This window comes from Haloplanus aerogenes (assembly GCF_003856835.1).
GTDB lineage: Archaea > Halobacteriota > Halobacteria > Halobacteriales > Haloferacaceae > Haloplanus > Haloplanus aerogenes.
On record NZ_CP034145.1, the window covers coordinates 498,560 to 606,658 of the forward strand.

Sequence of the window (108,099 nt, forward strand, 5' to 3'; positions counted from 1 at the left end):
GAGACCCGTCCGCGGCGACTCGACCGGGACGGCGTGGGCGAACGCGACCGTCGATCCCGTGTAGGCGACGGCCCGGCCGCCCACCCGGCGCTCGACGGGTTCGAACCCTCGCTCGCGAGCGGCGGCGCGGGCGCGGTCGTAGCCCGGTTCCGCCGCGTCGCGCCGTCCGAAGGCCACCTGCCGGTGCGGCGTCCACACCCGGACCGCCGGCTCCCCCGTCTCGGCCGTCCGGTCGAGCATCGCGCCGGTCCGTTTCCGGTCGGCCGAAATCGTCGCTGCTCGGCCCCTGAGGACGCGCATGGTCGCCGAACGTGTCCGACACATATAGCTCCGGCCGTCATCCAGCGAGCGTATAAGCCCCCTCGCCCAAGCCTCGCTATGGTCACGGTCCCGGCGTCGACGCTCGCCCAGTATCGGCGGTTCTCGCTCTACAACTCCCCGTACGACGCCCACGACCACGGCTGCGCCATCGACTGCTACCCCGAGACCAACCGCGGTCTCTCGCCCGTCGCCGGCGAGGTGCTCGACACCCGGACCGTGCGCGCTCCTTCCCGATCCTACGCTGTCGACGAGGATCACCTGATCCTGATCGACACCGGCGAACACGTCGCCCGCATCCTCCACGTCGACCCGGCGGTCGAACCCGGCGACGCCGTCGCCGTCGGCGACTCGCTCGGCGAGATGGTACGCTCGGGCTTTTTCGCACCGTGGGTCGACAACCACGTCCACCTCGGCTTCCGCGACCCGGACGTGAACCCATATCGCGCCGCCGGGTCGCTCACGGTCGAGGTGGCCGTCGACGTTCGTCCCCTCGACTGGGACGGTACCGGTCGCGTCCGCGAGGTCGGCGAGACGTACGTCGTCCTCGACGACCCGGCGCACCCGGAGCCCGGGACGTGGGCGGGGCTGGCCGGCGGGCCGGGCGTCGTCCTCGACGGCGGCTGTCCCCACTACGACGGGGGTGGCATCCTCCCGGCTGCCGACGGAACCGCGCCCGTCTCTGTCGCCGGATCGCGCGTCGGCCTCGCCGACGGCCGCGACGTGACGTGGGACGACATCACGCTCGTCGCGAACGACCGCCGGATCGAGGGACTGTCACTCTTTATCGCCCGCGACGCCGACTTCGGGGCGAAACTCGTCTGCCCGGGACACGACTTCGACCCCGGCGACCAGGTCACGGTGACCGTGCGACGGGCGTGACTTGCCAGTCCGGTGGCGACCGCACACGCCCACGGGAGACTTTTGACGCCCCTTCTCCAACGGACGGTACGATGAGCGACGACCCCGACGCGTCGGATCGTCCCGTGGACCGGGAATCTCCGGTCGGTGAACCCGTCGTTCGCGCCGACCCCGCGGTGACGGGCGAGCGGGCGACCGAGGCCGTCGGTTTCGACCCCGACGACCCCGAGAGCGTCCAGCTCGCCGCCGACACCGTGCGCTCCTTCGCGGAGAACACCGTCGGCTCCGAGGATCACGTCTACATGCTCCGCGGGGCGGCGGCGTGTGCGGCGCTGGTTCGGGGCGTCGGCTCCTACAAGGCGGCCGCGGAACGCGCCGGCGGCGACGTATCAGTCGCCTTCATTCGGAAGTGGGCGCGGGTGCACGACCTGCCGCAGGCCATCCGCCGACACGTCGCCCGCGGGACTATCGCCCCCACCGCCGCGAAGCACATCGCGCGCGTCTCCGGCGACGACCGCTACGCGCTGGCGTGGGCGACGCTCGAACACGACCTCACTGTGCGCGAGATTCGTCGCCTCGCCAGCGAGGTTGGCAACGGTGCGTCCGTCGAGGCCGCCCTCGACGACCGCGACCTCACGCTCGGACACATGGACGTGACCCTCCCGCCCGACCAGTACATCGAACTCCGGCGGCGAGCGTCGGTCGAGAACCGCGACCCCGACGACCTGTTGGCGGCCGCGCTGGACGAGTTTCTGGAGTTGTGAGCGAAACTGAACTGCACCAATAAGTTTGTAGTCACGCTAGATTTTCATCGGTTGCAAGACTAATATTGATAATTATGAGCGGAGCTACCCATCCAAAAACGCGGGGACAACAGAGCGAAGCGGCTGTACTTCATGCATTTGTACGGCACGAGATTCCCGTTCTTCAGCCGTTTGGAGACAATGAGCGATACGATATCGTTGTCGAAATATCTGACACATTTTATAAAATACAGGTCAAGACAGGTCGCCTCGAAAACGGTCGTATTCAGTTTGAGACGAGGAGTACCGGTACGCTCACTCGACAGATAGAGAAAGAGAGTTACGAAGGCCAAATTGACGCCTTCGCGGTCTACTCTCCAGATTCCGGTGACACGTATGTAGTTCCGATTTCGGATGCACCTAGTACGAGCATGAGTCTCCGTATCACAGATCCCGAAAAAGCATCGCCAAATATCAACTGGGCGGATGATTTCGGGATCGACTCTTGGATATCGTCACGCCGATGAATCCAGCATCGTAAGTGTTTACACCCCCGCTGACATCCTTCAATTAGGGGCCGGTAGCTCAGTCAGGCAGAGCGTCTGGCTTTTAACGTGGCCGCCCGGTTGAACGGGAGGTTGCGGAAGTGACCAGACGGTCGGGGGTTCAACTCCCTCCCGGCCCGTTTTCCTGCGAACGTCAGTGAGCAGTGAAAACGCCCGAGGGTGTTGAACCACGCGAGACGAGCGGTAGCGAGTCTCGCAATCGGGTTCAACTCCCTCCCGGCCCGTTATCCAACCACCACCAGCCGCGCCTCAGTCTGCCGCTCGCCGTCGACGACGACGCCCACCGTGTGCTGGCCGCCGTCGGGATTCTGCGTCACGCTGTACTCCAGAAACAGGGCGCCGTCGGTCGGTGGCTGGGCGAAAGTCACGACGAAGATGCCGTCGGCGCCGATCCGTGCCGTGTCGACGGTCACCGGCCGGTCGTCGTCGGTCCGGACCCGCACGCCGCGTTCGGGCACCACCGTCGCGTCGAGCGGGCGGTAGTCGAGTTCGACGCACGCCGTCGGCTCGTCCACTTCGAGGACGAGCGTGTGGGAGACGGGGTCGCTCGTCGTGCCCGGCAGCGCGGGTTCGGCGAGGAGCGTCGCCCGTGGCTCGCGTGGATCGGCTGTCGGTTCGGCCGCCGACGCGACCGGCGTCCAGCACGCCACGTCGAAGGTGGTCGGTTCTGGGGGGGTACTCGGCACTGACTCGGTTGCTTGGGCCGCCTGCGACACCTCGCTGGTTTCCCGAGGTGCTTGTAACACCTCGCTGTCGGCGGCGAGCGCGCGGTCCCGAAGCCGCGATGGGGGGTGGCTCACCAGCCGTCGGAGCGTCGCCTGCGGCAGCCGTCGTCGGTTTCGGGAAGACACGCCGAACGCATTGTCGTCGTCCTCCGTCAGTAACCGGACCATGTGGACGGCTAATCGGGGATTAATCCAGCCGTTCGCCCTGATAGCTTCCGTCGTACGTACCGTCGTGGTTCGCCTCGGCGAACACGAGCTGGGCGATGCGGGCGCCGGGTTCGATCTCCACGTCCCGGTGGACGGCGAGGAGTCCCTCGCCACGGCCCTCGTAGCCGGCGTCCCAGACGGCAGTGTGGAGCATACAGCCGTTGCGCATGAGTGACGAGCGGGGGTAGACGAAGCCAATATGCCCCTCCGGGATTCGGATCTGCTCGCCGTAGCGGGCGATGTAGCCGCCCGCAGGGAGGACGTACGCCCCGTCTTCGGGCTCGATCGGTTCGCGCTCGGCGACGTGTTTCCCGTCGCGGCCGATCCGTCCGCGCTCGGTCGGTTCGAGGACCGCGTCGACGGTCAGGTCGACGCCGTTGGGCTGGACCTGTTCGGGGGCGACGGGGTTGATATGGTCGGCGACGAAGGACCCGGCACGGAACATATCGGTGCCTCATCGAGGGCGGACAAAACCGTGGCGGTCCAGCCGGTGACCCACGAAAAACGCTCGCAATCGGTCTAACTCTTGCGGTAGAGGCCTCGGTCGGGTGGTTTAGAGCGGATCAACGCGGGATTTATATCCGTCGGCGGTCGATGGCCGGACGTTATGGGACAGACGCTCACGGAGAAAATCCTCGACGACCACCTCGTCGAGGGTGACCTCGAACCCGGCGAGGAGATCGGGATCGAGATCGATCAGGTGCTCACACAGGACACGACCGGGACGATGGTCTGGCTGCAGTTCGAGGCGCTCGAACTCGACGAAGTGCAGACCGAACTCGCCGCTCAGTACTGTGACCACCAGACCTACCAGTTCGACTTCAAGAACACCGACGACCACCGCTTCCTCCGGTCGGCCGCCGGCACCTACGGCGCGTACTTCTCCCGCCCGGGCAACGGCATCTGCCACAACGTCCACAAGGAGAACTTCGCCGCCCCCGGGAAGACGATGCTCGGCTCCGACTCCCACACGCCGACGCCCGGTGGCCTCGGCGAACTCGCCATCGGCGCGGGTGGCCTCGACGTGGCGGTCGCCATGGGCGGCGGCCCCTACTTCGTCGAGATGCCCGAAGTCGTGAACGTCCGACTCGAGGGTGAACTCCCCGAGTGGGCGTCCGCGAAGGACCTCATCCTCGAGATGCTCCGGCGCCTGTCGGTCAAAGGCGGCGTCGGCAAGGTGTTCGAGTACACCGGCCCCGGCGTCGAGAGCCTCTCGGTGCCCGAACGGACCACGATCACGAACATGGGGACGGAACTCGGCGCGACCACGTCCATCTTCCCGACCGACGATCGGACGAAGGACTACCTCGAACGACAGGGCCGCGGCGACGAGTACGTCGAACTCTCGGCGGACGATGACGCGGAGTACGCCGACGAAATCGTCGTCGACCTCTCCGACCTCGAACCGCTCATCTCCACGCCGTCGATGCCGGACAACGTCGTGCCCGTGCGCGAGGTGGCTGGCGAAGACGTCGAACAGGTCATCGTCGGCTCCTGTACCAACGGCGGGTACGCGGACATCCTCCCCGCCGCGAAGATGGTCGAGGGCCGCGAGATTCAGAAGGACCTCGAAATGATCGTCGCGCCGGGCTCGAAGCAGGCCGGCGAACTCCTCGCGCGAGAGGGCTGGACGGCCGAACTCATGGCCGCCGGCGTCAACGTCTCCGAGTCGACGTGTGGGCCGTGCATCGGCATCGGGCACGTCCCCGCCTCCGACTCCGTCTCCGTGCGGACGTTCAACCGCAACTTCGAGGGTCGCTCCGGCATCGAGAACGACTCGGTCTATCTCTGCTCGCCGCAGGTGGCCGCCGCCGCCGCGCTCAAGGGCGAAATCGTCGACCCGCGGGATCTGGCCGAGGAACTCGGTGACATGGAATCGCCGGGCGTCGAACTACCCGACAAGTACGACGGCTCGAAGGCCGACATCATCGAACCCGACGAGGCCGTCGACGACGAACTCATCAAGGGCCCGAACATCGGCGACGTGCCGCTGAAGGACCCGCTCGGCGCCGACATCGGCGGTGAGACCCTCCTCAAGATGGAGGACAACATCACCACCGACCACATCATCCCCGCCACCTCGGACATTCTCAAGTACCGCTCGAACATCGACAAGCTCTCCGAGTTCACGCTCTCCCGCGTCGACGAGACGTTCGCGGAGCGGGCCAAGGCGTCCGACCACGGCATCCTCGTCGCCGGCGAGAACTACGGGCAGGGCTCCTCCCGCGAACACGCCGCGATGTGTCCGATGTATCTCGGCGTCGAGGCCGTCCTCGCGCAGTCGTTCGCCCGCATCCACAAGGCGAACCTGTACAACTTCGGCCTCCTGCCGCTGACCATCGACGCGGAGACGTACGACCGGATCGAACAGGGCGACCACATCGAAGTCGTCGACGACGTGGCCGAAGCCGTCCGGTCCGGTGCGGAGGAGTTCACTATCCGCGTCAACGACGACTGGGAGGCGACGGCCGCCTTCGACGCCTCCGAGCGCGAACGCGAGATTCTCGCGGCCGGCGGCAAACTCACGCTCACGAAACAGCAGTACGAAGAGGACTCCGGCGGCGCGACGCCCGCGGACGACTAACTGCGCCGCCCGAGCCCTTTTGCTCCCGTCGCTCGTAGTCGGCCCGTGGCCGTTCCCACGACCCCCGCCGACGTGACCATCCGCGGCGCCGAGGAGTCGGACCTGGGGTCGGTGGTTCGGATCGAACGCGACGCCTTCGACCAGCCGTGGCCCTACACCGCTTTCGAGCGCTTCGTTGGCGAACCCGGATTTCTGGTCGCCACCCGCGACGGCGCCGTGGTGGGCTACGTCGTCGGCGACGTGACGCCCAACTTCGGTCGTGACATCGGGCACGTGAAAGACCTCGCCGTCGCCACGGCGGCGCGGCGGCGCGGCATCGGTCGGTCGCTGCTCCGCCAGTCGCTCGTCTCTCTCGCCGTCGACGGCGCCGAGGTGGTGAAACTGGAGGTGCGCGAGAGCAACGAGGCCGCGCGGACGCTGTACTGCGACACCGGCTTCGAAACCGCCCGGCGCGTCCCCCGCTACTACCGCGACGGCGAGGACGCCCTCGTGATGGTGCTCGACGTGGCCGAGTGGCAGGACGACGAGGCCGAACCCTAATACCGCTCACGCCCTCTGTATCGACTATGGGATACGCCTGTCCGGTGTGCGAGACGCCCCAGCGCGACGCCGAACATCTCGCCAACCACCTCGCGTTCACCGCCATGCTCCACGGCGACGCCCACGAGGACTGGCTGGACGACCACGCACCGGACTGGGAGGAGGCTGGCGCCGACGAACTGGCGCCGGTCGTCGTCGAGTACGCTGACGAGGTGGCGTACGAGGAGGTGTTCGAGGATACGGTGGACGGGCAGGAGCACGCACACGACCACTCGCACGAGCAACCGCCAGCCACCGCCGCGTTCGACGCGGGCGACCTCGACGGCGACGCCCAGTGCGTCCTCGCGGAGGCCCGCGAGATGACGCGTGCGATGCTGGCGGACACGGACGACAGTGAGGACGACGAGGATAATAAGGCGTAAACCGTCGCCGACGGGAGGGAGCGTATGAACGAGGACGTAACGACCGAGGGCGTGTTCGACCCGGAGTCGCTCGCCGCCGCCCGCGACGCCTACGAGTCGGTCGGTCCGGCAGCGCAGACCGTCGTCCGCGAGACGGCCTCGGCCATGGAGTTCGACCGCGAGGAGTACCGCGACCGCGTGACGAGCGAGGTGGTAGAGACGGCCCGTGACGCCCTCTTTGCCTCCCTCCTCGTCGTCCACGTCGGCGACCGCGAAGCGTTCGAGTCGTGGCGCGCCGAGACGGACGCCGACGTGACGACCTTCGGCAGCGAGGACGTGGACAACGTCGTCTGGCACGCCGCCCCCTTCGGGGAAGCCGTCGCCGCGACGTTTCAGGACGAGCGCGACGCGGCCGTCGCCACCCTCCGCCGGCAGGCGTTCGGACGGCTGTACCGGGAGCGACTGTAGCGGCGAAAGGCGTTTCCCCGCACCGCCCCAACCGCCGCCGTGCGACCGATCACCCGCCGTGCGCTCATCGGGTTCGCCCTCGTCTGTCTGGCCCTCCTCGCGCTCGGCGCCCTCCCCACCTATCTGGGCGCTGGCGAGCCGTACTACCTGACGGCGACGCCGACGGACGATTCGGGACCGGCAGTGAACGTCACGGACCTCTCCGAGCGACGCTACCCCTATCTCACCGGCGCCATCGAGTCGGGGCGCTCCGACCCCTACCGCCGCGGCCCGATCGGCCTCAAGGAGTCGTTCACCCACTCGCCGTTCGACGAGCGCGAGGGGCTGGTGGCCCGGAACCCCGACGCCCGGCGCGACGGGGGCGTCCTCGTGACGGACGGCGGCGAGCGGTATCTGGTGGCGGTGACACAAGCATGACAGACCACGACTGGCCCGTAATCGAGTCGGTGACCGAGTACGAAACCGGCTGGTACACCGGCGGCTACGACCTCGTCGAACAGCCCGACGGCTCGACCAAGCGCTACTACTGGGCGGAGCTCCCGCCGGCGGTGGTAGTGGTGGCGGTCGTCGACGACCAACTCCTCCTCGTCGAGCAGTTCCGGCCGACCATCCGGGAGACCCAGCTCGAACTGCCAGCCGGCATCGTCGAGGACGGCGAGTCGTTCACGACGGCGGCGGCGCGCGAACTCCAGGAGGAGACGGGCTTTGCCCCCGACTCGACCGCCCTGCTGGACGAGTTCTGGACCTGTACCGGCGTCCTTCGCCATCGCCGCGGCATCGTCTACGCCGAGGGGCTGACGCCGGCCGACCCCGACCTCGACTCGAACGAGTTCCTCACGCCGCGGACCGTCCCCGTCGAGGAGGCGGTCGACGTGGCGCGCCGGCCCCCGACCAACGACGCCACCATCGAGGGCGTCCTGCTGGCGCGCGAGGAGGGCCTGCTGTAGTGCAGGCATTACGAACCACTGACAACTTTTGTGTCCTCGGATCGCACGGTGGGACATGTCCGGCCCGGACCCCGGCGACCGCTCGCGACGGTTGGCGTCGACCGCCCGTGAGACTGGTGGTTCGCTCTACGATCACACTCAGCAGACGCTCCTGACGGGTATCGCAATCACGATTCCGCTCATCGTGACGCTGTACGTCCTCACCGTCGCCCTCGATTTCATCTCCGGTGCGCTCGATCCGTTCATCGCCGTGTTGCGGTGGGTCGGGGTCATCGAGGAGTTCGAACGCGTTCAGTTCGTCAGCTTCCTGATCGAACTCGGCGTCTACCCCTACGTCGTCGACTTCTTCACCGAACTCGTCGCGCTGATCGTCCTCTTTCTGGTCGTCGCGACGGTGGGGACGGTGGGTCGCAACCGATACGGCGAGCGGATCATCGACTACGTCGACCTCCTCATCACGTCGATTCCCGGCGTCGGCACGGTCTACAAGAGCTTTCGCCGGATGGGCGACGTGATGCTCGACGAGGGCGGCGAGAACTTTCAGGAGATCAAACTCGTCCAGTGTTTCGAGGAGGATATGTACGTCCTCGGGTTCGTGACCAGCGACTCCCCGCCGACCATCGAGGAGTCGACGGGTCACGAGGACATGGTATCGATGTTCCTCCCGCTGGCCCCCAACCCCGTGACGGGCGGCCTCCTCACCTACGTCCCCGAGAGTCAGGTCTACGACATCGACATGACCGTCGAGGAGGGCGTTCGGAGCATTCTCACCAGCGGCGTCGCCACCGGCGAGGACGTCCAGGAACCGTCCCAACTCACGATGGACGACCTCAAGCGCGTCACCGACCTCGACTGGCGGGCGTCCGGCCGCTCTGACGACGGCGACGAGACCGGGGACGACCGCTGACGATCGACGGCCGACAGTATAAGTTTGCCCGGCACACACGGTGTGGTAGATGGTCCCCGATCGCATCCCCTCCCTCCAGCGAGTCCGTTCAGTCCTCTCCAGCTCCCGACCGCGACCCGCCGTCCGGTGGTGTCATGCCTGACGGTCCCCGATTCGCCGCCCTCATACTGGTGATTGCCCTCACCGTCGGCGCGGTGGCCGTCAGCGGCAGCGGCGTGACGACCGCCGCGAGCAGTCAGGTCGTCGTCCAGTCGACGACCATCGACCCGACGACGCCGCGAGTCGGTGAGGACGTGACGATCACCGCGTCGCTCCGGAACTTCGAGAGCAGTCCCGTGGCCGCGGAGATCACTCAGGTCACGCTCCGGCGGGGCAACCGTATCGTCGAGACCGTCGACGATCCGGGTACGCTCGGCCCGGGTGGGACGATGGAACTCCCGCTCACGACGACGTTCGAGTCGCCGGGCCAGAAGCGGCTAACCGTCTGGGTGTACGGCCAGAGCGAGGGCGGTGGCGTGTTCAACGTGAAGTATCCGGTCGCGGTGTCGGTCGAGGAGCGCGGACAGGACGTGCAGTTGTCGCTCTCCGCGCCGAGCGAACCGGCGACGGAGACACAGGTGAACGTCACGGTCGCCAACGGCGCTGACACCAACATCTCCAACCTCGAACTGCAGCTTGCGGGCCCCAACGCCACGGTCGAAGACGCCCGGCGCGTGAACGCGGCGCTCGGCGGCGGGAGCGAACGCGTCCTCACGTACGACGTGACCTTCGACACGGCCGGCCGGCAGGCGCTCACGGCGACGCTCGACTACCGCGACAGCGACGGTGATGGCCAGACTGTCTCGACCTCGCGTACGTTTGCGGTCGAACGGGCCGACGTGGACGCCGAACTCGACGCCGAGGTGGTCCGCGAGAACGACACGGCCCGCATCGACGCCTCGGTGACCAACTTCGGGAACGTGCCGCTCGAACGCGTCCGCATCCGCGCCGAAGCGGACGGCGAGACGGTCGCGCGGAAACTCGTGTCCGACATGCCGACCGAGACGACGCGGACGGTGTCGATCAGCGAGTCGAGGCTCCCCGCCGGCCCGGTGCGCCTCTACGCCACCTACGAGGCTGACGGGGAACGCTACGAGCGGACGGCCACGGTCGACTTCGCGCCGACGACCCACGGAAACATCACGCTGACGGGCATCGAAGTCGTCCCGAGCGGATCGTCGATCCGGCTCGTCGGCAGCGCGTCGAACACCGGCGAGACCGACGTGACAGGCGCCGTCGTGGCTGTCGTCGGCACGGATCGCGTGACGCCGGTCGCCCCCGCGAAGAACTACTTCGTCGGCAACGTCCCCGCCGGCGAGTTCACGTCGTTCGAACTGACGGCGCGACTGGCGGGCAACCGGACCGATGCGGTGCCCGTCCGGATCACCTACATCGCCGACGGCGAACAGCACCGGCGCGTGGTCGACGTATCGATCACCGGTGGCTCGGCGCCGCCCGCCGGGCCGACTGGTCCCGGTGGCGCGGGCGGCCCGCCCGGTGGCGGCGGGTTCCTCGGCTTCGGCCGCATCGACGTGGTCGGTATCGTCCTCCGACTCGCCCTCGTCGTCGCCGTTGGCGGGGGCGTGGTCTACTGGTGGCAACGTCGCCGCCGCCCCGAGCGATGACCGAGCGCGACGCCGCTCCGTCCGCCGATCCGTCCGTCCCCCCGAACTCGAACCCGGTCGCCGAACTCGACAGCGTCACCAAACAGTACCGGAGTGGTGACGAAGTTATCAACGCGCTCGACGACGTGGACTTCGCCGTCGAACCGGGCGAGATGGTGGCCGTCATGGGCCCCAGCGGCTCCGGGAAGAGCACGCTCCTCAACGTCCTCGGCCTCCTCGACGTGCCCACCTCCGGAACCGTCTATCTCGACGGCGACGACGTGACCGACTACGACGACGAGCGGCGCACGATGGCCCGCCGCCGGACCATCGGCTTCGTCTTTCAGTCCTTCCACCTCGTGCCCATGCTGACCGCGACGGAGAACGTCCTCGTGCCGACGATGTTCGTCCGCGGCAACCACCGCGAGCGGGCGGAGGATCTCCTCCGGCGGATGGGGCTCGGTGACCGTCTCGACCACCGCCCCGATCAGCTGTCTGGCGGCCAGCGCCAGCGGGTCGCCATCGCGCGAGCGCTGGTCAACGAGCCCCGACTCGTCCTCGCGGACGAACCGACGGGCAACCTCGATCAGGACACCGGTCGGCAGATTCTGGAGGAGTTCGAACGCATCAGCACCGAACGCGACGTGGGCGTCGTCGCGGTGACCCACGACGACCTCGTGACGGAGTTCACCGACCGCACGGTCGAGTTGATCGACGGGGTGGTGCAATGATCGACGCGCCGGCGCTTCGGATGGCGTGGCTCAACCTCTGGCGCAACCGCCTCCGGACCGGGCTGGCGACGCTCGGCGTCGTCATCGGCGTCGTCGCCATCGCCGCCATCGGCATCACCGGCACGGCGATCCAGGTCGGCGCCACCCAGCAACTCGGCGACCTCTCGAACACGGTGACGGTGTTTCCGGGCGAGGACAACACGGACGGCGTCATCACGGAGTCGAACGTGAACGCCATCGAGCGGGCGGCGGCGGGTGCGACGGTCGTCCCCCAGCGCTCGGAGCCGATGACCGTCTCCTCGCGCTCCGAGTCGCGGCGTGTCACCGTCGAGGCCACCTCGACCCCGGCGGCGCTCTACACCGCCGCGGAGGGCACGATCCCCTCCCCCATGCGCAGCGGCGTGTTGCTCAGCGAGGAGATGGCGACGGATCTCGGCGTCTCTCTCGGCCAGACCGTCTCGGTCGACGGCCGGTCGTACCGCGTCGTCGCCATCCTCGAACCATCCGGCGGGTTCGGGCCGGGCGGCGTCTCCGTCGTCCTTCCGCTGGACGCCATCGACCGCGACGGCTACGATCAGGTGACGGTCGTCGCCGAAGACGGCGAGGACGCCCAGCGACTGGCCGAGGTCATTCCAGAGGAGGTGAACCAGCGCGAGGAGGTGGTCGACACCTTCACGCCCGCCGATATCCAGGAGAGCATCAGCGGCTTCTTCGCTACGCTCAACGCCGCCCTGCTGGGGGTGGGCTCCATCTCGCTGATCGTCGCCGGCGTCAGCATCCTGAACGTCATGCTGATGAGCGTCGTCGAGCGCCGGGCCGAAATCGGCGTCTTTCGGGCCGTCGGCATCCGCCGGCGCGAGGTGATGCGGATGGTCGTCGCGGAGGCCGCACTGCTCGGTGTCGTCGGCGGCCTCGTCGGCGTCGCCCTCTCGCTCGTCATCGGCTACACCGTCAACGCCCAACTGCTGGGTGATCCCACGCTGGTCTTCGCGCCGCGGAACATCCAGTTCCTCGCGCTCGGCTTCGGCTTCGCCGTCCTCGCGAGTACGCTCAGCGGTATCTATCCGGCGTGGAAGGCGTCGACCGCCAACCCCGTCGAAGTGTTGCGGGGGTGATGGCGAATATCGCCGCGCTGGCCGGGTGGGAAACGGTTATATAAGCCAGTCCGCAAAGACCCGTAGGTTACCTATGGGACGCACACTCACGGAGAAAATTCTGGAGGATCATCTCGTAGACGGCGACATCGAGACGGGCGAGGAGGTCGGCATCGAGGTCGATCAGACCATCGCCCACGACCTCACCGGGACGATGGCGTGGCTGCAGTTCGAGGCACTCGGCCTCGACGAGGTGCAGGTCGAAGTCGCCGGCCAGCACTGCGACCACCAGACCTACCAGCCGGACTACAAGGTCTCCGACGACCACCGCTTCCTGCGCTCCGCCGCCGGGACGTACGGCGCCTACTTCGCCCGTCCCGGTACTGGCATCCTCCATCAGGTCCACAAGGAGAACTTCACCGCGCCGGGCAAGACGCTGCTCGGCGCCGACTCCCACACCCCGACCGCCGGCGGCCTCGGCTGTCTCGGCATCGGCACCGGTGGCCTCGACGTGGCGACGGCGATGGGCGGCGCGCCCTACTATCTCGACGTGCCCGAAATCGTCAACGTCCGACTGGAAGGTGAACTCCCCGAGTGGTCGACGGCGAAGGACGTGATCCTCGAACTCCTCCGCCGCTACTCGGTCAAGTTCGGCGTCGGCAAGGTGTTCGAGTACACCGGTCCCGGCGTCGAGACGCTCTCCGCCCACGAACGGACCGTCATCACGAACATGGGGACGGAACTCGGCGCGACCACGTCCATCTTCCCGTCCGACGAGCGGACGAAGGAGTTCTTCGAGCGACTCGGCCGGCCGGCGGACTACGTCGAACTCGTGCCCGACGAGGACGCCGACTACGACGAGGAAATCGTCGTCGACCTCTCCGACCTCGAACCGCTCATCTCCTGTCCGTCGATGCCCGACAACGTCGTGCCGGTCCGCGAGGTGGCGGGGACGGAGACCGATCAGGTGCTCGTCGGCTCCTGTACCAACGGCGCCTACGAGGATATCCTCCCGGTGGCGAAGATGCTCCGCGACCGCGAGGTGGCGAAGCAGACCGAGATGATCGTCGCGCCGGGGTCGAAACAGGCCTCCGAGATGCTGGCGCGCAACGGTCTCACCGCGGAACTGATGGCCGCCGGCGTCAACATCTCCGAGGCGACGTGTGGCGCCTGCATCGGCGCGGGCCACGTCCCCGCCTCCGACTCCGTGAGCGTCCGCACCTTCAACCGCAACTTCGAGGGACGGTCGGGAATGGAAGACGACGCGGTCTACCTCTGCTCGCCCGAGGTGGCGGCGGCGACGGCGCTCACCGGCGAGATCACCGATCCGCGTGACCTCGCGGACGAACTCGACGGCCTCGAAGCGCCCGGCTTCGAGTACCCCGAGCGCTACATCGGCGCCAGCGAGTCGGACATCATCATGCCCGACGAGGCGGTCGACGACGGCCTCGTCAAGGGGCCGAACATCGACGAAGTGCCGCTGAAGGACCCGCTGGGCAGCGACCTCGACGGCCCGGCGCTCCTGAAGATGCCGGACAACATCACCACCGACCACGTGATCCCGGCGACACAGGAGGTGTCGGTCTACCGCTCGAACGTCCCCAAACTCTCGGAGTTCACGCTCAAGCGGGTGGACGAGACGTTCGCTAGCCGCGCCGCGGACGCCGACGGCGGCTTCCTCGTCGCCGGCGAGAACTACGGACAGGGCTCCTCCCGCGAACACGCCGCGCTCTGTCCCATGTATCTGGGTATCCACGCCGTCTTCGCGCAATCCTTCGCCCGCATCCACAAGTCCAACCTGATCAACTTCGGCCTCCTGCCGCTGACCATCGACCAGGAAACCTACGACCGGATCGACCAGGGCGACGACATCGAAATCGTCGACGACGCGGTCACCGCGGTGGAGTCGGGACAGGAGACGTTCACGATCCGCGTCAACGACGACTGGGAAGCCGAGGCCCACCTCGACGCGAACGAGCGCGAACGCGAACTGCTCGCGGCGGGTGGCAAACTTCCGCACACTCGGCAGCAGTTCGGTGACGCCGTCGACGAGGAGGCCTGACGCCCCTAGTTTCAACACTCACCGGGCGGTTGGGGGCGCATGAACGTTCCGACCCGGACGCTCCCCAGCGGCGACGAACTGCCCCAACTCGGCTTCGGCACGTGGAACCTCGACGACGAGACCGTCACGGACGCGGTGCGGACGGCGCTCGACGCCGGCTACACCCACGTCGACACCGCCGAGGGCTACCACAACGAGGCCGCCATCGGCGACGCCCTCGCGGACTACGACCGCGACGACTACTTCCTCACCTCGAAGGTCCTCCCCAAACACCTCGATTACGAGTCGGTGATCGAATCCTGCGAGGCGTCACTCGACCGCCTCGGCGTCGACGCGCTCGATCTCTACCTGATCCACTGGCCGAATCCCGCCATCTCGGTGCGGGAGTCGCTGTCCGCGATGGCGACCCTGCACGACCGGGGCCTCGTCCGCAACGTCGGCGTCTCGAACTTCAGCGCGTACCAGCTCAGTTGTGCCCAGCACGTCGCGAACGTCCCCATCGCGGTCAACCAGATCGAGTTCCATCCGTGGTTCCAGCGCCCCGACCTCGTCGACTACTGTCGGGAGACGGACGTGGTCGTCGAGGCGGCGGCGCCGCTCGCCCGGACGGAGGTACTGGACGACGAGGTGGTACAGGAACTGGCCGACGCTTCCGGCCGGTCGCCGGCGGCCGTCGTGTTGAAGTGGGCTATCGAGCGCGGGATCACCGTCCTCCCGAAGTCGTCGAACCCGGAGCACATCCGCGCGAACGCCGACCTGTTCGACTGGGAGCTAGACGAGGCGGAGCTGGCGCGCCTCGACGAGCGCGACCGGAACCGACCGGTGTACGACACGCTCACGCGGGACTGGACCGACGACGTGTACGGCGTCGCGGAGTGAGGTCTCCCCTCACGCGAGCAGATCCTCGTCGCACTCGGCACAGACGGTCATCTCGTTGACGGTCTTGCTGGCGGGGTTCTCTCCACAGAGTTCACACAGTTCGACCCGTGCGCCGACCGCGCGCGTCGGCTCGGCGCGGGGGCGAGCGCCGCCCTCTCGGTTACGGTCGCGGTCACCGTCCGGCGTCCCTCCTTCCCCCTCCGCCATCGCCTCGTGAGGGAGCGACGGGCCTCGAATCCGCGTGAAATAGAGGACGACGCCGAGCAGTACGAGCGACCCGACGAGGAATCCCAGTTCGAAAGCCATCGTTCCCCCTACGTGCTCGACGTTCGTTAGCGTTTCCCACCGCACCTTTATCGGTGCGTGCTGAGGGACCGGTATGGTCGACCCGGCACTCATCCTTCCACCGCACCCGGACGAACGCTGGCAACTCGCGAAACAGATGGGCGTCACGAGCGCCGTCGTCCATCCGCTCGAAATCGGTGACGGGCGCACGTCGTGGACGTACGACGACCTCCTGCGACTCACCAACTGGTTCGACGACGCCGGCCTCGACGTGCGCGTCCTCGAGGGGAGCGTCCCCATCTCCGAGCGCATCCGCCTCGGGCGCGAGGGTCGCGACGAGGACATCGAGACGTTCCAGCAGTTCCTCCGGGACTGCGGCCGGGTCGGCATCCCGGTCGTCTGCTACGACTGGATGGCCGGTATCCGGTGGGCGCGCACCGAGGCCCACGTCGAGTCTCGCGGTGGGTCGCTCGTGACCGGCTACACGCACGACCGGATGCAGGGGCCGTCGCCGTCGCTCGACGTGTCCCACGAGGACCTCTGGGAAGCGCTGGAGTATTTCCTCCGCGAGGTGACGCCCGTCGCCGAGGAGGCGGGCGTGAAACTCGCGCTCCACCCGGACGACCCGCCCCGCGAGTCCGTCCGGGGGATTCCGCGCATCGTCACCAGCCCCGAGGCCTACGAACGCGTCCTCGACTGTTACGACAGTCCGTACAACGGCATCACGTTCTGTCAGGGGAACTTCGCGGCGATGGGCGTCGACGTTCCGAGAACGATCCGTCGCTTCGGCGACCGGATCAACTTCGTCCACTTCCGGGATGTCGAGGGCGACGCCGACGACTTCGTGGAGACGTGGCACGACGACGGCCCGACGGATATGTACGCCGCGATGCGAGCGTACCGGGAGGCCGTCGACGACGACGTGCCGATGCGCCCCGACCACGTGCCCACGATGGCGGGCGAGGACAACTCGAATCCGGGGTATCACACGAAGGGGCGCCTGTTCGCGGTCGGCTACATGCGGGGATTGCTGGAGGCCGCAGAATCCGGTCGATAGCCGGCCTCAGCCCTCCAGTCCCCACGCCACCCGATCCCAGAACCGCTCGTAGGCGTAGTACGTCCCCGTCTTGACGAGGTTGGCGACGAGGCCGATGCTCGCCGCCTCGCCGAGATCGCCGACGACGGCCCACGCGACGACGACGGTGACGATCACCATCAACAGGCGGTAGCCGAGGGTCTTGACGAGGGCTCGCGACCGCGGCTGGCGAGGGCGGGCTGTGACGCTCGGCACCATACCACGCGCTACGGGCGCCCCCTCCCTAAATGTAACTGCTAGTAGTAACCTTCTGACCGAATAGTAAGCGGAAACGGTTATTTCGCGCTCGAAACAGCGGTGGCGGGACGCTCTATTCGAGGTCGGGCCGCGAGAGTTCCGTGTACTTGGCGGTCAGGAACTCGAGCAGGACCGGCGTGCCTTCCTCGTTCTTCTGGACGGCGCGCTCGATGGCGTCGGAGATCTCGCTCGGGTCCTCGACGCGTTCGCCGTAGCCACCCATGGACTCCGCGAAGTCGGCGTAGTGCCCCGAGAACGGCGTGTCGTAGCTCGCCATCTCGAAGTTGTTGAGCACGACCGCGATGATCGGAATGTCCTCGCGGACGGCCGTCTCGAAGTCCATGCCGACCATGCCGATGGCACCGTCGCCCATGACGTGGACGCAGGTCTTCTCGGGCTTGGCGAGTTTCGCGCCCATCATGAGGCCGAGGCCGTAGCCGAGCTGGGTCGTCTTGCCCCAGCCGAGGTAGGAGAGCGGCTCGGTGACGTTGAAGAAGGGCGCCATGAAGTCACGCGCGTTGCCGGCGTCGGCGGTGGCGACGACCTCCTCTTTGTCGAGGGTCTGGTCGAGTTCGTAGACGACGCGGTAGGGGTTGATCGGCGCCTCGTCGGATTCAAGCACGTCCGACCAGTCGGCGAGCCACTCTTCCTCGATCGCCGCGATTTCGCTCGTCACGTCGTCGTAGCGGCCGAAGTCGGCGTCGTCGCCGACGCGGTCCGCGATTTCGTCCACGAGCGCTTCGAGGACGAGTTTGGCGTCGCCGATGACCGCGAGGTCGGATTTGTAGTCCTTGTCGACGTCGCCGGGGTCGTTCGTCGAGTGGATGAGGGTGTTGTCCTCGGTGGGCGGCGTGATGCCGTACGCCGTCTTGGTAAAGCTGCAACCGATGCCGAAGAGCACGTCCGCCTCGTGGATGAAGTGGTTGAGCTGGCGGGGTTCGCTCTTCGAGCCGGCACCGAGCGAGAGCGGGTGGTCCTCGGGGAAGGCGCTCTTGCCGTTGAGCGTGGTGGCGACCGGCGCTTCGAGCAGTTCCGCGAGTTCCTTCAGCGGCTCCCACGCCTTCGCGTAGTGGACGCCCTGCCCGGCGTTGATGACCGGCAGGTCGGCGTCGACGAGGGCGTCGGCGGCCTTCTCGATGGCCTGCGGGTCGGGACCCGACCGCGTCGACGTGGTGGGCTCGTAGTCGATGTCACCGATCTCCTCTCGGAACACGTCTTTCGGAATCTCGACCAGCCCGGGGCGCTGGCGGCCGTTACGCGCCGCCTGGAACGCGCGCCGGATCGTCTCCCCGGTCGCGTCGGGGTCGGTCAACTGCTCCGTCGTCTTCGTGACCGCCTGATAGTTGATGAGCGAACTGAACTTGGGGTCCGTGTTCGTCTTCGCGCGGGAGTAACCGGCCGGAAGCGCGACGATGGGCGCCGACTCGGCGTAGGCCTGCGCGATCCCGCCCACGGAGTTCTCCGTTCCCGGGCCGTGCTGGCAGGCGAACGCCTCGACCTGGTCACCGGAGGTGATCCGGGCGATGCCGTCGAGCATGTGTGCGCCCGTCCGCTCCTGTCGGACGACGATTGATCGGATGCCCGCTTCCTCCGCCGCGTTGTCGTCAAAGAGGGGGTTGCTCGGGAATCCGATCAGGTGTTCGACACCTTCCTGTGCCAAGATATCCGCGATGGCATCTGTTACGTTCATCCTATATTCGAGCAACGACCCCCGGGGTTGTAAAGTTAATTTTTATTAAAGATAAGGACAGATACCTAAACGTTAGTCGTCATCTGTCGAAAGATTGAGGACAGACGGCTAATGGCCAGTCGTCATCTGACGAAAAGTTGAATACGCCAAGTCCGGATTTCGGACACATGTCCGAGAGACCGCAGCTGGAGCGCCTCTGCATTCACGAGTCGGTCGCGAACAAGATTCCGAAAGACGGGTTCGCCGAGGCGTTCTCCGACCTCGACGTGCCGGTCGAGATCGTCGGCGACGACGAGGAGTTCGACCGGACGGACGCGGTGGCCTCCTTCCGACCCCGTGATTCCTTCCTCGACGCCGGGTGGGTCCACTGCATCCGTGCCGGCTACGACGAGTTCGACACCGACGCGTACGCGGACGCCGGTGTTCCCCTCACCAACAGCACCGGCATCCACGACACCACCGTCGGGGAGATCGCGGTCGGCTACATGGTGTCGCTCGCGCGGATGCTCCACATCTACCGCGACCACCAGACCGAGAACGACTGGTACGAACCGCCGTACGAGCGGCCGTTCACCGTCGAGAACGAACGCCTCTGTGTCGTCGGCCTCGGCACGCTCGGACAGGGCATCGCGGAACGCGCCGACGCGCTCGGCATGGACGTGGTCGGTGTCCGCCGCTCCGACGAACCCGTCCCCGGCGTCTCCGAAATCTACCACCCCGACGACCTCCACGAGGCCATCGCGGACGCGCGCTTCGTCGCCATCGCCGTCCCGCACACCCCCAAGACGGAGGGGATGTTTTCGACACCCGAGTTCGAGACCATGCGCGACGACGCCTTCCTGATCAACGTCGCCCGCGGTCCCATCGCCGACGAGGACGACCTGATCGCCGCCCTCGAGAACGGCGATATCGCAGGCGCCGGCCTCGACGTGTTCGAGACCGAACCTCTCCCCGAGGACAACCCGCTCTGGGACTTCGAGGAGGTCATCATCTCGCCGCACCGCGGCTCCGCGACCAACCGCTACCACCTCGACATCGCCGACCTGGTGAAAGAAATCTTCCACCAGTACCAGGCCGGCGAGGACTTGCGTAACCGCGTCGCCTAGAGGCCGACCAGGTCGTCGAGTTCCACGTCGTCGACCCGCCCGCCACACGCGGCACACTCCTCGACCCGGTCCGGCCCGGGACCGCCCTCCATGTGTACCAGCCCGCAGTCGCGACACACTTCCAGGTCTGCCTGTATCATGCACCCAGATTCTGTCGGCTGTCGGATAGGTCTTGGGGCCGACCCACAATCTACTAACCGACGCCACCGCTACGTCGCCCGATGGGTTCCGCCGCGTTCGACGCGCTCGCCGGCCTCCTCGACCGCGCCGGCGTCATCGACCGTCTCCGATTCCGGGAGACGTTCGACCTGTCGTGGCCCCGGATCGTCACGGGGCTCGCCATCATGTCGAAATCCACCGTCGATCTGGCGATGGTCGGGTGGGACGTGGGCACCGCGGCCGTCGCCGGCCTCGCCTTCGCCAACGCCTACTGGCAGGTGGGGAAGTTCCTCGGCATCGGCCTCGCCGGCGGGACGGTGTCGCTCGTCTCGCAGGCCTACGGCGCCGAGAACCCTGAGCGGGCGAGCGCCGCCGTCGCCGTCTCCCTCGTCGTCACGCTCCTGATCGCGGCGCCGCTCGCAACCGCTTACGCGCTCTTCGCGCCCGAACTCGTGGCCGTCCTCGGCTCCGAACCCGAACCGCTCCGCCACGCCGCCACCTACCTCGCCCTCGTCGCGCCCGCGCTCCTGTTCGAATTCCCGAACCTGATCGCCAGCCGAACCTACGCCGGCGTCGGCGACACCGTGACGCCCATGCTGATCCGGGCGGGCGGCGCGCTGATGAACATCGGCTTCTCGGCGGTCCTGATCTTCGGCTACGGCCTCGGCGTCGCCGGCGCCGCCATCGGCACCTCACTCGCGACGGGGGTCGTCGTCCTCGTCTTCGTGTGGGGGCTCGCCGGTCGCACCTACTTCGGCCGCGGGGCGTGCCCAATCGCCGTCTCGCGGGCGACGCTCGCGTTCGACGGCTTCCTCCCGCTCACCCGCCGCCTCCTCGTCGTCTCCGCGCCACTGATGGCCCGCCGGACCGCCGAGATGCTCGTCGCCTTCCCCCTCGTCGCCATCGCCGCCACCTTCGGGCCGGCGGTCGTCGCCGCCTACGAGGTGGCCCGTCGGGTCCGCACCCTGATCGACAGTTTCTCGTGGGGCTTCTCCATCGCCGCGAGCACGCTCGTCGGGCAGCGTCTCGGTGCGGGCGACGAGGCCGACGCCGAGGCGTACGCCCGCGCCATCATCCGCCTCTCCGCGACGGTGTACGTCGTCGCCGCGGTGGTGGTGTTCGCCCTCTCGCCGTGGATCGCCGGCGTCTTCGTCGACGACCCCGCCGTCGTCGACATCGCCGCGCCCTTCGTCGCCGCCGCGGCCGTCAGTGTCGTCTTCCTCGGCATCGACGGCTCCGCCACCGGAACGCTCCGCGGCGCCGGCGACACCCAGTACCCCTTCTTCACCTCGCTTCTCGGCCGCTACGGCTGTGCGCTCCCCGTCGCAGCGCTCGGCCTCGTCACCACGCTCGGCGCTACCGCGCTCCTCGTCGCGCTGGTGGCCGAAACCGTCGTCCCGGCCATCCTGAACGTGCGACGCGTGCGCTCGAACCGCTGGAAGGCGGTGGGGCGCGCACACGTCGCGGCGGGTGACTAGTCGTACGCCGCCGCGAAGAACGCCCGCTCCAGTTCGACCGTCCGCCGAAACAGCCGGTCCAGCCGTCGCTGTCGCCGCGGCGACGCCGCCGCCCCCTCGCGGTCGAGTTCTGCCCGGAGCCACCCCACGAAGTCGACGAACGCGGAGTTTGCGTGCAACTCGATCCACTCGTCGAGGTAGAACCGCTCGGGTCGCGGGTCGTCGATTCCGGTCGCCCACGTCTCGTACACCCACTCGGCGGGCACGAGGACGGCGAGCGTCTCGGCGTAGCCGCCCTCGCGTCCGGCGCGTTCGAGCAGGTCGATAAAGGCCCGCGTCGTGGCGTCGGGGTCCGCCTCCGGGTTGCCATCGAGCGCCCCGAACGACCGCTCGAAATAGTCGTTCTCCTCGCTCGTGAGGGTGCCGAGAAAGTCCGCGAGGCGACCCTTCGCGGCCATCGACGGCGCCTCGCCGAGCGCGTGGCCGAACGTCCCGGTCAGCGTCTCGACGAACGCGTAATCTTGCTCCAGATACCGGCGGAACACGTCGGCGTCCATCGTATCCTCGCCGAGTTCGCGGACGAACCGGCCGTCGACCGCCGCGGTCCAGTCGGGTTCGGACCGGGCGCGAAGCCAGTCGGTGAAGCGGGCGCCGTCGCGGCCGTCGGCGTACGCCGCGAACGTGTCGGCTACGTCGGGCATACCTCCCGTTCGTCGAGCCACGGACAAATGGATTCCCGTCCGTGGGGTTTTGTCGCTCCGGCCGTAGAGTGGGTATGACCGAACTCGGCATCGTGGGCGCCGGCGCCGCGGCGGCTGCGGCCTGTTACGTCGTCGACGGCGCGCTTCCGGACGCCTCGATCACCGTTCTGGAGAAGTCGGGCGGGGTCTGTGGTCGCGCGGCGACGCGCCGCCGCGGCGACGTGACCTACGACTACGGCGCGAACTACCTGAAAGACGACGACCAGCGCGTCCTCGATGTGGTCCACGAGTTCGACGACGGCCTCGTCGAAGTCGACGGCGACGTTCACGTCTTCGACCGGACGGAGACGGTGAGCGGGGGTCGGGACGATCAGGAGCGCAAGTTCACGTACCGCACGGGACTGACCCGCCTCGCCAAACACCTGTTCGGCGCGACCGACGCGACCGTCAACCGACGGACGCGGGTCGAAGGCGTCGCGCGCACGCACGACGACCGGTGGACGGTCACGGACGCCGACGGCGAGCGCTGGGGGCCTTTCGACGCCCTCCTGCTCAACCCGCCGGCGCCGCAGACGGCGACGTTGCTGGAGACGGCCGACTGGGACGCCGAGGCCCGCGACGATCTCCTGACCGCCGTCCGCGACGTGGACTACCGAACCATCTGGACCGCGGTACTCGGCTACCCGTTCGAACTCGACCGCCCCTACTACGCGCTGGTGAACACGGACAAGGACCACGAAGTCGGCTGGATCGCCCGCGAGGAGTGTAAGCCGGGTCACGTCCCCGACGGCGAATCCGTGTTGGTCGTGCAGGCGAACCACGAGTGGTCCGTCGAGCACTACGGCGCGGACACCGCGGAGAACGTCGCCGCCCTCGCCGACCACGCGGCGTCGATTCTGGACGACGACCGGCTGGCCGACCCCGCGTGGACGGACCACCAGGGCTGGCGCTACGCCCTCCCGGAGTCCGGACTGCGACGTGGCGTCCGCGACGCCGCCGAAGACGCCGGCTGCTACGTCGTCGGCGACTGGGTCGACGGCGAGGCCCGACTCCACGCCGCCGTTCGGTGCGGGCTGGAGACGGGCGAGCGACTCGTCTACGCGCTGTAGGGTCGCGGATCGTCGTTCTCGAGGATACGTTTATGTCCGAAAGTCAACTATTTCGCCGAAATGAACGTCGGTACGATTTCGGTTGTCGTGGTAACGGTGTTCGTCGTCTCGTCGGCCGCTGGCGTCGGCGTCGTCGTCGGAGGCACGGACGCGACGGCGGACGTGTCGGGGGCGGCCGCACAGTTCGCACAGGACGGCGACGTGAGCGCGCTCGCGCCGCGCGGCCGGTGGAACCCGGCGACGAGTCGCGGTGAACTCGTCCTCGACGGGGAGAGCTACTACCGGGTGTATCGGGGCGAGGCGGATATCGACCGGTGGCGACGCGCCAGCGACGACGCCGACGTGACCGGGCGGACGCTGTCCGGGCAGGGTGGCGCGGCCGACGGCGACGTGCTCGACCTCTCGGCGTCGATTCCGCGCGACCAGACGGTGGGTCGGTACGCCGACGGCGACCTGACGGCACAGGTCGTCGAGCCGCGAATCACGTCGCTCCGGCTGGTCGATTCGCGGGGCGTCGAACTCGGGAGCGACGTGACGGTGCGTCGGAGTCAGCGCCTCCTGCTCCGTGTCGACTGGAACTTCGTCGAGGCCGAAGACCTCCAGGTCGACGTGCGCCGGGACGGCGTCGGCTACGAGAACGAGGCGCTGTCGACGGCGGCGACGAGCGAGCAACTCGCGACACTCCCGAGCGGGTTCGACCGTGCCGACCTCGCCCGCGAGATGCAGGGCGCTGGCACGACGGGCCGATCGACTGCCGCGTGGCTGTTCGACTTCACCGACCTCGATCCCGGCGTCTACACCCTCCGCGTCGAGGGCGTCGACGACCTCACGACCGGGGACGCCACCCGGACGGTCACGGTCCGGGCCGGCACCGAATCCCGACCGACGCTCGGCTTCGACGACCGGACCGTCTCTCGCGGCGACTGGGCACGCTTCACGATCACGGGGAGCGATTCCGGAACCTACCACGCCGTCTCGATTCCGCGGAGCCGCCTCCGGAGTTCGACGACCGATCCGGCGCGGGTGTTTCGCGCCGTCGGGGACGTGGCGGCGACCGGGAGTACCGACCAGCGGGCCTACGGGATCGTCGAAATCCCCGACAGCGGCGAGGGCGTTGGGTCCGTCGACACCGGCCTCCTCGATACGGGGCGGACGACGGTCACGCTCCACGGTGCCCGGTCGACGCGGGCCGACGCGGTGTCGAGCGTCACCGATCAGCCCGGTGGCGTGTCGACAGTCGCTCTCGACGTCGACCGTGCCGGTCTCTCGACGAACCTCGGTGATCTCACCTACACCACCGGCACTGCGGTCGACGTGCGCGGCACCGGATCGGGTGCGGATCGCGTGGCGCTCTACATCCGCGACGGCGGTGACTGGTACCTCCTGACACTCGACGGCCGCCGGACCGTCCGCGTCGGCGCCGACGGCGTCTGGGAAGTCCGCAACGTCGTCCTCTCGGACGGTGGCGACGGGGGATACATCCTCCGCGTTCCCGGCACGTACCGCCTCGGTGTCGTCGACGCCGACCAGTTCGACGACCCCACGGACCCGCCGGACCGCATCTTCCGTGAGGAGTTCGCGGATCTCCGGAGCGAGCAGAAGAACATCCGAACGGTCGCACCCGGTCTCACCGGCCGCGTCACCACCTACGACGGGGAGGTGGCCGACACCGACGCCGTGGCCGTCCGCGGCGTCGCCGCCGGTGCGGTCGAGGTCGGTCTCGTCGTCGTCGACCAGCGGGGCGGAATCCGGGCCGCGTCGATCCGCGTCGACCGCGACACCACGTTCGAGGCGTCGGTCCGCCTCGCGGATCTGGCGCGGGGTCGCGTCACCGCCTTGATCGTCGCGCCCGGCCGCGACGGCGAGTTCGGGAGCGGGAGCGTCCGAACACCCGACGGGACGACCATCCGACTCGACTCCGTGGGCGCGTTCCTGCGGTACGTCGAGACGCAGCGGGATCGCGGACACACCGGCGAGCAGACTCTCGCGCGGATAGAGGGAGAGGTGCTCACCGCCGCCGGGAGCGACGACCTCGCGGTTCGCCAGACGCTCCAACTGGCCGCCCCGCGAACGACGGTCCGCGACGTGGTGCCGGCGGACCGCCCGGACGCGACCGGGATGCTGGCCGTTCCGCCCGGCGGGACGATGCTCGTCCGCGGGACGACCAACCGGAATCCCGACGATGCGCTCGTCGTCGTCGAGGTGATCGAGGGTCCATCGGCGGCGTCGTTCCCGTCCGTGACGACGGCGGCCTGGGGATCGGATGGGATCTGGTCGGCCCAGCTCGCGGTGCCGGCCGGTGCCGATCCCGGGACGTACACCCTCCGGATCGAGGACGGGGAGACGGCGGTGACGCGGCAGGTGGTGATCGGCCGCGAGCGGACGCCGACGGAGCGCCCACCCCCGCCGACCGAGCGCCCGACAGTGACGGCGATGCCGACGGAGCACCCATCCACGCCGACCGACCGCCCCACCGCGACGCCGACGCCGACCGCTCCACCGTCGCCAACGAACGGCGGCGGACCCGGGTTCGGCCCACTGGTGGCGACCCTCGCGCTCTGCGCGTTCGTCGTGGTGACACTGACCCGGCGTCGACGCTGATCGGTGGTCGGTCGACCACGCCGCTACGCGCCCTCCGGCCGTTCGCCGCCGGGATCGAGCCGTACGAACGCTGGCAACGTCACTGCCGCGAGCGCGAGTTCGAGGCCACCGACGAGCAGGAAGGCGGTGCCGTAGCCGTAGGCGTCGGCCGCGAACCCGCCGACGAGGATCCCGGCGAGGAAGCCGAGGCTGCCGGCGATGTTGAACCCGGCCATGGCGACGCCGCGCTCCGTCCGCGCGGCCAGATCCGTCACCAGCGCCAGCGTCGCCGGCGCCATGAGCGCGCCGAGGACGCCCACGAGCACCATCCCCGCCTGTGCGGCCCGGAGGCTCGACACGGCGCCGACGAGGATCACCGCCACGCCGTAACACGCCGACCCCGCGACGATGGGGATGGTCCGGCCGATCCGATCCGAGACGACGCCGAACGGGTACTGCAGGAGCGCGAAAGGGGCGAAAAAGAGCGCGAGCGTCAGCCCAGTCGCGCCGGGACTCAGGTCGAAAACGGTACGGAAGTAGAGCGTCCCGACCAGCGAGAAGAAGCCGGCGGTCAGGCGGTCGACGAAGCCGAAGGCGTAGGGGAGCGCGAGCGTCGGCGTCCGCCGGAGACCGTCGAACGGGGAGCGTCGTTCTCCATCGGGCGCCCGGTCGACGACGAACGGGACGCAGACGGCGATGGCGAGGAAGACGGCGCTCGCGGCGTACAGCGGGACGAGCGGGCCGAGTTCGTACAGCAGGCCACCGAGCGGCGCGCCCGTCGCCGTCCCGAGGCCGATGGCGATGCCCGTCGCGCCCATGTTGCGCCCGTGTGACCCCTCCAGATCCATGAGCATCGTCATCGAGAGCGAGAAGGCGCCGACGGTCGCCGCACCCTGGAAGATCCGGAGCAGGAGGGCGACGCCGAATGACCCGGTCGCGGCCGGGACGACGGCGAGGAGGACGTAGCCGATGGCGCCGAGGAGGGCGCCCGCAGCGACGAAGGGGACCCGCTTGCCGGCGGCGTCGCTCGCCAGCCCCCACGGGACGGCGAAGACGACGAACGCGCCGAACTCGGCGGCGAGAAACCACATGCTCGCGTTCAGCGCCGTGCCGGCGCCGAGCGCCGCGACGAGCGTGTCGATGCCGGGATAGAGCAACACCTGCGCGAGCAACACGGCGTAGACGACGGCGGCCAGCGCGACGCGACTCCGGGTCCGGGTCACCGTGCGTCCGTACGGACGGCTCCCGTCTACTGTCTTTCGACCGGCGAATTCTAGACGGAGTTCGGACGAATCTTGAGAAATCCCTTACCCCTTGCGACGTCTCCAGTTCACTATGGATCGACAGCAGCGGTTCGTCCCGGCGCTCGTCGCCCTCGCGGGCGGCGTCGCGGCCGTCGCCGGGTCGTACGCGACCGTTGGCGACTCGCCGGCGTTCGTGGCGGCCCCCATCGCCAACGCGACGGTCACGCTCGCGCCGAGCGTCCTCGTCACCTTCGCCATCACCGTCCTCGGCGACCTCGGGATCAAACTGGCGTACGTCTTGGGGCTGGGACTTACAGCCGTCGCCCTCGGTATCGTCGCCGGCGCGGCACGGGTCGCCGCGACGCGGGCCGGGCGGCCCCTCGCCGGTCCGGTCGTCGCCACCGTGGCGGTCGGCCTCGTCGCCGCCGCCCTCTCCGGATCGGCCGCCTCCGCGGTCGGCGCGGCCGTCGGCACGGCGCTGGTGGCGACCGTCGTCACCCTCGGAACGGCGCCGGACGGTGAGTCGGCCGCCGACTCGCGGCGCGCCGTCCTCGCGGGTGTCGCCGCGCTCTCCGTGGGCGTCCTCGCCGTCGGCGGGCGACGGGTGTTCCGGACGCCACCCGACGACGACGACCTGCCGCCCATCCCCGACGACGTGGCGGCCATGCTCGACGACGCCGAGTCGAAGTCGCTCGCCGTCGAGGGACTCGAACCGCTCGTGAGCGACCACTTCTACACGGTCGACATCGCGAACGTCGACCCCCGTCCCGCCCGCGAGGACTGGTCGCTCCGCATCCACGGCGCGGTGGGGCAGGAGACGACGTACACCGCCGCGGACATCGACGCGATGGAGCACGAACACCGGTTCGAGACGCTCCGTTGCGTGGGCGAGACGCTCAACGGCCGGAAACTCGACACCGCCGTCTGGACGGGCGTCCCGCTGATGGACTTGCTCGCTGCCGCCGACCTGCAGGGCGACTACGTCATGCTCCGCGCGGCCGACGGCTTCTACGAGGAGTTCCCGGTCGACGCGCTGGAGACGGGCTTTCTCGCCGTCGGGATGAACGGTCGACCGCTCCCCCGACCACACGGCGCACCGGCGCGGGCGCTGATTCCGGGCCACTGGGGCGAGATCAACGTCAAGTGGCTGACGGAGGTCGAGATCCTCGACGAACCGGCGACGGGCTACTGGGAAAAGCGGGGCTGGCACGGCACCGGTCCCGTGAATACGGTGGCGAAACTCTGGGCGGAGAACCGCCTTGATGACGGCCGGATGGAGGTGGCCGGGCCGGCCTACGCCGGGACGCGCGGCATCGAGCGAGTCGAGGTGTCGACCGACGGCGGGGCGACGTGGAACGACGCCGACCTCTCCGACCCCCTCCCCGCCGACGACGTGTGGCGGCAGTGGGTGTATCGCTACGACCCGCCGGACGGGGCACACGAGGTGGTCGTCCGCGCGACGGACGGCCTCGGTACCCTCCAGCCCCGGGACGAGCGGCGGGCCTACCCCAGCGGGCCGAGTGGGTGGGTGTCGACGACGATAGAGCCGTAATTGGGGCGAAGCGTTTTGTCCGCGCCGCCCACCCTAACACATCGTTCGATGGAGAAGGCACTCTGGTATCTGCTCGCCGGGACGCGCGGCGGGAAGAACCGCGCGCGCATCATTCGCCTGCTCGACGAGCGACCGCGCAACGCCAACCAGCTCCACGAGGCGCTGGATATCGACTACAACTCCGTTCGCCACCATCTCGACATGCTGGAGGACCACGACGTGATCGAGAGCGGCGATCAGGAGTACGGTCGGCTCTACTTCCTCACCGACCGGTTCGACCGCCACCGCGAGCAGTTCGAGGAGATCACGGAGCACGTCTGACATGGCACCAATGACCCCCACCCTCACGATCGCGAGCGCCCTCTCGGGCTTGAACATCGTCCTGCTGGCCGCCCTGCTGGTCGTCTGGTGGCGGAACTATCAGGCGTTCGGCACGCCGCTCACGCTCGGTCTCGTCGCCTTCGCGCTCGTCCTCGCCGTCGAGAACGTCGTCGCTATCGGCTTCTTCTTCAGTTCGCAGATGCTGTACGCGGCGGACGCGAGCGCGCAGACGGCCGTCCTCGCCATGCGCGCCCTCCAGTTCGTCGCGCTCGCTTTCCTCACCTACGTCACGATGCGCTGAGACGGCGTCCGAGGCGCCACGCCCAAGTCACGGTGCCGCGTCCGTCGCGTTGACCCTCCTCCAGACCGAGACGAAGATCATCGTCCTGTTCATGTTCCCCGGCCTCACCGGCTGGTATCTGGTCCAGCCCGTGACGACGAACGACGCCGTCGGGTTTGCCGTCCTGATCGGTGTCGGCGTCGTCGTCCCGACGCTGATCAACGAGTGGCGGCGGCGGAGCGACTAGTCGACGTTCGCGAGCGCCTCGTACGCCTCCGCGTCCTCGTCGGGCGCGAGTTCGATCAGTTCCAGCCGCCGGACTGCCTTCACCGTCCGCGCGGCGACGACGCCCGGCGCGACGAATCGCGGCCGGTCGGCGGGCGGCAGGCGGTCGTCACCCCGTTCGACCGCGAGGACGCCGCCGAGGGCATCCGCGAGCGATACGCAGGCGACGTGGTCGCCGGCGCCGTGAATCCGCAGGTGGGTGGCCGCGTCGTCGCCGGGTGCTCGCTCCAGTAGCCACGCGACGGGAACGCCGCGCCACTCGCCACCCCAGCGCTCCCCGCTCGCACACAGAAACGAGTCGGTCACCGTCCGCCACGGCGCGTCCGCCGGATCGACGACGCGACGGTCGTCGCCAGCGACGAGCGTCACGTGCGGGCTATCGCTGGGTGACTGGGTGGGCACCGCCCGCGACGACTCGTCCGCGCTGTCGGGGTGGTCCATACGCTGCACGGGGACGCGAGCGGTCAAAAGACCCGCGCGAACTTTCAGCAGATGAGAATCTATCGCGTCGGTTCGACCGTCAGGTCGCTCGCGATCCAGCCGTCCGTGTTGCCGGATTCGATGAAGACCGTCCGCCCGGGACAGCTTTCACAGACCGACACCGTCGGCGTCTCGGGCAGCGAGGGCTCCCCCTCGTCGTCCGCTCCCGACTGCGTACCAGTTGGCATTGACAGCCTTTAGGGGGACCTAAAATAAAAAGGGTGCGGTTCGTCACGCACCTGACTCGTGGCAGATGTCGGCCACTCGTTCCAGATTCACGTCGGCGCCGGTGTCGACGGAGACGAACACCCCCGAATACTCCCCATTTGCGGCGTGGAGACAGATGGCCTGTTCGAAGCGATGCATCGTGCAGTGCCACCGGCCGACCCGAAACAGGTTCTCCAGATACTCGCGGCCGATCTCCTGTAACACCAGTTCCTCGTGGATACGGTCGATGGCCGTCTCCTTCTGCACCACGTCGTCACGTTCGAAGACGACTTCGATCCCGTCGCGGTCGTACGCGGCGACCGCCCGGAGCGACCCGTTCGTCGCCATCTTGAGCGTCTCCACAGGGACTGTAGACATTCGCGCGGAGTTAACAGCCGGTGAACATGAATGTGGTGGCCGGCAGGTGCCGACGTGGGCGGTTGCGGTCGAGTTCCCCGGGCATCTTTACCCCCGGTGTCGTTGTGCCACTATGTACCGTGACGTACTCGGATGGCTCGGTGCCATGCTCGGTGTGGCCATACTCGCTCCGATCTTTCTGTATCTGATTACCGGTGCGGTCGTCGGCTTCCTCGTCGCCTGTCCCGGCGGCCCCTCGGGGACGATGGTCGTCGGCGCGTCCGGCGCCGAGAGTCTGGAACTCTCGTGTTCGGCCGTTCGGACGCTGGTGAAGACGGCGGTCACGGTGGGTGGGAGCGCCGCAGCCACCCTCGGTGTCGCTATCCTCGCCGTGGCGGACATCCTGCGTGGCTCCGGCGTTCGGTAGCCGCAACCGCCGGCATGACGTTTTTCCGTCAGGATGCCGTCACGTACGCGCGGGGTGATGGCAGATGCCCCTCGTACCACACGTGCCAGCGGACGAACCGACACGTGACCGCACGCCGCCGGATCTCGACGAAATCGTCGAGCGAATCATTCACGGCGATTCGTCGGCGGCGCGTGGGTACTAAGGAACTGCTCGCGCATCTGATCGCAAGACTGCGATCAGGTGTGCGACAATGTCCGAACACAACTGCATCGTGACCCTAGACTGTGGCCGACGACAGGCGTGCCCCTTCCATGACCGCCACTCCGTGCGTGTCGGGCCGCCGCTTACGCGCGCGGCGGCACCGACACCGGATGCACTTCCCAGCAGTCGGGACATTCCGCGTACGACCGGATGTCGCCGTCGCGGTCGACGATCCGCTCACGAGGGATCGCCGTTCCGCAGTTCGGACAGAGTGACATGAGGGGGATGGGGAGCGTGTGACGCGGTCCCCACTGAGGCCTGTGCGTTCCGACTAGTTAGTTAATCCGCGGTTAAGCGGTCACAGCAGCACGCCGCCGATGAGGAGGAGTCCCACGGCGGCGACTGCCGCCGCGGTGAACAGCGGCGTCGCCGACCGCGCGGGTTCCCGAACTTTCCGCTCGTCGAGGCCGTCGACGAGGCGGCCCGACCCCATCTCGACGAGGCCGGTCAGCACGAACCACAGCACCACCATCGCGACGACGAGGTAGCCGCGGGTCGACCCGAGGAGCGTCTCGGCCGTGTAGCGCGTCCCGGCGAGGTGGCCGCCGGTGAGAAAGAGGAGGAGCGAGGAGACCCGCGACGACGTCCGGAACTTCCCGATCAGCCGACGCAACGGCGTCGCGTCGAGGTTGCCGTCGCGGGCCGCGGGGATCACGCCCCGCGTGACGAAGATGACGCTTCCCGCCCACAACCCGGCAAACAGCAGGTGTATCGCGTTTACCGCCGTATCGACAGTCGCCATGCCCGTGGCTGGGACGCCGCCGACTTGATAGTGTTGTTGTAACTGTTTGCTGGCGTGTTGCCGCCGCAGCCGGCAACACGCCAGCAATGACTTACAACGATCACTATGAATCCGAGGATCGCCGGCCGGCGTCGAACCGAAACCGATTAAACGCCCGCTCTCCCAACCTTTGGTGAGCCGAGGTAGCCTAGCCCGGCCAAGGCGGTTGCTTCGAGAGCAACTGTCCGTCAGGACTCGTGAGTTCAAATCTCACCCTCGGCGCTTCTTCACTTTCACGCCTCGAGCCGTCGCTGTACGCGCTATTCGAACGTCCACTCGGTCGTCACGTCCGGCGACTCGACCAGCGTCTGATACACCACGCAGAAGCGCTCGGTCGCGTCCCGGATCGACGCCGCCGTCTCCGGGTCGAGATCACCAGACAGCGTCACGTCGAGCCGAATATTCTGGAAGCCGACGGGCACGTCCGCGACGCCCATCGTCCCCCGGAGGTCGAGATCTCCCTCGACCGCGACCGACACGTCGGCGTCGGCGCCGAAGTTCTCGATCACCGCTTGCGCGGTCAGCTGTGAACAGGCGGCGAGCGCGCCGAGCAGGAGGTCGCCCGAACAGGCTGCCGTCCCCGACCCGCCCGCCCCCTCGTGGAGTTCCGCCTCGTAGATGGCCTCGCCCACCTTGACGCTACAGGTCGTCGCGTCCACCTCGTCGCCCGTCGCGGTGAGGGTCAGTTGGGCTGCCTCCGGGTCCGATTCGTACGTCTCTTTCAGCGGTTTCTGTGTCTCGCGGAGATCGTCCGTCATGTGATAACATGGTCGGATGGACGGAAAAAGCGTTCCGGGGGTGGGAGTCGTCGGTGCGCGACCGCGACGGATCGCCAGCCCTGACTCCAGTTAACCGCCGATTCAGTCGGTGAATGGTGTGATTAACGAAGTAGTTCCTCCACGATGTGGAGACGATGGATGGCGACGGCTTCAGGCTGACACGGCGGCGGGCGTTGAGCGCCCTCGCCGCGACGGGTGCCGTCTCCGCCGGCGTCGGCGTCGGGACCGACGCCTTCTTCAGCGACGCCGAATCGTTCGACGGCAACCGCGTCGTCGCTGGTGAACTCGACCTCGCAGTGGCGTGGCACAAGGTCGTCGAGACGGCGACGACGCGCGTGGCGACGAGCGACGGGTGGCCGACGCCCCGAAGCGACGCCACGGCGCCGGGCTGTGACCTCGCGGACCTGAAACCCGGCGATAGCGCCACGCTCACCCTCGCGCTCCGCATCGATGGCCTCCCCGGCTACCTGTCGCTGGTCGGGCACGAGCGAACCGACGCCGAACGCGGCCAGTCGGAAGCCGAAGCCGGCTACTTCCGGGAGGCAGCGCCGAACGCCGAGGGCGAACTCGACGAGTTGACGACGGCGACCCTCTCGTATCTCACGCCCGACGACCCTACCGCGCCGGAGGCCGGGGGGACAGCGACGCCCGCTTACACCGGGTCGCTCGCGTCGCTCGTCGGCCTCTGTGACCTCGGGACGGGCGTCCCCCTCGACGGCGACGAGGCCGCGGGCGTCTACGACTGCCTCGTCGGCGGCGCACCGCTCGGGACGTACGGCGGCGGCCAGACCCACTACCTCCGTATGGAGTGGACGGTGCCGCCGTGGGTCGGGTCGGGAATCGCCAGCGACGCCTTCGCCTTCGACGTGGGGCTGTACGGCGTGCAGGAGGGTGGCGGATGACCCACGACCCGCACCGCCGCCTGCAGGAGGCGTTCCTCCGGCGAGAGCGTGCGGCGCGCCAGCAACTGCTCGAATCGACCTACCGGACCGACGAGAGCGACGGCGCCGACGACCCGGTGGCCTGCTACGGGAAGGCGCTGCGCCACCGCGACGACGGCGTCCCCACGGCGTCGGCGTACGACAGCCTCGTCGGTGCGCTCGAAACGGGGACGGTCGAGGCGTACAACGCCATCGAACTCGACGAGTCCCCGGAGATGCGCCCGCTCGCCGAACCCCACGGCGCCCACGGGTTCGAGGGGATGGGCGCCGACCCGTGGGCGATCCACATGGCGGCGCCGCCCGCCTTTTCGTCGTCCGAGATGGGTGCGGAACTGATCGAACTCTACTGCCGTTCGCTCTGTCGCGACGTGCCCTTCGGTGCCTACGGCGACGACGGTGCGATTGCCGACGCGATCGACGATTTGAACGGTGCGACGGACTACGCCGGTCCCGCCGGCACCACGGACCCCCACGGTGGAATGCTCGACGCCAACACCGTCTTCCGGGGTCTCCTCCCCGGTACCCAGACCGGCCCTCACGTCTCGCAACTCCTCTGGAAGGACGTGCCCCGCGGGGCGGTCCCACAGAGCCAGCGGATTCGTGTCCTCGCCGGGGAGGCGGCCGACGGCACCGGCGACGCCGACGTGGTCGGGACCGGCCCGGACTACCTCACCGACTGGGACACGTGGCTCCGCGTCCAGCGTGGCGTCCCCGTCGGCCGGACGAACCCGCCGCCGACGCTGGTCGACGCCGGCGGCGACCCCGACGCGGCGGCCACCCGTCACATCGTTACGGGCCGCGATCTGGCGAACAAGGTCCGCCGGCAGGTACCCTACCTTGCCATCCGCGACGCCGCCGAGATACTTCTGGGGATGGGTGTCCCCTTCGACCGTCGGATTCCGTACCGGCAGGGCAGTCGGGAGAGTGCGACGGACGGAACGTCCGGCATTCGGACCGCCACCCCGGTAATCAACTTCGGCTCCCACGACGTGCTCGAATCGGTCGTGAGTGTCTTCGACCTCGCTCAGACCGCCGCCTGGTATCGGAAGTGGCTCGTCCACCGCCGCCTCCGGCCGGAGGAGTACGCCGGGCGACTGGAATCCGAGCGCCGGGGTGCGGGCGGGCCGTTCGACCTTCCCGACACCCTCCGCGAGTCGACGGCCCCATCGCGAGTCGTCGACGCCTACGGAACCTCTCTCCTTCCACAGGCTTACACCGAGGGCTGTCCCACTCACCCCTCCTACCCCGCGGGCCACAGCGTCGTCGCCGGGGCGACGGTGACTCTCCTGAAGGCGATGTTCGACGGCAGACATCCGTTTCCGGTCGCGGAGATGGTCGTCCCGGTCGCCGACGGGACGGTCGAGGGGACGATGGCCGGCGGCGGGACGACGACGGTCCAATCGACCCGTCTCGCGCCCGTGACCGAGGTGTCGACGGCGCTCGGCGCGACGGCCGACTCGCTGGCCGAGGTGCGCACGGCGACGATCACCGTCAACGACGAACTCAACAAACTCGCGACGAACGTCGCCCTCGGGCGCAACTGGGCCGGCATCCACTACCGCTCCGACGGCATCGAGGGCCTCCTGCTCGGCGAACAGGTGGCCGTCCGCTACCTGCAGGATCACCTTCGCTCGACCGACCTCCCCTTCGACGGCTACCGCCTCGAACCCTTCTTCGACGCCTACCCCGGCACGCAGGACGGCGCCGCGCCCAACCTCGACCGGGACGCCATCCTGATCACGCCCGACCGGATCACGACGCCCGACGACGAGTCGAGTTCGATCAGTGTGGACGATCCGGCACGATAGCGGTCGCGTGGCCGCTCAGGCCTCGTGAATCGCCTCCCCCCGATTCAGCCGTTCGGCGATCCGGAAGGTCTGTTCCCCTTCGCGGCGCGTCGGCGTGTGCGCGGCGAGATAGCGCGCGGTGGCGACGAGGTGGAGGCGCCCCCGTTCCTCCTCGTCGGCCGCGTCGTACCGGCTGAACGCGGCTTCGACGTTCTGTCGCGGGTGGAACCCGGCGTCCTCGCGGAGCAGGACCTCCCCGAGTGCCCGCTTCAGACGCGCGGGGTCGCCGCCGCTTGCGAGATACTCGGCGGTGTGTCGTCCGGCCGCGCCGACCGTCTCGTCGGCCTCCACCTCGAACGTCTCCAGCAAGTCGTCGAGGACGGTGTCGGGGTCCCGATCACCGTCGGGATCGGGCAACGGAATCGGCGGTGTGTTGAGAAAGCGGTCGAGGTAGACGCTCACGGCGCCGTCGAAGACGGCGCGGTAGATTTCTGGGGCGTCCGTCCGTTTCGCCAGCCCACAGACCGCGTTGGCGTACGTGTAGGTGTGATGCACCGTGTTCCAGTCGCGGAACTCGTTGGCGGTGCCGAACTGCGCGATTCGGCGCGCGGCGGCGTCGGCGACGGCGCCCGCGAGTTGCGCCCCCGTCGCTCCCGCCTCGATGGCGTCGGTCAGGGCGTCCATGATGGCGTGTGGATCGTCGTCCAGCAGCCGATCCACGAAGTCGTCCGGTTCGGTCCACGTCGCTTCCGCGCCCGCATGGGTCGGCAGGTCGTCGCTCGCCTCCTCGACCAGTGCAGCCACGTCGATTGGCTGGCGCCACGAGGAGCGCTCCTCCGCTCGGTCGGCGTCGGCGAGGGCGGGGACGAGGCTGGGGAGGACGGTGTCGGCGTGGTCCCAGCCGATCCGGTCCAGCAGTTCGACGGCCTTGTTGACGAAGTCGAGGCGATGGCCAGTGTCGAGATAGCGGTGATCGGTGGCGGCGGCGACGAACATGCGGACGAGCGCCGCCTCGTCGAGGTCGGCATCTTCGCCGGCTTCGCGAGGCGTCTGCGACGCCTCGATTGCCGCGCGGAGCACCCGCTCCGCTCCGTCGGCGTCTCGCACCTCGATGGTGTCGCGGAACCACTCGATCAGGCGGTCGGCGGCCACCCTGTCGGTCGAGAGCGGGTCCTGCACGAAGAAAGGGGGTTCGCCCGCGCAGTCGTCGGCGACGGCGCCGAGGCCGACGGCCAGCGCTCGGCGGCGGTCCGCGGGTCGCAGGTCGGGGAGCAGGTTCGCCATCGCGCTCATGGTCGTCAGCCCGCTCCCCCACCCCATCCGCCGGTACTGGGTTCCGAAGGTGGCACCGGTCGTCAGCGGCACTGTCGGCTCGACGCCCGCGTCGTCGAGGCCGATGATGGCCTTGTCAATGACGAGGCGCAGCGACTCCTGCAGGCCGTGTTCGAGGCGCTCCCGCCAGTGCTCCTCGGGCGCCGTCTCCCGCTCCGGATCGGGGTCGACGTACACGTCGCCGTCGCGCACCTCGACCGGGAACGTCCGTACGTCGTCCGCGAAAGGGTCGAACGTGTCGCCGCCGGAGAGTTCGAACCGGGCGTGGTGCCACGGGCAGGTGAGGATGCCGTCGTCGACGGAGCCATCCGTGAGTGGAAAGCCCATGTGTGGGCAGCGGTTGTCGACGGCGTAGAACTCGCCCTCGTGGTGGAACAGGCCGAGCGTCCGGCCGCCGACGCTGACGACCTGCGGACTCGCCTCGCGGGCCTCGGCGGCGGACGCCACGCGCTCGAAACTGGGCATGGTGAACGGTAGCACGCCGAACGGAATAAGCGTGCGCTCAGGACGGGGATATATGCCCCGTCCGCCCGCACCACCGGTATGTCACGTGGAGTGGTGTTACCGCGCGGTGACGTGGCCGACGCCCGGGCCGTCGCCGTCCGGTGTGAGAACTTCGGGTACGACGCCTGCTGGACCGGCGAACTCTGGGGGCGGGACGCCTTCGTCGCGCTGACCGCCGTCGCGGACGCCGTCGAGCGGATCGACCTCGGCACCGCCATCGTCAACGTGTTCTCCCGCTCCCCGGCGACGCTCGCGGCGGCCGCGGCGACGCTCACGGAAGTCGCCCCGGCCGGCGTTCGCCTCGGCATCGGGCCGAGTACCGCGAAGGCCATCGAGGACCTGCACGGCCGCGACTACGACCGCCCCGTGCGCCGCCTCCACGAGACGGCGGAGTTGATCGCCGCGTTCACCCGCGGCGAGGGCCGCGTCGACTACGACGGCGAGACCGTCTCAGTCGCGGACTTCCCCGCCCTCGACGCCGACGTGCCGGTCTACACGGCGGCGCTCGGCCCGGCCGCCCGGCGCGCGACGGGGCGGGTCGCGGACGGGTGGCTCCCGCACAACGTCCCCTTCCCGGAGCTATCGAGCGCGTTCGAGACGGTGGCCGAGACGGCGCGCGAGAGCGACCGCGACCCTGACGATATCACCGTCGCGCCGTACGTCCCGGCGGCCGTCGCGGACGACCCCGACGAGGCCCGGGCGGCGATCCGTGGTCACCTCGCCTACTACGTCGGGAGCGGGGAGGGGTATCGTCGCGCCGTGGCGACGGCATTTCCCGACGAAGCCAACCGGATCGCCGAGGCGTGGGTGGACGGCGACCGCGACGCCGCCCGGGCGGCCGTTACCGAGGAGATGGTCGACGCGCTCGGCGTGGCTGGAACGCCCGAGGGGGCCCGGGAGCGATTCGCGGCAGTCGCGTCGCTCGACGTGGTAGATCACCCCATCGTCGTCGTGCCTGACGGCGCGGACGAGGCGACCGTCGGGCGGACGATCGAGGCACTCGCGCCGTGAGATGCCGGCGCCGCGTTCGGACGCCGATCAGGCCGGGTTCTTCCGCGACAGATCGCTCCCGCAGATGGGGCAGCGGTCGCGGTGTTCGTCGAACTCGCGGCCACAGCCCTGACACTGGAAGCGCCAGTCGCGCTGTTCCGTGATGCCGTCGCGTGCGATGGCTTCGACGACGACGCCCAGATGCTCGGCGACGTTCTGCATCGCGTAGTCGTCGGTGACGAGCGTCCCGTCGAGTTCGAACGCGGCGGCGATCAGGCGAACGTCGGTGTCGGAGAGTTCCTCTCCGTCACCCGTCTCGACGGCCGCGCGCTCGATGGTCTCGACGGTGTTGTCGGCGGGGATGTGGATGTGCATCCCGGCGCCCTCCATCGCGTCGAAGCGGTAGGCGCTCTCGTCTTCGAGTTCTTCCTCCACCGCGGGCACGGAGGCCATCTTGTCGGAGGTGTGGTACTCGTGGATGAACGCAGAAGAGTCGAGGACGTGCATCTACCGGTCGATAACGATGTAGTCTTTCACAGCCTGCACGTGGGAGACTGGGACGTGGAGTCGACCCTGTTCGTCCTGCTCGAAGCCGGACTCGGCGGCCGGGAACTCCTCGTTGGGGGAGACGAGCAGGTCGTTCAGCGATCCCGTCTTCAGGTTCATCGTGATGTTGTACAGCATACCGAGTTCCGTCCCGTCCGAGCCCATGACGGACTTTCCGGAGAGGTTCTCGGCGAGTACGTCGGTCATGAGTGGCACATTCGCGGGGAATACCTTAAACGCCACGGGGTTCGCGTCGGTCCGACCCATGTTGAAAGACTTAACTTCGGTCCACGGCTCTTTCGCCACAAGGAAGCTTCTGCCGGGGGAAACTATGTCAGATTCGGACACACGCGACCGATCCGAGGCGCTTCGCACCCCCATCGTCGCCGTGCTGGGGCACGTCGACCACGGGAAGACCAGCCTGCTCGATAAGATTCGTGGCTCGGCGGTCAGCGAGGGCGAAGCCGGCGCCATCACCCAACACATCGGCGCGACGGCCGTCCCGCTCGACACCATCTCGGGCATCGCGGGGAGTCTCGTCGACCCGGACGACTTCGACCTGCCCGGCCTGCTGTTTATCGACACGCCCGGCCACCACTCGTTCTCGACGCTCCGTTCGCGCGGCGGCGCTCTCGCCGACATCGCCGTCCTCGTCGTCGACGTGAACGACGGATTCCAGCCCCAGACCGAGGAAGCCATCGACATCCTCAAACGCACGGGCACGCCCTTCATCGTCGCCGCAAACAAGATCGACACGACGCCCGGCTGGAACCCCCAAGATGGGGAACCTATTCAGGTCACCTACGACTCCCAGAGCGACCGCGCCCGCTCCCGTCTCGACGAGAATCTCTACGAGATCATCGGACAGCTCTCGGATTCGGGTTTCTCCGCCGATCTCTACTGGCGCGTCCAGGATTTCCAGGCCAACGTCGGCGTCGTCCCCGTCTCTGCCGTGACCGGCGAGGGCGTCCCCGACCTCCTGACCGTCCTCATGGGCCTCTCCCAGCGGTACATGAAAGACCAGATGGCCATCGACGTGGAGGGGCCCGGCGCCGGGACGGTGCTGGAGGTGAAAGAGGAGAAAGGCTTCGGCACCACCCTCGACGTGGTGATGTACGACGGGACGATCCGCGAGGGCGACGAAATCGTCGTCGGCGGGATGCACGAACCCATCGTGACCGAGGTTCGGGCGCTGCTCCAGCCGAAACCGCTCGCGGAAATTCGGACCGAAAAACGGTTCGACCGCGTGGATTCCGTCGCCGCCGCGGCCGGGGTGAAGATCGCCGCGCCAGATCTGGAGGACGCGATGGCCGGCGCGCCCGTCCGCGTGATCCGCGACCGCGACCGCGAGGCCGTCATCGCCGATGTGGAGTCCGAACTCGCGGAGATTCAGGTCGACACCGAGGAGGAGGGCGTCGTCGTCAAGGCCGACACGCTCGGGAGTCTGGAGGCGATGGCGAACGCACTGAAGGAAGCCGAAATCCCCATCCTTCGCGCCGAAGTCGGTGACGTGGCCCCGCGGGACGTGGCCGTCGCCAGCACCGCCGCCGAAGCCGAACACCAGATCATCCTCGGGTTCAACGTCGACGTACTCCCGAACGCCGAACGGGAGTTGGAGGAGAGCGACGTGCGCCTATTCGACGACGACGTGATCTACCAACTCGTCGAGGACTACGAGACGTTCGTCGAGGAGCGCAAGCGCGCCCAGCAGGAGACGGTCCTCGACAAGATCGTCCGCCCCGCTCGCTTCCAGATCCTCCCCGATCACGTCTTCCGCCAGAACAACCCCGCCGTCGTCGGCGTCGAAGTGCTCTCGGGCACGCTGAAGAACAACACCTACGTCGGCCGGTTCGAGGGCAACGAGTTCGAGCGGGTCGGCCAACTCAGTGGGATTCAGAAGCAAGGCGACGACGTTTCGGAGGCCCGCGCCGGCGAACGCGTCAGCATCGCCATCGACGGCCCGACCGTCGGCCGACAGATCGACGAGGGCGACGAACTCTGGGTGGATCTGCCGGAGAAGCACGCGAAGATCCTCGAACAGGAACTCACCGACGAGATTCCGGCCGACGAGCTAGAGGCGCTGCAGGGCTTTCTCGACAACCACCGGCGGCGGGACCCGTTCTGGGGCAAGTAGGCCGTCGCACGGCCGGACCTGTCACCGACAGTCCCTCGGCTCATATTATTCACAGCGGTTTCGAACGGGTTTCATAGACGTTGCCTCGACGTGGTCACGACGCTCGGAGAAACTTTTTAGTCCAAAAATAGACAAGTAACAAACGAGGTGAGTACCGATGAGTGTTCGAACGACCCGTAGCGACAGTATCGGCCTGCCGACGGCGACCCGGTACGACCTGTTGCTCGCCCTCCTCCCGGTGTCGTTGCTCTGCGGGGCGTTCGTGTCGGTCGTCACATCGCTCCCAGTGACGATTGCGATGGGTCTCGGGAGCCTTCCCTCCGCGTTCCTGTTCTGCTATGCGATCACGGTGGCGGCGCCGACGACCGCTACCGAGCGGTCGGCTTGACGCCGTCGCCGACGGCGTCCATCACCTGGAGGGCCGCACTCGCGGCCAGTCCGCGTGCGACTTCGTCGCGTTCGTCGGCGGCCAGTCCGGTCTCGATATCGTCGAGATCGGGCGTGAAGCCCGCGCTGACGGGGTGGCCCGCTGGCGGTCGGACGGCGACGGTCGCGGTCGGCCCGTTGGAGCCGTAGGATAGCTCCGATCCGACGGTGTAGCTGTCGGGCAGGTAGGATCGGGTTCGAGAAACGATCCCCGCCACGGCCTGTCGGAGGGCCCGGCGCTGATCCTGCGTAAGTTCGACATCCGTCGACGGCTGTCCCGCTTCGGTTACTCCGGGTGCGCCTCCGTACGGCGTGTTTCCATTCATCCGAGTCGGTATCGATACGCGGACCGCGCGTAAAAACCCGTCGGAGGCCCTAATATTGGTAGTCGGTGAAGGCCATCACCGGGCCGGAGTCCTCGTTGTCCTCGATCTTCTGCTTTGCGTCGCGGAAGTCCTGCATTCCCACTTCGGTGCGGCCGTCGCGGATGGCGAACATCCCGGCTTCCGTCGCCAGCGAGGCGAGGTCCGCCCCGCTGTAGCCGTCGAGATCCGTCGCCAGTTCCACGAAGTCTACGTCGTCGTCGACGTTCATATCCCGGGTGTGGATGCGGAGGATCTGTGCCCGGCCCTCGCCGTCGGGTTTGGGCACCTCGATGAGGCGGTCGAACCGGCCGGGACGCAGGATCGCCTCGTCCAGCATGTCGAAGCGGTTGGTCGCGGCCATGATCCGGATCTCGCCGCGGTCGTCGAAGCCGTCCATCTCCGAGAGCAGTTGCATCATCGTCCGCTGGACCTCGGCGTCGCCGGAAGTCTTCGAGTCCGTCCGCTTGGCGGCGACGGCGTCGATTTCGTCGATGAAGATGACCGCTGGCTGGCGCTCCGAGGCGAGTTCGAACAGGTCGCGTACGAGCCGCGACCCCTCGCCGATGAACTTCCGAACCAACTCGGAGCCGGCCATCTTGATGAAGGTGGCGTCGGTCTCGTTGGCGACGGCTTTCGCGAGCATCGTCTTCCCGGTCCCCGGCGGGCCGTGCAGGAGGACGCCGGACGGGGGTTCGACGCCCACCTCCTCGAACAGTTCGGGGGTCAGGAGCGGGTCCTCGACCGCCTCGCGCACCTCGCGCACCTGTTCGTCGATGCCCCCGATGTCGTCGTACGTGACCGACGGGGACTCCTCGACCTCCATCGCCTGCGCCCGGGAGTCGGTCTCGTCGTCGAGGATGGTCTGGACGCCGAAGGAGTCGTTGACGGCGACGCGGTCGCCCGCCGAGAGTTCCTTGCGGATACGCGGCGACGGCTCGGTCAGCACTTCCTGATTGTTGCCGTGCTGTTTGATGATCGTGCCTTCCTCGGTGACTTCCTCGACGGTAGCGACGTACAGCGACGAGGTTTTGAGGACTTCGTTGCGGCGCTTGAGGTGGTCGACCTCCTCCATGAGTTCCTCGCGACGCTCGTCGGTTTCGTCGAGGCGTTCGGCGAGTTCTTCGTTGACGCGGACCATGCGCTCGTAATGCTGGCGGATGGCGTCGAGACGCTCCGCCTCTGACATCTCAGGATCGAGATCGAGTCGCGGGCGGTCCGGAAGCGACGGACTCCGTGACATTGGTTGTGCCTGCTAAGATGCGGGCATAAATGTGCCTTTGGGTCGCACCCTCTCCCGACGGCCCTTTCCGTCGTGACCGTCCCGACGCAGTGAGTCCTACCCGCGGTGTCTGACGCCGACTCCGGCCACCTCCGTCTCAGAGCAACGCCGCCATCTCGTCCAGATACGTCCCGTACACGTCGAGGGCGTCCTCGACGGGGCCGGCGGTCGTCATGTCGACGCCCGCCGTCCTGAGTACGTCCATGGGATACTCGCTCCCGCCCAGTTGCAGGGCCTCGCGGTAGTCCGCCGCCGCCGACTCGCCCTCCTCGCGGATGCGCTCGACGATGGCCGTCGCCGCGCTGATGCCCGTGCTGTACTGGTAGACGTAGTAGCCGTAGTAGAAGTGTGGAATCCGCATCCACTCCCGGGCGATGCGGTCGTCGACGACCGCCGGTTCGTAGTACTGCTCTTTCAGGCCACCGTAAATGTCGTCGAAGCGGTCTGGTGTGAGCGCGCCGCCGTCCTCCACGATTTCGTGGATCTGCAACTCGAAGTCCGCGAACATGGTCTGCCGGTAGAGCGTCGAGCGGAAGCGTTCGAGATACTCGTCGAGGACGTGCCGACGGAGCCGTTCGTCCTCGACCGTCTCCAGCAGGTGATGGGTCAACAGCGTCTCGTTGACCGTACTCGCCACCTCCGCGACGAAGATGTCGTAACTGCTGTACTGCCACGGCTGGGCCTCGTTGGTCAACTCCGAGTGCATCGAGTGCCCGAGTTCGTGCGCCAGCGTGAACATCGACGCCACGTCGTCCTGGTAGTTCATCAGGATGAACGGCTGGGTGTCGTAGGTGCCCGCGGAGAACGCGCCCGAGCGCTTGCCGCGGTTCTCGTACACGTCGACCCACCGCGAATCCAGCCCCTCGGCCATCCGTTCCTGATACTCCGTACCGAGCGGTTCGACCGCCTCGACGACGTAGTCGACCGCCTGCTCGTAGCTGATCTCTGGTGGCTCCCCCGCCGCCATCGAGGCGTAGAGGTCCCACATCTGCAGGTCGTCGACACCGAGGGCCGTGGCCTTGAGGTCGGCGTGGCGGTGGAGGTAGTCGAGGTTGTCCTCGACCGTCTCGATCAGGGTGTCGTACACCTCGACCGGCACGTTCGGGCCGTCCAGCGCCGCCTCGCGGGCGGTGTCGTAGTTGCGAGCCCGGGCGAGTTTCACGTCCGCCGTCACGCTCTTTTTCAGCGACGTGCCGACACTGTTGCGCACGTCCGCCCACCGGTCGTAGAATGCCTCGTGGACTTCGCGCCGGAACTCGCGGTTCGGCCGCTTCTGGAGTTTCGTGAAGTTGCCGAGCGAGATTTCGACCGGCTCGCCCTCGGCGTCCTCGACGGTCGGGAACTCCATGTCCGCGTTCGAGAGCATGTTGTACACGTCGCTCGCGGCGTCGGTCACGTCCGAGAGGTCCGCCAGCAGTTCCTCCACCTCCTTCGAGCGCGTGTGGGGTTTCTGGCGCAACACGTCGTCGAAGTAGTGTTCGTACTCCGCGAGGCCGGGTTCGGCGTCGACGAACGCGTCCAGTTCCGACTCGTCGAGTTCCTGCAGTTCGGGTTCGACGTAGCTCGCGGCGCTCCGGGCGTCGGCCGCGAGCGACTCCGCCCGCGCCGACATGGCCTGATACTCCTGATCGCGGGTGTCCTCGCTACTCCGCAGGTTGGCGTACGTCGACACGACCGCCACGTCGCGCAACAGGTCCTCGCGGAGTTCGAGCAGTTCGAGCAGCGTCTCGGGGCTCTCCGTCACCCGCCCCTCGTAGGCTTCGAGGTCGTCGACGCGCTCGCGCACGTCTTCGAAGGCCTGCTCCCAGTCCTCGTCACTGGTGAAGATGCTCTCCAGATCCCACTTGTCCTCGGCGTCGATGTCGCTCCGTTCGGGAACCGAACTCATCGGCGGGCGTTGGATGGCGGTCGCCGTAAGGGTTCGTACTCCGCTCCGCGAACGGTGTCGGGACGGTCTTTCGCCATGTGATCACCAAACTACTTACCGCTCCCCCGGAACGGCGTACGTACCGAGATGGCCGGACCGAACTCCGACCCCACGGCTACCGACGAGTCCGGTCCCGACGAGGGGCACCACGACGACGTACTCGCCGACCAGTTCTCCACCGACGAGGTGTACCAGCGGGTGGTCGCCGACGCCGACCACGAGGTCACCTCCGGGACGCGCGAACTGTTCTTCAGCGCGCTGGCCGCTGGCTTCGCCATCACCGTCACCTTCCTGCTGTACGCCTCGGTGACGGCGACGACCGAAACCAAGTTCGTCGGCGTCCTGCTCTACCCGCTGGGGTTCATCTACATCATCATCGGCGGCTACCAACTGTACACGGAGAACACGCTGCCGCCGGTGGCGCTGACGCTGGAGCGGCTGGTCTCGGTTCCCACCCTCTTTCGACACTGGCTGATCGTGCTCGCGGGCAACTTCCTGGGCGGCGGGCTCGGGGCGCTGGCGCTGGCTTACGGCGGCGTGTTCGACGACGCCACCGCGCAGGTGGCCATCGGCTTCGCGGAGAAGGGCATCGCCACCCCCGCCTCCGCCCTGTTCGTCAAGGCCGCCTTCGCCGGGCTGATCGTCGCCGGCGTCGTCTGGATCAACTTCGCCGCCAGAGACACCATCTCCCGGCTGATCGTCGTCTATCTGGCCTTCCTCGCCATCCCCATGGGCAACCTGTTCCACGTCGTCGTCTCCTTCACCGAGGTGGTCTATCTGGCGCTGGTCACCGGCGCCAACCCGTTGCCTGCGCTGGGTGGGTTCGTATTGCCGGTGCTGCTGGGCAACACGCTCGGCGGGATCGTGCTGGTGACGATCGTCAACTACTACCAGACCTCCGACCGGCGCCTGGAGATCGACCGCTTCCAGAACGTCCGTCGGCTCTCGCTCCGGGAGTGGTTGGTGGGTTCGCTGGCTGGTCGCTCGTACGTCCCGGTGATCGACACTGTCGAGGAGATCGTTCGCGATCCGGAAACCTACCGAATCCTGGTGCCCATCGCCAACCCCCGGATGGAGACCGGCGTGATTCGGCTGGCCTGCCAACTGGCTAGCAGCCGTGAGAAAGGAACGGTTCACGTCGTCCACGTCGTTCAGGCTCCACGGTGGTGGTCCACGGACGACGAGAGCGGCCAGCAGGACCGGATCAGACACGAGTCCGAGCGACTTCTGGAGGACGCCCGCCGGATCGGCAGCAACTACGATATCACGCTGGACACGTCGACCGTGGTCACGCCGCGCTCCTTCGAGGAGATTTTCACGCTCGCCCGGCGGACGAGCCCCGATCTGGTCGTGATGGACTGGGAGCGGGAAGGGCTGTGGAGTTCGGCTCGTGCCGAGCGCCCGCTGGCTGAGCTGACCAACCGGCTGCCCTGTGATTTCCTGGTCGCCAACGACAGCGAACTCGATCCCTCGCGGATCCTGCTCCCGACCGCCGGCGGCCCCGACTCCGACCTGAACGCGGAGGTCGCCCGTGCGCTTCGGCAGGTCGCCAATGCGGAGATCGAGTTACTCCACGTCGTCGCCGACGAGGCCGACGAAGGTGCGGGCGAGGCGTTCCTCCGGGACTGGGCGGCCGAGCGCGACTTGGCGGACGCGACGATCACCGTCGACTCCGGTGACCTCGAACCGGCAATCGCCCGCGCGGCCACCGACAGCACGATGCTCATGCTCGGGGCGACCGAACAGGGCCTGCTCTCCCGACTGGTCCAGAATTCGTTGCACCTCGACGTGATCCACGATGTGGACTGCTCGGTGTTGCTGGCGGAACGGCCGTCCGAACGGTCGATCCGCCAGCGGCTGTTCGGCTCCCCGACCCGCGAACGGCATCCCGCACGGGCGTTTCGGGACCGCGCCGAGGCGGCCGACGGCCACGAGGTCGCCGAGGCGACCGACGAGTGACTCACGTTCGGGACGATTCCCGAACGCGGAGGGAAGCTTTTCGGCCTTCCCGTCCCACGACTCGGTATGGTTCGGTCCTCGCTCCCCACCGACGACTCGACGCTCGCTCACCTCTGGGCGCTCGTGGTCGTCCTCGTCGTCGCCGGCATCGGCCTCGGTGCCGGCGTCGTCCTCGTCCTCGGTCTCTCACTCTCGTTGACCATCGCCGGCTTCGATCCCTCGCCGTTGACCCTCCTCGTCGTCTCGCTCGTGTCGATTCAGGGGCTCGCCTTCGGCGGCGTCGCTCTCGTCTATCTCCGCCTGCGCGGGCGGTCCATCGGGAGCGTCGGCCTCCGTGTCCCCTCGGTGCGCGAGTTGCTGATCGCCGTGGGTGGGTACGCGGCCGCGTTCGTCGCCGCCATCACCGGGGCGATCATCATCAGCGTCACCGGCGCGCCAGCCGGCGAGAATCAGGTTTCGGAGTTCGCCAGCGCCGACCCGTCCGTCCTGCTCTGGCTCGTCCCCGCCTCCTTCCTCCTCATCGGTCCCGGCGAGGAACTGCTCTTCCGGGGGATCGTGCAGGACCGGTTGCGCGAGACGTTCGACCGCGTCCCCGGCGTCGTCCTCGCCAGCGCGCTCTTCGCCGCCGTCCACTACGTCGCCCTGACCGGCGGCGCCGGCGGCCGCCTCGTCACCGTCACCATCCTCTTTTTCCCGGCACTCGTCTTCGGCGCCGTCTACGAGTTCACCGACAACCTCGTCGTCCCCGCGCTGGTCCACGGCGCGTACAACGCGACGCTCTTTGCCCTCGCGTACCTCGCCATCCGACTCTCGGAGTCGGGAGGGTTCCCCGAAGGTGGACCGGGGGCGGGGGCCGAAACCCTCGCGCTTCTCGTCGACGGCCTCGCCGCCCTCCCCGTCTGAGCCGGAGCGGAACCCTTACCGCCGCGGCCCCGAAAGCGGGGCTATGCGCGACTGTTTCGAGGTACGGGACGACGACGCCCTCGGTCGGATCGGCGCACTGACCGTCCCCCGTGCCGACCGGACCGTCGAGACGCCGGCCCTCCTCCCGGTCATCAACCCCAACATCCGGACGGTGTCGCCCGCCCGCCTCGAAGCCGAGTTCGGTGCCGAGATCCTCATCACCAACTCCTACATCATCCGTAGCACCGACGACCTCCGGGAGCGAGCACTCGCCGAGGGCCTGCACGAGATGCTCGATTTCTCCGGCGCCATCGTCACCGACTCCGGCTCCTTCCAGTTGGCCGAGTACGGCGAGATCGACGTGACGACCCGCGAGATTCTGGAGTTCCAACACGCCATCGGCTCGGACGTTGGGACGCCGGTCGACGTGCCGACGCCGCCCGACGCCACCCGCGAGACGGCCGAAGCGGATCTGGCGACCACGGAGCAGGCGCTCGCGGACGCCGAGGCCGTCGACACCGGCGAGATGCTCGTCAACGCGCCGGTGCAGGGGTCGACCCACCTCGATCTCCGGGAGGACGCCGCCCGCCACGCCGACGCCACGGATCTGGACGTGTTCCCCGTCGGCGCCGTCGTCCCCCTGATGAACGACTACCGCTACGCCGACGTGGTGGACGTGGTCGCCGCCGCGAAGCGTGGCCTCGGCGCCGACTGCCCCGTCCACCTGTTCGGCGCCGGCCACCCCATGATGTTCGCGCTCGCCGTCGCGATGGGGTGTGATCTGTTCGACTCCGCCGCCTACGCCATCTACGCCCGCGACGACCGCTACCTGACCGTCCGCGGGACGAAACACCTCGACGACCTCGACTACTTCCCCTGCGAGTGTCCGATCTGTACGTCCCACACCCCCGACGACATCCGCGCGGCGGGAGACGAGGAACGCGAACGCCTCCTCGCCGAACACAACCTCCACGTCTCCTACGGCGAGTTGCGCCGGATCAAGGGGGCGATCCGCGAGGGCAACCTGCTCGAACTCGTGGAGACGCGCGCCCGGAGCCACCCCGCGATGCTCGACGGCTACCGCGCCCTGCTGGATCATGCCCGCCAACTGGAGCGTCACGACCCCGCCACCAAAGGGTCGTTTTTCTACACCTCGACCGAGAGCGCGCGCCGGCCCGAGGTGGTTCGTCACCACGACCGAATCGGCCGCCTCGACGCCCCCGACCGCCTGCTTCTGACGGAGGGCAACGCTCCTTCCGGCGACCGCTTCGACGCCGCGTGGCGGCTCCTTCCCCCCTTCGGCCCCGTTCCCCGCGCGCTCTCGGAGACGTACCCGTTCACCGCGGAACTCCCCGACCGAACCGACGCGGCCGCCTGCGAGGCCGCCGCTCGCGGCGTCGCCGCCCTCGTCGACGCCAACCCCGACACCGACGTGACCATCGCGCACGACGACTGGCCCGACTCGGCGCTCGCGCTGGTGCCCGACTCGGTCACCGTCGAACGACTCGGCGCCCGGCCGGATCGCGACGGAGCATGATTTTTTGGTGTGTGGTACCAACTATCACACATGAATCGCCGATACTTCGTGACGGCGACTGCGACCGCTGTGGCGATGCCCCTCGCTGGCTGTACCGGGCCGGAGGACGGTGAGGACGGCGGCGACGAGGGGGAGAACGGCGGTGGCAGCGGGCCGTACGGGAAGGTCGACGGCCACACTCGGCCGCCGATCCCGTGACTCGCCACCGTCGTGGTACCACGACCCTCGGAAGGGTTATCCGTGACCGGGGTGTACATTTGTTTGCAATGGCAAACGGTAAGGTTGACTTCTTCAACGACACTGGCGGCTACGGTTTCATCTCGACTGACGACGCGGACGACGACGTGTTCTTCCACATGGAGGACGTTGGCGGTCCGGACCTCGAAGAGGGGCAGGACGTCGACTTCGAAATCGAGGACTCCCCCAAGGGTCCGCGCGCGACGAACCTCGTTCGTAACTAATACTCGCGTTCCGTCCCCGCGTTGCGGTGACGGTCGGCGAGAACTTCGTTTTGTGTACTCACGCTCTCAGCGCCCGCTTCACGCCACGCGTTGGCCACCGGTCGCTCAGACGTCGCTCACTTCTCGCATGCGCTCCGTGAAATCCCACGAGTACAGTCGGGCGGGGTCGATCCGAATCGCCACCTCGTCGCGTTCGGGGGCGAGCAGTCGTCGGGCGAGTGCGGAGTCGGTCCCGCCGAGGTAGCGTTCGAGCAGACTCCGCAGGACCGCCTTGTCGTCGTCGGGCGTGATGGTCGCCTGCCCGTTCCCGCGGACGCCGCGGTAGGGCGGGTCGTTGGTCGACACTTCGAACGTGACCTCGTCGTCGGCGCGGAGATACTCGACTACGTCCGCCTCGGCGGCGGTGGCACAGACCAGTCGCTCGGCGTCGGCGTCGAAGCGATACCACAGCGAGAGCATCCAGAGGCCGCCGGCGGGGGTCCGGCAGGCTAGCCGAACGGGCACCGTCGCGTCGGCCAGGAACGCCGCCACCTCTGTGCGGTCCCACTCGCCGGTGTACGTGGGCATGGGACGCGTTGGGGCGCGGGTGAGTAAAAGCCGCGGACCGGTTATACGGATCGTTGTAAGTCGTCTCCGGTGTCGCCGACTACGGGGACGGCGACAGCCGGTATACAGTTACAACCGTCCGTCTCACGCGGGGTGAACAACGTCCCGGCAGCCGGGACACTCCGCGTACGCCGCCGGTCCGTCTGACGTATCGTATTCGATCAGCAGCCGTGCCGTCGAAATTCGGGCATCGCAGCGCGGACAGTCGCCGAGCGTCGATGACATGGGGGATCGGAGCGTGTCTTCGAAGCGTGTGACCCACGCTCCACCCGCTCCTACCGCGGCCAGACACATATACCACCGCCAACCGGAGTGAAAGTGAAACTGACGGCCGTGAACGTTTTTGTCAGTCGCTTCGGAACACGGAGGTATGCCCGTACCCGTCCTGCAGGTCGGCGTGCCCGGTGGCGCCGAGATTCTGATCATGCTGTTCGTCTTCGCCCTCTCCGTCGTCGTCCCACTCGTCGTTTCGTTCCTCATCTACCGGGACGCGAAGGGGAGGGGGAGTCGACACGCCCTCGCGTGGGCGCTCGGCGCCTTCTTCGGCAGCCTCGTCGTCTGGATCCTCTACTACGTCGTCCGCGACGAGGTCGGATCGCGCAGTATGTAGTCGCCGCCGGAACGAAACGTAGTTCCGCGCCCCCCGCCACGTCCACGCATGACCGAGTACTTCGAGGTCCACGCGCGGGACGGGGCCGCCCGCGTGGGCGAACTTCGCCTGCGCGACCCCGTCATCACGCCCGCCGTCGCCGACGACTTCGTCGTCGACACCGGAAGCCTGTGGGCCGCCGACTGCGACCTCCCCGAGGGGAGCGAGGCCGAACTGACGGTCCTCCCGCACCGCTCCTTCCCCACCGGAACCGACCCGGCCGTCCAGGAGTCATTCGCCGTCGACTACCCCAATGTGGACTACCCTAGCGCCGGCGTCGTCACCGGCCAGACCGCCGGCAACTACGGCTGTGACGCCTACGTCCTCGCCACCGCCACGGGTGTCGTCGGTCACGGCGAGTCCTTCCGCGACGAGGTGATCGCCGTCCGCGAGGCGGTTCCGCCGGACACCGCGCTCTATCTCGCCGGCGTCGCCACGCCCGCCAACGTCGCCACCCTCGTCGCCGCCGGGGTGGATCTGGTCGACACCAAACTCGCTCGCGTGAAGGGCCGACAGGGCATCTATCTCACTACCGAGGGCGAGTACCACCTCGACGAACTCCACGAACTCCCCGAGGCGTTCCCCTCCGACCCACCGCTTTCCGAGTTCACGCGCGAAGACTGCGTGTCCCACAACGTCGCGGCCCTCGAATCGGCGCTCGGGACGGTCCGGACCCGCATCCGTCGGGGTCGCCTCCGCGACTATCTGGAGGGGCAGGCCCGTCACGAGAACTGGCTGACCGCGACGTTCCGCGAGTTCGATGGGGAGTACCGGTATCTGGAGCAGCGGACACCCGTCGTCCGCGATACGGAACTCAGCGCCGCGAGCGAGGACACCCTCCGCCGGGTGGAGATTCAGCGCTTCACGGACCGCGTGACCTCCCGCTACCGCAACCGCTTTTCGAATCCGCTCGTCCTCGTCCCGTGTTCGGCTCGCAAGCCCTACAGCGACTCCCAGAGCCACGCGCAGTTCCACCGCGCCATCAACTACCGGGGCCACCTCGCCTCCATCACGTCGCCTATCGGTGTCGTCCCGCAGGAACTGGAGTGTACCTACCCCGCCCAGCACTACGACGCCGTCGTCACCGGTCACTGGACGGAAGGCGAGAAGGACTTCGTCGCGCGCGTCCTCCAGCGGTATCTGGAGCGCAACGACTACCCGCGGGTGATCGCACACGTCCCCGGCGAGGGCTACCGCGACATCTGCGAGCGTGTGGCCGAGAACGTCGACGTCCCCTTCGAGTTCACCGTCGAGGACCACCCCACCACCTCCGAGTCGCTGTCGAACCTCTCCGACGCCCTCGCGGGCGAACTCAAGTATTCGAAGCGGGAGCGCCAGCACAACACGGTCCGCGCCATCGCGGACTACCAGTTCGGCCCCGGCGCGGGCGACGACCTCTTTCCCGACTTGCAGACGACGAGTCGCCACCCCAAGTTGCAGGTGCGGGACGGTTCGGGGACGCAACTCGCGGCGCAGGTGCCCCAGTACGGCGTCCTCTCCTTTACGCTCGCGGGCGCCCGCCACTGGGCGGAGAGCGACGCCCCGACCAAGCGGGTCGAGATCGATTCGTTCGTCCCCCACGGGAGCGTCCTCGCCCCGGGCGTCGTCGACGCGAGTGCGGACATCCGCGCCGGCGACGAGGTGGTCGTCGAGGGACCGGTCGCCTTCGGCGTCGGCCGCGCCGAGATGAGCGGCCCGGAGATGCGCGACAGTACGCGTGGCGTCGCCGTCGAGGTGCGTCACGTGGAGGACAACGCTTAACACCGTTTCCCAACTACGTGTGTCGATGCCATCGCCCGGCCGGCGCGACGTGATTCGGGTCGACCTCTCGGCAGGGACTGTCGCCCGCGAGCGCGTCCCCGCGGACTGGCGACACGACTTCCTCGGCGGCAAGGGCCTCGGCGCCCGCTATCTCTACGAGGAACTCGACGCGGGGACCGACCCGCTCGGCCCGGCCAACCGCCTCGCTTTCTTCATCGGCCCGCTCTCGGGCTACCTGCCCGCCGAGTCGCGCTACGCCGCCGTCACCAAGTCGCCGCTGACGGGCGCCTTCCTCGACTCCTACAGCGGCGGCTCCTTCGCCGACGCCCTCGCCGGCGCCCTCCCCGACGCCTTCGGCCTGTTGATCGAGGGGGCGGCCGACGACCCCGTTCGCCTCACTGTCGCCGACGGCGAGGCACGACTCCACGACGCGACCGACCTCTGGGGCGCCGACGCCGCCGAGGTCGACGCCGCCCTCGACGGCGCCGTCGCCTGTATCGGGCCGGCCGGCGAGAACGAAGTAGCGTACGCCACCATCGCCTCCGACGGCGGCGACCACCACGCCGGTCGCGGCGGCGCCGGCGCGGTGATGGGTGCGAAACGGCTGAAGGCCGTCGCCGTCCGCGGCGACCCGCCGGAACCGACCGGGGAACTCGCCGCCCTCCGCGACCGGTACGACGACGCCTACCGCGACGACGACACCGGCCGCTGGCAGGCCGCCGGCGAGACGGTCGAGAGCGTCGACTTCGCCAACGAGGTGGGCGTCCTCTCCACTCGGGGCTGGCAGGGCGGCCAGTTCGACGACGCCGGCGACATCGGCGTCGAGGCGGTGCGCGAGGCCGCCACCGGTCGGGAGAACGAGGACGACGCCGTCCCCGGCGGTTTCCGCGTCGACACCGAAGACGGCGAGTCCGTCCCTCGTGGCGGCACGCTGATGTCGCTCGGCGCCGGCCTCGGCATCGACGACTTCGACGACGTGGCGCGTCTCGGCGCGACCTGTGATCTGCTCGGGATGGACGCGATCAGCGCCGGCAACGCCGTCGCGTGGGCGATGCGGGCGACCGACGTGGCCGCCATCGACGCCGACCTCGAGTTCGGCGACGCCGACGCAGCCGAGCGGTTACTGGCGGCCATCGCCGCCCGGTCCTCCGACCTCGGTGACACGCTGGCCGACGGCGTCGACGCGGCGCAGGACCGGTACGGCGCGGGGGCGGTCCCGACGGTGAAGTCGATGGAACTCCCCGCCTACGACCCCCGAGGCGCCGCGGGGATGGCACTGGCGTACGCCACGAGCGACCGCGGTGGGTGTCACCGCCGCGCTCGGCCGGTCGAGCGCGAGGCGTTCGCCCGCGACGAGTGGACCGACGCCGACCGCGTCACGACGGTCATCGGCGCCCAGAACGTCCGGTCGACGCTCTGGAGCCTCGTCGTCGACGATTTCGCTGGCGAGACCATGTGGGAGGATCTCGGCGCCGAGTGGTTGCAGGCGGTGGGGCTGGACCACGACCGCGAGTCGCTGGCGACGCTCGGCGAACGCGTCTGGACGCTCGTCCGCCTGTTCAACGTCCGCGAGGGCTTCGACCGGTCGGACGACTCGCTGCCGGACGTGTTCGAGGAACCGATGCCCGACGGCCCGGCCGCCGGCCGCACCGTCGACCGCGAGGCGTTCGAGACGATGCTCGACGCCTACTACGCGGCGCGGGGCTGGGCGGCCGACGGCCGTCCCACGCCAGCGACGGTCGACCGCCTCGGTCTCGCCGCCCTGATCGACGACGAGACGCCGCTCGGCGCGTCGCCGGCCGTCGACCCCGTCGAACACGACGGCTGTGAGCAGGAGTACGGCCACGGACACGGCTCGTGACCGAGGACCATCCGACCGGCACCGGATCGAACCCGTCGCGCCCCCACGACTGTTACCGGTGTGGCGCGACTATCGCCCCCGGCCACGTCTACGGTGCGCTCGATCTGCTCGACGCCGACGGCGACCTCCGGGTGCTGCTCTGTCGGTCCTGTTCGGCGGAGTTGCGCGAGTTTCTGGGGTGAGTGGCTCGCCGTATTCCGGTGGTCTCGCGGAGCGGGCGCTCACGCACGCTGGAGTTGCACCTTGAAGATCGCTCCCTTTGGATCGTTATCTTCGATCCAGACGTCGCCGCCGAACTCGTCGACGAGTCGCTTCACGAGATACAGGCCGATACCCGTGCCTGCGCTGTCGAGGTTCTTCTCGCCTTTCCCGAACACGGTCTCTTTCTGCGAGTCCGGAATTCCCGGACCGTCGTCGGCGACGCTGATGATCACGGACTCCTCGGTTCGGTCGGCGTCGATCGTGACTGTCGGCGTCTCCCCGTCGTTGTGTTGGACTGCGTTGTTCAACAGGTTCCGGATCACGGAGGAGAGGAGTTCGTTCGCTCGCACCTCGATCTCCGAAAGGTCTGCTTCCAGGCGAAACTCCGCTTCGGGATACGTCTCCCGTCGCGTGACGAGTTCGTTGCGAACGGCGTCGGAGAGCGAAACGGCGTGGAGTTCAGCCGAACTACTGCCGGAGATGATCTCGACGTAGTCCCGGGAAATCTCCGTGAGTTCGGTCACGTGGTGACTGGTCTCCTGTATTCGATCGAGAATCTCCTCGCTGTCCTCGTCTACGTGTTCGGGAAGCGTCTCCACCCATCCCGTGATGACGTTCATGTCGTTGCGGATATCGTGACGAATGACGCGGTTGAGAACTTCCAGTTGTTCGGTTCGTTTACGCAACTCTTGCTCTCGAACCCGTCGATCCGAGATGTCGCGGAAAACGCCGATGAATCGAGGATCGTCCCGGTACGCGAACCGACTGGCGTTGATTTCGACCGGGACGTGCTCCCCCTCGGCGGTGACGACGTGGATATCCGAGCCGTCGGGCAGTTTCGTCTCGACCGCCTCGTCAGCGGCCACGTGCCCCTCAAACAGTTCGGCGTATTGATCGCGATTTTCGTCCGGATGGAGGCTCGTCTGATCCCTGCCGAGGATATCCTCTCTGGGACGATCGAGCAACTGTTCGGCGGTTCTGTTCGCATCGATGATCTCGCCCGTCGCGATCCGCGCGACGAAGATTGCGTCGGGGACGGCGTCGAGGAGGGAACGGTATCGCTGTCGATCCTGCTCGGTGAGCCGTTGCTGCTGGCGTTGGAATCCATCGTAGATGCCGATGAGCACGCCACCGAGACCGCCCGTCGTCAACAGGTTCAGCAACACGAACGGGAGGTGTGTCGTGATTATTCGAGAACCCTCCGCGAACTGGTAGGCGAGCATCGCGGCGGTGACGATCGCCATGGCCACGATGCCACTCACGGTCCACGCAGTGACGCGAGGCAGAAATTCGCCGTTCAGGTCGCTTCGATACACCCAGTACCCGGCCGTGGTGAGTCCGCTCGCCAACACCATCGGAAAGAACACACCCAGCGCGTACGCGAGCGGTCCCTCCTCTCTGAGGAGGTGTGGCACGTTCGCGAGCAACAGGACGAGTCCGATCGCACAGATCGTCCCTGCCCACACGAGGCGCTGACTGGCGCTTTCAGATCGCATTAGACTGAGTCCACCGCTGATTCGGCCTGTGGGAGACGGATCGTCACGATCGGTCCGTGGGGGTCGTTTTCGCGGAACCGGAGTTCGCCGCGAGAGCGCGTCACCAGCCAGTGGGCGATCCAGAGGTCGACGCGACTCCCGTGGTACAGCGGATCGATCTCTCGCTCTCCCGTGAGCGTCTTCACGTCCATCTCCGAAATTCCCTGCCCGTTGTCGGCAATATCGAGGTCGACGGCTCCTGGCTCCCTGCGCGTCACCGTGACTTCGACCTCACAGGTTTCTTTCCGATTGAGTTTCACCGTGTTCTCGATGAGTTCGTCCAGCGCCGTTCCGAACTGATCGGCACACAGCGCACACACGTCTTCGACCTCGGTTTCGAACCGAAAGGTCGAGTCGGGGTACCGACTTCGGAACGCGTCGAGGTGTGTCTCGACCAGTCGCGGTAAATCCGTCGGCGTGACGGACGACTGGGCCTGGATGATTTGCTCGGCTGTCCCGGCCTTTTCGCACAGGTCGATCAGCTCGTTGCCGACGTCGACGATCTTCGCTGCCCGCTCTCGTTCTTCGCCAGAGAGCGTTTCCTCTAGCTCTTCGGCCAGTCCCTGGATCAGGTTCGTGTCGTTCCGGAGCCGGTGTCGGAGCACCGTCGTGAGGATGTCGAGCTGGTCCTCCCGATTTTGCAGGTCACGCTTCATCCGCTCGCGTTCTGCGATGTTCGTCAGCCACCGCTCGAGATCTGCCTCCGCGTCCGGATCCAGGTACTCGTCCGGAGGAACGTAATAGAAGTTCTCCGCCACGGTGTACCCGTACACCAGATCGGGGTGTGTCCTGATCACCTCGCGGAGAACCTCCGGACTGAACCGCTCGTAGTTGTACTGGCAGATGGCGAGACAATCGTGCGCATCGAGGAAGTCGTTCAATCTGGCTTCGTACTCGAGCAGGGCGTCGGTTCCTGGATCGCCGCCCAGTTGCCACGTCATTTCGCCGGTCGCCCGTAATGCGGAATAGCCTGCCGCTTTGGCCTTCTCGACCGCCTCGTGCAGGAACTCGACCATCTCGTCAGGGTCGAAATAGCCGCCCTGAAGGTAGGTTTCGGACGGGTCCGCGATTTCGAGGTCGCCCGTCGCTAGCGCATCCTGAACGTCGATCCCGTACGTGGATGCGGCTTCGATCACGTCCTCTGCCGCGTTGTCGTCGGTGATGTAGATACACTTCTCGTTGTGTGCGAGTCCAGTGGCGATGAAGGGAATCGCAGCGTCGAACTGTTCTTCCCGTGTCTTGTAGATCAGGGCGAGGTGATCGTGTGTTTCGAGTGATCGCAACGCCTCGATGAGAGCGAGTTTGTCTTGTCGTCGGAGGAATTCGATATCCTCCCTGTCCGACGCCGTATCCATACGCCCCTCCCTCTCACTACTGTCTTGAGTGTTTTACGCAAATAATCACTAGCCGAGGGAAATTCGGCGCTGATCAGAGTGGCTCGTAGGACATGGAGAGTCCGTATATGGCGTGATTTTCGATCACATCTCCAAATACAGTATTGGTGGAGGTGTACACGTAACGGCGTTCTGGACGTCTCTGCACATATCGACCTAGCCGATACATACCGGACTCCTTTCAGAGATCGTGTTGGTAGGTTGGACAGCGTTTAGCGGGGCTTCGTCGAGGAGTTGCGCCGGACACGCTACCGTCGCGACGCGCTGCCCCGATCCGTTTCGCGAACACCGGCTTCCGACCGTCGGTTCGTACGAGTGCGGGACGCTTTTACCCCTCGCGGGCCACCCGTTCGTATGGACGAGTTCGATCTCGGCGTGCCGAAGCAGATTCTCGAATCGCTCCCCGACGAGGACCAGGCAGCCAAGCAGGACATGCAGCGGGCGGTCGCCGGCCTCGAAGCCCGGCTGAACGAGGCAGTGTCGGCGGCCGAGGACGAACGTGAGGCCGCACAGGCCGTCGTCAGTGTACTCGAACGGCTGGAGGATCAACTCGAACAGTACGACGAGTTCGTCCCCGAACTCCGGGCGTGGGGGCAGTCGCCCATCTACGCTATCTCGTGGCGAAACCTGCAGGCCGACCTGATCATGCAGATTCAGGAGGTCGGCTGGGTCGCCGAGCGCATCGATCAGGAGCGCAACTACCGGACCGTCGAGGACGGTATCCGCCTGCGCGATCGGTAGGGTAGCCGTTCCGCACGCTGTCGCGTCCCTTTTTACGCTGGCGCACTTGACGACTGACATGGATCTGCAACTGCGATTTTTCGCGACGTTCCGCGAGGCGGTCGGGCAGAAGACCCTCGAACACGGGTTCGAGGACGGTGCGACCGTCGGGGACGTTCTCCTGACCCTCGAGTCCGAGTACAACGGCCTCGAGGGCCAACTGCTGGACGATCAGGGAGAACTGCAGCCGAATCTCAATATCCTGAAAAACGGGCGGGAAGTGCTCCACATGGAGGGGCCGGAGACGGTGATGGAAGACGGCGATACGCTGTCGATATTCCCACCGGTGGCAGGCGGCGCATGAGCGAGGATTGGGTCCGCCGGGAGCGCTCCTTCCGGGGCATCTCGAAGCGACTCGCGATCCAGTATCTCGAGAACCTCGGCGCCGAACAGGTCGACGACGACCGGGTCGAAGCCGACGACTGGGCGGCCGACCTCTCGGAGCAGACCGTCGGCATCGGGCCGTCGGTGTCGCTGACGCAGGTCGACCTCACCTTCGAAGGTGATCCGGAGATGCTCGACTCGCTCATCGAACGCTTCGCACAGAAGGCGATGCGCGCGGGAGGCTGACCGTGTCCGGTGCGTCGAACTCGCCAATCGACGGGCAGGTGTTCATGCTCGCCTCGGCGAAAGCCAGCGTCGACCCCGGAACCCTGTCGGACCTGCTGTCGCGCGTGCAGGCCCACCTCGCCGACCGGGTCGACACGTACCGCCGCGAGTTCGAGCGCGTCGCCGAGAGCGACGAACGGGAGGTGTTTCTCGTCCCGACCGGTCACTGGGAGACGATCGGTGACCGTCTCGACCTGACCGACCGAGAGCGGAAGGCAGTCGCCCGGACGCACGCGGAACAGCTCCGCCGTATCGGCTCCGACACCGACCGTGACGAGGAGTTCGAGACGGCGCTGGAGATTCGCGAGGCAGTCGTCGTCGGTCGGTGAGTGACGGCGACCGGGAAACCGAAAGGTCGTTACTGGACGCTCGCGCACGGGCATCCATGTTCCCCGACGATTTCCGCGCCGGCGTCCGGGCGGCGCTCCCCTCCCTCCTCGGTCTCGTCCCGTTCGGCCTCGTCGCGGGTATCGCCGCGGTGAACGCCGGCCTTTCGCCCCTGCAGGCGATCGGTCTGTCGTTCGTCGTCTTCGCTGGCGCGTCCCAACTCGCCGCGGTCGACCTCCTCGCGCAGGACGCCTCTCTCGCCGTCGTCGTCGTCACCGCCGTCGTGATCAACCTCCGGATGGCGATGTACTCGGCCTCCATCGCGCCCTACTTCGAGTCGCTCCGGCGGCGCTGGGAGCTGGTGTGTTCCTACCTGCTGACCGACGTTGGCTACGCGCTGTCGATCACCGAGTTCGCCGACGACGAGGGGACGAGTCGGCTGTGGTACTACCTCGGCGCCGCGGGCGCCGTCTGGGCCATCTGGCAGCTCGCCACCATCGCCGGCGTCTTCCTCGGGACGGGCATTCCCGAGCAGTGGAACATTGGCTTCGCCGTCCCCCTCGTGTTCCTGACGCTTCTCGTCTCCGAGGTGTCGGATCGGCCGCGACTCGTCGCCGCCCTGATCGGGGGGAGCGTCGCCGTCGTCGGTGTGAACTGGCCGCTGAATCTCGGCCTCATCGGCGGGGCACTCGCGGGCGTCGGTTCCGGCGTCCTCGTCGATCGGAGGGACGGATGACGACGGACTACGGCCCGCTCGCTATCTGGGCGGTCGTCCTCGCCGTCGGCGTCGCCACCTTCGCCATCCGCTACTCCTTCATCTACCTCTTCGGACGGATCGACGGCGTGCCGCCGCGGGTCGAGGAAGGCCTCCGGTTCGTCCCCGCGGCGGTGCTGGCGGCGCTCGTGGCGCCCTCGATCGTCGACCCCGGACCGACGGTCGTCGCGACGGTCGTCGACGGCCGCTTTCTCGCCGGCGTCGTCGCGGCGCTGGTGGCGTGGTACACCGACAACATGTTCGCCACCATCGCCGTGGGGCTGTTCGCGCTCTGGACGTTCGGGGCGGTGCTGTAGCGTCGCCGCGAAGCGCGAAAAATGAGTGACGATTCGGTCAGTCGTCGTCGTTCGTCGGCGCCGTCTCCTCCCGTTCCTCCGAGGAGATGGGGTCGCTGGCCTCCTCGCTGAAGCCCTTCGAGGACTCCATCCGCCGACGAGCCTCGGGGTCGAACTGCGCCTCGATGTCCTGGTACTTGCTGACGAAGGAGAGTTCGTGGTGGCTCTCCGTCGGGTGGCCCAGGTAGCGGTCTTCGAGGTCGAACTGCGCTTCTTCGTCGTCCTCCGCGAGGCGCTTGAAGTCCTCGTAGACGGCGTGGGCGCCGGAGTGGAGGCCGAAGAGGGTGATGAAGATGTACTTGTAGCCGAGGTCACCCAGTTCCGCGAACGTCAGCGGGTCCTCCTCCTCGGACCACGCGAACGAGGAGGAGTAGTTGAAGGCGAGATCCAGATCCGGGTGGGTCTCGTGGATGGTCTCGGCGTAGTTGATCGCGTCCTCGCGGGACGGGTCGGGCATCTCCGGCCAGACGAGGTCGACCCCGGCGTCGGCGTAGATGCGTCCGCGTTCGAGGTGCTCCTCCCAGTCGCCGTTGGCGGAGCCGTAGGCGTCGGTGCGAGCGATGATCACGGTGTCGTCGCACTGCTTGGCGTCGACGGCGGCGCTGAAGCGGGCTTCGGCGTCCTCGCGGGAGATGATCTGCTTGCCCGCGATGTGGCCACAGCGCTTTGGTGTCGTCTGATCCTCGATGTGGATCGCCGCGACACCCGCCTTTTCGTACTCGCGGACGGCGCGGCGGACGTTGTGGATGCCGCCGTAGCCGGTGTCGCAGTCGGCGATCACGGGGAGGGTCGTCGCCTCCGCGATCCGCTTCGCGTTCTCGACCATCTCGGTCATCGTCACCATCTCCAGATCGGGGAAGCCGAACTGGCCGAGGACGGTCGAGTAGCCGCTCATGTAGACGGCGTCGTGGCCCGTCATCTCCGCGAGACGGGCGTCGAGGGCGTGGTAGAGGCCGGGGGCGAACACGAACTGCTGGTTCGCCAGTTGCTCACGGAACTGGACCGCTGCGGGGTTGTCGATATCGCGCGTGACCGTGTCGGTGTCGAGGTCTTCTGGGGTCATTTAGATGTCCGTTGGGTCGTCAGTTCGGGAACGGTTCGGGCGGCCGAGATCGGGGACGAGTGGCGCCTCCTGTGCCATCTCGTCGTCGTACGTTCGCTGGGTCTCGGTGTCGGTCGGCGTCGTCCGCCGTGTCGGAGGCGTCTCGCGGGTCGTCTGTCCCCCGTCCGTGCGGGTGTCGTCTGCACGGCCGATGTCGGGAACGAGCGGGGCTTGCTGGGCTAGTTCGTCGTCGCGTCGGGTCGTGGGTTGCATGGTGGTGTTGTGTCGCGTGGTGGTCGTCTAGCGATCCGGCTCGCCTCGGCGGCGGAGTCGCGTACGTGCATTGCACCCGATGGGATGGCACGGGACCAAATAAAGTTAATGATCTATAATGATAATATTCGTTAATGTTGATTCCACTGCCTTAAATGCGTCTTGGTACCAATACTCATGGACGGCGACCCACTTCACGGAGCTTAATTCCGTCCGGCGCCGAGGACGGATAGATGGTAGCAGCGATCGAGATCGACGATCTCAGGAAGGCTTACGGCGACGTGACGGCGCTGGACGGCGTGTCGCTGACGGTGCCCGAGGGGAGTTTCTTCGGCTTGCTCGGTCCGAACGGCGCCGGCAAGACGACGTTCATCAACGTCCTCGTCGGCCTCGTCCGCAAGAGCGGCGGCGAGGCGCGGGTGTTCGGCCACGACGTGGAGGACGACTACCGCGAGGCCCGCAACTGCATCGGCCTCGCGCCGCAGGAGTTCAACGTCGACCGCTTCTTCCCGATCCGGGAAGTGCTGGAGCACAAAGCCGGCTACCACGGCATCCCCGCGAGCGAGGCGCGCGAGCGCGCCGACGAGGTGTTGAAACAGGTCGGCATCTACGAGAAACGCGACACCCGCTTCGACTGGCTCTCCGGCGGCATGAAACGCCGGTTCCTCATCGCGCGGGCGCTCGTCACCGACCCCGACCTCCTCATCCTCGACGAGCCGACCGCCGGCGTCGACGTCCAGCTCCGCCACGACCTCTGGGACCTCATCACCGACCTCAACGCACAGGGGACGACCATCCTGCTCACGACCCACTACATCGAGGAGGCCGAACGCCTCTGTGACGAGGTGGCCATCCTCGACAGTGGGCAGGTCGTGACGGTGAGTACGCCGGACGAACTCATGGACCGCGGCACCGACCGCATCACGGTCACGTTCCGCGAGCCGATCCAGTCGGCGCCCGCCATCGCCGCTGGCAACGGGCAAGTCGAGGCGGTGGACGTGGAGGACGGTCGCCTCGTCGTCGCCGCGTCCCGCGGAGGTCTCGTCGCCCCCGACCTCGTGCGCGAACTCGACTCGGCGGGCTACGAAATCGTCGACCTCGACGTGTCGCGCACGTCGCTGGAGGAAGTGTTCGTCGAGATGACTCGCACCGACTCGGCGGTCACCGACGGAGGGCGACCATGAGCGTCGTCGGCCTCAAGACGCTGACCCGCCGGGAGATTCTCCGGTTCCTCCGGCGTCCCAAGAACACCTTCGCGCCGCCGCTGATCACGAACGTCCTCTACTTCTCGGTGTTCGGCGTCATCCTCGGCCAGCGCATCGACACGATTCAGGGGATTCCGTACATCCTCTTTATCCTCCCCGGCCTCGTCGTCCTCGGCGCCATCTCCAACGCCTTCGAGAACGCCGCCTTCTCCATCTTCCACGGCCGGTGGAACGAGTACATCCACGAACCCCTCACCTCGCCGCTCTCCTACACGGAGATGGCGGCGGCGTACGTCCTCGCCGGCGCGACCCGCGGGGCCATCGTGGGCGTCCTCATCGCCTTCGTCGGCGCCGCCTTCACCTCCGTCGGCGTCACACGTCCGCTCTATCTCGTCGGCTTCGGCGTCGTCATCACCGTCCTCTTCGCCGGCATCGGCGTGGTCGGCGGCCTCTGGGCCGACGACTGGGACGACCTCACCATGATGAATCAGTTCATCCTCCGCCCGCTGGTCTTCTTCGGCGGCGTCTTCTACTCCATCGCCGAACTCCCGCCGCTTCTGGAGACCCTCTCCTATCTCAATCCGATGGTCTACATGGTCAACGGGGTTCGGTACGGCTTCCTCGGCGCGTCGGAAGTCGACCCGAACGTCTCCCTCGCGGTCCTCGCCGGCCTCGCGACGGCCGTCGTCGCCCTCGACATCGCGCTGTTCCGTCGGGGCTACGGGCTGACCGAGTGAACCCTTCCCAAGGTACAATCCGCGTTTTCGCCAAGCCAGTCTATTACGGGACGGCGTCCGCACGCCGACCTGCATCATGTCCGACGACTCCGATGGCGCGTCACTGTCGAGGGCCCAGTCGTACGCCCTCGTCGTGGCCGCGGCCATCCTGTTGAGTGCGGTCCTCGCACCCGTCGCCTACGACCGGGCGACAGCCCCCGACGGTCGCGTCGCCGTCATCTCCGTCGAGGGCTTCATCTCCTCCAGTTCGGTCACCGCCGTGCAGGAGGACCTCCGCGAGGCCCGCGAGAACGAATCGATCGACGCGGTCGTCCTGAACGTCGACAGCCCCGGTGGCTCGGCGGCCGCGAGCGAACAACTCTACCTCGCCGTCCAGCGGACGGCGCAGGTGATGCCCGTCGTCGCGAGCGTCAAATCGACCGGCGCGTCCGGCGCCTACTACGCGATGCTCCCCGCGCGTGACATCTACGTCACCCCGGCCTCCATCGTCGGGAGCGTCGGCGTCCGCGGCGCGGCGCCCGGCCCCTCGCTCCCCGGCGAGATCAAGAGCGGCCCGGACAAGGCCAGTACGACCGCCGACCAGCGCCGCGCACAGATCGAGACGCTCCAGCGCGCGTTCGTCGGCAGCGTCATGAAACACCGCGGCGACGAACTCGGCCTCTCGCGCACCGAGGTCGCACACGCCAAGGTGTACACCGGCGCCAGCGCCGTCGACAACGGTATGGCCGACCAGATTGGGTCGACCCCCGAGGCCATCGACGCGGCGGCCGAGGCGGCCGACCTCGAAGACTACGAGGTCGTCCGCAAGGAGCCGCCGCGCGCCGGCGGCCTCATCCTGCTCAGTACGGACGACGGCGGGACCGTCGTCGTCGAGAAAAGCCCCGCCGGCTACGACGCCGTCGACACGCCCACCTTCCTGATGGTGTACGGCGAGGTTCAGACGACAGACGAGGTGATCGGCAATGTCAGCGCCTAAGTCCAGACTCGCGGTCGTGTTCGTCGTTATCGTCGCCGCCATCGTCGGCGGTGCAGCCGTCGCGCCCTACGCGCTCGGTTCGGCCGATGACGGCGACAGCGACCCCGTGAGCGTCGAGAACCAGCAGTTCCAGCCCGGCACCATCCTCCCCGACGAGACGACCGAGGAGGGCGAAATCAGCATGGAGAGCGACGCCACGGGTAAGACCGTCCTCGTCGACGTTGGGCACGAGAACGGCATCTCGAAGACGCAGCTCGAACCCCTCCTCTCCACGCTCGTCGAGAACGGGCACCAGATTCGGTTCTACCGCGGCCAGCGCCAGAGCCTCAACGAGTCGCTCCGCTCGGCCGACGCTTTCCTCGTCGCCAGCCCCCAGCGGCGCTACACGAGCGACGAACTCGCGGGCGTCGAGGCCTTCACCGACGCCGGCGGACGCGTCCTCGTGATGGGCGACCCGCCGTCCGTGCAGGCCTCCGGCGGCCTCCTGTTCGGCCTCGGCAGCCTCCAGCCCACCGCCCCGCGCACGACGGCGCTCGGATCGACCTACGGGGTGGCGTACGGCTCCGGCTACCTCTACAACATGGACGAGAACGACAACAACTACAAGAGCATCTACGCCCGGCCGACGGCTGACACCGATCTCACCGCTGGCGTCGACCGCGTCGTGATGCGCGAGGCCGTTCCGCTCCGGACGACCGGCGCCACGCGTGCACTCGTCGGCACCGACGGCACGCACCTGTCGACGACCCGCGATCCCGGGCAGTACGCGGTGCTCGCCCGGAGCGGCAACGTCACCGCGGTCGGTGACACCGACTTCGTCACCCGCGAGAACGCCTACGACGCCGACAACGACGTGTTGATCGGCAACCTCGCGGACTTCCTCGTGAGCGGCGACAAGCGCCCCGGCGCGCCGAGGCCGCCCGGTGCGGACCAGCCGCAGCGACCGCCGGCGGGTGGCGAGAGCGGCGGTGGTGGGCAGCCGACCCCGCCGCCGACCCCGGCGCCCGCCTGACGCCGGTGTCGTTCGCCCAATCGTAGCATATTTCGGCGTCGGCCGCCGGACTGGTAGTATGCCACCGTTCACCACATCGCGCCGTCGACTGCTGCGATGGGTGGGAGCGGCGGGTGCTGCCGGCCTCGCCGGCTGTGCCGGCGGCTCCGGTGACGGTTCGGAACTCGTCGCGACCCTCGGCGCCGACGTGAGCACGTACGATCCGACACAGGCCAACGACACCACGTCACGCAAGGCCTTCGGCCTCGTCTACGAACCGCTCGTCTCCGTCGACTTCGAGGGTACCGTCCGCCCGACGCTCGCCACCGCGGTCGACCAGCGGGACGACCGCACCTGGCGCATCTCCCTCCGCGAGGGCGTCACCTTCCACGACGGGAGCGACCTCACCGCCGCCGACGTGGTCGCTACCTTCGAGCGCTACGAGGGCACGCCCCGCGAGTCCGACGTGTACCTCTGGTACGACGACGCGACCATCCGCGACGACTACACGCTCGACGTGACCCTCTCGGAACCCTACGCCCCGTTTCAGCTCTCCCTCGGTGGCGTCCCAATCGTCCCAGAAGCGGCCGCGACGGACGCCCTCGACCTCTCGAACGGTCCCGTGGGCACCGGCCCGTACGCCTTCGATACGCACGAACCCGACCGACTCTATCGACTCGTCCGCAACGACGACCACTGGTACGGAGGGGAGGGCGAAGCCGATGACGGCGACGGCGTCCCGGACACTCCGCCCATCGAGACCCTCACCTTCCGCATCATCGTCGAACAGTCCTCGCAGGTGGCCGCCCTCCGGGCCGGCGACATCGACCTCGCCAACAACCCGCCGGCCGACGCGGTGGCCGACCTGCGCGCCGACGACGCCATCACCGTCTCCGAACGCCTCGCCGGCGGGTTCGAGATGCTCGTCTTCCCTCTCGCCACCTCACCGTTTTCGAACCGCGACGTGCGCGAGGGTATCGCCCGCCTCGTCCCCAGACAGGAGATCATCGACTCGGTGTACGGTGGCATCGGTCAGCCGGCGTACGCCCCGATCTCGCCGCTCCTCTCCGACTACACCTCCGAGTCGTTCCTGCAGGAGATGGGAGAGGAGTACATGCGCTACGACCCCGAGCAGGCCCGCGAGTTGCTGGAGCGGGGCTTTTCCGCCCTCGACATCTCGCCGCCGTACGAGACGACCATCGTCACCAACGAGACGGGCGACCGGGTGCGGTGGGCGCAACTCGTCCGCGACGAACTGAACCGGACCGACTACTTCGACGTGTCCCTCGAACAGTTCGAGTGGAACACGTACGTCGGGCGCGTGCTCGCCGGTGACTCCCACCGCTCCGACGCCATGATGGCGCTCGGCTGGTCCGGTGGCTGGGACCCCGACACCTACCTCCGCAGCGTGTTCCACGGCGAGCAGTCGACGCCCTCGTGCTGTAACGCCGCTCACTACGCCAACGACGAGGTGGACCGCCTCCTGGACGAGGCGCTCACCGTCTACGACACCGCGGAGCGCCGCGAACTCTACGAACAGGCCCAGCGCCGCATCGTCTCCGACGCCCCCGTCGCCTTCGTCCGGTTCGGTACGCGAATCGAGGCGTTCCGCTCCGACACCGTCGAGGGATTTCGCACCTACCCCCTCGACTCCGGGGAGTTCACCGCCATCTACGCGCCGTGGGCGAACACCTACACCTCCCTCGGGGGCGGATAGCCGCCGATGTCGCTCCGGCGTTACGTCCTCCGGCGGACGCTCCTCACCCTCCCCATCCTCTTCGGCGTCTCCGTGCTCACGTTCAGCCTCGTCAAACTCCTGCCGGGCACGCCCGTCGATTACGTCCTCCAGTTTCAGGAGGCGACGCCCGAACTCCGGGCGTCGCTCCGCGCCCAGTACCACCTCGACGAACCGCTCTGGCGACAGTACCTGCTCTGGCTGAACGACGTGCTCCATCTCGATTTCGGTGACCGGGTCGTCTCCGACCGCAGCGTCCGCGCCGCCATCGCCGAGCGCCTCCCCGAGACGCTCGTTCTCGGCGGCGTCGCTTTCCTGATCGCCCTCCTCGTCGGCGTCCCGGCCGGCGTCCTCGCCGCCGTCCGTCGCGGGACGCTCGTCGACGAGGGGAGTCGCGTCGTCGCCCTCGCCGGCATCGCCACCCCGAACTTCTGGCTCGGCCTCCTGCTCATCCTCCTGTTCGGCGTCCACCTGAACCTCGTGAGCGTCATCCCACCCATCGCCCCGCTGTTCGCCCCCGAGTCGCTCGCCTTCCTCGTCCTCCCGGCCATCACCCTCGGCACCGCCTCGGCCGCGCTCTTTACTCGCCTCACCCGCTCGGCCGTCACCGAACAACTCCGGCAGGAGTATGTCCGCACCGCCCGCGCCAAGGGGCTGGACGAACGGACCGTGGTCGTCAAACACGTCCTCCGCAACTCGCTCATCTCGGTCGTTACCGTCGCCGCCGTACAGGTCGCCTTCCTCCTTGACGGCGCCGTCGTCATCGAGCGAGTGTTCTCGTGGCCCGGCCTCGGTCGTCTGCTCGTTCGCGCCATCCTCCAGCGTGACTTCCCCGTCGTGCAGGCGGTGGTGTTGCTCGTCGCCACGGCCGTGGTTCTCGCCAACCTGCTCGCGGACGTACTGTACGCCTGGCTCGATCCCCGCATCGCCTACTGATCATGTCCAGAAATCCACTCGACGGCCGTGGCCGCCTCCGTGTGCGTGGGTTCGGGAGCGACGCGGACGAGAGGGATTCGGATGCCGAGACGACTGCCACCGTCGACACCCCCACGACCGACCGCTGGCGCCGCGCCTGGACTCGATTCCGCCGTGACCGCGCCGCCGTCGCCGGACTCGCCGTCATCGTCGTCATGGCTCTCCTCGCCGTCTTCGCTCGGCCCGTCGAGGTGGCTGGCGTCGTCGTCCAACCGGTCGCGCTGGCGCCGTACGACCCCGGCGCCTCGGGTGTCGCCCCCGCCTACCGTCCGCCCTCCCTGTCCCACCCCTTCGGCACCGACTGGGCCGGCCGCGACGTGTTCTCCCGCGTCCTCTACGGCGGGCGCTACAGCCTCTCCATCGGTGTCGTCGCCGTCGGCCTCGCCCTCCTCGTCGGCGTCCCCCTCGGCGCCGTTGCGGGCTACGCCGGCGGCTGGGTCGACGAGACCATCATGCGACTGGTCGACGTGCTCTACGCCTTCCCCTTCCTCGTTCTCGCCATCGCGCTCGTCGCGGTGTTCGGGCAGGGGTTCTGGAAACTCGTCGTCGCGCTCGTCGCCGTCGGCTGGATCAGCTACGCCCGCCTCATCCGGGGCGAGGTGTTGAGCGTGAGCGAACGCGACTACGTGCTGGCGGCGCAAGCCCTCGGCGCGAGCGACGGCCACATCCTCCGGCGCCACGTCGTCCCCAACGCCATCGCCCCCGTCATCGTGCAGGCGACGCTCAACGTCGGCACCGTCGTCCTCTCGGCGGCGGCGCTCGGCTTCCTCGGCCTCGGCCTCGAACCCGGCACCGCGGAGTGGGGGTCGATGCTCTCCGCCGGCCGCGACACCCTCGTCGGCGGCGAGTGGTGGGTCACCGTCTTCCCCGGCCTCGCCATCTTCCTCTTTGTCCTCTCGATCAACCTCGTCGGCGACGGCGTCCGGGACGCCCTCGACCCCGACGCCGACACCGACCGCTACCGCACCCGGGAGGCGCGCTGATGGCGCTGTTGGAAGTCGAGGATCTCGACGTGCGCTTCTACACCGAGGGCGGCGTGGTGCAAGCCGTCGACGACCTCTCCTACACTCTCGACCGCGGCGAACGCCTCGGCATCGTCGGCGAGAGCGGCGCGGGCAAGACCGTCACCGCCCTCGCCGTTCTCGACTTGCTCGACGATCCCGGACGGATCGAGGGCGGATCGATCCGCTTCGACGGCGAGGAAATCGTCGGTGCCTCACCCGAACGGCTTCGTCGCCTCCGCGGCGGCGAGATCGGGATGGTGTTTCAGGACCCCGAGACGGCGCTCAATCCCGTCTACACCGTCGGCGAGCAGGTCGCGGAGGCGGTGCGCGTCCACACCGACCGCGAGGGCGAGGCCGCCCACGACCGCGCCGTCGCCCTCCTCGACCGCGTGGGCATCCCCGACCCCGCGACCCGCGCGACCCAGTACCCCCACGAGTTCTCGGGCGGCATGGCCCAGCGGGTCGTCGTCGCCATGGCGCTCGCCGGCGACCCCGACCTCCTGATCGCGGACGAACCGACCACGGGACTGGACGTGACCATCGAGGCCCAACTCCTCGACCTCCTCGACGACCTCGCGGCCGACGACCTCGCCGTGCAACTCGTCTCCCACGACCTCGGCGTCGTCGCTGGCTTCTGTGATCGCGTGCTGGTGATGTACGCCGGACAGGCCGTCGAGCGTGCGTCCGTCGGCGACCTGTTTTACCACCCACGCCACCCCTACACGGCCGGCCTGTTGAGCGCCATCCCGCGCATCGGCGACGACCGCGACCGTCTCGCCACGATTCCCGGCACCACGCCCGACCTCGCCTCGCCGCCGCCGGGCTGTCGCTTCCACCCCCGATGTCCCTACGCCGAGGACGCCTGCACGAAACGCGATCCGCCGCTGGTCGGCGTCGACAGCGAGGTGCGGCGCACCTCGGAGAGCGGAGCCGGTGAAGCCGGCAACGGCAAGGCGCGACGCGCCTCGGAGAGCGGAGCCGACGCCAGCGACCACCAAGCCGCTTGCCTCGCCTACGTCGACGACGCCGACTTCGACGGCGATCTCGATTTCTTCGTCGAAGTCGCGGGAGACGAAGACGACGCGGAGGCCGACTCGTGACCGACCCGCTCGTCAGCGCCGAGGGACTGGTGAAACACTACCCGACCGAGGACTCGTTTCTCGCTCGACTGCTCGGCCGACGGCGGTGGGTCCGCGCTGTCGACGGCATCGACCTCGACATCTACCCCGGCGAGACGCTGGCGCTCGTCGGCGAATCTGGCTGTGGCAAGAGCACGCTCGGGCGGACGCTCCTCCACCTCGACGAACCGACTGCGGGGACGGTCCGTCACCGCGGCGACGACCTCGGAACCCTCTCCGCCGCCGACCTACGGACCCGCCGGCGCGACCTTCAGTACGTCTTCCAGAACCCGACCGCGAGTCTCGACCCGCGGCTCACCGTCGGCGACGCCATCGGCGAAGCGCTGGACGTACACGGCATCGCCTCGGGCGCCGAGCGTGACCGTCGGATCGCGGAGCTGCTGGAGACGGTCGGCCTCCGCCCGAGTCACGCCGCGCGCTACCCACGCGAACTCTCCGGCGGCCAGCGCCAGCGGGTCGGCATCGCTCGCGCCCTCGCTGTCGACCCCGAGTTCGTCGTCTGCGACGAACCCGTCAGCGCCCTCGACGTGTCCGTGCAGGCCGGCGTCCTCAACCTCCTTGCGGACCTGCAGGACGAGTTCGGCCTCACCTACCTCCTGATCGCCCACGACCTCTCGGTCGTCCAGCATCTCGCGGACCGCGTGGCGGTGATGTATCTCGGCGAACTCGTCGAAGTCGGGACCGTCGAGGAGGTGTTCTCGCCGCCCTACCACCCCTACACGTGGTCGCTCCTCTCGGCGGTCCCCGAACCCGACCCGCAGTGGGATCGGGAACGGGTCGTCCTCGACGGCACCGTCCCTTCTGCGACCGATCCGCCCGACGGCTGTAAGTTCCACACCCGCTGTCCCATCGTGCAGGACGACTGCGACGAGTGGGACGATCACCCCGACCTCACCCCCGTCGCCGGCGCCCGTATCGGCGCCGGCGACCACTCCAGTATCGGCGCCGGCGACGACGATGCCGACCACACCCACGCCATCGCCTGCCCCTACCACGAACGACTCGATGTCGACCCGGAGGCCGACCAGTGACCCGTCCCCCTCGCCGCGCCGAGCGCACCGACGCCCTCGCCCGCGATGACGACCATCCGAACACGCCGCCCGCACCGTCGACCACCCGCTCGTTCGACGCCGCGAAGGCGAGTCACGCGCTCCTCCCTCGCGCCCTCCGCCGCCGCGCCCTCGTCGTCGACTGCGACACCGACCGCGACAGCTACGCCTCCGACCAGCCCGTTCGTCTCCGCGTCACCGTCCGCAACCGCTTCCCCCTCCCGCTTCAACTGCGCACGACCGCGCCCGTCCCGTGGACGTGGTCGGTCGACGGCGTGGACCGCGCCTCCGAACTCGATTCGCTCCCCGACGAGACCGGCACTCTCCGTCTCGCCCGCCGCGAGACCAAGACCTTCGAGGCCGTCTGGTACCAGCGCATCCGCGTCGCCGCCGACGAGTGGGTGGCCGTCGCCCCCGGCGCACACACTATCGGGGTTCGCCTCCTCGTCGCCGACCCGACCGACCGCCTCGCGGCGACGACAGCCGTCCACATCGAATAGCCCAAGGCCAGCGGGCGCGCAGGGTGACCATGCGCCAGTTCGTCGTCGTCGGTCACGACGCCCCCACGACGCCCGACTTCGCCCTCGACGACCTCGCGGGCGCAGCCGGGCGCCTCGACGTGCTCTGTCGGTGTGTCAACTCCGCCTTCTTCCTCTCGCACGCCATCCGCGAGGACGTGCGCGCCCACCTCGTCCTCGCCGACGAGTTCACGGTCACGTTCGAGGGGAGCGACCTCCGCCGGCTCAACCCCGACGAGCGGAGTACGGCGGCGCTGATCCGCAACGCCTTGGAGCGCCGCGAGGACGCTATCGGCCACCAGCCGGTCGAGTCGAGTCCCGGCGTCTCGATCCGCCGCCGCGGATTCGAGGCGACTGTCGACGCGCTGGACGGCACGCTCGTCCACCTTCACGAGGACGGCACCCCCGTCGTCGACACCGAACCGCCGGTCGACCCCGTCTTCGTCCTCTCCGATCACCACGACTTTACGGCCGCCGAGGCCGACCTGCTGGCCGAACGAGCCGACGCGCGCGTCCGTCTCGGGCCGACGGCGCTCCACGCCGACCACGCTATCGTCGTCGCGCACAACTACCTCGACACCGAGGGGTTTCGGTCCTACTGAAGCCCGGGAATCACAACTGTTAAACTCGGCGCTGGCGTTCGTTCGACTGCGGGCCGGTGGGGTAGCTTGGTATCCTTCGGCCTTCGGGTGGCCGTAACCACGATTCAAATTCGTGCCGGCCCATTTTCCCCACTTTCGAACCGACGAGCGGAGCGAGCGAAGTGAGCGACGGCTCTCGGGTGGTCGTAAGTACCATACGCCGACGACCGGTATCGTGCGTCGATGGCCACTTGCAGTTTCTGCGACGCTCACGCCGAGCACCTCATACGGTGCAATTACTGTGAACGGCGCCACTGCTCCGAACACCGTCTCCCGGAGAATCACGACTGTCCTGATAGGCCGACTATACTGAGTCGGGGACTCGGGGGTGACGGTCCGTCGATAGATGATCGTCGAGGAACGTGGACGAAGCGGATCGAACGGGTCCGTGAGAAAGAGACTTCACGGGATAACCCGCCGACCGCCGAGTATCGGCAGGCACGACGGGAGCACGAAGACGACGATACGGACACGACGAACGTGCTAACGTGCCCGAACTGCGGTGCATCTACGGATCGCATTCTCGATTGCGGCGACTGTGGCCAGTCGGTCTGTCCGGCATGCCGAACGGCCGACGACCACGACTGTGTCGCCACTACCGAGGACACCGACGACGAATCGGACTCGACACCCGTTCGAGAGTCGTTTTTCGGGCGATTATTGGATCTTCTCGGTCGATAGTCTTCGGCATCCTGCTCGGTGGTCTCGCTCTCGGCTGGTGCGGCCGCCGTGTGGGAGTCACTCGGCCCGTCCGGAACAGCCTTTAACCGTTCACCCCCCTACCCTCAGACGTGGACGCTCCGTTCGAGGTTCTGGGGGTCGACCCTGACGCCGACGACGCCGAAATCGATCAGGCCTATCGCCGCCGCATCATGGAGACGCACCCGGATCAGGGCGGGTCGGCGCGCGCCTTCCAGCGAGTCAAGACGGCGTACGAACGCATCGTGGCGATGCGGAACGGCGAAGCCGCCATCGACCGAGACGCCGCCGACGAGGCGGACCACCACCACGACGCCGGCGCTCGGGTCGAGTATCTCAACTACGAAGTGATCGACGACCGCGGGTGGTCGCTCGACGACGACGACCTGTTCGCGACGGCCGCGGATGCGGGTCTCGACCCGCAGGATTACGGCGAGTTCTTGGTCGAACCCGGCGAGACGCTGCTCGAAGCGGCCGAAAACAGGGGCTTCGCGTGGCCCTACGCCTGCCGCGGCGGGGCGTGTGCGAACTGTGCCGTCGCGGTCGTCGAGGGCGAGATGACGATGCCTATCGATCACGTCCTCTCCACGGAGATGACTGAGCGTGGCATCCACCTCTCCTGTATCGGCGCTCCGGCGACGGCCGAGATGCAGGTCGTCTACAACGTCAAACACATGCCGGAACTCGACGAACTCCGGCTACCGGCGTACCGGTTCGAGCGGACGCAGTCAGTCGATTAGCGTCGTCGACGGCCGTACAGTGCCAGCGTGCCGAGCGCCAGCACTGCGCCCACGATGCCGAAGCCGGGGCCGTCACCGGCCGTGGTGGTCGGTGTGGCGGTTGGGGTGGTCGTGGGCATCGCCGTCGGTTCGGGCGTGGCTGTCGGCGTCGCGGTGGCCGTCGCCGTCGGTTCGGGTGTCGCCGTCGGTGTCACCGCCGCTGTCGGACTGGCGGTCGGCATCGGCGTGGCGGTCGGGGTCGCCGTCGGGGTGGGCGTCGCACCCCGCACGCGCACCGTCGCGGTTCGGGTGCCGGCCTCGATGTTGCTCCCGGTTGCGGTGACCGTGTACCGTCCCGGCGTGGGTTCGAGATCGACGGTGACGCGCTGACCGCTCTCCGTGATCCGCGTGGTGGCGACTTCCTCGCCGGACGGCCCGACGACGGAGACGTTGAGCCGATCCGCCTCTTCGAAGTTGTAGCGGGCGAGGATCGTCAGTCGGTCCAAGTTCTCCGGATCGACGCTCCCGCCGCCGACGCTCTGTGATCGCTCGTCACGGAGTTCGAGCGTCGATACTTCCGGCCGCGTGACGCGGAGGTCCGCCCGCACGTCGCTGTCGTTCTCGGCGTAGTACGCGCCGGGAGCGACGCCGTCGAAGTCGGCGTTCGTCGAATCGACCGTGAACGACGCGCCTCCTCCGACGGTGGTGAAGGTCGTCGGACCGGTGCCGACGGTTCCGCCGCCGGACAGTCGCGCCGCCGAGATGTTCAGCGTCTCGCTCACATACACCTGTACTGGTGGGGCGGTGTCCGCCGGTCTGTCGCGTGGTTCGCTCACGGCAACCGCGGGGAGGGCAACCGCGCCGACGAGGAGGGCGACGAGGAGGGCGACCGTGAGACCGTTCGTGTATCGTGTCACTGAACTATTATTGGGCGAACGAACACATAAATATAGACCCCGTAACCCCGTGGTCGCGTCCGGTACGCGACGATTAGTGGGGGGAAGGTTCCTACTGCCGGTTGTGAGTCGACCGAGAGCGTCGCTACTCCGCGGGTAGCGACGCTCTCGAAACAGTCGCAGCCGACAGTATAAATAGGTGGAGCGGAAATCCGGGGGTATGAATTGCCCGCAGTGTGGCGGCACGCTCGCCACGTACACCCTGGACGGCGAGGAGGCGTCCGTCTGTGAGGACTGCGGCTACGTCGGCATCGCGGCCGAACACCGGGGTGAGCCCCGGACGATCGAGTCGTGGGACGATGCCCTCCGCCGATTTTACCGCGCCCACGGGAGCGACGGAGCCCCGAGCGTCGACCTCAAGCCCCCGCTCTCCCGACCTGCGACCGGATCGACCGAGGAGGGCGAGTCGTGGGACGACGCACTTCGTCGGTTCCACGCCCGGCAGACGGCCGACGTAGCGGAGTCGGACGAGGTGACGGCGGACGAATCGGCCGAGGCGGCAGACGAGGCGGCCGAGGGCTCGGACGACGAGACAGAAGGGACGGAGACGATGGACGGGGCCGAGAGCGAGAATGAGGCCGACGGCGCCGATAGCGCTGCGGGCGAGAGAGACGAAGATGTCGATGCTGACGCGGTGGGCGAGGACGACACTGCGGACGAGGATGTCGAAGCCGACGCCACGGACGAGACCGAGGACGAAAGCGAGGGCGTCGAAGCCGACGCCGGCGGTCGCTGACGGCCGTCGAGACGGGCTTGGAAATTAAGCGAGCGCGGGGCCGCCATACGGATCGCTGGAAGTCAGTGCCGGTGAGTCGCCCGCTTGGCGACGGGTCGTATCAGTCCTCTGCGGGCGACTCCTGTGCCTGCCGGTTTCCGCCGCTCTCCTGTTCGTCCTGTTCTTCGTCGGATCGCGCGGCCACGAGGGCGCCGCGGGCGACGCTGTACAGGGGTTCTTCGACGCTCTTGACCTCGCTGATCGAGAACGGAATCGAGGCGTCGCGGAGGTGGTCTTCGAACAGTTTCTCGAAGCCGCGGGGGCTGGAGGTGCCGCCGGTGACGACGACGGGCACGTCCAGATCCTCCTCCACGTCCTCCTCGTCGACTTCGCGGGCGATGTTCTCGATGACGTAGTCGAGGAGGTTCTCGTAGTAGATGGCGAGTGCACCCTCGACGCCGCCCACGTCGGTGCGGAAGTCGAGTTCGAAGTCGTCTTCCTTGATCGAGGTGACCTTGTCGACCGGCGTCCCGGTGGCCTGTGCGGCCTGCTCGTCGATCCAGTCGCCACCGCGGGCGATGGAGAACTTCATGACGGGCACGGCGTAGTACGACAGGCAGACGTTGGTCATGCCTGCACCGAAGGAGACGCCGAGGCCGGTGAAGTTGTGGTTGGCGAGTTCGGAGTAGATGACGGCCATCCCCTCGTTGATCGGTTCCGTCTCGTAGCCCATGTCGCCGAGCATCGACTCCAGCGTCTTCTCGTGATAGAGAGTGGAAAGGTCGGAGTCGATGGGGTCGGCGGGCGAGGAGAAGTAGAGACGCTCGCCGGGGTGGTTCGGCTGGCCCACCACCTGTTCGGTGATGAGCTTGATCATCGGAATCGCCGAGGACTCCTCGGAGGAGAGGATGCCGTGTTGCATCGGGCGACGCGTTTCCTCGTTGAAAATGTTCGCGAAGTTGAGGGCGTCGTCACCGACGACGTACACCTTGTCGTCCTTCCGGATGTGGAGGACGTCGCTCCGCGAGAGCATCTGCTCTGCCATGTCGGAGTACTCGATTTCGACGAAGGAGTTGCGCTGCTGGACGAAAACCGTCTCCGCGCCCTCCTGCTGTGCCGAGATGAGGTTCATGGTGCCGACGTCTAGGCCTTTTGCCATACGCGTGTGATGCCCCGTCGCCATCATAAACGTTCGCCAAAGTGTCCGACCGCTTACCTAGGTCTGACGGGCGTCAGACGGTCGAAAACGGCGAATTACGGAATCGGGAGACGGAGGCGTGAGATGGCCGATGTCAGGACGAAAAGAGTTTCTTCGCGCGGTCGACGAGTCCGCCGTCGTCGTCTTCGGTCGCTATCTCCTCGGCCTCCTGTTGCTTTCGGAGTTCCGTCAGCGCCGCCGTCTGGTCGTCGACGCCGGACGAGGAGTCCGTCTCGCGCTCCCGGCCTTGCAGTTTCCGCAGGTTCGACAGCGCGTCGTCGACGTTGCTTCCCGAGGAACGGACGGTCGTCGCCTCCGCGTTCTCGAACGCCTCGCGGTCTACCTCCACGTCGCTCGGCGTGTTGAGTTCGAGGCGCTTGGTGTTTTTCCGGTTGACGCCACCCCACGAGAGGTCGGCGTCCGCCATCGCCTCGTCGATGTCGCGGCGCACCTGTTCGTCGGAGACCGTTTCGCCCGTCTCACCCGTCCCGCTCGCCTCGCTCGTCTCCGCGCGCACCTCGGCCGCGCGCTCGCCCGGCGTGGCGCGTTCGACCTGGTGGCCGACCAGCGCTGCGCCCGTCGCGCCGACGACGGCGACGAGGCCGACGGCGTAGATGGCGACCCCCTGCGCGCTGTAATCGGGCGTGCGCGCCACGTTCCAGTTCATCGGGTACGTGGCGACGAACAGGCCGACGGCGACGAGACACACCGCCAGCCCACCGAGCGAGACGTACGTCATCCGCTGATCGCCGGGGAGGAGGACGACCATCCCGAGCAGGATGACCGGCAACCCGACGCTGGCACACACCATCGCCACCTCGCGGATCGCCCACGCAGGCGTCCCGCCGCCGCTCGCCACGGCCGACAGCAGGAAGACGACGATCCCGATCGCACCGAGGGCGATACCGCCGAAAAAGAGCGCGAATCCGAGATACACGTCCGTCTCCGTCTCGGGGTCACCGATGTAACGCTCGTACCACTCGAAAAGTACGTTGTCGGGGGTGCCATCCAGATCCGTCATTGCGTGGGTCTACAGGCTCATCACACATGACTGTTGGCGCCCCGTCTGACGCGGGGCTGACGCCGTTAGAGACTGCTGTACGTCAACACCGGATGGATGGTGGGGCGCCTGTTATAGCAGACCTCGTATCCGAAGGCTTATGCTCGCAACTCGACACCCGACCACTAGATGCCTTCTCGGTACGGCACTGGCGACGTACTCGTCGTCCTCGGCTGTCTCTGCTTTCTCTCCACCGTCGTCGTGGGTGCGGCGCTGGCACCCACCGGCGCGACGAGCGCTACGACACCCGACGACGGCGACGACACGCCCCGAACCCTCGTCGGCGTGCAGGGTGTCGGTAGCTACGTCGCGGACGGCTCCGTCCGCCTCCTCGACGGCGACGAGGAGCAGTGGCGCGAGTCCTCGGCCTCCGTCTACTTCGACGTGACCAAGCTCGACAACGGCTCGGTGCTCGCGGGCTACATGGCCGACGGCTACGAGGACTGCGGTCCCTATCCGGCGCCGTGTCACCGTACCGGCTTCCGGATCATCGACCCCGACGCCGACCCCTCGCCCGAGGTAGTGTACGAGTGGTCGTTCCCGGTGCGTAACCGGGTCGCGAGCGAGGTTCACGACGTCGAACCCCTTCCCGGCGGCGGCTTCGTCCTCGCCGACATGGAACACGAACGGGTGCTGATCGTCGAGAACGGCGAGGTGACGTGGGAGTGGAACGCCGACGAGCGCTACGAGGTGCCCGAAGGCAAGGACCGGACGAAAATCGACTGGCTCCACATCAACGACGTGGACCGCATCGGCGAGGGTCGCTTCCTCGTCTCGGTACGCAACGCCAACCAGCTCGTCATCCTCGAACGTGGCGAGGGCGTCGTCGAGGTGATCAACGAGGACCACGACGACGCGAGCGACGACGACAGGATCGTGGGCGATCCGTCGGTCCTCTACCACCAGCACAACCCGCAGTGGCTCGGTGATGGCGCGGTCCTCGTCGCCGACAGCGAGAACCACCGCGTGGTCGAACTCCACCGGACCGACGACGGGACGTGGGAGCCCGTCTGGGTGCTCCGTGGTGCCGCCGACCAGAAGTTCAACTGGCCGCGCGATGCCGACCGCCTTCCCAACGGCAACACACTCATCACCGACACGCGCAACGCCCGCCTCGTCGAGATCAATTCCACGGGGACCGTCGTCTGGGAACACCAGTTCGACTACCGCACCCTGCCGTACGAGGCCGACCGCCTACCGCAGGGCGAACTCGTCGGCGCCCCTACCTACGGGAACACGGCGTCGGACGGCGTCACGGCCGGCGGCTACGTGCCCGTTCTCACACCCCTCCTCCGCCTCGTCAGCGCCGCTATCCGCCTCCCGCTGTGGGTCGGCGAACTCCACCTCTTCCTGACCCTCGTCTCCATCGCGCTCGTCGGTTCGGGCGTGGTGATCCGGTGGCGCGATGGCGAGAGCGCCCCTAGCAACGATTGAAAGTCGGGGCCCATCTGATCGCAGTGCAGCGTGCGATCAGATGCACAAACCGTTTCAATCGTTACTAGAGCTTTTTGACTCGCTGTCGTTGACCACCTGTATGGACGACACAGCCGACGAAACGGGCGACAGCGACGATCTCCAGTGGGCGACGACTGGCACGGCCGTCGACTACACCTGCCCCGGCTTCGACGTGCGTCGGGACGAGGTAACCCTTCCCGACGGCACCGAGACCGACTACCACTACGTCGACGAACCCGCGGCCGTCGTCGTCCTGCCCTTCACGCCCGAGGGCGACGTGGTCGTCATCGAGGAGTGGCGGCAGGCGGTCGGGCGCGTAAACCGCGGCCTGCCGGCGGGGTCGGTCGAAGACCTCGACGGCGACCTCGCAACCGCTGCCCGGCGCGAACTTCGGGAGGAGACGGGCTACGAGGCGGGGAGCGTCACCCACCTGTTCTCCGCGGAGCCGACCAACGGCATCGCCAACTCCGTCCACCACCACTTCGTCGCCCGCGACTGTACGCCGACCGGGGAACGCGACCTCGATTTCAACGAGAGCATCCGGGTCGAAACGGCCGACTACGACGCGTTACTGGCGATGGCGCTCGATGGCGACTTACGCGACGGGCGGGCGATGCACGCGCTGGCGCAGTACGAACTGCGCTTGGGTGTCGGCGCCGAACCTAGTAACGATTGAAAACTATAGCCATCGCTCGCGGCCGTGAAAAAATGAAGAAGTCGGGGGCTGATTGCCGGGTTAGTCGTCGGCCGGAGCCTGACCGCCGGAGCCGGAGACGCCCGTGCCCGGACCCGCGGTGATGTCGAGGTCTTCGAGCGTCTCGTCGGTGACGACGCCGTCGACCCAGCCACGGTGGCTGTAGTACTCCTCTTTCATCTCGGCGAGTTCGCAGAGTTCACCCTCGGAGCCGCGCTGGCCGGGGATGGCTTCCTCGTCGCCTTCGACGAAGCGACCCGGGAGCGAGTCGTCGGAGCCGTCGAAGCCGGCGAGGTTGTTGAAGTAGCGTTCGAGGTTGTACACGCGCTCACCGGCCGTCATGAGCTCGTTCTCCGAGAGGTCACGGCCGGTCATGCCGTTGTACTGCTTGATGTACTCCTCGATGCCTTCCGCGAACGCGTTGAACTTGCAGATGTCGAACGAGTCGGAGATGGCGTGCAGGTCCTGGAAGGTTGCACACAGCTCGCCTTTGCCCTCCCACTCGTAGGGATCGACCTTCTCCGGGATGCCGAGAATCTCGGCAGCCGGCGTGTAGCCGCGCAGGTGGCAGGCGCCACGGTTCGAGGTGGCGTAGCCGATGCCCATACCCTTCATGCAGCGCGGGTCGTAGGCGGCGATGGTCTGGCCCTTGACGTCGAGCCGGCAGTCGTGGGCGTCCTTCTCCTCGGCCATGCGTTCCGCGCCCATGGCGAGCAGGTCGCCGAGGTCGCTGGAGCGCTTGCCGGTCTCCTCGATGAGGTCGATCATGTGCTCCTCGTCGCCCCAGTCGATGCCGGCGTCGAGTTTGCCCTTGTCGGTCATCTCCATCGCCATGGCGAAGAGGTTCCCCATGTCGATGGTGTCGAGACCCATGTCGTTACAGCGGTCGATCATGACCGCGATGGAGTCGCGGTCGTCGTTGCTGGAGTTGGTGCCGAGGGCCCACGCACTCTCGTACTCGTAGGACTCCATCCGGACGTTCATGTCCTGGCCCTTGTGCTTGTAGTTGACCTCGACTTCCTTCTTACAGGCGACGGGGCAGGAGTGACAGGTGGGCTCGTCGACGAGGATGTTCTCGCGAACGTTCTCGCCGCTGATCTTCTCGGCCTCGACGTCCGTGCCTTCGGCCTCGTTCATCGCGAAGGAGGACGTGTACTGCCCGTTCTTCGTCGGGTGACCGTCCATCTCCTCCGTGATGTTCATCAGGACGTTCGTACCGTACATCGAGAGCGCGCCCTCGTTGGGCGCGGTGACATCGGACTCCTGAATGACCTGCATCGCCTGCCGGGCACCCTCGCCGAACGTGTCGGAGTCCGCGGGCTTGGGCATCTTCGTGCCGGATTTGACGACGACGGCCTTCAGGCCCTTGTTGCCCATCACACAGCCGGTACCGCCACGGCCGGAGGCACGGTCGTCCTCGTTGATGATGCAGGCGTGACGGGCCTCGTTCTCGCCACCGGGACCGATGGCCATGATGGAGAGGTTCTTGCCGTAGGACCCCTCGACTTCCTCCTCAACGATCTCTCGGGTCTCGTGCGTACCCTTGCCCCACAGGTGGGAGGCGTCACGGAGTTCGACCTCGCCGTCCTCGACGACGGCGTAGACCGGATCCTCGCTCTGGCCTTCGAAGACCAGGCCGTCGAAGCCGGACCATTTGAGTCGGGCGCCGGACCAACCGCCGTGGTGGGAGTCGGTGACCGTCCCCGTGAGCGGGGACTTGGTACAGATGGCGATCCGACCGCTCATGACGGCCTGCGATCCCGTGAGCGGGCCGTTCATGAACACGAGCCGGTTGTCCGGCCCGAGCGGGTCGACATCCGGCCCGGCGTCGAAGACGTATTTCACGCCGAGGCCGCGTCCGCCGATGTATTTCTTCGCGTCCTCGTCGTCGACGCCCTGATAGGAGACGTCGCCCGAACCGAGGTCCACGTGCGCTACGTGATCTCTGAATCCGCCTAAGTCTGTCATGGTAACGTACGTTAGTTTATTACACCTCCATGCTGTTAGTCGTTGCTTCGGGGATGTAATTGTATCCGGTTACGTGGTTGGCTGAGGGGGCCGCCGTGTGGTGAAAATCTGTCACGAATCACCGGATAATTCCCGACAATTCGGGCCGCTGTGCCGCCCGCCTCGATCCGCCGAAATCGAGGTTGAGCGGCGCCAGCCGGCAGGCCGACCCCGAAGCCGCTTTACGCGTCGGTCGGCTACCCCCGGCAATGAGCGAGCCGAGCCCCGAAGTGTACGAACAGGGGAAGGGCATGGACGCCCACAATCAGGTGATGCGGGAGATTCGCTCCCGCAAGGAGAAACACTACGATCCGCACGAGCCGACGCGGGTGTGGCTCGACGAGGATCGGACACCGGACGGCGTCTACCAGTCGCTCACGATCATCTTGAACACCGGTGGCTGTCGCTGGGCGCGGGCCGGCGGCTGTACCATGTGTGGTTACGTTGCCGAATCCGTCGAGGGTGGATCGGTCCCTCACGACGCTCTCATGGATCAGATCGACGCCTGCCTCGACCACGAACGCGAGAACGCCGACGAGCCGTCGGGCCTGATCAAGATCTACACCTCCGGCTCCTTCCTCGACGAGCGTGAAGTCGGCGCCGAGACCCGGGCCGCCATCGCCGAGACGTTCGCCGACCGCGACCGCATCGTCGTCGAGTCGCTTCCCGACTTCGTCGATCGCGAGAAACTCGCGGACTTCACGGATCGCGGCCTCGCGACCGACGTGGCGGTGGGCCTCGAAACCGCGACCGACCGCGTCCGCCACGACTGCGTGAACAAGTACTTCGACTTCGAGGATTTCGTCGCGGCGACGGAGGAAGCCGAGGCCGCCGGCGCCGGCGTCAAGGCCTACCTCCTCATGAAGCCCCCGTTCCTCACGGAATCCGAAGCGGTGGAGGATATGGTCGACTCCGTCCGTCGGTGCGCCGAGTACTGCCACACCGTCTCGATGAACCCCTGTAACGTCCAGCGGTACACGATGGTCGACGAACTCTACTTCCAGGGTGGCTACCGGCCGCCGTGGCTCTGGTCGGTCGCGGACGTCCTCGAACGCACGGCCGACGCCGACGCCATCGTCGTCTCCGACCCCGTCGGCGGCGGGAGCGACCGCGGCCCGCACAACTGCGGCGAGTGCGACGAGCGGGTCGAACGCGCGATCAAGGATTTCAGCCTTCGACAGGACCCTTCGGTGTTCGAGCAGGTGTCGTGTGACTGCGAGGCGACGTGGGAGACGGTCGTCGAGACGGAGACGGGGTACGCGATGCCGCTGGCGCGGTGACCCTTCGGAGCTATAGTAGCGTTTGGAACTGCTCACACACCTGATCGCCAGACGACGTGCGATCAGGTGTGCGATGACTTACAAACGCTACTATAGCGCTCCTCCCTCGTGCGGATAGCCCCGATTATTTCCGCTACAACAGATTCTTTGACTGTTAGACAGCCAGATGGTCCAGATCGATGGTAGACGAAACAGTTGGCACGCCGAGAAATTCGGCACCGGATGTCGACCATACCTATACCCCCGACGAGTTCATCGACCTTCCGTCCGGGCTCACATTTACGCGTCTGCTCCTCCTCATCGTGGTGGTCGTCGTCGCGGTCGATTACCTCGTCACTGGCCTTCCGGATGGCGTGATTCCGTACAATTACCAGTTCCTCGTGGGTATCGTTTACTGTCTCTCTGCGGTCGTTGTTCTGGAGAAGATATATAATCGATACGACCGCGCTCGGTTGGAACTGGTTAGCCTCTCGGAACGCACGTCCGATGTCGTGATTGTCGACGAATACGAGATCAATGGTGAGCAGATCGACCGGGAGTTTCAATCGTTACTTGACAAGGGTTTTCACCCCGTCGTCATCGTTGGCGGCGGCGTGGTCGGCGGTGCGTTCGTATACGGAGTTATGTGGGGTCTCGATGTCTTTTGGGCCTATCCATATCACTTGACAAACTACCTGTATGGCGCTGTTCATGGCCTGTATTACGGGCCGTTGGCCGTCGGGATGTATCTCATACATCGGATCTCGAACACGTATATCTCGGATATCGACATCCTAGCACCGGACGGATTGGGTGGATATCGGGCGATGGGAGACGCTCTCGTGTCGATAATCACCTATGCGATCTTTCTCGTCACGCTCGATTTCATCATCATCTCGAGCATCTCGTTTCTCGACAACCCGATTTTCCGCGGGGTAGCGATGGTGATATACGCTGCTATGCTTGGCTTTTTCCTGCTTCTTACTCTCTACGCAACCATCGCCATTCGAAGGCGGTTACTGGACATCCAAGAGCGGAAGATCGATATAATGCGCGAGTATTTCAACGAGACGGAGACTACATTCTGGCGCAAACAGGCTGAAGGAATCAACTCGGAAGCTGAAGCCTCCGAAATCATGACAATGTATACGATGTTTGACCATCTCAATCAGATGGCGCTATGGCCGTTGAACCTCTACTCGTTCGCGAAACTCGCTATCAGTCTCGGGAGTTCGCTGTTTGTTTTCGCGCTCGACTACGGTATTCTCTCTCTTCCCTTTTGATTCTTCGACGCCCTCCGCGACACGCTCCCGGAGCGCGAGTCGGCGGCCGACCGCCGGTTCCGGCAGGCCCAGTGCCGGACCAATCAGGCGATTGCGGCCGAGAAGCTTTAGAGCGCTCGTCTATGGTGTCGTTAGCGCCCGACAGGGCCATCCTGTGATCCGCTACGGTCTCGTTACCGACGAGGTATGCGACTCATACACATGATCGGTGGCGACGTACGCGATAGCATCCACTCATGACTCGTATCGACGTTCACAGTTCCGACCTGAACTGCACGGCGTTTCGCCACCCCGACGGGTGGTTCGAAATCCGCGAGAACGGCAACGGCGACGGCTGGATACGCACCTGCTCGCCGGTGTGGATCGAGATGTAGTTTAGACTTCGGCCAGCGCCGCCTCGAAGCCCCGCAGGACTCCCGCGCCATCCGTCCCGTCGAGGTCCGGTAGCGTCGCCCGCTCGGGGTGGGGCATCATCACCGCGACGGTGTCGCGGTCGCCGAGGACGCCGGCGACGTTCCCGCGTGACCCGTTGGGGTTCGCCGCGTCGGTTACTTCTCCACTGGCATCGCAGTACCGAAGCAGGATACGGTCCTCGTCGACGAGGCGGTCGTACGTCTCGTCGCTCGCCTCGAAGCGCCCCTCGCCGTGGGCGATGGGGAGGGAGAGCACCTCGCCCTCGTCGTACGCCTGCGTCCACGGCGTGTCGGCGTTCTCGACGCGGACGTGGACGCGTTCACACTGGAAGCGCGCGCTCCGGTTGATGGTGAACGCGCCCGGAGTAAGCCCCGCTTCACACCCGATCTGCGCGCCGTTGCAGACGCCGAGGACGGGCATTCCCTCGCTCGCCGCCTCGCGCACCTCCTCGACGATGGGGGTGCGCGCCGCCATCACGCCCGCGCGGAGATAGTCGCCGTAGGAGAAGCCGCCGGGGAGCATGACGCCCGTCGCGTCCGCGGGCAGGCCGTCCTCGTACCAGACGCGTTCGGCGTCGATGCCGAGGTGATCGAGCGCACGCACGGAATCGCGGTCGCAGTTGCTCCCGCCGAACTGGATCACCGCGACCGTCATCGCTGTGTGACCTCGACCTCGTAGTCGTGGATGGTCGGGTTCGCGAGCAGTCGCTCGGCCATCTCGTCGGCGCGGTCGGCGGCGGCCTCCGCCGAATCCGCGTCGAGGTCGACCTCGAACCGGTCGGCCGATCGGAGATCCTCGAGTTCGAACCCGAGTCGTTCGAGCGCACGCTGGGTCGTCTCCGCCTCCGGATCGAGGACGCCCCGCTTGAGTCGCACCGTGACCGTCGCGGTGTATGCCGTCATCGCTCGACCGTCGGTGGCCGGGCGCAAAAGCCGTTTTGGAGTCCGTCTACAGGTCGCGAACCGCATCCACCGCGTCGTCGATGCTCGGCGCGTCGAACCACGCCGCGCCCGTGTAGGCGTTCGCGCCCGCGGCGTACATATCCGCCACAGCGGCGATCACGTCGGCCGGAAGCGGCTTCGGCTCCTCCTCACAGAGCGGCCGCCAGTCGGCCACGCCCTGCCGGTCCGCCTCGGCTTTCGCCTCGCTCACCGCCTCGACCCACTCGGGGTGGGTGCGCTTGTAGTACTGGCGCACCACCTCCTTCGACACCTCCTGTCCGTCGTAGGCGAAGCGGTTCTCGTCGAAGGTGCCGACCACGTCGGCCACGCGGATCTCGCCGTCGACGTAGCAACACTCGATCTTGCCGTCCTCGTGGACGAAGCCCGTCGCTTCCGCTCGCTCCGTGACGACGCGGTTCACCTCGCGCGCCAAGTTGTCGAGGGCGTCGATATCCGCGACACCCGCGATGCGGTCCGCGTCCGTGCGGTCGAGATAGCGGTCCTGCTCCTCGTACTTCGTCGAGAATTCGACGACGGGTTCGGGCAGGTCGACCGGTTCGTCGGGCCACGCGTCGTGATCGAGACCGTAGTCGCTCGGCGCCCCCCGCTTCCGGAGGCTCGACCCGACCGGCACCGTGTTGCGGAAGACGATTTCGAGCGGGATCAGGTAGTTCGACCCCGCGGTGGCGTGATAGGCGTCGTAGTCGTACGTGCCGTCCTCGAACGGCAGGTCGGGCACCTGCACGAGTTCGATGGCGAGTTCGTGTGGCGCTTCCTCGACTTCGTCGAGGGGGACGGCGTCCGGTCCCACGCCGCGGTAGTGGGTCGGTACGCCCTCGCGTTCGAGCAGTTCGAAGTTGAACGCGCCCATCGTACAGAGGCTCCGACCCTTGTCCGGGATCTGGTCGGGCATCCCTCCCCAGTCGAAGACGGAGTAGTCGTCGGTGAAATCGAAGCGTCCGCGCCCCGTCGCCGTCGCCGTGGGTTCGCGCTCGACGCGGAACTCCTTGACGCTGGTCATGGTGAGCAACGCGGTGGCCGCCGGCAAAAGCGATTCGACCCGACCCGGGATGCTTTCACCCTCGCGCTCCTGTCTGCTCGTGTGACTGGTGCCTCGCGCGGATCGGCGGCCGACGGCGGGCGCGACGGCGACGAGCCGACCGTCGTCACGGTCGACCGCGATACTGCGCCCGCCCGCAACCCCGCCACCGCCGTCGACCTCCAGCGCCTCCGCGACCTGAGCCACCTGCTCGACGACTCGATCCGCGTCCCCGGCACCGACTTCCGCATCGGGATCGAACCGCTGATCGGCCTCCTCCCCGTCGTCGGCGACGCCGTCGGTCTCGCCATCTCGACGTACGTCTTCGCCGTCGCCGCCCGCTCCGGCGTCCCGCGGGCGACGCTGGGGCGGGTCGCGGTCGTCCTCTGGATCGACGCCGTCGGCGGCGCCGTCCCCGTCCTCGGCGACCTCTTCGACGCCTACTGGAAGGCGAACCTGCGGGTGTCTGATCTGCTCGACGCCCGCCTCGACGACCCCGCGAGCGCGGCCGCCGATCGACGGTATCTCCGGCGACTGGCCGCCGTCGCCGTCGTCTGTACGCTCGTCGTCGTCGCCGTCCTCGCCGTCCTCGTGTGGTGGCTCCTCGGCTACGTCGGTGCGGTGTAGCGTAGCGTTTGGAACTGATCGAACGCTGTCTTTCGACCGGCTGTGCGATGACTTCCGAACGCTGCGCTAGATGGCAAGACAGTTACGCCCGCCAGCCCCTCACCCGGTATGAGCCTCCTCGACGACGCACGCCGACTCGCGGCGACCGGGCCGGTGTGTGACGCGTGCCTGGGGCGCGTCTTCGCTGACCGGAGTTTCGGGCTGACCAACGCCGAACGCGGCCGGTCGCTCCGCGTCGCCGCCGCCCTCGACGACGACGAACCCTTCGACCCTGTCGACATCGCGGACTGCTGGGTCTGCGAGGGGCGGTGTGCCGAGTTCGACGACTGGGCCGAACGCGCCGCCGAGTCGGTCGACGGGGTGGAGTTTGCCACCTATCAGGTCGGCACCCGGACGCCTCCGCTGATCGAGGAGAACGAGCGCCTGCTTCGCGAGGAAATCGGCGCCGACGCCGACGCCGGCGAACCGTTCAAGGCGGAGTTCAACCGCGAGGTAGGCAAGCGGGTCGGCCGCCTGACCGACACCGAGGTGGATTTCGAGCGCCCGGACGTGCAGTTCGTCCTCGACCTCGACGCCGACCGCGTGGAGACGGAGATCAACTCCGCCTTCGTCTACGGCCGCTACCGCAAACTCGAACGCGACATTCCGCAGACGGAGTGGCCCTGTCGCGAGTGTGACGGGAGCGGGCGACAGGGGAGCCAGCCCTGTGACCACTGCGGCGGGTCGGGCTACCTCTACGACCGGAGCGTCGAGGGGCTGATCGCACCCCTCGTCGAGGACGTGATGGACGGCGTCGACGCCGTCTTCCACGGTGCGGGCCGCGAAGACGTGGACGCCAAGATGCTCGGCACCGGCCGCCCGTTCGTCGTCGAGGTGAAGGAACCCCGGCGGCGCGATATCGACACCGACCGCCTGCAGGAGGACGTGAACGCCTTCGCCGAGGGTGCCGTCGAGGTGGAGGGGCTCCGTCTGGCCACCTACGAGATGGTTGAGCGCGTGAAACGGCTGGACGCGAGCAAGACCTACCGCGCCGAAGTCACGTTCGACGAACCGGTCGACGCCGACGCGTTCACGGACGCCCTCGCCGACCTCGACGGCGCGACGGTCGAGCAGTACACGCCCCAGCGGGTCGATCACCGGCGCGCGAACCTGACCCGGACGCGCGAGGTGTACGCCATGTCGGGCGACCTCGACGACGCCACCCACGCCACGGTCGAGATTCACGGCGCGGGCGGCCTCTACGTGAAGGAACTCGTCTCCGGCGACGACGGCCGGACGGAGCCGAGCCTCGCCGGCTTGCTCGGTGTCGGCGCCCGCGTCACTGCCCTCGATGTACTGGCTGTGGAGGGAGAGGAGGAGTCGTTCGAGGACGAGGCGTACTTCGCCTGACGGTCGTCGACTGACGCCGCACCGGGCGCGGAGTACATAGGCATCGGGTGCCTACACGCCCCCATGACCGACGATCACGCCCTCGCAACGCTCGCTGGCGGCTGCTTCTGGTGTCTCGAAGCCCCGTTCGAGGAACTCGGCGGCGTCCACGCGGTGACTTCCGGTTACGCCGGCGGCCACGTCGCGGAGCCGACCTACGAGGACGTGTGTTCGGGTGAGACCGGCCACGCCGAAGTCGTCCAGATCGAATACGATCCCGACCGCATCTCTTACGCCGACCTGCTGGCGGTCTTCTTCGCGCTCCACGACCCGACGACGAAGGATCGACAGGGGCCGGACGTGGGTTCGCAGTATCGCTCGGCCATCTTCACGCACGACGACGCACAACGCGAGACGGCCGAGGCGGTCATCGACGAACTGGCCGACGAGTACGACGACCCCATCGTCACCGAAATCGAACCGCTGGAGACGTTCTATCCGGCCGAGGGCTACCACCAGAACTACTACGCCAACAACCCCCAGCGGGCGTACTGTCAGGTGCAGATCCGGCCGAAACTGCAGAAGGTGCGCGAGCAGTTCGCGGAGCAAGTGGCCGACGACTAACCTGTCACCAAACGTTTATTTCTCCCCGTCCACTATCGGTGTGCGGGTCAGAACCATGTGTCACCATCACAAACCCGTCGACCTGATCGCGGAGCGATACGCCGAAGAGGAGGAAGAAGACGACGCCGAGGCCGACCCCGAGACGCCGACGCTGACGCCCCCGGCGGACGACTAAACCGAACGATTTTGTCACCGTCCCTCCACGGCCCGGTATGCAGATCGGTGCCGACGAGGCGGGCAAGGGACCGGTGCTGGGACCGATGGTCGCGGCGGCGGTGCGAGCGCCGAGCGGCGCCGTCCCCGACGCCGTCGACGACTCGAAACGTCTCGCACCGGCCCGTCGGGAGGAACTCGCAGCGCGCCTCCGGAGCGACCCGGCCGTCGACGTGGGCGTCGCCGTCGTGACGCCGGCCCGCATCGACGACCCCGAGACGGACATGAACTCGCTGACCGTCGCGGCGCAGGCCGAGGCCATCGAGGCGGTGGCCGTCGACGACGACGCCGTGACCGTCGACGCGGGCGACGTGGATGCTGACCGCTTCGGCCGGCGCATCGGGTCGGGTGTCGACGCCGCGGTGACGGTGCGGTCCGAGCATCGCGCCGACGAGAACCACCCGCACGTCGCGGCGGCGAGTATCGTCGCCAAAGTCGAGCGCGACGCTCGAATCGAGGCGCTTTCGGACGACTACGGCGACGTTGGCAGCGGCTATCCGAGTGACGAACGAACGCGAACCTTCCTCGCAGAGTACGTCCGCGATCACGGCGAGTTGCCCGCGTGTGCGCGGGCGTCGTGGTCGACGTGTGCGGACGTGCTGGCGGCGGCGGAGCAGTCCTCCCTGTCGGAGTTCTAGCGATCCCGCGTCAGCAACGCCCGGAGGATGTCCCCGTACGCCGGGCGCGTGAGGAGGACGCCCACGACGACGCCGAGGATGGTGAAGATGGCGAAGCCCTGCAGGTCGCCGAGCGAGAGGACGGCCAGCGGGCTCATGGCGATGATGGTCGTCGCCGCGGCGGCGCCGATGACCCAGAACGCCTTCTTGAACCGGCTCTGGAACACCCGGCGACTGTTCACGTCGCCCTCGGCCATTACCTCGTCGGCGATGATGATGAGGTCGTCCACCCCCGTCCCGATGACGGCGATGAACCCGGCGATGACGGAGAGGTCGAGCGGGTAGCCGATACCGGCCGCGAAGCCGAGCAGGATCACCACCTCCGAGAGCGCGGTGACGATCATCGGCAGGGCGACTTCTACCTCACCGTAGCGCAGGAAGACGACGCCCGCGACGGCGAACACCGCGATGATCCCCGTCAGCAGGGAGTTCGTACGGAAGTCCTGCCCCTGACTCGGCGCGATGTACGAGGAGGTGCCCTCGCCCCCGGGACCGATGTCGAGTTTGGCGGGGAGCGCACCGGCGCGCAGGTTGATCGCCACCTCGCGTGCCTCGCTGAAGTTCTGCGTCTGGAGGATGAATCGGGGATCCTGCGCCCAGTCGCCGGAGCGCATGCCGGCGGCGAGTCCCGGACTCATCCCGAAGGAGTTGACGACCTGCCCGTCGACGATCAGGAGCAGACAGGCGTCGGTGCCGTTGGGTGCCGTCTCGTAGCGACAGCGGGACCCGCCCTGACTCGCGACTCCCGTCTCGATCATCTGCTGCTGGAACTGGGGAGCGACATCCTCGCGCACGACGACCGGCACGTTCGGTAACTGGCCCTCGCCGCCCTGCTGGGCGTTGCCGATGCTCTGGAAGTCGTCCTGTTCGAGCACCGTTTCCTGTTCGTAGCCGCCGTCAGTGGGGTAGTAGGCGTCGACGCGGACGCTCCCGCGCTGGTTCACGAGGTCGACGACGCGCTGGCGGTTCTCGTCGGGCACCTCGATGAGGATGAAGTTCTCGCCAGCCGAGGAGATCTGCTGGACGGTCCCGCCGGAGAGTCCCGCCTCGTTGATCTTGTTCGAGAGGATGTCGACCGTCTGTGTGCGCGTCTGCTCGGTAACGCCATCGCGCGTACTCTCGTACGTGTAGCCGGCGGCGTCGAGCGCGCTCCCGAGTTCCTCGGGCGTGACGCCGTCGACGGTCACCTCGACGGTACCGGCCGACTGCGTCGTCCGCCGGACGATCACGTCCGCGACGGTCACGTTGTCGAGTTGGCCGGCCACGTCCTGTTCGATCTGGGGGGGTTGCGTCCCGCCGAACTCGACGTCGGTGGCGGTGACGCCGACGAGCGGCGCGCGGATGCGCGTCCCGCCGGAGAGCTGGAGGCCGTACTGGAGGTTCGTGACCCCGCTGCTGGCGAGACCGGGGGTCTCGGTGCTGCCGTCGCCGGCCGCCATCGTCGGCGAGAACAGCGCGAAGAGGCTGCCGAGCAGGACGACGATCAGGAGGAAGATCCGCCAGTTCTCTCGGATCGTGCCCATCAGTTCGACACCCCCTCGTACTTGTACCAGCGGAGGAGGCTGAGATTGAGCATGTAGGTGTTCATGAGGTCAGTGGCGAGCCCGAACACGAGGACGGTCCCGATGGCGGCGAGTAGCTGGATGCCGAACAGCGTCGCCACGATGGTCATGACGACCATCGCCGCGAGCGACGTGAGCGTCATCGTAACACCGGTGCGCATCGCGCGGTGGGTCGACTCGTAGAACCCGCCCGACCGTCTGAGGATGTGGTTGTTGAGCAGGATGTCGGAGTCGACGCTGTACCCGATGATCATCAGGAGGGCGGCGACGGTTCCGAGCGTGAGCTGGATGCCGAGGACGTTCATCAGCGCGACCGGAATGACGATGTCGGAGAACGCCGACAGGACGACGGCGATGGAGGGGACGAACGTCCGGAACATGAGGAAGACGAGCGCGCTCATCCCGAGGAAGGCGAAAGCGACGCCGCCGAGTGCGAGCAGTTGCGTCCGGGAGCCGAAGGAGGCCGAGACGCTGTAACTCGATTCGACCTCGAGGCCGGCGGCTCTGGCTTGCTCTTCCAGCGTCGACACGGTCACATCCTCGGTCTGGAAGGTCAGGATGTACGTGTTGTCCGAGGGGACGCTCCGGATAGTCGCCGGTGCCGGGTCGAACGCCTGCTGAATCTGTTCGCGTGCCTGCCCGTTCGGTGCGTCGATGGCGACGCGAAGTTCAGCGCCGCCGGTGAAATCGAGGCCGGGGTCGACCGGTGCGCCGGTCGCGACGTACCACCCGCCGATGATCAGGAGGGCAATGGCGAGCACTGCGAGCGGCACGGCCGCGAGCTGGCGATTCGTGTACCGGGTGTAATCGATCTCCGGTACTTCGAACGCTACCATGCCCGCCGGTCCACCCCGACGCCTACTAAGCCTTCTTATGTCCGCTGGAACGGGCACCCCGGCGTCGTCGACCTGCACACGCCGACGCACCACCGATACGCCCATTAACGCCGACACGCACCGAGCACCCATGGGACTCGTCGCCGAGTACGAGATTCTGTGCGCGCACCTGCCGCTCGTCGACGTCGCCGCCGCCGTCCCCGACGCGACGCTGGAGGTGGCAATCCAGTTCAACCACGGCGACCGCCCCCCGTTTCTCGTCCACGCCACGCACGACGACCACGCCCCGCTCGAACGGGCCTTCGCGTCCTCCACGTTCGTCGATACGTACGCGCTCGTCGGCCGGGCGGGCGAGACGAGACGCTATCAGGTTCGGTCGGCAGTGAGCATGGAGGCCCAGTTGGGCGACCACCTCGACGACCTCGACGACCTCCGAGCGCTGGCGACGGCCGAGGCCATCGTCGAGCGGATTCGGGTCACGCCGCGGGGGTGGATACAGACCGGCTGGTTCGCCGATCGGGCGGCTTTCGACGCGTTTCGAACGTTCTGGCAGCGCAACGACTGCTTCTCGCTCCGGCGACTCACCCGCGACGGCGACCCCGAGGAACCGGGTGACGGCCTGACCGACCGCCAGCGCGAGGCCCTCCGTATCGCCTACGAGATGGGCTACTTCGACATCCCCCGGCGGGCGTCGCTCGACGACGTGGCCACCGAACTCGACATCACCGCCTCCTCGCTCTCCGAGCGCCTCCGCCGCGCCCAGACCCACCTCATCGAGACGACCGTTGCTTCGACGTGGCCGCCGTTGCCCGACACATAAAGGGCCCCACAGCTGAGAGACAGGGTTAGCCCGGCGTCGCTCGAAAAACGGGTACCGATGCCGACTGTCACGTCCCCGGACGGTACACGCATCGCGTACGAACGACACGGCGACGGGCCGCCGCTCGTCCTCCTCCACGGCGGGTTGACCCGGCGCTACTGGGAGCCGCTCGTCCCGCAGTTCGCCGGCGACTTCACCGTCGTCACGCCGGACCGGCGCGGCCGTGGTGAGAGCGATGACACGGCGCCGTACAGCATCGAGCGCGAAGTCGAAGACACTCGCGCCGTCGTCGACGCGGTGGCGGAGACTCCCGTCCTCTTCGGCCACTCCTTCGGCGGCCTGCAAGCCATCGAGACGGCCCGCGTCGCGTCCGTCGAGGCCGTCGTCGCCTACGAACCGGCCTACCTCGTCGACGAGTACCGCGAGACGGCCGATCTGGCGGCACGAATGCAGGCCCGACTCGACGCCGGTGAGCCCGCGGAAGCGACGAAACTCCACCTCTGCGAAGTCCTGCGTGACGACATCGACGACATCGACGACATCGACGCGTGGCTCGACGAGTGGCCGGTCTGGCCCGCCCCCGTCGACCACGTCGAGAACACGATCCGGATGAATCGGGCGCTCGAAAATCATCCCTTGCCCGATTCGCTCGACGTCGACGCGCCCGTCCTCCTGCTGACCGGAAGCGAGGGGCCGTCGCACCTCCGCGAGAGCGTTCGGGCGGTCCACGACGCCCTCCCGGACAGTCGTCTCGTCGAGTTCGAGGGCGTCGGACACAGCGGGCCGACGGAGGCGCCGGATCGTACCGTGGAAGCGGTACGCGACTTTCTGGCGACGGTGACGCCGGCCCGGTCGGCGTAGCTACGGCAGATAGCGGACGCAGACGACGCCCGGCGCCGACCGCACCACCACGCGCTCGACGCCGAGGCGGGCCGCCCGCGACCGGAGGTCGTCCGTGTCCTCCAGCACGTCGTCGACGGCCGACTCCGTCTCCGCCTCCGACACCGTCAGCACGTGAATCTCGCCCGTCCCCGCGCGTTCCCGCCGGGTGAGTTCGCCGACGGCCTGTTCGTCGGCCAGTTCCCGTTCGAGCGTCGTCGGCGACTCCGAACTCTCCTCGATGCTGATCGTCCACCGCTCGGCTACGTCCACGAGTTGCCACGCCACCTCCAGCGGCGGTTCGGGTTCCACGGTCCCCTCGATGGCCTCGCCCTCCTCGACGCCGGGGTTCGACGCGAGCGTGTGTACCTGCCCGTCGTCCACGTCCGTGAGCACGGCCGAGCCGTCGTCGGCCGCGGTCACGAGGAAGGTTCCGGTCTTTTCGTCGGTCATGTGGCGGGGTAGGCGGCCGGGGGGTTTCGGGGTTTCGTCACGTCATCGCCACCGCCGGTGGCACAGGAGCATGAGCACTGCCGCGAGTAGCGGCGGGACCACCCCCACGAGTTGCGGGAGAGCGTACAGCGCCGCGACGACGGGGGCGAGCGCGCCCGTCGGCGTCGTCTGCTGACTCGGGGGCACCGAGATCACGAGGCCGAGATAGAGCGCGACGACGAACAGGTAGCCCGTGGCGGCGAGTGCGGCGTCGTACGGCCCGTCCACCGGTTCGCCGCGCTCCCGGTGTCGCCGGTGCCGCCGCGCCACGAACAGCACGGGTGCGACGAGCGGCACGACCACGAACAGGCCGACGACGGCGAAAAAGGAACGCGAGAGCGTCAGATTCCCACCCCGACCGCCGGTCGTGGTGGCGATGACGCCGATCACGGCGGCGATAAAGATGAGGCTCACCGCGACGGTCAGCAGGCCGCCGAGGGCGACGTAGGAACGGAACAGATGGGAGTCGCTCGCCCGGAAGGCGTAGGGAAACGCGCCGACGACGCCACGGTAGTCGTCCGCCATCGGTGGGTGTAATCGGCGCGGCGAGTTAACGGGCCCGGATTCCGATCACGTGAGCCGGTAGCGGGTCGCCCCGTCGCGCTCCACCCGCTCCGTGACATCGAGGAGCACCAGCCAGTCCAGCAAGCGGGTCACTCGCTCGCGCCACGTGTCCGTCCACTCGGCGTCGCGGTGGCGCTCCCACGCGGGCACCCGTTCCCGGACGCGGTCGAACGCTTCTGCGGCCGTCAGTGGCCCAGCCTCCGCGAGCGTCTCGTGGACCGCCTCGGCCGCGAACACCCGGTTCAGGAGGGTCTCGCGACACGCCGAAACGGTCGGCTCCCGGTCCGTTCGGCGGTAGCCCGACGGCGTCTCCTCGGCGAGTTCGAGCGCGCGGAGGAAGGTGAGCCACGTCCGCGCCGCATCGCGGCTCGGCAGGTCGAGGCGGTCCACGAGGCGGGCACAGCAGTCGTCCTCGGTGCCCGGGACGAGCGGCACCGCCTGCTGCACGCGCTCGACGTACGCGAACTTCTCGGGCGCTGGCGGGACGGGTTTGAACTTCACAGCCCGAACGACTCGGCCAGCAGGTCGTGGTTCGTCTCGCCCAGCGCGTAGGTCGGCCCGTCTATCACGTCGATGGTCACCTGCGCGGGCGCGAACACCGATTCGGGCACCTCGTAGAAGTCCCAGTCGGCGTCCTCGAACACCTGTTCGAAGGGGGTGTCGTACTCGTCGGCGGCCGCGGAGGGCACCTCGTCGAAGCGGTCGAAATCCTCGCGCACCTGCACGTACACCTCGCCGCCGTAGGCCAGCGCGTCGTTGGTACGGCCCATCGCGACGCCCTCGTCGTGGCTGACGGGTGCGACCGGCGCGCTCCCGGCGGCCGACACCACGTCCCTCGGATCGTAACCGAGTTCGAACAGTCGGAAGAGCGCGAGTTCGGGGGCGCGGGCGGCGGCGCTGACGCTCCCGGCCATCGACCCCGTCGCGTACGTTGGGAGGAAGACGCCGCTCGGTTCGACGCCCGCGCGCTCGGCCACCTGCTCGGCGGCGTCGTCGCCCGGCAGGGTGTCGGCCTCGATGGTCAGCACCGTGAGATCGAACTCGTCGTAGTAGCCCACCACCTCGAACTCGTACTCCTCGCCGACGAGCGCTCGCGCCGGGCCGGAGCCGAGGCCGTCGACGCTCTCCGCGACGAGTTCCCACCCCGCCTTCTGCGAGCAGAGGAGCGAGAGCGCCGGCTTGTCCGTCGTGAGTTCGACGTACGGGAAGGGCGCCCCCGCTACCTCGTCCATCCGGGTCTGGATGGTCGCCAGTCCGGCCGTCTGAATCTCCGCGAGCAACAGTCCGGCTTCGAGGCCACCCGCGGCCGTGACGCCGAAATCGAGGACCGTCGCGCCCGAGTCGAGTTCGAAGACGTCGACGTTGAGTTCGCCAGCGAAATCAATCGCCTCGTCGACGAGTTCGACGGCCATCCGGTTGAGACTCTCCATACCGCCCGGTTGGGCGCTTTCAGTTAAATGGGTTGTCGGTGACGACCGCCGGCCGAATCGGTGGTGCCCGTTCGTGAAGAAACAGATGGCTGAAATCCTCCACTATAGCCAGAAATAAACAATATAATCGCGGCAATAAAGTTAATATTCTTTATCTAATCTAGCTGAATGCGGACGAATGGCCACACAATCTTTTTGTCACGTCCACGTTCAGTGTGTGTCGACTTCGGGAGCTATACGATACAGAAAAACGCCATGATTCTGAACACATCGGGGGCTGATCGCGGATGTAATGGACGAACAGGTAGTTCTTGCAGCCCCGGATCGCGGGGGCCACGATGACCGATCCCGTCCCGACGACGTGTATGCGGTGTGCGGTCGGCTGTGGGCTGATTCAGCGGGGCGTCGACATCGGCTACGGCATCGACACTGTCCGCGGGAACGCGAACGACCCCGTCAACCGCGGGATGGCGTGTTCGCGCGGCATCAGCGAGACGGCCGATCCGGACGGTGAGTGGCTCACACGGCCCATGGTCCGACGCGACGGCGAACTGACGAAGACCACGTGGGACACGGCGCTGTTCGAGGCCCAGCGTGGTCTCGGGGAAGCGATGGACCGCAACCCCGACGCCGTCGCCATCCTCGGCAGCGGCCAGCAGACCAACGAGGCGGCGTACGCCCTCGGCAAACTCGCCCGCGGCGGCATCGGCACGCGGTACTACGACGCCAACACGACGCTGTGCATGGCGAGTGCGGTGACCGCGTACTACGACGCGTTCGGTAGCGACGCGCCGCCGCCGACCTACGAGGACATCTCGAAAGCCGAGACCCACGTCGTCTGGGGGGCGAATCCGGCCGTCGCCCACCCCGTCATGTGCCGCTGGATCACCCAGAGCGCCGAGGACGGCACCCTGATCGTCGTCGATCCGGTGCGCACCAAGACCGCCCGGGCCGCCGACCACCACGTCGCCGTCGACCCCGGCGGCGACCTCGACCTCGCGCGGGCGGTCCTCGCGCGCGTCGTCGAAACCGGCGGCGTCGACGAGGCGTTCGTCGACGCGGCGACGACGGGCTTCGACGACCTGGAACTGCCCGACTCCGAGGCGGCGGCCGACCGTGCCGGCGTTCCTCTCTCCACCGTCGACCGCCTCGTCGAGACGCTCGCCGACGACACCCTCATCTACTGGGGGATGGGCGTCAACCAGAGCGTGCAGGGCACCGACACCGCGGGCGCGCTGATCGATCTGTGTCTCGCCACCGGCAACCTCGGACCGGGCACCGGTCCGTTCTCGCTCACCGGGCAGGCCAACTCGATGGGCACCCGTGTCTGCTCCTCGAAGGGGACGTGGCCCGGCCACCACGACTTCGACGACCCGGAAGAGCGCGAAGTCGTCGCCGACGCGTGGGGCGTCCCCGTAGAGCGCCTGCCCGACGACACCGGTCCCGGCCCGGTCGGCATCGTCGACGCCGTTCGTGAGGGATCGGTCGAGGCGGTGTACACCGTCGCCACCAACCCCGTCGCCGGGATGCCCGACGCGACGGACGTGGCCGACGCTCTGGAGGACGCCTTCCTCGTCGTACAGGACGCCTTCCGCACCGAGACGGTCGAACACGCCGACGTCGTGTTGCCGGCGGCGACGTGGGGCGAATCGAACGGCACCGCGATCAACATGGAGCGCACCGTCTCGCGGATCCGCCCCGCGAGCGACCTGCCCCGCGGCGTCCGGACCGACCTCAACATCATCCAGACGCTGGGGAACGTCCTAGTCAACGACCTGTTCGACCCGACGGCCGCCCCCGCCGCCGTCTTCGACGAATTCGCGGCGCTCACCGCCGGTACCGACGCCGACTGCTCGGGCATCAGCCACGAGCGACTGGACGAGGAACTCGCCGTGCGCTGGCCCGCGTCCGACGCGGAGACGAGTGCGGGGTATCGGTACTACGAGGGCGAGGAGCCACGCTCCTCGGAGAGTCGCGAGGAGCCACGCTCCTCGGAGGGCCGGACGGCGTCCGGCGACGGCGGTGACGCCGTCGCCCCCGACGACTGGTCGTTCCCCACACCCTCGGGCCGCGCCCGCTTCAGCGACGGCACGGGCCGACCGCTCCCCGAACCGACGGACGAGGAGTACCCCCTCCTGCTTACTACCGCTCGCGAGGCTGACGGCTACAACACCGGCGTCCGCTCGCGCGAGTCGCCGGACGATCCGGGGACTCTCGTCGCCCGTGTCCATCCCGACACGCTCGACGACCACCGCGAGGTCATCGAACCCAACGAAGCCGACGACCTCCTCGTCCGGGTCGCGTCGCGGCGGGGTGAGGTCATCGCCCGCGTCACCGCCGACGACGCCATCCCGTCGGACGTGGTGTGGCTGCCCATCCACCACCCGGCGACGAACGACCTCACCCACCCGGCGACCGATCCGCGGTCGGACGAACCGAACCTCAAGCAGTGTGCGGTTCGGCTCGCTCGCCCCGAATCCGACACGGTGACGCCCGCCTTCGAGCGTGAGCGTCCGCCCCAGCACCCATGACGAACAAGATCGAACAGCTGATTCTCGCCACCGTCGCCTTCTTCTGGGCGTTCCTGATGTGGTTCTCGACGGCGGCGTTCAGCCCGAGCATCGGCGAATTTTATGGACTGACGACCGGGCAACTCGCCCTGCTCGCCAGTTCGGCCATCTGGCTCGCGCCGCCGGGGCGCGTCCTCGCCGGGTGGGCCGCCGACCGTCTCGGCGCGCACAACGTCTTCACGATCATCCTCGCGTACTCCGGCATCGTCAGCATCGTCTCCGCGTACGCCTCGGGCATCGGCTTCCTCTCCGACTTCGAGGTCCTCTTTATCGAGCGCATGATCGTCGCCTCGGCGGGGATCAGCTTCGTCGTCGGCATCCAGCACGTCGCCCAGTGGTTCGACGAACACGAAATCGGGACGGCGGAGGGCCTCTACGCCGGCACCGGCAACGTCGGCGCCGGTGTCGGCGCCCTGCTCCTGCCCCGCATCTACGGCACCAACTTCTCCGACGCCTTCCTGCATCTCGGCATCGTCGCCCTGCTCATCGCGGTGGTCTACCAGTGGCGCGGTCAGGCCGCGAAAGACGTCGCTACTGCCGAAGCCGCCAAGGCCAACACCTCGCTTGGCGACACGCTGTTCGTCTGGACGCGCTTCGCCGCCATCGCCTTGATGCTCGCGTACGCCATGTCGTTCGGCCTCGAAATCGCGATGAACTCGTGGCTGCCGAGCTACTACGCCACCGGCTTCGACGGCGCCATCGCCGACCTCGGCTTCACCGGCACCGCGGCCATCCAGACCGCCGCCGGCACGTTCGCCGCGGTGCAGTCGTTCAACGCCTCCCTCTTTCGCCCCTTCTCGGGCTACATGTCCGACCTCTGGCAGCGCAAGGGGTGGACGCCGTACCCCCTCCTCTCGAAAACGCAGGCGTACTCGCCGCGCGTCCACTGGCTGATGACGGCGCTCATCCTCATCACGCTCACGATGGTCGCGCTGACGCTCGTCGGTCTCGCCGGTATCCTGCCGGCCTCCGTCGTCGTCCTCGCCATCTTCGGCGTCACCGTCAGCTTCGGCACCGGCGGCGTCTTCGCCATCGTGCCCGTCCTGTTCGAGGACCGGCCGGGCACCGCCTCGGGCTTCATCGGCGGTATCTCCACCTCCGGCGGCATCGTCTACCCCCTCGTCTACGGCTACGTCCCCAACATCCACATGGGCTACGCCGTCGTCGCCCTCGTCTTCTTCGTCCCCTTCATGCTCTTTTACGTCTGGGCGATGCGCTACGAGGCGGACCCGCGCGAACACGGGTTCGGCTCCGCCCGCCGGTGGCTCGGCGGCGACGGCCCGGCACCTACGGGAGGTGACGACTGATGGGTGGACAGGCAACTGACGCCGACGCGGACGCCGAGTACGACGACTGGTACACGTGGGGCAAGGCCGTCCTCTATCTGGAGATGGCCATTGCCATCCTCGTGACGGTGTTCTCGCTGTATCTGGCGTTCAACGGGCAGGCCGGATTCCTCGCGCACTGAGCGGCGACGGCCTTCGTCACGCGATCCGACGTGCGAGTACGTCGGCGACGGCGTCGACGACGGCGTCGCGATACTCCGTTCGAGCGACCAGGGGCTGTTCGAGTTGCACACCGCCAGTCCCGGCGTCGGTGAGCCAGTTCACCACGTTGTCGGTAGCCGTCCCGTTCCGTGCGGGGTCGGTCGCGAGTCGGACCGCGAACGCCCCGTCGACGGCCGCCTCCAGTTCGTCCCGAATCGCCGTCCTGAGTTCGAGCGACGCCGTCCCGCCGATGCCGAGGTAGTCGTTCCGCCAACCGTGGAATCCGACCGTGGTGTCGAAGCCCACGTCCTCGATACCCTCGAGCTCGGGGAACGAGCGCGGGTCGATGCGCGTCGAGGTGACGTGCCACCGCCTGTAGGCACCGCCCCCCGGCCACCACCCGGCACAGTACCAACCGGTCGCGCCGAGTCGGCTCGAGAGTCGCGTGACCTGCCGGTCCGTTCCGTGCTCGATGTACCCGCCGTGGGGTGCGAGCGCGACGATGCCCGAGTCCCCGTCGATCAGCCGTTCGACGAACTCCCCCGTCTCGGCGGCCGTCTCGCGGTCTAGTGTCGGGTGGACGACGTTCGGGTCGGCATCGACCCGGAACCGGTCGGTGGTCGCTCCCAGTCGGTCGCGTCCCGCCGCGCTGACGGCGCCGGCCTCGTCGTCGTGGACGGCGACGGTGAACACGGCCGGATCGCCGTCGTAGCGGAGCCGCACCTGTTGGCCGTCGGTGACGCCGACGGCGGCGGCGGCGTCCCGGGGGAGGCGACACATTCCGCCGTCGACGACGGCGTCGCTCACCGTCATCCGGACCATCGTTCGAGCCTCGGCCGGTCGCTCGGTCGACGCGAGGGATACGCGACCGATGCGGCCGAGCGTGAGTCCGCTGGCGAGTACCGTCCGTCTCGTCGGCGAATACACCCTCGCGATAGACGGTGAGCGGTGATCATCCGCACGCTCGTCCGGTTCGGTCGCCGACTCATTCGTGGTCCGACGTTCGCTCCCGTTTCGCCGCCCGCCCCAGCGCCGCCTCCACCCCTTCCACCTTCGACGCCGCCGACACCGTACTCGTCCGTTTGTCGTCGATTTTCAACACGGTACTCACCCGATCCGCGTCCACCGCACGGTGCGCAGCCTCGCAGGCGGCAAAGAGCGTCCCCACGTCGTCGGCTTCGATCACCGTCCCCATCGGGTTCGTCTCGTAGGCAACGTCGAAGTCGTCGAGTGCGGCCACCGCGTCCGCAACGTCTTCGGCCATACTGCCCTCTTTCACCGGTGCCACCGAGAGGAGTGCGACGACGGTCATGGGCGTGACTACGACGGCCGCAAGTATATTTCCCATCGTCGCGTTGACGGGGGCATGGCCGCAATCGAGGTGCAGGGGCTGACCAAGGCCTACGGCGACACCCTCGCCAACGACCACCTCGACTTCTCAATCGAGCGTGGCGAAATCTTCGGCTACCTCGGGCCGAACGGTGCGGGCAAGTCCACGACGATCCGACAGCTCATGGGATTTCAGGCGCCCACCGAGGGCACCGCGAGGATCTTCGGACACGACGTTCGCAACGACCGTGAACTCCGACAGGCGAAAGCGCGCATCGGCTTCCTCCCCGGCGAACCCGCCTTCACCCCCTCCGTCACCGGCGCCGAGTTGCTCGACTATCAGGCGGCGCTCAAGGGCGACGAGCGCCGCGACGAACTGCTCGACATCTTCACGCCGCCGCTCGACCGGCAGATCCGGGAGTATTCGACGGGCAACAAGCAGATGCTCGGCATCGTGCAGGCGTTCATGCACGACCCCGACCTCCTCATCATGGACGAACCCACCTCGGGACTCGACCCGCTCAAACAGGAGGCGTTCCACGCCTTCCTTCGCGAGGAGCGAGACCGGGGCAAGACCATCTTCTTCTCCTCGCACATCCTCGGCGAGGTGCGACGCGTCTGCGACCGGGTGGGAATCATTCGTGAGGGCCGACTGGTCACCGTCGAAGCGGTGGACGATCTGCTGGAACGCGGCGGAAAGCAAGTGCGCGTCCACACCGCCGAACCCGTGACCGAGGCGGATTTCGACGTGGACGGCATCGTCGGCTTCGAAGCCGAAGGGCGGCAGGCGCAGTTCACCTTCACCGGCGACTACAACGACCTGTTCGCCGCCCTCGCCGACCACCGCCTCGTCGATATCGAAATCGACGAACCGCCCATCGAGGAGGTCTTCATGCACTTCTACGGCGGTGAGGAGTGATGCTCGATACGACGCGGTACGAGGCGCGACAGCGCATCCGCGGCACCCTCGCGCTCGCCATCCTCCTCGGCCTGTTCGCCCTCCTCATCATCTCCATCTTCCCGACCATCGCCGAGTCGAGCGCCGACATCGACGCGTTCATCGAGTCGCTGCCGGAGTCGTTCCGGGAGGGATTCGGCGCCGAGACCTACACCACCATCGAGGGGTTCGTCGCCGCGGAACTGTACCAGACCGTCTGGGTTCTCCTCCTCGGCCTCTACATGGCCTACGCCGGCGGTGGCCTCCTCGCCGACGACATCGAGTCCGGGCGGCTGTACCTGGTGCTCGCGACACCCGTCGCGCGCAAGCGCGTCGCCTTCGAGAAGTTCCTCTCGCTCGGCCTCCCCATCGTCGTCCTCAACCTGTCGATGCCGCTTTTCGTCTTCGGCGGCTCCATCGCCATCGACTACCCGCTCGATCCGTACTACCTGCTGGTCGTCCACGCCCTCTCGATCCCCTACCTCCTGCTCTGTGGCGCCATCGGGCTGGCGCTCTCGGTCGTCCTCGACCGGGGTGACGCCGCTCAGCGAGGTTCCATCGCCGTCGTTTTCCTCCTCTTTCTCCTCGATTCCGTAACGCTCGGCACCGACGTGGAGTGGCTGGGCGCGATGAGTCCGACCCGGTATCTCGACCCGACCGACATCCTCCTGCACGAGACCATCGACCTCGTCGACCCACTCCTCCTGTTCGTGGTCGCCATCGTCCTCGTCCTCCTCAGTCTCGTCCACTTCCAGCACCGAGACCTCTAGCCGCCCTCACAATTTATGCGACCGCATGGCCGTAGTGTCGGTATGCGCGCGGTCCAGCCCCGTTCTCGCCCCTCCACCCGAGTCCGTCCGCGTCGGTCAGCGGAGGAGTTGCCGCGATGACGGCCCGTCGCAAAGTCGCCGGCGTCGTCGTCGCGCTCGGTCTCCTGTCGGCGGCCGTCGCCCCCGCCCTCGCGGTGCAGCAAGTGATCGGATCGCCCGACATCGACGTGTTCAGCCCCGACAACGAGGTGCGTCCCGGCGAGGAGGGTTCCCTTCCTGTCTACCTCTCGAACAGCGGTCGCCTGCGCCAGTCCGGTCCCGAGGAGTACGTCGACCGCGTGACGACGGCCCGCGGGCTGACCTTCACCGTCTCGGATGGGAACGCCCCGATTGACGTGCGAACGGGTCGCTATCCGGTCGGGAGCGTTCCGGTCGGGAGTGAAGGCCCCTTCTCCGTCTCCATCACCGTCGCCGAGAACGCGACGCCCGGCACCTACCGCATCCCGGTTCGTGTCCGGTACACGTACACGCTCATGGTGGATTACAGCACGTCGCCGGCGAACTTCGTCGACAGCACGCAGGACCGCCGCTACTATCTGACCGTCGTCGTCCGCGACGTGCCGCGATTCGAGGTGGTCGATACGTCGTCGCGGGTGGGCGTCGGCGGGCGGGGCAACGTCTCCATCACCGTCGAAAACGTCGGCACCGACCCTGCCCGCGACGCGACGGTACAGCTCTCGTCGCCGTCCGACGAGGTGTTGCTCGGCACGCGGTCGACCAGTTCGCGGGCGTTCACCGGCACTTGGCGCCCTGCCGAGCGGCGCACCTTCGAGTTCGTCGCGCGGACCACGTCCGACGCCGTCGTCCGGGAGTATCCCCTGACTGCCACCGTCTCGTATCGGGACCGGGACGGCATCGAGCGCACCTCGCGGGAGCTGACGACGGGCGTTACCCCGCTTCCGGAGCAGACGTTCACGGTGTCGAACCTCTCGACGACGCTCTACGTCGGCGAACCCGGCACCGTCCGGGGGACGATCACGAACACCGGGCCGCGGCCGGTGACCGACGCCAGCCTCGTCTACACCCCCACGAACCCGAACCTCGCCCCCGCCGACCGGGAAGTCGCGCTGGGTCGCCTCGCCCCCGGCGAGCAGGCGTCGTTCGCCTACGAGGTGACCGTGTCGGATCGCGCGACGGCGACCGCCCAGCAGCTCAACCTCTCCGTCCGGTACCGCAACGAGCGGGGGGATCGGCAGGTGAGCGACCCGCTGGAGCCGACAGTCACGGTCGCCCCCGAACGGACGTGGCTGGCGGTGACACCCGTGGATAACACGTTCGCTATCGACACCGACAACCGCCTGACGGTCCGGATTCGGAACGTCCAGCGCGTCCCGCTCCGGAACGTGGTCGCGCGCCTCGCCGTCGACGCCCCCTTCGAGACGGAGTCACGGGTCGCGTACGTTGACGCGCTCGACCCCGAGGAGACGGCGACGCTGGCGTTCGAACTCACCGTCTCCGAGGACGCCGTCCCGACGCAGTCGTCGGTCCGACTGAACGTCACGGCCGACCGTCCCGACGGCGAAACGATCCTCCTCGACACGTACGACGTGCCGGTCACCGTCGCGGCGGAGTCGGGGCCGACCGACACGGCCGTCTTCGTCGGCGGTGCCCTCGCCGCCCTCGCCCTCCTCGCCGGCGGGTGGCTGTGGCTCCGGCGGTAGCCAGCCGCGTCCTTATACACGCCCCGTCCCTCGTTTCGGCTATGACGGCCTGCACCTACTGTGGCTGTGACGTGACCGCCCACGATCCGGTGTACGTCGAGGAAGTCGAGGACAGCGACCGGGTTCCCGCCGGCCAGTTCTGCAACTACGGCTGTCTCGCGGCCCACGTCGAAACCGAGGGACTGGCCGAGGGGACGACCTGCCGGATCGATTAATCTACGTGTGTCGCGTCGATCACCGACGGCCCCTCGTCGAGACGAACGCGGAGGGTGTCGCCCTCGCATTCGACCCGCACCGTCGCCCGCCACGGGCCGGTGTCGGTGATGGTGGTCCGCTCGTCGGAGGCCGCAAAGGGGAGCGCCCAGATGTGGCGACGGGTCACGTCGACGCCGTGATCGTAGAAGAAGGAAACCACGGCCGGGTGGGTCACGAGGAGGCCGCCCAGTCGCGTGTAGATGGCGCCGTCGCAGGTGTCACAGACGTGCAGGACGCGGTGGTCGATGGCGGGGTTTTCGCGGTGGGGCATCTCGGCGTCCGTCGGGAGGATGCGCGAGGTCATGTGGCCACAACACCACGGACAGACGCCTTTCGCCATCGACGCGATTTCGCGTTGGATGTGCTCGTTGGCCGCCCGGAGAACGCCCTCGCGGTCCCGTTCGGTCAGGCTACTGGGCGGGCAGAAGTACTTGTAGAAGATCGCGCCGCAGTCGCCGCTACACCGCACCCGAAACATGCTCTCGCGGTAGGCGGCCTCCTGTGACGCGCCACAGACGTGGCAGTTCCCGTCGAGTTCGAACGGGTCGATCTGCACCCGGTCGGTGAACGTCCCCGCCTTGATCGCCTGATACACGCGCACTCCGGGGTAGCTCAGCCGGTAGCCGTCGTCCGTCTCCTCGACGAACTGGTCCACTAACTTGCCGAGGTGGTAGTTGAACCGGCCGCTCCCCGATATGTCGGCCCGGCGTCGCAACTCGGAGAAGGGGAGCGTCTCCGGCACGCCGGGCGTGGAGGCGTCCCCGAGCGCTCTGATAATTTTGATGCGCGTCCGGTCGGCCAACAGGGTGAAGGCGTCGTCGGGACGCAGGCTCTCGGTGTCGTCAGTCACCGTACACGAACTGCCGCGGTCGACCTACATAACCCTTGGCCGTCGCGGCACCACTCGCGCCGGAATCGCGGGCCAGCATGGTGAATCACGCGTGGGTTTTAACCCCGTCACCGTTCAGGATTTACGAAGGAATGCCGGACACCGCGCTCGAATATCTGGCTGGCTCGTCCGTTCGGCCAGCGACTCTCGCGGCGTTCCGGGAGCACGGTCGGCTCTCGCTCCGGAATCTGGACGACCGAGTGTCGGCCTCCCGGCGCACGCTCAAGCGCACGCTGACCACGATGGAGTCGCGTGGCTGGATTCGGCGGGTCGACGGCGTGTACGAGTTCACGGCGCTCGGCGATGCTATCTTCGACGCCTACGAGACGTTCCGGGACCGTGAACGCCT

The 108,099-nt window shown here is 67.6% G+C and carries 122 protein-coding genes and 3 tRNA genes (2 of these 125 only partly in view); 82 read left to right on the forward strand and 43 right to left on the reverse strand.

What is annotated here, in order from left to right:
* Positions 1 to 300, reverse strand: the start of a protein-coding gene (locus tag DU502_RS02580; protein ID WP_121919927.1) for a lipoyl protein ligase domain-containing protein. The gene continues 375 nt to the left of window position 1, outside the view; only the first 300 of its 675 coding nucleotides appear in the window; it begins with the start codon at positions 298 to 300; the stop codon falls past the left edge of the window.
* A gap of 78 nt (positions 301 to 378) precedes the next feature.
* Between DU502_RS02580 and DU502_RS02585 the strand changes: the two genes are divergently transcribed.
* The 4 genes from DU502_RS02585 to DU502_RS02600 all read left to right on the forward strand — a co-directional run bounded on the left by DU502_RS02585 (position 379) and on the right by DU502_RS02600 (position 2,607).
* Positions 379 to 1,200, forward strand: coding sequence for a hypothetical protein (locus DU502_RS02585; RefSeq protein WP_121919926.1), 822 nt, complete (start codon positions 379 to 381; stop codon positions 1,198 to 1,200).
* Between the two features lie 71 nt (positions 1,201 to 1,271).
* Entirely contained in the window at positions 1,272 to 1,943 is a 672-nt protein-coding gene (locus DU502_RS02590) for a DUF7119 family protein (RefSeq protein WP_121919925.1), read from the forward strand.
* A 74-nt stretch (positions 1,944 to 2,017) separates the two neighbouring features.
* A complete protein-coding gene (locus tag DU502_RS19010; RefSeq protein ID WP_121919924.1) occupies positions 2,018 to 2,449 on the forward strand; it encodes a group I intron-associated PD-(D/E)XK endonuclease in 432 nt (143 codons plus the stop codon).
* A 47-nt stretch (positions 2,450 to 2,496) separates the two neighbouring features.
* Positions 2,497 to 2,607: transfer RNA gene (locus DU502_RS02600), tRNA-Lys, on the forward strand.
* A gap of 105 nt (positions 2,608 to 2,712) precedes the next feature.
* On the opposite strand, the gene DU502_RS02605 is transcribed toward DU502_RS02600, so the two are convergent.
* Both DU502_RS02605 and DU502_RS02610 read right to left on the reverse strand, forming a co-directional pair.
* Positions 2,713 to 3,381, reverse strand: coding sequence for a hypothetical protein (locus DU502_RS02605; protein WP_121919923.1), 669 nt, complete (start codon positions 3,379 to 3,381; stop codon positions 2,713 to 2,715).
* 19 nt (positions 3,382 to 3,400) lie between these two features.
* Positions 3,401 to 3,865, reverse strand: coding sequence for a deoxyuridine 5'-triphosphate nucleotidohydrolase (locus DU502_RS02610; RefSeq protein WP_121919922.1), 465 nt, complete (start codon positions 3,863 to 3,865; stop codon positions 3,401 to 3,403).
* A 162-nt stretch (positions 3,866 to 4,027) separates the two neighbouring features.
* On the opposite strand from DU502_RS02610, the gene DU502_RS02615 reads away from it, so the two are divergent.
* The 12 genes from DU502_RS02615 to DU502_RS02670 all read left to right on the forward strand — a co-directional run bounded on the left by DU502_RS02615 (position 4,028) and on the right by DU502_RS02670 (position 15,676).
* Positions 4,028 to 6,004 (forward strand): aconitate hydratase, encoded by a 1,977-nt coding sequence (locus DU502_RS02615; protein WP_121919921.1) that lies wholly within the window; start codon positions 4,028 to 4,030, stop codon positions 6,002 to 6,004.
* A gap of 45 nt (positions 6,005 to 6,049) precedes the next feature.
* Positions 6,050 to 6,544 (forward strand): ribosomal protein S18-alanine N-acetyltransferase, encoded by a 495-nt coding sequence (gene rimI, locus DU502_RS02620; protein WP_121919920.1) that lies wholly within the window; start codon positions 6,050 to 6,052, stop codon positions 6,542 to 6,544.
* Positions 6,545 to 6,570: 26 nt separating this feature from the next.
* On the forward strand, positions 6,571 to 6,966 hold the full coding sequence (locus tag DU502_RS02625) for a DUF5810 domain-containing protein (RefSeq protein ID WP_121919919.1): 396 nt from the start codon (positions 6,571 to 6,573) through the stop codon (positions 6,964 to 6,966).
* 24 nt (positions 6,967 to 6,990) lie between these two features.
* Positions 6,991 to 7,413: a DUF5809 family protein gene (locus DU502_RS02630; protein ID WP_121919918.1), complete on the forward strand. Its 423-nt coding sequence runs from the start codon at positions 6,991 to 6,993 to the stop codon at positions 7,411 to 7,413.
* 39 nt (positions 7,414 to 7,452) lie between these two features.
* Complete coding sequence (locus DU502_RS02635) at positions 7,453 to 7,830, forward strand: hypothetical protein (protein WP_121919917.1); 378 nt, start codon at positions 7,453 to 7,455, stop codon at positions 7,828 to 7,830.
* Positions 7,827 to 8,360, forward strand: coding sequence for an NUDIX hydrolase (locus tag DU502_RS02640; protein ID WP_121919916.1), 534 nt, complete (start codon positions 7,827 to 7,829; stop codon positions 8,358 to 8,360). The genes DU502_RS02635 and DU502_RS02640 overlap by 4 nt, the downstream gene beginning before the upstream one ends.
* A 55-nt stretch (positions 8,361 to 8,415) precedes the next feature.
* Positions 8,416 to 9,267 carry a DUF502 domain-containing protein gene (locus DU502_RS02645; protein ID WP_121919915.1) on the forward strand — a complete coding sequence of 284 codons (852 nt, stop codon included), beginning with the start codon at positions 8,416 to 8,418 and terminating at the stop codon, positions 9,265 to 9,267.
* Positions 9,268 to 9,401: 134 nt separating this feature from the next.
* Entirely contained in the window at positions 9,402 to 10,931 is a 1,530-nt protein-coding gene (locus DU502_RS02650) for a COG1361 family protein (protein ID WP_124896999.1), read from the forward strand.
* Positions 10,928 to 11,641 (forward strand): ABC transporter ATP-binding protein, encoded by a 714-nt coding sequence (locus tag DU502_RS02655; RefSeq protein WP_121919913.1) that lies wholly within the window; start codon positions 10,928 to 10,930, stop codon positions 11,639 to 11,641. Before DU502_RS02650 ends, DU502_RS02655 begins: the two co-directional genes overlap by 4 nt.
* Positions 11,638 to 12,756 (forward strand): ABC transporter permease, encoded by a 1,119-nt coding sequence (locus DU502_RS02660; RefSeq protein WP_121919912.1) that lies wholly within the window; start codon positions 11,638 to 11,640, stop codon positions 12,754 to 12,756. The genes DU502_RS02655 and DU502_RS02660 overlap by 4 nt, the downstream gene beginning before the upstream one ends.
* Positions 12,757 to 12,829: 73 nt before the next feature.
* Positions 12,830 to 14,797, forward strand: a complete 1,968-nt coding sequence (locus DU502_RS02665; RefSeq protein WP_121919911.1) for an aconitate hydratase — start codon at positions 12,830 to 12,832, stop codon at positions 14,795 to 14,797.
* 39 nt (positions 14,798 to 14,836) lie between these two features.
* Positions 14,837 to 15,676, forward strand: a complete 840-nt coding sequence (locus DU502_RS02670; RefSeq protein ID WP_121919910.1) for an aldo/keto reductase — start codon at positions 14,837 to 14,839, stop codon at positions 15,674 to 15,676.
* Positions 15,677 to 15,685: 9 nt separating this feature from the next.
* On the opposite strand, the gene DU502_RS02675 is transcribed toward DU502_RS02670, so the two are convergent.
* Positions 15,686 to 15,982: a hypothetical protein gene (locus tag DU502_RS02675; protein WP_121919909.1), complete on the reverse strand. Its 297-nt coding sequence runs from the start codon at positions 15,980 to 15,982 to the stop codon at positions 15,686 to 15,688.
* A gap of 73 nt (positions 15,983 to 16,055) precedes the next feature.
* Here DU502_RS02675 and DU502_RS02680 point away from each other — a divergent pair, with 73 nt between their 5' ends.
* The gene (locus DU502_RS02680) at positions 16,056 to 17,018 is read left to right on the forward strand and encodes a mannonate dehydratase (protein ID WP_121919908.1); all 963 of its coding nucleotides are present in this window, start codon (positions 16,056 to 16,058) and stop codon (positions 17,016 to 17,018) included.
* Between the two features lie 6 nt (positions 17,019 to 17,024).
* Here DU502_RS02680 and DU502_RS02685 read toward each other — a convergent pair whose 3' ends face one another.
* The gene (locus tag DU502_RS02685; RefSeq protein WP_121919907.1) at positions 17,025 to 17,255 is read right to left on the reverse strand and encodes a DUF2061 domain-containing protein; all 231 of its coding nucleotides are present in this window, start codon (positions 17,253 to 17,255) and stop codon (positions 17,025 to 17,027) included.
* A gap of 112 nt (positions 17,256 to 17,367) precedes the next feature.
* The gene (locus DU502_RS02690; protein WP_121919906.1) at positions 17,368 to 18,984 is read right to left on the reverse strand and encodes a thiamine pyrophosphate-requiring protein; all 1,617 of its coding nucleotides are present in this window, start codon (positions 18,982 to 18,984) and stop codon (positions 17,368 to 17,370) included.
* 167 nt (positions 18,985 to 19,151) lie between these two features.
* On the opposite strand from DU502_RS02690, the gene ddh reads away from it, so the two are divergent.
* Positions 19,152 to 20,090: a D-2-hydroxyacid dehydrogenase gene (ddh, locus tag DU502_RS02695; RefSeq protein ID WP_121919905.1), complete on the forward strand. Its 939-nt coding sequence runs from the start codon at positions 19,152 to 19,154 to the stop codon at positions 20,088 to 20,090.
* Here ddh and DU502_RS18065 read toward each other — a convergent pair.
* A complete protein-coding gene (locus DU502_RS18065) occupies positions 20,087 to 20,230 on the reverse strand; it encodes a hypothetical protein (protein WP_166033606.1) in 144 nt (47 codons plus the stop codon). The genes ddh and DU502_RS18065 overlap by 4 nt on opposite strands.
* 81 nt (positions 20,231 to 20,311) lie before the next feature.
* On the opposite strand from DU502_RS18065, the gene DU502_RS02700 reads away from it, so the two are divergent.
* Positions 20,312 to 21,727, forward strand: coding sequence for an MATE family efflux transporter (locus tag DU502_RS02700; protein ID WP_121919904.1), 1,416 nt, complete (start codon positions 20,312 to 20,314; stop codon positions 21,725 to 21,727).
* Here the strand turns inward: DU502_RS02700 and DU502_RS02705 are convergent.
* Entirely contained in the window at positions 21,724 to 22,407 is a 684-nt protein-coding gene (locus DU502_RS02705; RefSeq protein WP_121919903.1) for a TenA family protein, read from the reverse strand. The two genes, DU502_RS02700 and DU502_RS02705, sit on opposite strands and share 4 nt — an antisense overlap.
* Before the next feature lie 74 nt (positions 22,408 to 22,481).
* Here DU502_RS02705 and DU502_RS02710 point away from each other — a divergent pair, with 74 nt between their 5' ends.
* Both DU502_RS02710 and csg read left to right on the forward strand, forming a co-directional pair.
* Positions 22,482 to 23,516 (forward strand): NAD(P)/FAD-dependent oxidoreductase, encoded by a 1,035-nt coding sequence (locus DU502_RS02710; RefSeq protein ID WP_121919902.1) that lies wholly within the window; start codon positions 22,482 to 22,484, stop codon positions 23,514 to 23,516.
* Between the two features lie 60 nt (positions 23,517 to 23,576).
* Positions 23,577 to 26,117, forward strand: coding sequence for an HVO_2072 family ArtA-dependent S-layer glycoprotein (gene csg / locus DU502_RS02715; protein WP_121919901.1), 2,541 nt, complete (start codon positions 23,577 to 23,579; stop codon positions 26,115 to 26,117).
* Between the two features lie 23 nt (positions 26,118 to 26,140).
* Here the strand turns inward: csg and DU502_RS02720 are convergent, their stop codons facing one another.
* Positions 26,141 to 27,319 (reverse strand): MFS transporter, encoded by a 1,179-nt coding sequence (locus DU502_RS02720; protein ID WP_121919900.1) that lies wholly within the window; start codon positions 27,317 to 27,319, stop codon positions 26,141 to 26,143.
* 112 nt (positions 27,320 to 27,431) lie between these two features.
* Here DU502_RS02720 and DU502_RS02725 point away from each other — a divergent pair, with 112 nt between their 5' ends.
* From DU502_RS02725 to DU502_RS18070, 4 genes are read left to right on the forward strand one after another with little or no spacing between them, the layout of a single operon-like run.
* Positions 27,432 to 28,892, forward strand: coding sequence for a molybdopterin-dependent oxidoreductase (locus tag DU502_RS02725; RefSeq protein ID WP_121919899.1), 1,461 nt, complete (start codon positions 27,432 to 27,434; stop codon positions 28,890 to 28,892).
* 48 nt (positions 28,893 to 28,940) lie between these two features.
* Positions 28,941 to 29,213 carry an ArsR/SmtB family transcription factor gene (locus DU502_RS02730; RefSeq protein ID WP_121919898.1) on the forward strand — a complete coding sequence of 91 codons (273 nt, stop codon included), beginning with the start codon at positions 28,941 to 28,943 and terminating at the stop codon, positions 29,211 to 29,213.
* 1 nt (position 29,214) lies between these two features.
* Positions 29,215 to 29,514: a hypothetical protein gene (locus tag DU502_RS02735; RefSeq protein WP_199722684.1), complete on the forward strand. Its 300-nt coding sequence runs from the start codon at positions 29,215 to 29,217 to the stop codon at positions 29,512 to 29,514.
* A gap of 49 nt (positions 29,515 to 29,563) precedes the next feature.
* A complete protein-coding gene (locus DU502_RS18070) occupies positions 29,564 to 29,740 on the forward strand; it encodes a hypothetical protein (RefSeq protein WP_158601149.1) in 177 nt (58 codons plus the stop codon).
* Here DU502_RS18070 and DU502_RS02740 read toward each other — a convergent pair.
* Genes DU502_RS02740 through DU502_RS02745 form a run of 3 tightly spaced genes read right to left on the reverse strand, consistent with a single transcriptional unit; the run spans position 29,737 to position 30,843 of the window.
* Positions 29,737 to 30,219, reverse strand: a complete 483-nt coding sequence (locus tag DU502_RS02740; RefSeq protein ID WP_121919897.1) for a molybdopterin-dependent oxidoreductase — start codon at positions 30,217 to 30,219, stop codon at positions 29,737 to 29,739. The genes DU502_RS18070 and DU502_RS02740 overlap by 4 nt on opposite strands.
* A 59-nt stretch (positions 30,220 to 30,278) precedes the next feature.
* On the reverse strand, positions 30,279 to 30,446 hold the full coding sequence (locus DU502_RS18075) for a hypothetical protein (RefSeq protein WP_166033608.1): 168 nt from the start codon (positions 30,444 to 30,446) through the stop codon (positions 30,279 to 30,281).
* A gap of 43 nt (positions 30,447 to 30,489) precedes the next feature.
* The gene (locus DU502_RS02745) at positions 30,490 to 30,843 is read right to left on the reverse strand and encodes a hypothetical protein (RefSeq protein WP_199722683.1); all 354 of its coding nucleotides are present in this window, start codon (positions 30,841 to 30,843) and stop codon (positions 30,490 to 30,492) included.
* A gap of 112 nt (positions 30,844 to 30,955) precedes the next feature.
* Between DU502_RS02745 and DU502_RS02750 the strand changes: the two genes are divergently transcribed.
* Positions 30,956 to 31,249, forward strand: a complete 294-nt coding sequence (locus DU502_RS02750; protein WP_121919896.1) for a hypothetical protein — start codon at positions 30,956 to 30,958, stop codon at positions 31,247 to 31,249.
* Positions 31,250 to 31,575: 326 nt separating this feature from the next.
* Here DU502_RS02750 and DU502_RS19170 read toward each other — a convergent pair whose 3' ends face one another.
* Positions 31,576 to 31,710: a DUF7837 family putative zinc-binding protein gene (locus DU502_RS19170; RefSeq protein ID WP_449271747.1), complete on the reverse strand. Its 135-nt coding sequence runs from the start codon at positions 31,708 to 31,710 to the stop codon at positions 31,576 to 31,578.
* Positions 31,711 to 31,790: 80 nt separating this feature from the next.
* The gene (locus tag DU502_RS02755; RefSeq protein WP_121919895.1) at positions 31,791 to 32,234 is read right to left on the reverse strand and encodes a transporter; all 444 of its coding nucleotides are present in this window, start codon (positions 32,232 to 32,234) and stop codon (positions 31,791 to 31,793) included.
* 176 nt (positions 32,235 to 32,410) lie between these two features.
* Between DU502_RS02755 and DU502_RS02760 the strand changes: the two genes are divergently transcribed.
* A tRNA-Ser gene (locus DU502_RS02760) sits at positions 32,411 to 32,495 on the forward strand.
* Positions 32,496 to 32,533: 38 nt separating this feature from the next.
* On the opposite strand, the gene DU502_RS02765 is transcribed toward DU502_RS02760, so the two are convergent.
* A complete protein-coding gene (locus tag DU502_RS02765) occupies positions 32,534 to 33,031 on the reverse strand; it encodes an OsmC family protein (RefSeq protein ID WP_121919894.1) in 498 nt (165 codons plus the stop codon).
* 155 nt (positions 33,032 to 33,186) lie between these two features.
* Here DU502_RS02765 and DU502_RS02770 point away from each other — a divergent pair, with 155 nt between their 5' ends.
* Positions 33,187 to 33,954, forward strand: coding sequence for a SipW-dependent-type signal peptide-containing protein (locus tag DU502_RS02770; RefSeq protein ID WP_121919893.1), 768 nt, complete (start codon positions 33,187 to 33,189; stop codon positions 33,952 to 33,954).
* Positions 33,951 to 35,801, forward strand: a complete 1,851-nt coding sequence (locus tag DU502_RS18505; protein ID WP_121919892.1) for a phosphatase PAP2 family protein — start codon at positions 33,951 to 33,953, stop codon at positions 35,799 to 35,801. The genes DU502_RS02770 and DU502_RS18505 overlap by 4 nt, the downstream gene beginning before the upstream one ends.
* Before the next feature lie 15 nt (positions 35,802 to 35,816).
* Here DU502_RS18505 and DU502_RS02780 read toward each other — a convergent pair whose 3' ends face one another.
* Complete coding sequence (locus tag DU502_RS02780) at positions 35,817 to 37,577, reverse strand: Rieske (2Fe-2S) protein (protein WP_121919891.1); 1,761 nt, start codon at positions 37,575 to 37,577, stop codon at positions 35,817 to 35,819.
* A gap of 48 nt (positions 37,578 to 37,625) precedes the next feature.
* Here DU502_RS02780 and DU502_RS02785 point away from each other — a divergent pair, with 48 nt between their 5' ends.
* Complete coding sequence (locus DU502_RS02785; protein ID WP_277872141.1) at positions 37,626 to 38,627, forward strand: LLM class flavin-dependent oxidoreductase; 1,002 nt, start codon at positions 37,626 to 37,628, stop codon at positions 38,625 to 38,627.
* A 27-nt stretch (positions 38,628 to 38,654) separates the two neighbouring features.
* Here the strand turns inward: DU502_RS02785 and DU502_RS02790 are convergent, their stop codons facing one another.
* Both DU502_RS02790 and DU502_RS02795 read right to left on the reverse strand, forming a co-directional pair.
* Positions 38,655 to 39,113, reverse strand: a complete 459-nt coding sequence (locus DU502_RS02790) for an NOB1 family endonuclease (protein WP_121919889.1) — start codon at positions 39,111 to 39,113, stop codon at positions 38,655 to 38,657.
* Complete coding sequence (locus tag DU502_RS02795) at positions 39,114 to 39,359, reverse strand: PRC-barrel domain-containing protein (protein WP_121919888.1); 246 nt, start codon at positions 39,357 to 39,359, stop codon at positions 39,114 to 39,116. It abuts the gene before it with no gap.
* Between the two features lie 124 nt (positions 39,360 to 39,483).
* On the opposite strand from DU502_RS02795, the gene infB reads away from it, so the two are divergent.
* Positions 39,484 to 41,286 carry a translation initiation factor IF-2 gene (gene infB / locus DU502_RS02800; RefSeq protein WP_121919887.1) on the forward strand — a complete coding sequence of 601 codons (1,803 nt, stop codon included), beginning with the start codon at positions 39,484 to 39,486 and terminating at the stop codon, positions 41,284 to 41,286.
* A 157-nt stretch (positions 41,287 to 41,443) separates the two neighbouring features.
* Positions 41,444 to 41,674 (forward strand): hypothetical protein, encoded by a 231-nt coding sequence (locus DU502_RS02805; protein WP_121919886.1) that lies wholly within the window; start codon positions 41,444 to 41,446, stop codon positions 41,672 to 41,674.
* On the opposite strand, the gene DU502_RS02810 is transcribed toward DU502_RS02805, so the two are convergent.
* From DU502_RS02810 to pepF, 3 genes are all read right to left on the reverse strand, one after another.
* Positions 41,655 to 42,038 (reverse strand): DUF5811 family protein, encoded by a 384-nt coding sequence (locus DU502_RS02810; protein ID WP_121919885.1) that lies wholly within the window; start codon positions 42,036 to 42,038, stop codon positions 41,655 to 41,657. The genes DU502_RS02805 and DU502_RS02810 overlap by 20 nt on opposite strands.
* 49 nt (positions 42,039 to 42,087) lie before the next feature.
* A complete protein-coding gene (gene pan2 / locus DU502_RS02815; RefSeq protein WP_121919884.1) occupies positions 42,088 to 43,317 on the reverse strand; it encodes a proteasome-activating nucleotidase Pan2 in 1,230 nt (409 codons plus the stop codon).
* Between the two features lie 136 nt (positions 43,318 to 43,453).
* Positions 43,454 to 45,244: an oligoendopeptidase F gene (gene pepF, locus DU502_RS02820; RefSeq protein WP_121919883.1), complete on the reverse strand. Its 1,791-nt coding sequence runs from the start codon at positions 45,242 to 45,244 to the stop codon at positions 43,454 to 43,456.
* 126 nt (positions 45,245 to 45,370) lie between these two features.
* Here pepF and DU502_RS02825 point away from each other — a divergent pair, with 126 nt between their 5' ends.
* The 5 genes from DU502_RS02825 (at position 45,371) to DU502_RS02840 (ending at position 50,143) form a co-directional block, all read left to right on the forward strand.
* Positions 45,371 to 47,242 carry a formate/nitrite transporter family protein gene (locus tag DU502_RS02825; protein ID WP_121919882.1) on the forward strand — a complete coding sequence of 624 codons (1,872 nt, stop codon included), beginning with the start codon at positions 45,371 to 45,373 and terminating at the stop codon, positions 47,240 to 47,242.
* 66 nt (positions 47,243 to 47,308) lie between these two features.
* A complete protein-coding gene (locus tag DU502_RS02830; RefSeq protein WP_121919881.1) occupies positions 47,309 to 48,145 on the forward strand; it encodes a CPBP family intramembrane glutamic endopeptidase in 837 nt (278 codons plus the stop codon).
* 43 nt (positions 48,146 to 48,188) lie between these two features.
* On the forward strand, positions 48,189 to 49,682 hold the full coding sequence (gene tgtA, locus DU502_RS02835; RefSeq protein ID WP_121919880.1) for a tRNA guanosine(15) transglycosylase TgtA: 1,494 nt from the start codon (positions 48,189 to 48,191) through the stop codon (positions 49,680 to 49,682).
* A 30-nt stretch (positions 49,683 to 49,712) separates the two neighbouring features.
* The gene (locus DU502_RS18085) at positions 49,713 to 49,880 is read left to right on the forward strand and encodes a hypothetical protein (RefSeq protein ID WP_166033610.1); all 168 of its coding nucleotides are present in this window, start codon (positions 49,713 to 49,715) and stop codon (positions 49,878 to 49,880) included.
* Positions 49,881 to 49,948: 68 nt separating this feature from the next.
* Positions 49,949 to 50,143 (forward strand): cold-shock protein, encoded by a 195-nt coding sequence (locus DU502_RS02840; RefSeq protein ID WP_114450251.1) that lies wholly within the window; start codon positions 49,949 to 49,951, stop codon positions 50,141 to 50,143.
* 105 nt (positions 50,144 to 50,248) lie between these two features.
* On the opposite strand, the gene DU502_RS02845 is transcribed toward DU502_RS02840, so the two are convergent.
* Both DU502_RS02845 and DU502_RS19175 read right to left on the reverse strand, forming a co-directional pair.
* Positions 50,249 to 50,710: a pyridoxamine 5'-phosphate oxidase family protein gene (locus DU502_RS02845; RefSeq protein WP_121919879.1), complete on the reverse strand. Its 462-nt coding sequence runs from the start codon at positions 50,708 to 50,710 to the stop codon at positions 50,249 to 50,251.
* Between the two features lie 123 nt (positions 50,711 to 50,833).
* Positions 50,834 to 51,229 carry a DUF7837 family putative zinc-binding protein gene (locus DU502_RS19175; protein ID WP_449271748.1) on the reverse strand — a complete coding sequence of 132 codons (396 nt, stop codon included), beginning with the start codon at positions 51,227 to 51,229 and terminating at the stop codon, positions 50,834 to 50,836.
* Here DU502_RS19175 and DU502_RS02850 point away from each other — a divergent pair.
* Genes DU502_RS02850 through DU502_RS02865 form a run of 4 tightly spaced genes read left to right on the forward strand, consistent with a single transcriptional unit; the run spans position 51,120 to position 55,202 of the window.
* Entirely contained in the window at positions 51,120 to 51,359 is a 240-nt protein-coding gene (locus DU502_RS02850) for a hypothetical protein (RefSeq protein ID WP_121919877.1), read from the forward strand. The two genes, DU502_RS19175 and DU502_RS02850, sit on opposite strands and share 110 nt — an antisense overlap.
* Before the next feature lie 48 nt (positions 51,360 to 51,407).
* A complete protein-coding gene (gene arcS, locus DU502_RS02855; protein WP_121919876.1) occupies positions 51,408 to 53,159 on the forward strand; it encodes an archaeosine synthase subunit alpha in 1,752 nt (583 codons plus the stop codon).
* 25 nt (positions 53,160 to 53,184) lie between these two features.
* On the forward strand, positions 53,185 to 55,020 hold the full coding sequence (locus DU502_RS02860; RefSeq protein ID WP_121919875.1) for an aldehyde ferredoxin oxidoreductase family protein: 1,836 nt from the start codon (positions 53,185 to 53,187) through the stop codon (positions 55,018 to 55,020).
* Positions 55,017 to 55,202, forward strand: a complete 186-nt coding sequence (locus DU502_RS02865) for a hypothetical protein (protein WP_121919874.1) — start codon at positions 55,017 to 55,019, stop codon at positions 55,200 to 55,202. Before DU502_RS02860 ends, DU502_RS02865 begins: the two co-directional genes overlap by 4 nt.
* Before the next feature lie 39 nt (positions 55,203 to 55,241).
* Here DU502_RS02865 and DU502_RS02870 read toward each other — a convergent pair whose 3' ends face one another.
* Both DU502_RS02870 and DU502_RS02875 read right to left on the reverse strand, forming a co-directional pair.
* Positions 55,242 to 56,717 (reverse strand): sensor histidine kinase, encoded by a 1,476-nt coding sequence (locus DU502_RS02870; RefSeq protein WP_121919873.1) that lies wholly within the window; start codon positions 56,715 to 56,717, stop codon positions 55,242 to 55,244.
* Positions 56,717 to 58,111 carry an MEDS domain-containing protein gene (locus DU502_RS02875; protein WP_121919872.1) on the reverse strand — a complete coding sequence of 465 codons (1,395 nt, stop codon included), beginning with the start codon at positions 58,109 to 58,111 and terminating at the stop codon, positions 56,717 to 56,719. The genes DU502_RS02870 and DU502_RS02875 overlap by 1 nt, the downstream gene beginning before the upstream one ends.
* A gap of 393 nt (positions 58,112 to 58,504) precedes the next feature.
* Here DU502_RS02875 and DU502_RS02880 point away from each other — a divergent pair, with 393 nt between their 5' ends.
* Genes DU502_RS02880 through DU502_RS02905 form a run of 6 tightly spaced genes read left to right on the forward strand, consistent with a single transcriptional unit; the run spans position 58,505 to position 60,937 of the window.
* A complete protein-coding gene (locus tag DU502_RS02880; RefSeq protein WP_121919871.1) occupies positions 58,505 to 58,891 on the forward strand; it encodes a hypothetical protein in 387 nt (128 codons plus the stop codon).
* A 58-nt stretch (positions 58,892 to 58,949) separates the two neighbouring features.
* Positions 58,950 to 59,234: a ubiquitin-like small modifier protein 1 gene (locus DU502_RS02885; RefSeq protein ID WP_121919870.1), complete on the forward strand. Its 285-nt coding sequence runs from the start codon at positions 58,950 to 58,952 to the stop codon at positions 59,232 to 59,234.
* Positions 59,231 to 59,500 carry a hypothetical protein gene (locus DU502_RS02890; RefSeq protein WP_121919869.1) on the forward strand — a complete coding sequence of 90 codons (270 nt, stop codon included), beginning with the start codon at positions 59,231 to 59,233 and terminating at the stop codon, positions 59,498 to 59,500. The genes DU502_RS02885 and DU502_RS02890 overlap by 4 nt, the downstream gene beginning before the upstream one ends.
* Positions 59,501 to 59,544: 44 nt before the next feature.
* Positions 59,545 to 59,868, forward strand: a complete 324-nt coding sequence (locus DU502_RS02895) for a hypothetical protein (RefSeq protein ID WP_121920128.1) — start codon at positions 59,545 to 59,547, stop codon at positions 59,866 to 59,868.
* A gap of 56 nt (positions 59,869 to 59,924) precedes the next feature.
* A complete protein-coding gene (locus DU502_RS02900) occupies positions 59,925 to 60,602 on the forward strand; it encodes an AzlC family ABC transporter permease (protein WP_121919868.1) in 678 nt (225 codons plus the stop codon).
* Positions 60,599 to 60,937 carry an AzlD domain-containing protein gene (locus DU502_RS02905; RefSeq protein WP_121919867.1) on the forward strand — a complete coding sequence of 113 codons (339 nt, stop codon included), beginning with the start codon at positions 60,599 to 60,601 and terminating at the stop codon, positions 60,935 to 60,937. The genes DU502_RS02900 and DU502_RS02905 overlap by 4 nt, the downstream gene beginning before the upstream one ends.
* A gap of 37 nt (positions 60,938 to 60,974) precedes the next feature.
* Here DU502_RS02905 and aceA read toward each other — a convergent pair whose 3' ends face one another.
* Both aceA and DU502_RS02915 read right to left on the reverse strand, forming a co-directional pair.
* Entirely contained in the window at positions 60,975 to 62,039 is a 1,065-nt protein-coding gene (gene aceA / locus DU502_RS02910) for an isocitrate lyase (RefSeq protein ID WP_121919866.1), read from the reverse strand.
* Entirely contained in the window at positions 62,040 to 62,291 is a 252-nt protein-coding gene (locus DU502_RS02915) for a hypothetical protein (RefSeq protein WP_121919865.1), read from the reverse strand.
* 233 nt (positions 62,292 to 62,524) lie between these two features.
* On the opposite strand from DU502_RS02915, the gene DU502_RS02920 reads away from it, so the two are divergent.
* The 14 genes from DU502_RS02920 to fer all read left to right on the forward strand — a co-directional run bounded on the left by DU502_RS02920 (position 62,525) and on the right by fer (position 74,700).
* Positions 62,525 to 63,475 (forward strand): ABC transporter ATP-binding protein, encoded by a 951-nt coding sequence (locus DU502_RS02920; protein ID WP_121919864.1) that lies wholly within the window; start codon positions 62,525 to 62,527, stop codon positions 63,473 to 63,475.
* Entirely contained in the window at positions 63,472 to 64,233 is a 762-nt protein-coding gene (locus DU502_RS02925) for an ABC transporter permease (RefSeq protein WP_121919863.1), read from the forward strand. Before DU502_RS02920 ends, DU502_RS02925 begins: the two co-directional genes overlap by 4 nt.
* 73 nt (positions 64,234 to 64,306) lie before the next feature.
* On the forward strand, positions 64,307 to 65,209 hold the full coding sequence (locus DU502_RS02930; protein ID WP_394338925.1) for a S49 family peptidase: 903 nt from the start codon (positions 64,307 to 64,309) through the stop codon (positions 65,207 to 65,209).
* Positions 65,196 to 66,221: a DUF4350 domain-containing protein gene (locus DU502_RS02935; protein WP_124897001.1), complete on the forward strand. Its 1,026-nt coding sequence runs from the start codon at positions 65,196 to 65,198 to the stop codon at positions 66,219 to 66,221. Before DU502_RS02930 ends, DU502_RS02935 begins: the two co-directional genes overlap by 14 nt.
* A gap of 58 nt (positions 66,222 to 66,279) precedes the next feature.
* Positions 66,280 to 67,917, forward strand: coding sequence for an ABC transporter substrate-binding protein (locus tag DU502_RS02940; RefSeq protein ID WP_121919860.1), 1,638 nt, complete (start codon positions 66,280 to 66,282; stop codon positions 67,915 to 67,917).
* A 6-nt stretch (positions 67,918 to 67,923) separates the two neighbouring features.
* On the forward strand, positions 67,924 to 68,871 hold the full coding sequence (locus DU502_RS02945) for an ABC transporter permease (protein ID WP_121919859.1): 948 nt from the start codon (positions 67,924 to 67,926) through the stop codon (positions 68,869 to 68,871).
* Positions 68,872 to 68,873: 2 nt separating this feature from the next.
* Positions 68,874 to 69,893, forward strand: coding sequence for an ABC transporter permease (locus DU502_RS02950; RefSeq protein WP_121919858.1), 1,020 nt, complete (start codon positions 68,874 to 68,876; stop codon positions 69,891 to 69,893).
* Positions 69,893 to 71,014, forward strand: coding sequence for an ABC transporter ATP-binding protein (locus tag DU502_RS02955; protein ID WP_121919857.1), 1,122 nt, complete (start codon positions 69,893 to 69,895; stop codon positions 71,012 to 71,014). Before DU502_RS02950 ends, DU502_RS02955 begins: the two co-directional genes overlap by 1 nt.
* Positions 71,011 to 72,084, forward strand: coding sequence for an ABC transporter ATP-binding protein (locus tag DU502_RS02960; RefSeq protein ID WP_121919856.1), 1,074 nt, complete (start codon positions 71,011 to 71,013; stop codon positions 72,082 to 72,084). Before DU502_RS02955 ends, DU502_RS02960 begins: the two co-directional genes overlap by 4 nt.
* Positions 72,081 to 72,602 (forward strand): hypothetical protein, encoded by a 522-nt coding sequence (locus DU502_RS02965; RefSeq protein ID WP_121919855.1) that lies wholly within the window; start codon positions 72,081 to 72,083, stop codon positions 72,600 to 72,602. The genes DU502_RS02960 and DU502_RS02965 overlap by 4 nt, the downstream gene beginning before the upstream one ends.
* 29 nt (positions 72,603 to 72,631) lie before the next feature.
* Positions 72,632 to 73,222 (forward strand): tRNA (pseudouridine(54)-N(1))-methyltransferase TrmY, encoded by a 591-nt coding sequence (gene trmY / locus DU502_RS02970; protein ID WP_121919854.1) that lies wholly within the window; start codon positions 72,632 to 72,634, stop codon positions 73,220 to 73,222.
* A gap of 50 nt (positions 73,223 to 73,272) precedes the next feature.
* Positions 73,273 to 73,345: transfer RNA gene (locus DU502_RS02975), tRNA-Pro, on the forward strand.
* A 99-nt stretch (positions 73,346 to 73,444) separates the two neighbouring features.
* The gene (locus DU502_RS19015; RefSeq protein ID WP_121919853.1) at positions 73,445 to 73,942 is read left to right on the forward strand and encodes an AN1-type zinc finger domain-containing protein; all 498 of its coding nucleotides are present in this window, start codon (positions 73,445 to 73,447) and stop codon (positions 73,940 to 73,942) included.
* 110 nt (positions 73,943 to 74,052) lie between these two features.
* Positions 74,053 to 74,700, forward strand: a complete 648-nt coding sequence (gene fer, locus DU502_RS02985) for a ferredoxin Fer (protein WP_121919852.1) — start codon at positions 74,053 to 74,055, stop codon at positions 74,698 to 74,700.
* Here the strand turns inward: fer and DU502_RS18510 are convergent.
* Entirely contained in the window at positions 74,697 to 75,596 is a 900-nt protein-coding gene (locus tag DU502_RS18510) for a PGF-CTERM sorting domain-containing protein (protein ID WP_199722681.1), read from the reverse strand. The genes fer and DU502_RS18510 overlap by 4 nt on opposite strands.
* Before the next feature lie 199 nt (positions 75,597 to 75,795).
* On the opposite strand from DU502_RS18510, the gene DU502_RS18600 reads away from it, so the two are divergent.
* On the forward strand, positions 75,796 to 76,371 hold the full coding sequence (locus tag DU502_RS18600; RefSeq protein ID WP_121919851.1) for a TFIIB-type zinc ribbon-containing protein: 576 nt from the start codon (positions 75,796 to 75,798) through the stop codon (positions 76,369 to 76,371).
* Between the two features lie 100 nt (positions 76,372 to 76,471).
* Here the strand turns inward: DU502_RS18600 and DU502_RS03000 are convergent, their stop codons facing one another.
* Together DU502_RS03000 and DU502_RS03005 are read right to left on the reverse strand one after the other, a co-directional pair.
* Positions 76,472 to 77,509, reverse strand: a complete 1,038-nt coding sequence (locus DU502_RS03000; RefSeq protein ID WP_121919850.1) for a disk-shape morphogenesis protein volactin — start codon at positions 77,507 to 77,509, stop codon at positions 76,472 to 76,474.
* A gap of 133 nt (positions 77,510 to 77,642) precedes the next feature.
* The gene (locus DU502_RS03005) at positions 77,643 to 78,569 is read right to left on the reverse strand and encodes a DUF7139 domain-containing protein (protein WP_121919849.1); all 927 of its coding nucleotides are present in this window, start codon (positions 78,567 to 78,569) and stop codon (positions 77,643 to 77,645) included.
* Between the two features lie 168 nt (positions 78,570 to 78,737).
* Here DU502_RS03005 and DU502_RS03010 point away from each other — a divergent pair, with 168 nt between their 5' ends.
* Positions 78,738 to 80,042 carry an arylsulfotransferase family protein gene (locus DU502_RS03010; protein ID WP_121919848.1) on the forward strand — a complete coding sequence of 435 codons (1,305 nt, stop codon included), beginning with the start codon at positions 78,738 to 78,740 and terminating at the stop codon, positions 80,040 to 80,042.
* Positions 80,043 to 80,142: 100 nt separating this feature from the next.
* Complete coding sequence (locus DU502_RS03015) at positions 80,143 to 80,739, forward strand: NUDIX hydrolase (protein WP_121919847.1); 597 nt, start codon at positions 80,143 to 80,145, stop codon at positions 80,737 to 80,739.
* Between the two features lie 60 nt (positions 80,740 to 80,799).
* On the opposite strand, the gene DU502_RS03020 is transcribed toward DU502_RS03015, so the two are convergent.
* A complete protein-coding gene (locus DU502_RS03020) occupies positions 80,800 to 82,725 on the reverse strand; it encodes an aldehyde ferredoxin oxidoreductase family protein (protein WP_121919846.1) in 1,926 nt (641 codons plus the stop codon).
* A gap of 248 nt (positions 82,726 to 82,973) precedes the next feature.
* Between DU502_RS03020 and DU502_RS03025 the strand changes: the two genes are divergently transcribed.
* The 3 genes from DU502_RS03025 to DU502_RS18090 all read left to right on the forward strand — a co-directional run bounded on the left by DU502_RS03025 (position 82,974) and on the right by DU502_RS18090 (position 85,680).
* Positions 82,974 to 84,044 carry an archaeosine biosynthesis radical SAM protein RaSEA gene (locus tag DU502_RS03025; protein ID WP_121919845.1) on the forward strand — a complete coding sequence of 357 codons (1,071 nt, stop codon included), beginning with the start codon at positions 82,974 to 82,976 and terminating at the stop codon, positions 84,042 to 84,044.
* Between the two features lie 179 nt (positions 84,045 to 84,223).
* On the forward strand, positions 84,224 to 85,306 hold the full coding sequence (locus DU502_RS03030; RefSeq protein ID WP_121919844.1) for a hypothetical protein: 1,083 nt from the start codon (positions 84,224 to 84,226) through the stop codon (positions 85,304 to 85,306).
* Between the two features lie 236 nt (positions 85,307 to 85,542).
* On the forward strand, positions 85,543 to 85,680 hold the full coding sequence (locus DU502_RS18090) for a hypothetical protein (RefSeq protein WP_158601148.1): 138 nt from the start codon (positions 85,543 to 85,545) through the stop codon (positions 85,678 to 85,680).
* Position 85,681: 1 nt separating this feature from the next.
* Here DU502_RS18090 and purQ read toward each other — a convergent pair whose 3' ends face one another.
* From purQ to DU502_RS03045, 3 genes are read right to left on the reverse strand one after another with little or no spacing between them, the layout of a single operon-like run.
* Positions 85,682 to 86,374, reverse strand: coding sequence for a phosphoribosylformylglycinamidine synthase I (purQ, locus tag DU502_RS03035; RefSeq protein ID WP_121919843.1), 693 nt, complete (start codon positions 86,372 to 86,374; stop codon positions 85,682 to 85,684).
* Complete coding sequence (gene purS, locus DU502_RS03040) at positions 86,371 to 86,622, reverse strand: phosphoribosylformylglycinamidine synthase subunit PurS (RefSeq protein WP_121919842.1); 252 nt, start codon at positions 86,620 to 86,622, stop codon at positions 86,371 to 86,373. Before purS ends, purQ begins: the two co-directional genes overlap by 4 nt.
* Before the next feature lie 46 nt (positions 86,623 to 86,668).
* Complete coding sequence (locus tag DU502_RS03045; protein WP_121920126.1) at positions 86,669 to 87,682, reverse strand: phosphoribosylaminoimidazolesuccinocarboxamide synthase; 1,014 nt, start codon at positions 87,680 to 87,682, stop codon at positions 86,669 to 86,671.
* An 81-nt stretch (positions 87,683 to 87,763) separates the two neighbouring features.
* Here DU502_RS03045 and DU502_RS03050 point away from each other — a divergent pair, with 81 nt between their 5' ends.
* From DU502_RS03050 to rnhB, 5 genes are all read left to right on the forward strand, one after another.
* On the forward strand, positions 87,764 to 88,327 hold the full coding sequence (locus DU502_RS03050; RefSeq protein WP_158601147.1) for a DUF4112 domain-containing protein: 564 nt from the start codon (positions 87,764 to 87,766) through the stop codon (positions 88,325 to 88,327).
* 108 nt (positions 88,328 to 88,435) lie between these two features.
* Complete coding sequence (locus DU502_RS03055) at positions 88,436 to 89,716, forward strand: tRNA pseudouridine(54/55) synthase Pus10 (RefSeq protein WP_121919841.1); 1,281 nt, start codon at positions 88,436 to 88,438, stop codon at positions 89,714 to 89,716.
* A gap of 63 nt (positions 89,717 to 89,779) precedes the next feature.
* Positions 89,780 to 90,319, forward strand: coding sequence for a peptide-methionine (S)-S-oxide reductase MsrA (msrA, locus tag DU502_RS03060; protein ID WP_121919840.1), 540 nt, complete (start codon positions 89,780 to 89,782; stop codon positions 90,317 to 90,319).
* Between the two features lie 40 nt (positions 90,320 to 90,359).
* Positions 90,360 to 90,494 carry a hypothetical protein gene (locus tag DU502_RS18835; RefSeq protein WP_279432664.1) on the forward strand — a complete coding sequence of 45 codons (135 nt, stop codon included), beginning with the start codon at positions 90,360 to 90,362 and terminating at the stop codon, positions 90,492 to 90,494.
* Between the two features lie 37 nt (positions 90,495 to 90,531).
* On the forward strand, positions 90,532 to 91,170 hold the full coding sequence (gene rnhB / locus DU502_RS03065; RefSeq protein WP_121919839.1) for a ribonuclease HII: 639 nt from the start codon (positions 90,532 to 90,534) through the stop codon (positions 91,168 to 91,170).
* On the opposite strand, the gene DU502_RS03070 is transcribed toward rnhB, so the two are convergent.
* Both DU502_RS03070 and secF read right to left on the reverse strand, forming a co-directional pair.
* Positions 91,167 to 92,732, reverse strand: a complete 1,566-nt coding sequence (locus tag DU502_RS03070; protein WP_121919838.1) for a preprotein translocase subunit SecD — start codon at positions 92,730 to 92,732, stop codon at positions 91,167 to 91,169. The genes rnhB and DU502_RS03070 overlap by 4 nt on opposite strands.
* Positions 92,732 to 93,607 carry a protein translocase subunit SecF gene (secF, locus tag DU502_RS03075; protein WP_121919837.1) on the reverse strand — a complete coding sequence of 292 codons (876 nt, stop codon included), beginning with the start codon at positions 93,605 to 93,607 and terminating at the stop codon, positions 92,732 to 92,734. Before secF ends, DU502_RS03070 begins: the two co-directional genes overlap by 1 nt.
* A 130-nt stretch (positions 93,608 to 93,737) precedes the next feature.
* Here secF and DU502_RS03080 point away from each other — a divergent pair, with 130 nt between their 5' ends.
* On the forward strand, positions 93,738 to 94,427 hold the full coding sequence (locus DU502_RS03080) for a helix-turn-helix domain-containing protein (protein WP_121919836.1): 690 nt from the start codon (positions 93,738 to 93,740) through the stop codon (positions 94,425 to 94,427).
* A gap of 57 nt (positions 94,428 to 94,484) precedes the next feature.
* Positions 94,485 to 95,288, forward strand: a complete 804-nt coding sequence (locus DU502_RS03085) for an alpha/beta fold hydrolase (RefSeq protein ID WP_121919835.1) — start codon at positions 94,485 to 94,487, stop codon at positions 95,286 to 95,288.
* Here the strand turns inward: DU502_RS03085 and DU502_RS03090 are convergent, their stop codons facing one another.
* The 4 genes from DU502_RS03090 to mch are packed head-to-tail and all read right to left on the reverse strand — an operon-like array spanning position 95,289 to position 97,792.
* The gene (locus DU502_RS03090; RefSeq protein ID WP_121919834.1) at positions 95,289 to 95,759 is read right to left on the reverse strand and encodes a DUF5812 family protein; all 471 of its coding nucleotides are present in this window, start codon (positions 95,757 to 95,759) and stop codon (positions 95,289 to 95,291) included. It lies immediately after the preceding gene.
* A 42-nt stretch (positions 95,760 to 95,801) separates the two neighbouring features.
* Positions 95,802 to 96,323, reverse strand: a complete 522-nt coding sequence (locus DU502_RS03095) for a hypothetical protein (RefSeq protein WP_121919833.1) — start codon at positions 96,321 to 96,323, stop codon at positions 95,802 to 95,804.
* Between the two features lie 45 nt (positions 96,324 to 96,368).
* Complete coding sequence (locus DU502_RS03100; protein WP_121919832.1) at positions 96,369 to 96,863, reverse strand: hypothetical protein; 495 nt, start codon at positions 96,861 to 96,863, stop codon at positions 96,369 to 96,371.
* Positions 96,860 to 97,792: a methenyltetrahydromethanopterin cyclohydrolase gene (mch, locus tag DU502_RS03105; protein ID WP_121919831.1), complete on the reverse strand. Its 933-nt coding sequence runs from the start codon at positions 97,790 to 97,792 to the stop codon at positions 96,860 to 96,862. The genes DU502_RS03100 and mch overlap by 4 nt, the downstream gene beginning before the upstream one ends.
* 338 nt (positions 97,793 to 98,130) lie before the next feature.
* Here mch and nasA point away from each other — a divergent pair, with 338 nt between their 5' ends.
* From nasA to DU502_RS18095, 3 genes are read left to right on the forward strand one after another with little or no spacing between them, the layout of a single operon-like run.
* Positions 98,131 to 100,323 (forward strand): assimilatory nitrate reductase NasA, encoded by a 2,193-nt coding sequence (nasA, locus tag DU502_RS03110; RefSeq protein WP_121919830.1) that lies wholly within the window; start codon positions 98,131 to 98,133, stop codon positions 100,321 to 100,323.
* Positions 100,320 to 101,669, forward strand: a complete 1,350-nt coding sequence (locus tag DU502_RS03115; RefSeq protein ID WP_121919829.1) for an MFS transporter — start codon at positions 100,320 to 100,322, stop codon at positions 101,667 to 101,669. Before nasA ends, DU502_RS03115 begins: the two co-directional genes overlap by 4 nt.
* Positions 101,669 to 101,830, forward strand: coding sequence for a hypothetical protein (locus DU502_RS18095; protein ID WP_166033612.1), 162 nt, complete (start codon positions 101,669 to 101,671; stop codon positions 101,828 to 101,830). The genes DU502_RS03115 and DU502_RS18095 overlap by 1 nt, the downstream gene beginning before the upstream one ends.
* A gap of 16 nt (positions 101,831 to 101,846) precedes the next feature.
* Here the strand turns inward: DU502_RS18095 and DU502_RS03120 are convergent, their stop codons facing one another.
* Positions 101,847 to 102,671 (reverse strand): poly-gamma-glutamate hydrolase family protein, encoded by an 825-nt coding sequence (locus tag DU502_RS03120; protein WP_199722680.1) that lies wholly within the window; start codon positions 102,669 to 102,671, stop codon positions 101,847 to 101,849.
* Between the two features lie 163 nt (positions 102,672 to 102,834).
* Positions 102,835 to 103,161 carry a thiamine-binding protein gene (locus DU502_RS03125; RefSeq protein ID WP_121919828.1) on the reverse strand — a complete coding sequence of 109 codons (327 nt, stop codon included), beginning with the start codon at positions 103,159 to 103,161 and terminating at the stop codon, positions 102,835 to 102,837.
* Positions 103,162 to 103,215: 54 nt separating this feature from the next.
* Between DU502_RS03125 and DU502_RS03130 the strand changes: the two genes are divergently transcribed.
* From DU502_RS03130 to DU502_RS18100, 4 genes are all read left to right on the forward strand, one after another.
* Positions 103,216 to 104,097 (forward strand): ABC transporter ATP-binding protein, encoded by an 882-nt coding sequence (locus tag DU502_RS03130; RefSeq protein WP_121919827.1) that lies wholly within the window; start codon positions 103,216 to 103,218, stop codon positions 104,095 to 104,097.
* Entirely contained in the window at positions 104,097 to 104,885 is a 789-nt protein-coding gene (locus tag DU502_RS03135; RefSeq protein WP_121919826.1) for an ABC transporter permease subunit, read from the forward strand. Before DU502_RS03130 ends, DU502_RS03135 begins: the two co-directional genes overlap by 1 nt.
* A gap of 116 nt (positions 104,886 to 105,001) precedes the next feature.
* Positions 105,002 to 106,606: a COG1361 S-layer family protein gene (locus DU502_RS03140; RefSeq protein WP_121919825.1), complete on the forward strand. Its 1,605-nt coding sequence runs from the start codon at positions 105,002 to 105,004 to the stop codon at positions 106,604 to 106,606.
* A gap of 41 nt (positions 106,607 to 106,647) precedes the next feature.
* Entirely contained in the window at positions 106,648 to 106,821 is a 174-nt protein-coding gene (locus DU502_RS18100) for a hypothetical protein (RefSeq protein ID WP_166033614.1), read from the forward strand.
* Here the strand turns inward: DU502_RS18100 and DU502_RS03145 are convergent.
* Positions 106,818 to 107,711: an ArsR/SmtB family transcription factor gene (locus DU502_RS03145; RefSeq protein ID WP_121919824.1), complete on the reverse strand. Its 894-nt coding sequence runs from the start codon at positions 107,709 to 107,711 to the stop codon at positions 106,818 to 106,820. The two genes, DU502_RS18100 and DU502_RS03145, sit on opposite strands and share 4 nt — an antisense overlap.
* A gap of 131 nt (positions 107,712 to 107,842) precedes the next feature.
* Here DU502_RS03145 and DU502_RS03150 point away from each other — a divergent pair, with 131 nt between their 5' ends.
* Positions 107,843 to 108,099 carry the 5' end (the start) of a helix-turn-helix transcriptional regulator gene (locus DU502_RS03150; protein ID WP_121919823.1) on the forward strand. It continues 520 nt past the right edge of the window, so 257 of the gene's 777 nt are visible here — the first part of the coding sequence; its start codon is at positions 107,843 to 107,845; its stop codon lies off the right edge, out of view.

What these genes read in the sequence shown, in the direction of transcription:
- DU502_RS02585 (WP_121919926.1), top strand. Translation starts at nt 379, where the DNA reads ATGGTCACGGTCCCGGCGTCGACGCTCGCCCAGTATCGGCGGTTCTCG.
- DU502_RS02590 (WP_121919925.1), top strand. Translation starts at nt 1,272, where the DNA reads ATGAGCGACGACCCCGACGCGTCGGATCGTCCCGTGGACCGGGAATCT.
- DU502_RS19010 (WP_121919924.1), top strand. Translation starts at nt 2,018, where the DNA reads ATGAGCGGAGCTACCCATCCAAAAACGCGGGGACAACAGAGCGAAGCG.
- DU502_RS02605 (WP_121919923.1), bottom strand. Translation starts at nt 3,381, where the DNA reads ATGGTCCGGTTACTGACGGAGGACGACGACAATGCGTTCGGCGTGTCT.
- DU502_RS02610 (WP_121919922.1), bottom strand. Translation starts at nt 3,865, where the DNA reads ATGTTCCGTGCCGGGTCCTTCGTCGCCGACCATATCAACCCCGTCGCC.
- DU502_RS02615 (WP_121919921.1), top strand. Translation starts at nt 4,028, where the DNA reads ATGGGACAGACGCTCACGGAGAAAATCCTCGACGACCACCTCGTCGAG.
- DU502_RS02625 (WP_121919919.1), top strand. Translation starts at nt 6,571, where the DNA reads ATGGGATACGCCTGTCCGGTGTGCGAGACGCCCCAGCGCGACGCCGAA.
- DU502_RS02630 (WP_121919918.1), top strand. Translation starts at nt 6,991, where the DNA reads ATGAACGAGGACGTAACGACCGAGGGCGTGTTCGACCCGGAGTCGCTC.
- DU502_RS02640 (WP_121919916.1), top strand. Translation starts at nt 7,827, where the DNA reads ATGACAGACCACGACTGGCCCGTAATCGAGTCGGTGACCGAGTACGAA.
- DU502_RS02645 (WP_121919915.1), top strand. Translation starts at nt 8,416, where the DNA reads ATGTCCGGCCCGGACCCCGGCGACCGCTCGCGACGGTTGGCGTCGACC.
- DU502_RS02650 (WP_124896999.1), top strand. Translation starts at nt 9,402, where the DNA reads ATGCCTGACGGTCCCCGATTCGCCGCCCTCATACTGGTGATTGCCCTC.
- DU502_RS02655 (WP_121919913.1), top strand. Translation starts at nt 10,928, where the DNA reads ATGACCGAGCGCGACGCCGCTCCGTCCGCCGATCCGTCCGTCCCCCCG.
- DU502_RS02660 (WP_121919912.1), top strand. Translation starts at nt 11,638, where the DNA reads ATGATCGACGCGCCGGCGCTTCGGATGGCGTGGCTCAACCTCTGGCGC.
- DU502_RS02665 (WP_121919911.1), top strand. Translation starts at nt 12,830, where the DNA reads ATGGGACGCACACTCACGGAGAAAATTCTGGAGGATCATCTCGTAGAC.
- DU502_RS02670 (WP_121919910.1), top strand. Translation starts at nt 14,837, where the DNA reads ATGAACGTTCCGACCCGGACGCTCCCCAGCGGCGACGAACTGCCCCAA.
- DU502_RS02675 (WP_121919909.1), bottom strand. Translation starts at nt 15,982, where the DNA reads ATGGCTTTCGAACTGGGATTCCTCGTCGGGTCGCTCGTACTGCTCGGC.
- DU502_RS02680 (WP_121919908.1), top strand. Translation starts at nt 16,056, where the DNA reads ATGGTCGACCCGGCACTCATCCTTCCACCGCACCCGGACGAACGCTGG.
- DU502_RS02685 (WP_121919907.1), bottom strand. Translation starts at nt 17,255, where the DNA reads ATGGTGCCGAGCGTCACAGCCCGCCCTCGCCAGCCGCGGTCGCGAGCC.
- DU502_RS02690 (WP_121919906.1), bottom strand. Translation starts at nt 18,984, where the DNA reads ATGAACGTAACAGATGCCATCGCGGATATCTTGGCACAGGAAGGTGTC.
- ddh (WP_121919905.1), top strand. Translation starts at nt 19,152, where the DNA reads ATGTCCGAGAGACCGCAGCTGGAGCGCCTCTGCATTCACGAGTCGGTC.
- DU502_RS18065 (WP_166033606.1), bottom strand. Translation starts at nt 20,230, where the DNA reads ATGATACAGGCAGACCTGGAAGTGTGTCGCGACTGCGGGCTGGTACAC.
- DU502_RS02700 (WP_121919904.1), top strand. Translation starts at nt 20,312, where the DNA reads ATGGGTTCCGCCGCGTTCGACGCGCTCGCCGGCCTCCTCGACCGCGCC.
- DU502_RS02705 (WP_121919903.1), bottom strand. Translation starts at nt 22,407, where the DNA reads ATGCCCGACGTAGCCGACACGTTCGCGGCGTACGCCGACGGCCGCGAC.
- DU502_RS02710 (WP_121919902.1), top strand. Translation starts at nt 22,482, where the DNA reads ATGACCGAACTCGGCATCGTGGGCGCCGGCGCCGCGGCGGCTGCGGCC.
- csg (WP_121919901.1), top strand. Translation starts at nt 23,577, where the DNA reads ATGAACGTCGGTACGATTTCGGTTGTCGTGGTAACGGTGTTCGTCGTC.
- DU502_RS02725 (WP_121919899.1), top strand. Translation starts at nt 27,432, where the DNA reads ATGGATCGACAGCAGCGGTTCGTCCCGGCGCTCGTCGCCCTCGCGGGC.
- DU502_RS02730 (WP_121919898.1), top strand. Translation starts at nt 28,941, where the DNA reads ATGGAGAAGGCACTCTGGTATCTGCTCGCCGGGACGCGCGGCGGGAAG.
- DU502_RS02735 (WP_199722684.1), top strand. Translation starts at nt 29,215, where the DNA reads ATGGCACCAATGACCCCCACCCTCACGATCGCGAGCGCCCTCTCGGGC.
- DU502_RS02740 (WP_121919897.1), bottom strand. Translation starts at nt 30,219, where the DNA reads ATGGACCACCCCGACAGCGCGGACGAGTCGTCGCGGGCGGTGCCCACC.
- DU502_RS18075 (WP_166033608.1), bottom strand. Translation starts at nt 30,446, where the DNA reads ATGCCAACTGGTACGCAGTCGGGAGCGGACGACGAGGGGGAGCCCTCG.
- DU502_RS02745 (WP_199722683.1), bottom strand. Translation starts at nt 30,843, where the DNA reads ATGTCTACAGTCCCTGTGGAGACGCTCAAGATGGCGACGAACGGGTCG.
- DU502_RS02750 (WP_121919896.1), top strand. Translation starts at nt 30,956, where the DNA reads ATGTACCGTGACGTACTCGGATGGCTCGGTGCCATGCTCGGTGTGGCC.
- DU502_RS19170 (WP_449271747.1), bottom strand. Translation starts at nt 31,710, where the DNA reads ATGTCACTCTGTCCGAACTGCGGAACGGCGATCCCTCGTGAGCGGATC.
- DU502_RS02755 (WP_121919895.1), bottom strand. Translation starts at nt 32,234, where the DNA reads ATGGCGACTGTCGATACGGCGGTAAACGCGATACACCTGCTGTTTGCC.
- DU502_RS02765 (WP_121919894.1), bottom strand. Translation starts at nt 33,031, where the DNA reads ATGACGGACGATCTCCGCGAGACACAGAAACCGCTGAAAGAGACGTAC.
- DU502_RS02770 (WP_121919893.1), top strand. Translation starts at nt 33,187, where the DNA reads ATGGATGGCGACGGCTTCAGGCTGACACGGCGGCGGGCGTTGAGCGCC.
- DU502_RS18505 (WP_121919892.1), top strand. Translation starts at nt 33,951, where the DNA reads ATGACCCACGACCCGCACCGCCGCCTGCAGGAGGCGTTCCTCCGGCGA.
- DU502_RS02780 (WP_121919891.1), bottom strand. Translation starts at nt 37,577, where the DNA reads ATGCCCAGTTTCGAGCGCGTGGCGTCCGCCGCCGAGGCCCGCGAGGCG.
- DU502_RS02790 (WP_121919889.1), bottom strand. Translation starts at nt 39,113, where the DNA reads ATGCACGTCCTCGACTCTTCTGCGTTCATCCACGAGTACCACACCTCC.
- DU502_RS02795 (WP_121919888.1), bottom strand. Translation starts at nt 39,359, where the DNA reads ATGACCGACGTACTCGCCGAGAACCTCTCCGGAAAGTCCGTCATGGGC.
- infB (WP_121919887.1), top strand. Translation starts at nt 39,484, where the DNA reads ATGTCAGATTCGGACACACGCGACCGATCCGAGGCGCTTCGCACCCCC.
- DU502_RS02805 (WP_121919886.1), top strand. Translation starts at nt 41,444, where the DNA reads ATGAGTGTTCGAACGACCCGTAGCGACAGTATCGGCCTGCCGACGGCG.
- DU502_RS02810 (WP_121919885.1), bottom strand. Translation starts at nt 42,038, where the DNA reads ATGAATGGAAACACGCCGTACGGAGGCGCACCCGGAGTAACCGAAGCG.
- pan2 (WP_121919884.1), bottom strand. Translation starts at nt 43,317, where the DNA reads ATGTCACGGAGTCCGTCGCTTCCGGACCGCCCGCGACTCGATCTCGAT.
- pepF (WP_121919883.1), bottom strand. Translation starts at nt 45,244, where the DNA reads ATGAGTTCGGTTCCCGAACGGAGCGACATCGACGCCGAGGACAAGTGG.
- DU502_RS02825 (WP_121919882.1), top strand. Translation starts at nt 45,371, where the DNA reads ATGGCCGGACCGAACTCCGACCCCACGGCTACCGACGAGTCCGGTCCC.
- DU502_RS02830 (WP_121919881.1), top strand. Translation starts at nt 47,309, where the DNA reads ATGGTTCGGTCCTCGCTCCCCACCGACGACTCGACGCTCGCTCACCTC.
- tgtA (WP_121919880.1), top strand. Translation starts at nt 48,189, where the DNA reads ATGCGCGACTGTTTCGAGGTACGGGACGACGACGCCCTCGGTCGGATC.
- DU502_RS18085 (WP_166033610.1), top strand. Translation starts at nt 49,713, where the DNA reads ATGAATCGCCGATACTTCGTGACGGCGACTGCGACCGCTGTGGCGATG.
- DU502_RS02840 (WP_114450251.1), top strand. Translation starts at nt 49,949, where the DNA reads ATGGCAAACGGTAAGGTTGACTTCTTCAACGACACTGGCGGCTACGGT.
- DU502_RS02845 (WP_121919879.1), bottom strand. Translation starts at nt 50,710, where the DNA reads ATGCCCACGTACACCGGCGAGTGGGACCGCACAGAGGTGGCGGCGTTC.
- DU502_RS02850 (WP_121919877.1), top strand. Translation starts at nt 51,120, where the DNA reads ATGCCCGTACCCGTCCTGCAGGTCGGCGTGCCCGGTGGCGCCGAGATT.
- DU502_RS19175 (WP_449271748.1), bottom strand. Translation starts at nt 51,229, where the DNA reads ATGAGGAACGAAACGACGAGTGGGACGACGACGGAGAGGGCGAAGACG.
- arcS (WP_121919876.1), top strand. Translation starts at nt 51,408, where the DNA reads ATGACCGAGTACTTCGAGGTCCACGCGCGGGACGGGGCCGCCCGCGTG.
- DU502_RS02860 (WP_121919875.1), top strand. Translation starts at nt 53,185, where the DNA reads ATGCCATCGCCCGGCCGGCGCGACGTGATTCGGGTCGACCTCTCGGCA.
- DU502_RS02870 (WP_121919873.1), bottom strand. Translation starts at nt 56,717, where the DNA reads ATGCGATCTGAAAGCGCCAGTCAGCGCCTCGTGTGGGCAGGGACGATC.
- DU502_RS02875 (WP_121919872.1), bottom strand. Translation starts at nt 58,111, where the DNA reads ATGGATACGGCGTCGGACAGGGAGGATATCGAATTCCTCCGACGACAA.
- DU502_RS02880 (WP_121919871.1), top strand. Translation starts at nt 58,505, where the DNA reads ATGGACGAGTTCGATCTCGGCGTGCCGAAGCAGATTCTCGAATCGCTC.
- DU502_RS02885 (WP_121919870.1), top strand. Translation starts at nt 58,950, where the DNA reads ATGGATCTGCAACTGCGATTTTTCGCGACGTTCCGCGAGGCGGTCGGG.
- DU502_RS02890 (WP_121919869.1), top strand. Translation starts at nt 59,231, where the DNA reads ATGAGCGAGGATTGGGTCCGCCGGGAGCGCTCCTTCCGGGGCATCTCG.
- DU502_RS02895 (WP_121920128.1), top strand. Translation starts at nt 59,545, where the DNA reads ATGCTCGCCTCGGCGAAAGCCAGCGTCGACCCCGGAACCCTGTCGGAC.
- DU502_RS02900 (WP_121919868.1), top strand. Translation starts at nt 59,925, where the DNA reads ATGTTCCCCGACGATTTCCGCGCCGGCGTCCGGGCGGCGCTCCCCTCC.
- DU502_RS02905 (WP_121919867.1), top strand. Translation starts at nt 60,599, where the DNA reads ATGACGACGGACTACGGCCCGCTCGCTATCTGGGCGGTCGTCCTCGCC.
- aceA (WP_121919866.1), bottom strand. Translation starts at nt 62,039, where the DNA reads ATGACCCCAGAAGACCTCGACACCGACACGGTCACGCGCGATATCGAC.
- DU502_RS02915 (WP_121919865.1), bottom strand. Translation starts at nt 62,291, where the DNA reads ATGCAACCCACGACCCGACGCGACGACGAACTAGCCCAGCAAGCCCCG.
- DU502_RS02920 (WP_121919864.1), top strand. Translation starts at nt 62,525, where the DNA reads ATGGTAGCAGCGATCGAGATCGACGATCTCAGGAAGGCTTACGGCGAC.
- DU502_RS02925 (WP_121919863.1), top strand. Translation starts at nt 63,472, where the DNA reads ATGAGCGTCGTCGGCCTCAAGACGCTGACCCGCCGGGAGATTCTCCGG.
- DU502_RS02935 (WP_124897001.1), top strand. Translation starts at nt 65,196, where the DNA reads ATGTCAGCGCCTAAGTCCAGACTCGCGGTCGTGTTCGTCGTTATCGTC.
- DU502_RS02940 (WP_121919860.1), top strand. Translation starts at nt 66,280, where the DNA reads ATGCCACCGTTCACCACATCGCGCCGTCGACTGCTGCGATGGGTGGGA.
- DU502_RS02945 (WP_121919859.1), top strand. Translation starts at nt 67,924, where the DNA reads ATGTCGCTCCGGCGTTACGTCCTCCGGCGGACGCTCCTCACCCTCCCC.
- DU502_RS02950 (WP_121919858.1), top strand. Translation starts at nt 68,874, where the DNA reads ATGTCCAGAAATCCACTCGACGGCCGTGGCCGCCTCCGTGTGCGTGGG.
- DU502_RS02955 (WP_121919857.1), top strand. Translation starts at nt 69,893, where the DNA reads ATGGCGCTGTTGGAAGTCGAGGATCTCGACGTGCGCTTCTACACCGAG.
- trmY (WP_121919854.1), top strand. Translation starts at nt 72,632, where the DNA reads ATGCGCCAGTTCGTCGTCGTCGGTCACGACGCCCCCACGACGCCCGAC.
- DU502_RS19015 (WP_121919853.1), top strand. Translation starts at nt 73,445, where the DNA reads ATGGCCACTTGCAGTTTCTGCGACGCTCACGCCGAGCACCTCATACGG.
- DU502_RS18600 (WP_121919851.1), top strand. Translation starts at nt 75,796, where the DNA reads ATGAATTGCCCGCAGTGTGGCGGCACGCTCGCCACGTACACCCTGGAC.
- DU502_RS03000 (WP_121919850.1), bottom strand. Translation starts at nt 77,509, where the DNA reads ATGGCAAAAGGCCTAGACGTCGGCACCATGAACCTCATCTCGGCACAG.
- DU502_RS03005 (WP_121919849.1), bottom strand. Translation starts at nt 78,569, where the DNA reads ATGACGGATCTGGATGGCACCCCCGACAACGTACTTTTCGAGTGGTAC.
- DU502_RS03010 (WP_121919848.1), top strand. Translation starts at nt 78,738, where the DNA reads ATGCCTTCTCGGTACGGCACTGGCGACGTACTCGTCGTCCTCGGCTGT.
- DU502_RS03015 (WP_121919847.1), top strand. Translation starts at nt 80,143, where the DNA reads ATGGACGACACAGCCGACGAAACGGGCGACAGCGACGATCTCCAGTGG.
- DU502_RS03020 (WP_121919846.1), bottom strand. Translation starts at nt 82,725, where the DNA reads ATGACAGACTTAGGCGGATTCAGAGATCACGTAGCGCACGTGGACCTC.
- DU502_RS03025 (WP_121919845.1), top strand. Translation starts at nt 82,974, where the DNA reads ATGAGCGAGCCGAGCCCCGAAGTGTACGAACAGGGGAAGGGCATGGAC.
- DU502_RS03030 (WP_121919844.1), top strand. Translation starts at nt 84,224, where the DNA reads ATGGTAGACGAAACAGTTGGCACGCCGAGAAATTCGGCACCGGATGTC.
- DU502_RS18090 (WP_158601148.1), top strand. Translation starts at nt 85,543, where the DNA reads ATGACTCGTATCGACGTTCACAGTTCCGACCTGAACTGCACGGCGTTT.
- purQ (WP_121919843.1), bottom strand. Translation starts at nt 86,374, where the DNA reads ATGACGGTCGCGGTGATCCAGTTCGGCGGGAGCAACTGCGACCGCGAT.
- purS (WP_121919842.1), bottom strand. Translation starts at nt 86,622, where the DNA reads ATGACGGCATACACCGCGACGGTCACGGTGCGACTCAAGCGGGGCGTC.
- DU502_RS03045 (WP_121920126.1), bottom strand. Translation starts at nt 87,682, where the DNA reads ATGACCAGCGTCAAGGAGTTCCGCGTCGAGCGCGAACCCACGGCGACG.
- DU502_RS03055 (WP_121919841.1), top strand. Translation starts at nt 88,436, where the DNA reads ATGAGCCTCCTCGACGACGCACGCCGACTCGCGGCGACCGGGCCGGTG.
- msrA (WP_121919840.1), top strand. Translation starts at nt 89,780, where the DNA reads ATGACCGACGATCACGCCCTCGCAACGCTCGCTGGCGGCTGCTTCTGG.
- rnhB (WP_121919839.1), top strand. Translation starts at nt 90,532, where the DNA reads ATGCAGATCGGTGCCGACGAGGCGGGCAAGGGACCGGTGCTGGGACCG.
- DU502_RS03070 (WP_121919838.1), bottom strand. Translation starts at nt 92,732, where the DNA reads ATGGGCACGATCCGAGAGAACTGGCGGATCTTCCTCCTGATCGTCGTC.
- secF (WP_121919837.1), bottom strand. Translation starts at nt 93,607, where the DNA reads ATGGTAGCGTTCGAAGTACCGGAGATCGATTACACCCGGTACACGAAT.
- DU502_RS03080 (WP_121919836.1), top strand. Translation starts at nt 93,738, where the DNA reads ATGGGACTCGTCGCCGAGTACGAGATTCTGTGCGCGCACCTGCCGCTC.
- DU502_RS03085 (WP_121919835.1), top strand. Translation starts at nt 94,485, where the DNA reads ATGCCGACTGTCACGTCCCCGGACGGTACACGCATCGCGTACGAACGA.
- DU502_RS03090 (WP_121919834.1), bottom strand. Translation starts at nt 95,759, where the DNA reads ATGACCGACGAAAAGACCGGAACCTTCCTCGTGACCGCGGCCGACGAC.
- DU502_RS03095 (WP_121919833.1), bottom strand. Translation starts at nt 96,323, where the DNA reads ATGGCGGACGACTACCGTGGCGTCGTCGGCGCGTTTCCCTACGCCTTC.
- mch (WP_121919831.1), bottom strand. Translation starts at nt 97,792, where the DNA reads ATGGAGAGTCTCAACCGGATGGCCGTCGAACTCGTCGACGAGGCGATT.
- nasA (WP_121919830.1), top strand. Translation starts at nt 98,131, where the DNA reads ATGACCGATCCCGTCCCGACGACGTGTATGCGGTGTGCGGTCGGCTGT.
- DU502_RS03115 (WP_121919829.1), top strand. Translation starts at nt 100,320, where the DNA reads ATGACGAACAAGATCGAACAGCTGATTCTCGCCACCGTCGCCTTCTTC.
- DU502_RS18095 (WP_166033612.1), top strand. Translation starts at nt 101,669, where the DNA reads ATGGGTGGACAGGCAACTGACGCCGACGCGGACGCCGAGTACGACGAC.
- DU502_RS03120 (WP_199722680.1), bottom strand. Translation starts at nt 102,671, where the DNA reads ATGGTCCGGATGACGGTGAGCGACGCCGTCGTCGACGGCGGAATGTGT.
- DU502_RS03125 (WP_121919828.1), bottom strand. Translation starts at nt 103,161, where the DNA reads ATGACCGTCGTCGCACTCCTCTCGGTGGCACCGGTGAAAGAGGGCAGT.
- DU502_RS03130 (WP_121919827.1), top strand. Translation starts at nt 103,216, where the DNA reads ATGGCCGCAATCGAGGTGCAGGGGCTGACCAAGGCCTACGGCGACACC.
- DU502_RS03135 (WP_121919826.1), top strand. Translation starts at nt 104,097, where the DNA reads ATGCTCGATACGACGCGGTACGAGGCGCGACAGCGCATCCGCGGCACC.
- DU502_RS03140 (WP_121919825.1), top strand. Translation starts at nt 105,002, where the DNA reads ATGACGGCCCGTCGCAAAGTCGCCGGCGTCGTCGTCGCGCTCGGTCTC.
- DU502_RS18100 (WP_166033614.1), top strand. Translation starts at nt 106,648, where the DNA reads ATGACGGCCTGCACCTACTGTGGCTGTGACGTGACCGCCCACGATCCG.